This window comes from Streptomyces sp. TBY4, assembly GCF_024213195.1.
Taxonomy (GTDB): domain Bacteria; phylum Actinomycetota; class Actinomycetes; order Streptomycetales; family Streptomycetaceae; genus Streptomyces.
This window is the reverse complement of record NZ_JANAVF010000014.1, coordinates 1-112,589: the sequence shown is the minus strand read 5'-3', so window position 1 is coordinate 112,589 and position 112,589 is coordinate 1. Positions and strand designations below refer to the sequence as shown.

At 71.8% G+C, this 112,589-nt stretch carries 104 protein-coding genes and 2 tRNA genes (1 of these 106 running past the window's edge); 61 read left to right on the top strand and 45 right to left on the bottom strand.

Annotated features, from left to right (window positions below; translation table 11 throughout):
* Together NLX94_RS28475 and NLX94_RS28470 are read left to right on the top strand one after the other, a co-directional pair.
* Positions 1-1,269: the 3' portion of a SpoIIE family protein phosphatase gene (locus NLX94_RS28475; RefSeq protein WP_254385955.1), read on the top strand. Its footprint begins 885 nt before the window's first position; the window shows 1,269 of its 2,154 coding nt (coding positions 886-2,154); its start codon lies beyond the left edge, outside the window; the stop codon is at positions 1,267-1,269.
* Positions 1,270-1,366: 97 nt separating this feature from the next.
* On the top strand, positions 1,367-1,546 hold the full coding sequence (locus NLX94_RS28470; protein WP_243335422.1) for a hypothetical protein: 180 nt from the start codon (positions 1,367-1,369) through the stop codon (positions 1,544-1,546).
* Between the two features lie 64 nt (positions 1,547-1,610).
* Here NLX94_RS28470 and NLX94_RS28465 read toward each other — a convergent pair whose 3' ends face one another.
* A complete protein-coding gene (locus NLX94_RS28465; RefSeq protein WP_254385954.1) occupies positions 1,611-2,072 on the bottom strand; it encodes a DUF6299 family protein in 462 nt (153 codons plus the stop codon).
* Positions 2,073-2,246: 174 nt separating this feature from the next.
* On the opposite strand from NLX94_RS28465, the gene NLX94_RS28460 reads away from it, so the two are divergent.
* Together NLX94_RS28460 and NLX94_RS28455 are read left to right on the top strand one after the other, a co-directional pair.
* Positions 2,247-2,852 (top strand): DUF4352 domain-containing protein, encoded by a 606-nt coding sequence (locus NLX94_RS28460; protein WP_254385953.1) that lies wholly within the window; start codon positions 2,247-2,249, stop codon positions 2,850-2,852.
* 57 nt (positions 2,853-2,909) lie between these two features.
* Positions 2,910-3,404 (top strand): DUF5949 family protein, encoded by a 495-nt coding sequence (locus tag NLX94_RS28455; protein ID WP_254385952.1) that lies wholly within the window; start codon positions 2,910-2,912, stop codon positions 3,402-3,404.
* On the opposite strand, the gene NLX94_RS28450 is transcribed toward NLX94_RS28455, so the two are convergent.
* The 3 genes from NLX94_RS28450 to NLX94_RS28440 all read right to left on the bottom strand — a co-directional run bounded on the left by NLX94_RS28450 (position 3,401) and on the right by NLX94_RS28440 (position 6,831).
* A complete protein-coding gene (locus NLX94_RS28450; protein ID WP_254385951.1) occupies positions 3,401-4,741 on the bottom strand; it encodes a cytochrome P450 in 1,341 nt (446 codons plus the stop codon). The two genes, NLX94_RS28455 and NLX94_RS28450, sit on opposite strands and share 4 nt — an antisense overlap.
* 172 nt (positions 4,742-4,913) lie before the next feature.
* The gene (locus tag NLX94_RS28445) at positions 4,914-6,080 is read right to left on the bottom strand and encodes a low temperature requirement protein A (RefSeq protein ID WP_254385950.1); all 1,167 of its coding nucleotides are present in this window, start codon (positions 6,078-6,080) and stop codon (positions 4,914-4,916) included.
* Positions 6,081-6,108: 28 nt separating this feature from the next.
* The gene (locus NLX94_RS28440) at positions 6,109-6,831 is read right to left on the bottom strand and encodes a sirohydrochlorin chelatase (RefSeq protein WP_254385949.1); all 723 of its coding nucleotides are present in this window, start codon (positions 6,829-6,831) and stop codon (positions 6,109-6,111) included.
* 272 nt (positions 6,832-7,103) lie between these two features.
* Here NLX94_RS28440 and nirB point away from each other — a divergent pair, with 272 nt between their 5' ends.
* The 12 genes from nirB (at position 7,104) to NLX94_RS28380 (ending at position 23,344) form a co-directional block, all read left to right on the top strand.
* Positions 7,104-9,890 carry a nitrite reductase large subunit NirB gene (gene nirB / locus NLX94_RS28435; RefSeq protein WP_254385948.1) on the top strand — a complete coding sequence of 929 codons (2,787 nt, stop codon included), beginning with the start codon at positions 7,104-7,106 and terminating at the stop codon, positions 9,888-9,890.
* 199 nt (positions 9,891-10,089) lie between these two features.
* A complete protein-coding gene (locus tag NLX94_RS28430) occupies positions 10,090-11,511 on the top strand; it encodes a NarK family nitrate/nitrite MFS transporter (protein ID WP_254385947.1) in 1,422 nt (473 codons plus the stop codon).
* Positions 11,512-11,744: 233 nt separating this feature from the next.
* Complete coding sequence (locus NLX94_RS28425) at positions 11,745-13,049, top strand: anaerobic C4-dicarboxylate transporter family protein (RefSeq protein WP_254386088.1); 1,305 nt, start codon at positions 11,745-11,747, stop codon at positions 13,047-13,049.
* Positions 13,050-13,266: 217 nt separating this feature from the next.
* A complete protein-coding gene (pflB, locus tag NLX94_RS28420; RefSeq protein WP_254385946.1) occupies positions 13,267-15,537 on the top strand; it encodes a formate C-acetyltransferase in 2,271 nt (756 codons plus the stop codon).
* 110 nt (positions 15,538-15,647) lie between these two features.
* Positions 15,648-16,490 carry a pyruvate formate-lyase-activating protein gene (gene pflA / locus NLX94_RS28415; protein WP_254385945.1) on the top strand — a complete coding sequence of 281 codons (843 nt, stop codon included), beginning with the start codon at positions 15,648-15,650 and terminating at the stop codon, positions 16,488-16,490.
* Between the two features lie 92 nt (positions 16,491-16,582).
* On the top strand, positions 16,583-17,677 hold the full coding sequence (locus tag NLX94_RS28410) for an MFS transporter (protein WP_254385944.1): 1,095 nt from the start codon (positions 16,583-16,585) through the stop codon (positions 17,675-17,677).
* Positions 17,674-20,004 carry a molybdopterin oxidoreductase family protein gene (locus NLX94_RS28405; RefSeq protein ID WP_254385943.1) on the top strand — a complete coding sequence of 777 codons (2,331 nt, stop codon included), beginning with the start codon at positions 17,674-17,676 and terminating at the stop codon, positions 20,002-20,004. Before NLX94_RS28410 ends, NLX94_RS28405 begins: the two co-directional genes overlap by 4 nt.
* Positions 20,005-20,010: 6 nt before the next feature.
* Positions 20,011-20,610 (top strand): 4Fe-4S dicluster domain-containing protein, encoded by a 600-nt coding sequence (locus NLX94_RS28400; RefSeq protein ID WP_243335392.1) that lies wholly within the window; start codon positions 20,011-20,013, stop codon positions 20,608-20,610.
* Positions 20,607-21,281 carry a ubiquinol-cytochrome c reductase iron-sulfur subunit gene (locus NLX94_RS28395; RefSeq protein WP_254385942.1) on the top strand — a complete coding sequence of 225 codons (675 nt, stop codon included), beginning with the start codon at positions 20,607-20,609 and terminating at the stop codon, positions 21,279-21,281. The genes NLX94_RS28400 and NLX94_RS28395 overlap by 4 nt, the downstream gene beginning before the upstream one ends.
* Positions 21,278-21,646, top strand: coding sequence for a DUF6755 family protein (locus tag NLX94_RS28390; RefSeq protein ID WP_254385941.1), 369 nt, complete (start codon positions 21,278-21,280; stop codon positions 21,644-21,646). The genes NLX94_RS28395 and NLX94_RS28390 overlap by 4 nt, the downstream gene beginning before the upstream one ends.
* A gap of 2 nt (positions 21,647-21,648) precedes the next feature.
* The gene (locus tag NLX94_RS28385) at positions 21,649-23,076 is read left to right on the top strand and encodes a NarK family nitrate/nitrite MFS transporter (protein WP_254385940.1); all 1,428 of its coding nucleotides are present in this window, start codon (positions 21,649-21,651) and stop codon (positions 23,074-23,076) included.
* Positions 23,077-23,113: 37 nt separating this feature from the next.
* Positions 23,114-23,344, top strand: coding sequence for a hypothetical protein (locus NLX94_RS28380; RefSeq protein ID WP_254385939.1), 231 nt, complete (start codon positions 23,114-23,116; stop codon positions 23,342-23,344).
* A gap of 13 nt (positions 23,345-23,357) precedes the next feature.
* Here the strand turns inward: NLX94_RS28380 and mscL are convergent, their stop codons facing one another.
* From mscL to NLX94_RS28345, 7 genes are all read right to left on the bottom strand, one after another.
* Positions 23,358-23,861 (bottom strand): large conductance mechanosensitive channel protein MscL, encoded by a 504-nt coding sequence (mscL, locus tag NLX94_RS28375; RefSeq protein ID WP_254386087.1) that lies wholly within the window; start codon positions 23,859-23,861, stop codon positions 23,358-23,360.
* A 120-nt stretch (positions 23,862-23,981) separates the two neighbouring features.
* A complete protein-coding gene (locus NLX94_RS28370) occupies positions 23,982-24,557 on the bottom strand; it encodes a hypothetical protein (RefSeq protein ID WP_254385938.1) in 576 nt (191 codons plus the stop codon).
* A gap of 182 nt (positions 24,558-24,739) precedes the next feature.
* Complete coding sequence (locus NLX94_RS28365) at positions 24,740-25,297, bottom strand: carboxymuconolactone decarboxylase family protein (RefSeq protein ID WP_254385937.1); 558 nt, start codon at positions 25,295-25,297, stop codon at positions 24,740-24,742.
* Between the two features lie 105 nt (positions 25,298-25,402).
* Positions 25,403-26,236 carry an S-methyl-5'-thioadenosine phosphorylase gene (locus tag NLX94_RS28360; protein ID WP_254385936.1) on the bottom strand — a complete coding sequence of 278 codons (834 nt, stop codon included), beginning with the start codon at positions 26,234-26,236 and terminating at the stop codon, positions 25,403-25,405.
* A 99-nt stretch (positions 26,237-26,335) separates the two neighbouring features.
* Positions 26,336-26,656 carry an FmdB family zinc ribbon protein gene (locus NLX94_RS28355; RefSeq protein WP_254385935.1) on the bottom strand — a complete coding sequence of 107 codons (321 nt, stop codon included), beginning with the start codon at positions 26,654-26,656 and terminating at the stop codon, positions 26,336-26,338.
* A 67-nt stretch (positions 26,657-26,723) separates the two neighbouring features.
* Entirely contained in the window at positions 26,724-28,079 is a 1,356-nt protein-coding gene (locus tag NLX94_RS28350; protein WP_254385934.1) for an MFS transporter, read from the bottom strand.
* 365 nt (positions 28,080-28,444) lie between these two features.
* Positions 28,445-29,947 (bottom strand): potassium/proton antiporter, encoded by a 1,503-nt coding sequence (locus tag NLX94_RS28345; protein ID WP_254385933.1) that lies wholly within the window; start codon positions 29,945-29,947, stop codon positions 28,445-28,447.
* 315 nt (positions 29,948-30,262) lie between these two features.
* On the opposite strand from NLX94_RS28345, the gene NLX94_RS28340 reads away from it, so the two are divergent.
* Complete coding sequence (locus tag NLX94_RS28340) at positions 30,263-33,118, top strand: penicillin acylase family protein (RefSeq protein ID WP_254385932.1); 2,856 nt, start codon at positions 30,263-30,265, stop codon at positions 33,116-33,118.
* Between the two features lie 9 nt (positions 33,119-33,127).
* Here NLX94_RS28340 and NLX94_RS28335 read toward each other — a convergent pair whose 3' ends face one another.
* The gene (locus NLX94_RS28335) at positions 33,128-33,739 is read right to left on the bottom strand and encodes a 5-formyltetrahydrofolate cyclo-ligase (RefSeq protein ID WP_254385931.1); all 612 of its coding nucleotides are present in this window, start codon (positions 33,737-33,739) and stop codon (positions 33,128-33,130) included.
* A 92-nt stretch (positions 33,740-33,831) separates the two neighbouring features.
* Here NLX94_RS28335 and galU point away from each other — a divergent pair, with 92 nt between their 5' ends.
* The 7 genes from galU (at position 33,832) to NLX94_RS28300 (ending at position 39,237) form a co-directional block, all read left to right on the top strand.
* A complete protein-coding gene (galU, locus tag NLX94_RS28330) occupies positions 33,832-34,734 on the top strand; it encodes a UTP--glucose-1-phosphate uridylyltransferase GalU (protein WP_254385930.1) in 903 nt (300 codons plus the stop codon).
* Between the two features lie 4 nt (positions 34,735-34,738).
* Positions 34,739-36,112, top strand: a complete 1,374-nt coding sequence (glp, locus tag NLX94_RS28325; RefSeq protein WP_254385929.1) for a gephyrin-like molybdotransferase Glp — start codon at positions 34,739-34,741, stop codon at positions 36,110-36,112.
* Between the two features lie 73 nt (positions 36,113-36,185).
* Positions 36,186-36,689 (top strand): cyclic pyranopterin monophosphate synthase MoaC, encoded by a 504-nt coding sequence (gene moaC / locus NLX94_RS28320; protein ID WP_254385928.1) that lies wholly within the window; start codon positions 36,186-36,188, stop codon positions 36,687-36,689.
* Positions 36,690-36,754: 65 nt separating this feature from the next.
* Positions 36,755-37,279, top strand: coding sequence for a MogA/MoaB family molybdenum cofactor biosynthesis protein (locus tag NLX94_RS28315; RefSeq protein WP_254386086.1), 525 nt, complete (start codon positions 36,755-36,757; stop codon positions 37,277-37,279).
* Positions 37,280-37,296: 17 nt separating this feature from the next.
* The gene (locus NLX94_RS28310; protein WP_254385927.1) at positions 37,297-37,917 is read left to right on the top strand and encodes a GNAT family N-acetyltransferase; all 621 of its coding nucleotides are present in this window, start codon (positions 37,297-37,299) and stop codon (positions 37,915-37,917) included.
* A gap of 157 nt (positions 37,918-38,074) precedes the next feature.
* Entirely contained in the window at positions 38,075-39,085 is a 1,011-nt protein-coding gene (locus NLX94_RS28305) for a hypothetical protein (RefSeq protein WP_254385926.1), read from the top strand.
* Positions 39,086-39,163: 78 nt separating this feature from the next.
* Positions 39,164-39,237, top strand: a tRNA-Ala gene (locus tag NLX94_RS28300).
* Between the two features lie 152 nt (positions 39,238-39,389).
* Here NLX94_RS28300 and NLX94_RS28295 read toward each other — a convergent pair.
* The gene (locus NLX94_RS28295; RefSeq protein ID WP_254385925.1) at positions 39,390-39,890 is read right to left on the bottom strand and encodes a GNAT family N-acetyltransferase; all 501 of its coding nucleotides are present in this window, start codon (positions 39,888-39,890) and stop codon (positions 39,390-39,392) included.
* Between the two features lie 38 nt (positions 39,891-39,928).
* Here NLX94_RS28295 and NLX94_RS28290 point away from each other — a divergent pair, with 38 nt between their 5' ends.
* Positions 39,929-40,732 carry an exodeoxyribonuclease III gene (locus NLX94_RS28290; RefSeq protein WP_254385924.1) on the top strand — a complete coding sequence of 268 codons (804 nt, stop codon included), beginning with the start codon at positions 39,929-39,931 and terminating at the stop codon, positions 40,730-40,732.
* On the opposite strand, the gene NLX94_RS28285 is transcribed toward NLX94_RS28290, so the two are convergent.
* Entirely contained in the window at positions 40,714-41,442 is a 729-nt protein-coding gene (locus NLX94_RS28285) for a MerR family transcriptional regulator (protein WP_254385923.1), read from the bottom strand. The two genes, NLX94_RS28290 and NLX94_RS28285, sit on opposite strands and share 19 nt — an antisense overlap.
* Positions 41,443-41,599: 157 nt before the next feature.
* Between NLX94_RS28285 and NLX94_RS28280 the strand changes: the two genes are divergently transcribed.
* The 4 genes from NLX94_RS28280 to NLX94_RS28265 all read left to right on the top strand — a co-directional run bounded on the left by NLX94_RS28280 (position 41,600) and on the right by NLX94_RS28265 (position 45,227).
* Positions 41,600-43,171: an NAD(P)/FAD-dependent oxidoreductase gene (locus tag NLX94_RS28280; RefSeq protein ID WP_254386085.1), complete on the top strand. Its 1,572-nt coding sequence runs from the start codon at positions 41,600-41,602 to the stop codon at positions 43,169-43,171.
* Positions 43,168-44,109 (top strand): alpha/beta fold hydrolase, encoded by a 942-nt coding sequence (locus NLX94_RS28275; RefSeq protein ID WP_254385922.1) that lies wholly within the window; start codon positions 43,168-43,170, stop codon positions 44,107-44,109. The genes NLX94_RS28280 and NLX94_RS28275 overlap by 4 nt, the downstream gene beginning before the upstream one ends.
* Positions 44,106-44,990, top strand: a complete 885-nt coding sequence (locus tag NLX94_RS28270; protein WP_254385921.1) for an SDR family oxidoreductase — start codon at positions 44,106-44,108, stop codon at positions 44,988-44,990. The genes NLX94_RS28275 and NLX94_RS28270 overlap by 4 nt, the downstream gene beginning before the upstream one ends.
* A 78-nt stretch (positions 44,991-45,068) precedes the next feature.
* A complete protein-coding gene (locus NLX94_RS28265; RefSeq protein ID WP_254385920.1) occupies positions 45,069-45,227 on the top strand; it encodes a hypothetical protein in 159 nt (52 codons plus the stop codon).
* A 69-nt stretch (positions 45,228-45,296) separates the two neighbouring features.
* On the opposite strand, the gene NLX94_RS28260 is transcribed toward NLX94_RS28265, so the two are convergent.
* Complete coding sequence (locus tag NLX94_RS28260) at positions 45,297-48,593, bottom strand: S41 family peptidase (RefSeq protein ID WP_254385919.1); 3,297 nt, start codon at positions 48,591-48,593, stop codon at positions 45,297-45,299.
* Positions 48,594-48,802: 209 nt separating this feature from the next.
* On the opposite strand from NLX94_RS28260, the gene NLX94_RS28255 reads away from it, so the two are divergent.
* Complete coding sequence (locus NLX94_RS28255) at positions 48,803-49,393, top strand: TetR/AcrR family transcriptional regulator (protein ID WP_254385918.1); 591 nt, start codon at positions 48,803-48,805, stop codon at positions 49,391-49,393.
* Between the two features lie 147 nt (positions 49,394-49,540).
* Positions 49,541-51,760: an MMPL family transporter gene (locus tag NLX94_RS28250; RefSeq protein WP_254385917.1), complete on the top strand. Its 2,220-nt coding sequence runs from the start codon at positions 49,541-49,543 to the stop codon at positions 51,758-51,760.
* Between the two features lie 97 nt (positions 51,761-51,857).
* On the opposite strand, the gene NLX94_RS28245 is transcribed toward NLX94_RS28250, so the two are convergent.
* Positions 51,858-52,280 carry an SsgA family sporulation/cell division regulator gene (locus tag NLX94_RS28245; protein WP_254385916.1) on the bottom strand — a complete coding sequence of 141 codons (423 nt, stop codon included), beginning with the start codon at positions 52,278-52,280 and terminating at the stop codon, positions 51,858-51,860.
* A 215-nt stretch (positions 52,281-52,495) separates the two neighbouring features.
* Between NLX94_RS28245 and NLX94_RS28240 the strand changes: the two genes are divergently transcribed.
* Genes NLX94_RS28240 through NLX94_RS28220 form a run of 5 tightly spaced genes read left to right on the top strand, consistent with a single transcriptional unit; the run spans position 52,496 to position 56,829 of the window.
* Complete coding sequence (locus NLX94_RS28240) at positions 52,496-53,554, top strand: energy-coupling factor ABC transporter permease (RefSeq protein ID WP_254385915.1); 1,059 nt, start codon at positions 52,496-52,498, stop codon at positions 53,552-53,554.
* Position 53,555: 1 nt separating this feature from the next.
* Complete coding sequence (cbiQ, locus tag NLX94_RS28235) at positions 53,556-54,317, top strand: cobalt ECF transporter T component CbiQ (protein WP_254385914.1); 762 nt, start codon at positions 53,556-53,558, stop codon at positions 54,315-54,317.
* Entirely contained in the window at positions 54,305-55,099 is a 795-nt protein-coding gene (locus tag NLX94_RS28230; protein ID WP_254385913.1) for an energy-coupling factor ABC transporter ATP-binding protein, read from the top strand. Before cbiQ ends, NLX94_RS28230 begins: the two co-directional genes overlap by 13 nt.
* 45 nt (positions 55,100-55,144) lie before the next feature.
* Positions 55,145-56,302 carry a serine hydrolase domain-containing protein gene (locus NLX94_RS28225; protein WP_254385912.1) on the top strand — a complete coding sequence of 386 codons (1,158 nt, stop codon included), beginning with the start codon at positions 55,145-55,147 and terminating at the stop codon, positions 56,300-56,302.
* A 53-nt stretch (positions 56,303-56,355) separates the two neighbouring features.
* Positions 56,356-56,829, top strand: coding sequence for a YbaK/EbsC family protein (locus NLX94_RS28220; protein ID WP_254385911.1), 474 nt, complete (start codon positions 56,356-56,358; stop codon positions 56,827-56,829).
* A gap of 26 nt (positions 56,830-56,855) precedes the next feature.
* Here NLX94_RS28220 and NLX94_RS28215 read toward each other — a convergent pair whose 3' ends face one another.
* The 16 genes from NLX94_RS28215 to NLX94_RS28140 form a co-directional block, all read right to left on the bottom strand.
* Positions 56,856-58,502: a penicillin-binding transpeptidase domain-containing protein gene (locus tag NLX94_RS28215; RefSeq protein WP_254385910.1), complete on the bottom strand. Its 1,647-nt coding sequence runs from the start codon at positions 58,500-58,502 to the stop codon at positions 56,856-56,858.
* 277 nt (positions 58,503-58,779) lie between these two features.
* Positions 58,780-60,039 carry a site-specific integrase gene (locus tag NLX94_RS28210; RefSeq protein WP_254385909.1) on the bottom strand — a complete coding sequence of 420 codons (1,260 nt, stop codon included), beginning with the start codon at positions 60,037-60,039 and terminating at the stop codon, positions 58,780-58,782.
* 80 nt (positions 60,040-60,119) lie between these two features.
* Positions 60,120-60,356 carry a helix-turn-helix domain-containing protein gene (locus NLX94_RS28205; protein ID WP_254385908.1) on the bottom strand — a complete coding sequence of 79 codons (237 nt, stop codon included), beginning with the start codon at positions 60,354-60,356 and terminating at the stop codon, positions 60,120-60,122.
* A gap of 155 nt (positions 60,357-60,511) precedes the next feature.
* Positions 60,512-61,765: a DUF3631 domain-containing protein gene (locus tag NLX94_RS28200; RefSeq protein WP_254385907.1), complete on the bottom strand. Its 1,254-nt coding sequence runs from the start codon at positions 61,763-61,765 to the stop codon at positions 60,512-60,514.
* Positions 61,765-62,118 (bottom strand): hypothetical protein, encoded by a 354-nt coding sequence (locus NLX94_RS28195; RefSeq protein ID WP_254385906.1) that lies wholly within the window; start codon positions 62,116-62,118, stop codon positions 61,765-61,767. The genes NLX94_RS28200 and NLX94_RS28195 overlap by 1 nt, the downstream gene beginning before the upstream one ends.
* Entirely contained in the window at positions 62,115-63,020 is a 906-nt protein-coding gene (locus NLX94_RS28190) for a bifunctional DNA primase/polymerase (protein ID WP_254385905.1), read from the bottom strand. Before NLX94_RS28190 ends, NLX94_RS28195 begins: the two co-directional genes overlap by 4 nt.
* Positions 63,017-64,102: a DNA cytosine methyltransferase gene (locus NLX94_RS28185; RefSeq protein WP_254385904.1), complete on the bottom strand. Its 1,086-nt coding sequence runs from the start codon at positions 64,100-64,102 to the stop codon at positions 63,017-63,019. The genes NLX94_RS28190 and NLX94_RS28185 overlap by 4 nt, the downstream gene beginning before the upstream one ends.
* 80 nt (positions 64,103-64,182) lie before the next feature.
* Positions 64,183-64,362 carry a hypothetical protein gene (locus NLX94_RS28180; protein WP_254385903.1) on the bottom strand — a complete coding sequence of 60 codons (180 nt, stop codon included), beginning with the start codon at positions 64,360-64,362 and terminating at the stop codon, positions 64,183-64,185.
* Between the two features lie 11 nt (positions 64,363-64,373).
* On the bottom strand, positions 64,374-64,862 hold the full coding sequence (locus NLX94_RS28175) for a hypothetical protein (protein WP_374684037.1): 489 nt from the start codon (positions 64,860-64,862) through the stop codon (positions 64,374-64,376).
* A gap of 223 nt (positions 64,863-65,085) precedes the next feature.
* Positions 65,086-67,170: a hypothetical protein gene (locus tag NLX94_RS28170; RefSeq protein WP_254385902.1), complete on the bottom strand. Its 2,085-nt coding sequence runs from the start codon at positions 67,168-67,170 to the stop codon at positions 65,086-65,088.
* The gene (locus NLX94_RS28165; RefSeq protein ID WP_254385901.1) at positions 67,170-68,792 is read right to left on the bottom strand and encodes a hypothetical protein; all 1,623 of its coding nucleotides are present in this window, start codon (positions 68,790-68,792) and stop codon (positions 67,170-67,172) included. Before NLX94_RS28165 ends, NLX94_RS28170 begins: the two co-directional genes overlap by 1 nt.
* Positions 68,793-68,870: 78 nt before the next feature.
* Complete coding sequence (locus NLX94_RS28160; RefSeq protein ID WP_254385900.1) at positions 68,871-69,209, bottom strand: RRQRL motif-containing zinc-binding protein; 339 nt, start codon at positions 69,207-69,209, stop codon at positions 68,871-68,873.
* Positions 69,209-70,078 (bottom strand): hypothetical protein, encoded by an 870-nt coding sequence (locus NLX94_RS28155; protein WP_254385899.1) that lies wholly within the window; start codon positions 70,076-70,078, stop codon positions 69,209-69,211. The genes NLX94_RS28160 and NLX94_RS28155 overlap by 1 nt, the downstream gene beginning before the upstream one ends.
* Positions 70,075-70,353 (bottom strand): hypothetical protein, encoded by a 279-nt coding sequence (locus NLX94_RS28150; protein ID WP_254385898.1) that lies wholly within the window; start codon positions 70,351-70,353, stop codon positions 70,075-70,077. Before NLX94_RS28150 ends, NLX94_RS28155 begins: the two co-directional genes overlap by 4 nt.
* Complete coding sequence (locus tag NLX94_RS28145; protein WP_254385897.1) at positions 70,350-70,619, bottom strand: DUF6284 family protein; 270 nt, start codon at positions 70,617-70,619, stop codon at positions 70,350-70,352. Before NLX94_RS28145 ends, NLX94_RS28150 begins: the two co-directional genes overlap by 4 nt.
* 85 nt (positions 70,620-70,704) lie before the next feature.
* Complete coding sequence (locus tag NLX94_RS28140) at positions 70,705-70,875, bottom strand: hypothetical protein (protein WP_254385896.1); 171 nt, start codon at positions 70,873-70,875, stop codon at positions 70,705-70,707.
* A 637-nt stretch (positions 70,876-71,512) separates the two neighbouring features.
* Between NLX94_RS28140 and NLX94_RS28135 the strand changes: the two genes are divergently transcribed.
* Entirely contained in the window at positions 71,513-72,253 is a 741-nt protein-coding gene (locus tag NLX94_RS28135; RefSeq protein WP_254385895.1) for an XRE family transcriptional regulator, read from the top strand.
* A gap of 2 nt (positions 72,254-72,255) precedes the next feature.
* Positions 72,256-72,729, top strand: a complete 474-nt coding sequence (locus NLX94_RS28130; protein WP_254385894.1) for an NUDIX domain-containing protein — start codon at positions 72,256-72,258, stop codon at positions 72,727-72,729.
* Here NLX94_RS28130 and NLX94_RS28125 read toward each other — a convergent pair.
* Both NLX94_RS28125 and NLX94_RS28120 read right to left on the bottom strand, forming a co-directional pair.
* Positions 72,722-73,285 carry an HD domain-containing protein gene (locus NLX94_RS28125; protein ID WP_254385893.1) on the bottom strand — a complete coding sequence of 188 codons (564 nt, stop codon included), beginning with the start codon at positions 73,283-73,285 and terminating at the stop codon, positions 72,722-72,724. The genes NLX94_RS28130 and NLX94_RS28125 overlap by 8 nt on opposite strands.
* A gap of 25 nt (positions 73,286-73,310) precedes the next feature.
* Positions 73,311-73,748, bottom strand: a complete 438-nt coding sequence (locus NLX94_RS28120) for a GntR family transcriptional regulator (protein WP_254385892.1) — start codon at positions 73,746-73,748, stop codon at positions 73,311-73,313.
* A 106-nt stretch (positions 73,749-73,854) separates the two neighbouring features.
* Between NLX94_RS28120 and NLX94_RS28115 the strand changes: the two genes are divergently transcribed.
* Positions 73,855-74,250 carry a hypothetical protein gene (locus NLX94_RS28115; RefSeq protein ID WP_254385891.1) on the top strand — a complete coding sequence of 132 codons (396 nt, stop codon included), beginning with the start codon at positions 73,855-73,857 and terminating at the stop codon, positions 74,248-74,250.
* Positions 74,251-74,362: 112 nt separating this feature from the next.
* Here NLX94_RS28115 and NLX94_RS28110 read toward each other — a convergent pair whose 3' ends face one another.
* Positions 74,363-76,144 carry a dolichyl-phosphate-mannose--protein mannosyltransferase gene (locus NLX94_RS28110; RefSeq protein ID WP_374684036.1) on the bottom strand — a complete coding sequence of 594 codons (1,782 nt, stop codon included), beginning with the start codon at positions 76,142-76,144 and terminating at the stop codon, positions 74,363-74,365.
* Between the two features lie 88 nt (positions 76,145-76,232).
* Between NLX94_RS28110 and rsmI the strand changes: the two genes are divergently transcribed.
* The 13 genes from rsmI (at position 76,233) to NLX94_RS28045 (ending at position 92,831) form a co-directional block, all read left to right on the top strand.
* Positions 76,233-77,186, top strand: coding sequence for a 16S rRNA (cytidine(1402)-2'-O)-methyltransferase (rsmI, locus tag NLX94_RS28105; protein WP_308402558.1), 954 nt, complete (start codon positions 76,233-76,235; stop codon positions 77,184-77,186).
* Positions 77,187-77,498: 312 nt separating this feature from the next.
* Complete coding sequence (locus tag NLX94_RS28100) at positions 77,499-77,870, top strand: hypothetical protein (RefSeq protein ID WP_254386081.1); 372 nt, start codon at positions 77,499-77,501, stop codon at positions 77,868-77,870.
* Between the two features lie 10 nt (positions 77,871-77,880).
* Positions 77,881-78,759, top strand: coding sequence for a TatD family hydrolase (locus NLX94_RS28095; RefSeq protein WP_254385890.1), 879 nt, complete (start codon positions 77,881-77,883; stop codon positions 78,757-78,759).
* A 716-nt stretch (positions 78,760-79,475) separates the two neighbouring features.
* Positions 79,476-80,732, top strand: coding sequence for a ubiquitin-like domain-containing protein (locus NLX94_RS28090; RefSeq protein WP_374684039.1), 1,257 nt, complete (start codon positions 79,476-79,478; stop codon positions 80,730-80,732).
* A 125-nt stretch (positions 80,733-80,857) separates the two neighbouring features.
* Positions 80,858-81,697 (top strand): 16S rRNA (adenine(1518)-N(6)/adenine(1519)-N(6))-dimethyltransferase RsmA, encoded by an 840-nt coding sequence (gene rsmA, locus NLX94_RS28085; protein ID WP_254386079.1) that lies wholly within the window; start codon positions 80,858-80,860, stop codon positions 81,695-81,697.
* The gene (locus tag NLX94_RS28080) at positions 81,694-82,596 is read left to right on the top strand and encodes a 4-(cytidine 5'-diphospho)-2-C-methyl-D-erythritol kinase (protein WP_254385889.1); all 903 of its coding nucleotides are present in this window, start codon (positions 81,694-81,696) and stop codon (positions 82,594-82,596) included. The genes rsmA and NLX94_RS28080 overlap by 4 nt, the downstream gene beginning before the upstream one ends.
* A gap of 105 nt (positions 82,597-82,701) precedes the next feature.
* Positions 82,702-84,087: an acyltransferase gene (locus NLX94_RS28075; protein ID WP_254385888.1), complete on the top strand. Its 1,386-nt coding sequence runs from the start codon at positions 82,702-82,704 to the stop codon at positions 84,085-84,087.
* A gap of 28 nt (positions 84,088-84,115) precedes the next feature.
* The gene (locus NLX94_RS28070; RefSeq protein WP_254385887.1) at positions 84,116-85,915 is read left to right on the top strand and encodes an ABC-F family ATP-binding cassette domain-containing protein; all 1,800 of its coding nucleotides are present in this window, start codon (positions 84,116-84,118) and stop codon (positions 85,913-85,915) included.
* Between the two features lie 163 nt (positions 85,916-86,078).
* Positions 86,079-87,752, top strand: coding sequence for a PQQ-binding-like beta-propeller repeat protein (locus NLX94_RS28065; protein ID WP_254385886.1), 1,674 nt, complete (start codon positions 86,079-86,081; stop codon positions 87,750-87,752).
* Between the two features lie 70 nt (positions 87,753-87,822).
* The gene (locus tag NLX94_RS28060; RefSeq protein WP_254385885.1) at positions 87,823-89,628 is read left to right on the top strand and encodes a PQQ-binding-like beta-propeller repeat protein; all 1,806 of its coding nucleotides are present in this window, start codon (positions 87,823-87,825) and stop codon (positions 89,626-89,628) included.
* A 166-nt stretch (positions 89,629-89,794) separates the two neighbouring features.
* Positions 89,795-90,484, top strand: a complete 690-nt coding sequence (locus NLX94_RS28055) for a LuxR C-terminal-related transcriptional regulator (RefSeq protein WP_254386078.1) — start codon at positions 89,795-89,797, stop codon at positions 90,482-90,484.
* A gap of 99 nt (positions 90,485-90,583) precedes the next feature.
* Entirely contained in the window at positions 90,584-91,558 is a 975-nt protein-coding gene (gene galE / locus NLX94_RS28050; protein WP_254385884.1) for a UDP-glucose 4-epimerase GalE, read from the top strand.
* Between the two features lie 487 nt (positions 91,559-92,045).
* Positions 92,046-92,831 (top strand): response regulator transcription factor, encoded by a 786-nt coding sequence (locus tag NLX94_RS28045; protein WP_254385883.1) that lies wholly within the window; start codon positions 92,046-92,048, stop codon positions 92,829-92,831.
* Here the strand turns inward: NLX94_RS28045 and NLX94_RS28040 are convergent.
* Positions 92,790-93,287, bottom strand: a complete 498-nt coding sequence (locus tag NLX94_RS28040) for a MarR family winged helix-turn-helix transcriptional regulator (protein WP_254385882.1) — start codon at positions 93,285-93,287, stop codon at positions 92,790-92,792. The genes NLX94_RS28045 and NLX94_RS28040 overlap by 42 nt on opposite strands.
* 161 nt (positions 93,288-93,448) lie before the next feature.
* On the opposite strand from NLX94_RS28040, the gene NLX94_RS28035 reads away from it, so the two are divergent.
* On the top strand, positions 93,449-94,303 hold the full coding sequence (locus tag NLX94_RS28035) for a trans-aconitate 2-methyltransferase (RefSeq protein WP_254385881.1): 855 nt from the start codon (positions 93,449-93,451) through the stop codon (positions 94,301-94,303).
* Positions 94,304-94,305: 2 nt separating this feature from the next.
* Positions 94,306-94,680 carry a VOC family protein gene (locus NLX94_RS28030; protein WP_254385880.1) on the top strand — a complete coding sequence of 125 codons (375 nt, stop codon included), beginning with the start codon at positions 94,306-94,308 and terminating at the stop codon, positions 94,678-94,680.
* An 80-nt stretch (positions 94,681-94,760) separates the two neighbouring features.
* On the opposite strand, the gene NLX94_RS28025 is transcribed toward NLX94_RS28030, so the two are convergent.
* Both NLX94_RS28025 and NLX94_RS28020 read right to left on the bottom strand, forming a co-directional pair.
* A complete protein-coding gene (locus tag NLX94_RS28025) occupies positions 94,761-95,432 on the bottom strand; it encodes a TetR/AcrR family transcriptional regulator (RefSeq protein ID WP_254386077.1) in 672 nt (223 codons plus the stop codon).
* Positions 95,432-96,412 carry a fatty acid desaturase gene (locus NLX94_RS28020; protein WP_254385879.1) on the bottom strand — a complete coding sequence of 327 codons (981 nt, stop codon included), beginning with the start codon at positions 96,410-96,412 and terminating at the stop codon, positions 95,432-95,434. The genes NLX94_RS28025 and NLX94_RS28020 overlap by 1 nt, the downstream gene beginning before the upstream one ends.
* Before the next feature lie 363 nt (positions 96,413-96,775).
* Here NLX94_RS28020 and ppc point away from each other — a divergent pair, with 363 nt between their 5' ends.
* The gene (ppc, locus tag NLX94_RS28015; RefSeq protein ID WP_374684035.1) at positions 96,776-99,541 is read left to right on the top strand and encodes a phosphoenolpyruvate carboxylase; all 2,766 of its coding nucleotides are present in this window, start codon (positions 96,776-96,778) and stop codon (positions 99,539-99,541) included.
* A 67-nt stretch (positions 99,542-99,608) separates the two neighbouring features.
* On the opposite strand, the gene pth is transcribed toward ppc, so the two are convergent.
* The 5 genes from pth to NLX94_RS27990 form a co-directional block, all read right to left on the bottom strand.
* A complete protein-coding gene (pth, locus tag NLX94_RS28010; RefSeq protein WP_250737445.1) occupies positions 99,609-100,199 on the bottom strand; it encodes an aminoacyl-tRNA hydrolase in 591 nt (196 codons plus the stop codon).
* Between the two features lie 91 nt (positions 100,200-100,290).
* Positions 100,291-100,869 carry a 50S ribosomal protein L25/general stress protein Ctc gene (locus tag NLX94_RS28005; RefSeq protein WP_254385878.1) on the bottom strand — a complete coding sequence of 193 codons (579 nt, stop codon included), beginning with the start codon at positions 100,867-100,869 and terminating at the stop codon, positions 100,291-100,293.
* Between the two features lie 187 nt (positions 100,870-101,056).
* Positions 101,057-102,034, bottom strand: a complete 978-nt coding sequence (locus tag NLX94_RS28000; protein WP_112451977.1) for a ribose-phosphate diphosphokinase — start codon at positions 102,032-102,034, stop codon at positions 101,057-101,059.
* Positions 102,035-102,167: 133 nt separating this feature from the next.
* A complete protein-coding gene (gene glmU, locus NLX94_RS27995) occupies positions 102,168-103,619 on the bottom strand; it encodes a bifunctional UDP-N-acetylglucosamine diphosphorylase/glucosamine-1-phosphate N-acetyltransferase GlmU (protein ID WP_254385877.1) in 1,452 nt (483 codons plus the stop codon).
* 110 nt (positions 103,620-103,729) lie between these two features.
* Positions 103,730-103,801: transfer RNA gene (locus NLX94_RS27990), tRNA-Gln, on the bottom strand.
* A gap of 273 nt (positions 103,802-104,074) precedes the next feature.
* Between NLX94_RS27990 and NLX94_RS27985 the strand changes: the two genes are divergently transcribed.
* Genes NLX94_RS27985 through NLX94_RS27975 form a run of 3 tightly spaced genes read left to right on the top strand, consistent with a single transcriptional unit; the run spans position 104,075 to position 106,446 of the window.
* Positions 104,075-105,331: a sensor histidine kinase gene (locus tag NLX94_RS27985; RefSeq protein WP_254385876.1), complete on the top strand. Its 1,257-nt coding sequence runs from the start codon at positions 104,075-104,077 to the stop codon at positions 105,329-105,331.
* Between the two features lie 5 nt (positions 105,332-105,336).
* Positions 105,337-105,873, top strand: coding sequence for a ferredoxin (locus NLX94_RS27980; RefSeq protein ID WP_254385875.1), 537 nt, complete (start codon positions 105,337-105,339; stop codon positions 105,871-105,873).
* Positions 105,874-105,906: 33 nt separating this feature from the next.
* Positions 105,907-106,446 carry a hypothetical protein gene (locus NLX94_RS27975; protein ID WP_254385874.1) on the top strand — a complete coding sequence of 180 codons (540 nt, stop codon included), beginning with the start codon at positions 105,907-105,909 and terminating at the stop codon, positions 106,444-106,446.
* 61 nt (positions 106,447-106,507) lie between these two features.
* Here the strand turns inward: NLX94_RS27975 and NLX94_RS27970 are convergent, their stop codons facing one another.
* Together NLX94_RS27970 and NLX94_RS27965 are read right to left on the bottom strand one after the other, a co-directional pair.
* On the bottom strand, positions 106,508-107,032 hold the full coding sequence (locus NLX94_RS27970; RefSeq protein WP_254385873.1) for an SUKH-3 domain-containing protein: 525 nt from the start codon (positions 107,030-107,032) through the stop codon (positions 106,508-106,510).
* A gap of 5 nt (positions 107,033-107,037) precedes the next feature.
* Positions 107,038-107,682 (bottom strand): YwqJ-related putative deaminase, encoded by a 645-nt coding sequence (locus NLX94_RS27965; protein WP_254385872.1) that lies wholly within the window; start codon positions 107,680-107,682, stop codon positions 107,038-107,040.
* Between the two features lie 230 nt (positions 107,683-107,912).
* Here NLX94_RS27965 and NLX94_RS27960 point away from each other — a divergent pair, with 230 nt between their 5' ends.
* From NLX94_RS27960 to NLX94_RS27950, 3 genes are all read left to right on the top strand, one after another.
* Complete coding sequence (locus tag NLX94_RS27960) at positions 107,913-108,962, top strand: SMI1/KNR4 family protein (protein ID WP_254385871.1); 1,050 nt, start codon at positions 107,913-107,915, stop codon at positions 108,960-108,962.
* Between the two features lie 7 nt (positions 108,963-108,969).
* Positions 108,970-111,480 (top strand): SUKH-4 family immunity protein, encoded by a 2,511-nt coding sequence (locus tag NLX94_RS27955; RefSeq protein ID WP_254385870.1) that lies wholly within the window; start codon positions 108,970-108,972, stop codon positions 111,478-111,480.
* A gap of 159 nt (positions 111,481-111,639) precedes the next feature.
* Complete coding sequence (locus NLX94_RS27950; protein WP_254385869.1) at positions 111,640-112,512, top strand: DivIVA domain-containing protein; 873 nt, start codon at positions 111,640-111,642, stop codon at positions 112,510-112,512.
* Positions 112,513-112,589 lie beyond the last annotated feature (77 nt).

The window sequence follows — 112,589 nt, the reverse complement described above, 5'->3', positions numbered from 1 at the left end:
GCCATCGGCGGGCTGGTGCTCTTCTACCGGCGCCGCACCGACTTCAGCCCCGAGGAGCGCAACCTCTGCCTGGGCCTGGCGGGCATCGTCGCCCAGTCGCTCCAGCGGGCGCTCCTCTTCGACCAGGAGCGCGAGTTCGCCACCCTGCTGCAGGCCGCCATGCTGCCGCGGCGGATCCCCGAGATCACCGGCGGCGAGATCGCCGTGCGCTACCACTCGGCCTGGAGCGGGCGCGAGGTCGGCGGGGACTGGTACGACGTGATCGCGCTGCCCCGCGACCGCGTCGGCATCGTCGTCGGCGACGTCCAGGGCCACGACACGCACGCCGCCGCCATCATGGGCCAGCTCCGCATCGCCCTGCGGGCCTACGCCGGTGAGGGCCATCCGCCCTCCACCGTGCTGGCGCGCGCCTCCCGCTTCCTGGCCGAGCTGGACACCGAGCGGTTCGCCACCTGCATGTACGCGCAGGTGGACCTGGAGACCGGAGGCGTACGGGCGGTCCGCGCGGGCCACCTCGGACCGCTGATCCGGCACACGGACGGGCGAACGGGCTGGCCCAACGTGCGCGGCGGCCTGCCGCTCGGGCTGGCCACCGTCTTCGAGCAGGAGGAGTTCCCCGAGACCCGGCTCGACCTGGTCCCCGGCGAGACCCTCGTGCTGTGCACCGACGGGCTCGTGGAGGAACCCGGCACCGCCATCACCCAGGGCATGGAGGCCCTCGCCCACGCGGTCCGCAGCGGCCCGCAGGAGGCCGGCGCGCTCGCGGACCACCTCTCGGACCGGCTGTGGGAGCGCTGGGGCTCCGGCGACGACGTGGCCCTGCTGGTGCTGCGCCGCGCCCCGGACCCGGGCACGCACCGGGCACCGCGCATCCACCAGTACGTCCACCAGGCGGACCCGGAGGGGCTCTCGGAGGCCCGCTACGCCCTGCGCCAGGCGCTGCGCGACTGGGGCATGCCGGAGCTCGCCGACGACGTGGAACTGGCGGCGGGAGAGCTGCTGGTCAACGCCCTGCTGCACACCGACGGCGGAGCGGTGCTGACGATGGAGGTGCTGCCGGAGCCGGTCCGGCGGATCCGGCTGTGGGTCAAGGACCGCTCCAGCGTCTGGCCGCGGCGGCGCACGCCGGGGGAGTCGGCGACCACGGGGCGCGGGCTGCTGCTGGTGGACGCGCTGGCCACGCACTGGGGGGTGGAGTCCCGGGGCGACGGCAAGGCGGTGTGGTGCGAGTTCTCCGCGGCGGGCAGCGCGGCCCGGAGCGCGCCGTGAGCGGGCGGGGCGTGGGCGGGCGGGGTGTGACGGCGCGCTCACGTCGAGTTGTGGGGTGGTGGGGGCGGGGTGATGATGCCGCCATGGAACGGTTTCTGTGGAACCTGCCGTGCGCCGGCTGAGCAAGCGCGCGGTGACGGGAGTCCTGGCGCTGCTGCTGTGCGCGGCCGGGGCGGCGACGGCGGTGGACTGGTCGACCGGGCGTCCGGACACGGACCCGGGGTGTCAGACGGTGGCCTTCATGTCGATGACGGGCGAGGCGCCCGCGTGCCGTTGACGGAGCCCCGGCCCCGGTAGCGGCGGCTACCGGAGGGGCGTACGCGTGCGCACCGGGGCGGCGGCTACCGGTGGTCGACCACCCGGACCGGGCGGGCGTCCTGCGCGACCGTGTCGATCGACCGGGGCAGCAGTCCGCCGCCGAACCGGATCTGCTGGAGCTCGGCCCTGGCCAGCGCCTCGCCCGCGTGCACGGTCGGGGTGAGGCGGAGGGTGCCGTGCGCCGACCAGTCGTGCACCTCGCCGTCGCACTGGGCGTCGCCGCCGCCGATGCTGAGGCGGACGTCCTCCTGCTCGATGGTCGCCTTGATCTGAACCGCTCCCGAGGGTGACGGGGCGGCGCAGTGGTACTCACCGAAAAGGTGGATGGTGCCGTCGGGGGCGATGTGCGCTTCCGAAGATACGTAAATGTCACTGCCGTAAACGTCGCTGCCGAAGGGAGCGGCATTCGCCGGGGCGGTGAATACCGCCGTGGCGCCCAGTGCGGCGAGTGCGGCCAAAGCCATGCGGGGGCCGGTCGCGGCCATCGTTCCTCCTGTTGGACGAGGGATTCAAAGGGGTGCGGAATTCCGCCGGAACGCATTGTGCTGGCATATGGAGGCCGATGTGTTCCGCGTGATCGTGTCGGTGTGTGCAATTGCCCGCTCGGGCGCGTGAGACTGACCGGAATACATCCCCGAAGATCCCCGAAGGGATCCCGCATGCGTCAGCCCGCTCTTGCCACCGCCGCCCTCCTCCCGCTCCTGCTGTTCGGCGCCACGGCCTGCTCCGGCGCCCCCGAAGGGGCCGCGCTCGCCCCGGCCGCTGCCCCCGCGCTGCCGGTCGACGACGGGGCGCCCGGTGTCGGCGACGATCCCGCGGCGGAGCGGGACGGGGTGACGCGGGCCGCCACGAAGGACGCCCATGTGGGTGACTCCGTACGGGTCAGGGGCCGGGAAGTCGGCCGTCACCTCCAGGTGGTGCTGGGCGCCTACGTCGATCCGGCGGTCAGCGTCGAGAAGAACTTCGCCCCGGCGGCGGGCAAGCGCTGGGTGGCCGCCTCGATGTCCTTCGTCAACGTGGGCGGGGCCTCGTACGGGGCTCTCGGGCGCATGTGGGCGCTCGACGGCGCGGGGCAGCGCCATCCGGTGGTGCCCACCGGGGAGCTCACCACCGGCAAACCGCTTGTCTTCGATTCGCTCGCTGTCGGTGAGCGGGCCGAAGGGTGGGTGGTGTTCGAAATTCCGGAAAACGCGCGCATCGTGCGGCTCCAGTACCAGGACGCGAACATGCTGGCGAATTCCGGAGGTGGATTCTGGGCGGTCTAGCCCGCCCGGGTGAAACGGCGTCAAAGGGCCGGGCCGGCGACCACTAAGGTGCGGCGCATGACTTCTACCCAGGCCGAACTCGACCGTTCCAAGCTCGGCACCCTTTCGGTGCTCGCGTGGATCGGCGACCCCGAAGAGGCCCACGACATTCCCTATCTCCTCGCCTACATCCTCGGGGACGGTCCCGACGGCCCCGAGGCGAGCGAGGCGGCCGCCCGCGGGCTGCTGGAGGAGATCGGCCTGCCCATCGGCGACGTGGTGATGGACGGGGTCCGCAACCCGGCCTCCTTCCCGGTGCAGATCCTCCTGGAGGGCAACCAGATCGCGCTGACCCTGCCGGGCATGAACGCGAAGTGCACCGCCCCGCCGGAGTGGGTCAAGGCGGCGGCCGACAGCGGGCAGGCGTACTTCCTCTTCGCCACCCGCGCCTGGCCCGAGGCGGTTCCCGGACAGCCGGTCGAGCCCGAGACGCTGCAGGCCTTCGCGGGGGACACCGAGGTGCTCAACCACAGCGCCCACGCCGTCCTCGCGGTGCGGCGCCTGCAGCGCTAGGCATCCGCGCGGGCCGCGGGCCCTGCTCCGGCCGCCGGGCTCCCAGCCTGCTCGGTGGCCGGTCCGCATTCCGGGCCCACGGGGGCGGCCCAAGGCTGGTCGAAGGCGAAGCGCAGCGAGCGGACCCGGTTGTCGAAGCTGGAGCCGGCCAGATCCGGCAGGCCGACCGCGCGCAGTCCCACCGGGCGGGTCAGCAGCTCGCGGAAGAGCGCCTTCATCTCCACCCGGGCCAGGTGCGCGCCCAGGCAGAAGTGCGGGCCGCCGCCGCCGAACCCCAGGTGGGGGTTGGGGGAGCGGGTGATGTCGAAGGCGTCCGGGTCGGGGAAGACGTCCTCGTCGCGGTTGGCGGAGGCGTAGTACAGCACCACCTTGTCGCCGGGTGCGAACGTGTGGCCGCGCAGGGTGTGTTCGGCGACGACCGTCCGGCGGAACTGGATGATCGGCGTGGAGTGGCGGATCATCTCGTCCACCGCGCCGTCCGCGTACGCCTCGAAGTCCCCGGTCAACAGGTCGCGTTGGTCCGGGTGGTCGGTCAGCAGGGTCAGGCCGTGGGTGATGGCGTTGCGGGTGGTCTCCACCCCGGCCACCATCAACAAGGAGAAGAAGGCCCCGAGTTGGCGGGCGCCGAGGGCCTCGCCGTCCACGTTCGCGCAGACCAGGGCCGAGATCAGGTCGTCGGTCGGGTGCTCGCGCCGCTCCCGCCCGATCCCCGCCACCATGCGCTGCATCCGGGCCAGGGCCCGCAGCCCGCGTCCCGGCATCCGGAGCCGGGCCGTAAGGCCCCGTTCGACGCCGATGTTCTCGGAGGCGTGGTTGACGCGGTCGGCGATCTCGGCGCGGTACCGCTCCGGGATGCCCATCATGTTGCAGATGACCTCCAGGGGCAGCTTCGAGGCCACCGCCTCGACGAACTCGTCCGGCCGCCGGTCCAGTACCTCGTCCACGATGCGCGCCGCCACCGCGTGGATGTCCTCCTCCGCGGCCGCCAGCAGCCGGGGGGTGAAGGCCCGCTGCACGATCTTGCGCAGCTGCGCGTGCTCGGCTCCGTCCAGGTTGACCATCGAGTCCCCGAACAGCGCCCGCACCCAGCGGGCCGGCTCGGGCGTGGTCACCCCGGGGGCGCTGGCGAACACCTTGGGCAGCCGGCTCGCCTCCTGCACGTCGGCGTGGCGTACGAGGGCCCAGTGCCCGGTCCCTTCGGGGACGAACACGGGGGAGTCCAGCGCCCGCAGGCGGGCGAAGGCGGCCAGGCGGTGGGCGGGGGGTGCCTGCCAGAAGGCGGGGTCGGCCAATTCCCTGCCGGGGGCTTGGCCGGGGCGTTGTGCTGGGAGTGTCATGGCCTGAGAACGGGGCCGGGGGCGCGGGGGTGACGGGTCGGGCGCGGCGCCGTTGCCGGGGGGCTCCGCCCCCGGACCCCCGCGCCTCAAACGCCGGCGGGGCTGGAGGATGCCGGCGAGGCTGGAGGACGCCGGCGGGGCTGGAGGCTGCCTGCGGGGCTGGGGGGCGGCCTCAGCCGGCGGGGCTGGACGGGGCGTGGTTGGACAGGGTCAGGCCGACTGCCACCGTGGCCGCCGTGACCAGGCCCGCGTAGAGGACGGCGTACGGGCCCGTCCAGGTGCAGGCCAGTACCGCGAGGGCGGAGACCGGCAGGGTCAGCTGCTGGGCGGGGCCCCGCTTGAAGTGGCGGGAGTGGAGGAGCCAGACCATCAGCAGGAAGAGCGCGGTCGGGACCGTGACGGCGGCGTTCGCGGAGAGCTGCGAGACGTGCGCCTTGCCGACCGCGTGCTCGACCGCCACCTCGATGCCCGCGCCGATCGCCGCGCCCGAGGCGAAGATCAGCAGGTGCCCGTACCCCCACGGGATCGCCTCCCGGTTGGAGGTCAGGTGCTCGTGCATCGGCACGGCGAAGTAGATCCACCAGGCGGCGAAGACGATGAGCAGCCCGCCGGCCGCGATCGGCAGCAGTTCGCCCAGCGCCTCGTGCTCGTCGAGCGCCGATTTCACCGCCACCGTGCTCGCCGCGATCGTCTCGCCGAGCACGATGATCGTGAAGAGGCCGTAGCGCTCCACGATGTGGTGGGCGTGCCACGGAGTCTGATGGTCGCGCTCGGCCCACACCGGGACCAGCAGTTCCGCGGCGACCAGGACCAGGAACAGCCAGCGCTTGGACCCGTCCGGGGCGAACAGCAGCGCCACCCAGCCGGCCTGGCAGACGACCAGCCCGGCCGCGTACTTCAGGGCCGCCGTGCGGGCCCCGCCGCTCTCGCCGGAGGCGGCGCGCAGCCACTGGGCGGTGAGCGCGACGCGCATGATCAGGTAGCCGATGACGGCCACCGTCCAGTCGTTCTGGTCGAACGCCCGGCTCACGCCCGCCGCGTAGACGAGCACGCCGCAGATCTGGACGAGCGTCGCGATCCGGTACGGCACGTCGTCGCAGTCGTAGGCGGAGGCGAACCACGTGAAGTTCATCCACGCCCACCACACGCCGAAGAAGACGAAGGAATAGCTGATCACGCCGGTGCCGGGATGGCCCTCCGCCAGCGCGTGCACGAGCTGGGCGCCCGCCTGCGCGATGGCGACGACGAAGCACAGGTCGAAGAAGAGCTCCAGCGGGGTCGCGGCGCGGTGGCCCTCGTCCCGGCTGCGGGCGGTCATGGGTACGTAAGCCAGAGGCATACCGCCCAGGACAGCAGCCTTGCGCGGCTCAGCAGGCGAGGCGCGCGGCCCTCAGCGCCCGTGTGCCCCGGGCGGACTCGTACCGGCCGAGGACGAGCCGGGCCAGCCGCGGGTGGTCGGCCAGCGGCTCCGAGACCGTCCAGGCGGCCGAGGCGTTCAGCGCGCGCGTGAAGCGGCCCGGGGCCAGCAGGTGCGTCGCCACCGCGACCCGGCGGTACCCGGCGGTATGGAAGGCGGCCAGCGCCTCGGGGACGGTCGGCCCGGCGGAGGTGAGGTAGGCCGGGACGGCGGGGACCGGGGCGGCCCCGTCGTCGTACTCCAGCAGGGCGGCCAGCTGGGCCGCGCAGGCCTCCGTGCCGGCGTTGCCGCCGGGGCGGGAGGAGCCGGCGCCGGCCACCACCACCGCGTCGGCCCGGGTGTACGGGCCGCGGCGGCGCTCTGCCTCGCGCAGCCGGCCGTGCAGGGCGCGGGCGACGTCGCGCTCGCCGCTGAGGCCCTCGGTGAGCACGCAGCCGGTGCCCTCCAGGACGGCGGGTATGTCGACGCGGCGGTGGAAACCGTCGCCGAGCAGCAGGGGGACCACCACCGCGCGCGGGTGCACCCGTACGACCTCGGCGAGCGAGGGACGCTGCACGTCGAGGTGGCCGACCAGCGCGCGCACCCCGCTGATGGCCTCGACGGCGTCGACCAGCCGGTCGATGGTCGCGGCGGCCTCGGGGGCCGCGCTGCCGTGGACGGCGATGACGAGCATGTGGTCTGCCTCCCTGATCCGGGCCGGGGGTCCCCCTCCCACGCTAGGCGCGGGGCGGGCTCGGGGGAGCCTGGCCAAGGGCCCGCGCGACGGGCCGGAGGTCCTGTGCGGAACGGGTCGTTTCCCCGTCCCCAGGGGTCCTTTTCGGGCGTGCGGGTCCGCGCCGCGGACCTACCGTCGAAGAGTCGGAACGTATGCGCGCATGACGTCTTGGCCCGGCCGCCCTGGCCGCCCCGGGACCGTGCGGCACAGGGACACACGGAGTGAGATCCATGGGGCAGACGCTGGTTGTCATCGGGCACGGCATGGTGGGGCACCGCCTGCTGGAGGCGCTCGCCGAGCGTGACGCGCTCGCCGACCCGGTCCGCCCCGAGCGCGGTGGCTGGCAGGTCACCGTCCTCGCGGAGGAGGAGCGCCCGGCCTACGACCGCGTGCACCTCTCGGCGGCCTTCACCGGCTCCACCGGCGAGGAGCTCTCCCTGGTCGAGCCCGGCTTCCTGGAGAAGTACGGCATCGACCTGCGCCTCGGCGACCCGGCGGAACTCATCGACACCGCGGCCCGCAAGGTCACCGCCCGCTCCGGCGAGGTGTTCGGCTACGACGCGCTGGTGCTGGCGACCGGCTCCTACCCCTTCGTCCCGCCGATCGACGGCGCCGACGCGGAGGGCTGCTTCACCTACCGCACGCTCGAGGACGTCGAGGCGCTGACCGCCTACGCCGCGGGCCCCGAGGTCCGTACCGGTGTCGTCATCGGCGGCGGCCTCCTCGGCCTGGAGGCGGCGGGCGCGCTGCGCACGCTCGGACTGGCCACGCACGTCGTGGAGTTCGCGCCCCGGCTGATGCCGCTGCAGGTGGACGACGGCGGCGCGGCCGCCCTGCGGGCCACCATCGAGTCCATGGGCGTCGCCGTGCACACGGGCGTCGGCGCGGCCGGCGTGCAGATCCACCCCGACGGGCGGGCGCAGGCGCTCCGGCTGACCAGCGGCGAGGAGATCAGCTCCGACGTCGTGGTCTTCTCGGCCGGTGTGCGGCCCCGCGACCGCCTCGCCCGCGAATGCGGCCTGGCCGTGGGCGACCGCGGCGGGGTCGTCGTGGACGGGCACTGCCGCACCAGCGACCCGTACGTCTATGCGATCGGCGAGTGCGCCCAGACCGTGGACGGCAAGGTGTACGGCCTGGTCGCGCCCGGCTACCAGATGGCCGAGACCGTCGCGGAGGCCCTGGCGGGCGCCGGCGAGCTGACCTTCACCGGGGCCGACACCTCCACCAAGCTCAAGCTGATGGGCGCCGACGTGGCCTCCTTCGGCGACCCCTTCGCCCCCGAGGGCCGTGACGGGGCCGTCTCCGTGGTCTTCTCCGACGCCCGCGAGGGCGTCTACAAGAAGCTGCTGCTGGGCCCCGACGGCGCCCTGCTCGGCGGGATCCTGGTCGGCGACGCGGAGGCCTACGGTTCGCTGAAGCCGCACGCCGGCCGGCAGCTCCCGGCCCCGCCGGAGGCCTTCATCCTGCCGTCGACCGAGGGCGCGGCGCTGCCCGGCGCGGACGCGCTGCCCGATGACGCGGTGGTGTGCAGCTGCCACAACATCACCAAGGGCCGGGTGCGCGAGGCGGTGGTCGCGGAATCCCTCACCGACATCGGCGGCATCAAGAAGTGCACCAAGGCGGGAACCGGCTGCGGCGGCTGCATCGGCACCCTGCAGGCGGTCCTGGACGCCGAGCTGGCCGCGGCGGGCATCGAGAAGCCGCGCGGACTGTGCGAGCACTTCACCCTGACCCGGGCGGAGATCTACGAGAAGATCCGCACCGAGCGGATCCGCAGCTTCAGCGAGCTGCTGGAGTCCTACGGCGAGGGCGGCGAGGGCTGCGCCGTCTGCAAGCCGGTCGTCGCGAACGTCCTCGGCACCCTCGCCCCCGATCTCGGTATCGGCCACATCCTGGCGGGCGAGCAGGCCGCCCTGCAGGACTCCAACGACCTCTTCCTGGCCAACCTCCAGAAGGACGGCACCTACTCGGTCATCCCGCGCGTCGCCGGCGGCGAGATCTCGGCCGAGCAGGTCATCGCGCTGGGCGAGGTGGCCAGGGACTACGGCCTCTACACGAAGATCACCGGAGCCCAGCGCATCGGCCTCTTCGGCGTCCGCAAGGAACAGCTGCCCGACATCTGGCGGCGCCTGGGCGGCGCCGGATTCGAGTCCGGGCAGGCGTACGGGAAGTCCCTGCGCGCGGTGAAGTCGTGCGTAGGCGCCCGCTTCTGCCGCTTCGGGCAGGGCGACTCCATCCAGCTCGCCATCGACCTGGAGCTGCGCTACCGGGGTCTGCGCACCCCGCACAAGTTCAAGGGCGGCGTCTCGGGCTGCCTGCGCGAGTGCGCGGAGGCGCGGGGCAAGGACATCGGCGTCATCGCCACCGCCAACGGCTGGAACCTGTACGTCAGCGGCAACGGCGGCGCGACCCCGCGCCACGCCGACCTGCTGGCCTCGGACCTGAACACCGCCGAACTCTTCGCGCTGATCGACCGGTTCCTCATGTACTACATCCGCACGGGCGAGCGCCTGGAGCGGACGGCGGCCTGGCTGGAGCGGCTCGGCGGCAGCGGCGCGGGCATGGACCACCTGAAGGAGGTCCTGATCGAGGACTCGCTCGGCATCTGCGCGGAGCTGGAGGCGCAGATGGAGCGCCACGTGTCGGCGTACGAGGACGAGTGGTCCGCGGTCCTGGAGGACCCGGCGGCGCTGGAGCGCTTCGGGACCGTGGACTTCGGGGCGGCCGCGGACCCCCAGGACGCCGTGCAGGCGCTGGAGCCGGGCCGCGGGCGGACCGCGGTGCTGCCGGACGGCACCGAGGCCGCGGTGTTCAAGGACCGCGCGGGCGAGGTCTACGCGGTCGGCAACCGGGACCCCTTCTCGGGGGCCGACGTCATCGCCAACGGCATCATGGGCTCGCGCGACGGGGTGCCCGTCGTGGCCTCGCCGATGCACAAGCAGGTCTTCGACCTGCGGACCGGCGTCTGCCTGGACGACCCCGAGGTGTCCCTGCCGCTGGTGGAGCTCAAGCCGTAGGGCTCTGCGGGCGCCGTACCAACGCACTGTGGGCGATGGGACCTTGTCCTGTCGCCCACACGACGTTCTCCCCTGACGGGAAGCCCACCTGTAGGCGGACCCTAAGAAGGTCAGGGCTTTCAGCTTCATTTTTCTCAACCCCTCCGAACGTTCAGACCCCTTCAAACCCTCAGGCCCCTCCAAACCTTCAGGACATGTCATGAGTTCCGCCAAGCAGGACGCGCGCGCGGCGACCGCCAGAGTGCAGGCGCCCGATCCGGCGCAGTACCGCCCCGGTCGCACGATCACGGAGTGGACGCCGGAGGATCCGTCCTTCTGGCAGACCACCGGCAAGAAGGTGGCCACCCGCAACCTCTGGATCGCGGTGCCGGCCCTGCTGGTGGCCTTCGTGGTCTGGCAGGTCTGGAGCATCACGGCGACCAACCTCAAGGACGTCGGCTTCGGGTTCTCCCAGTCCCAGCTGTTCTGGCTGACCGCCGTTCCCGGCATCACGGGCGGCACCGCCCGCATCTTCTACACCTTCATCGGCCCGATGATCGGCCAGCGGCGCTTCACGGCGATCTCCACCGTCGTGCTGATCGTGCCGCTGCTGTGGCTGGGCTTCGCGGTGCAGGACCCCACCACCTCCTACACCACCCTGGTCGCCATCGCCGCGCTCTGCGGCATCGGCGGCGCCAACTTCTCCTCCTCCCTGGCCAACATCGGCTTCTTCTACCCGAAGCAGGAGAAGGGCAACGCGACCGGCATCAACGGCGGCCTGGGCAACCTGGGCGTCTCCGTGGTCCAGCTGCTCACCCCGATCCTCATCACCACCTCGGTCCTGGCGATCGGCTCGGGCCAGAAGAAGGCGGACGGCTCGGAGATCTACCTCCAGAACGCCGCGTTCGTCTGGGTGCCGGTCCTGATCGTCCTGGCGGCCGTCGCCTGGTTCGGCCAGAACGACCTGAAGGTGGCCTCCACCCCCTTCAGCCAGCAGAAGATCATCTTCAAGCGCAAGCACAACTGGCTGATGACCTGGCTCTACGTCGGCACCTTCGGCTCCTTCATCGGCTTCGCGGCGGCGCTTCCGCTGCTGATCAAGACCACCTTCCCGGCGTACTCCGTGGCCACCTACGCCTGGATGGGCCCGGCGCTCGGCGCGCTGGCCCGCTGGGCCGGCGGCTGGATCGCCGACAAGCTCGGCGGCGCGCGGGTGACGATCCTGTCCTTCGTGGGCATGGGCGCGTCGATCATCGGCGTGATCACCTTCCTGCCGGCGGGTTCCGACTCCGGCTCCTTCTACGGTTTCTTCTTCTGCTTCCTGGCGGCGTTCTTCTTCTCGGGCATCGGCAACGGCTCCACCTTCCGCCAGATCCCGGTGATCTTCCGCGGCCAGCACCTGGCCGGTCTGAAGGAGGGCACCCCGGAGTACGCGAAGGGTCTGAAGCAGGCCGAGATCGAGTCGGGCGCGGTGACCGGATTCACCGCGGCCATCGCCGCCTACGGCTTCTTCTTCATCCCGGCGATGTTCGCCAACTTCGCCGTGACCAGCGCGATGTGGGGCTTCGTCGGCTTCTACGCCAGCTGCGTCGTCGTGGCCTGGTGGTTCTACGCCCGCCCCGGCGCGGAGGCGCCCAGCTAACCGGTTGCTCCGGCTGGTCAGCCCGGGTGCGGGGTCGCTGCGCGAGCGGCGCCCGGCTGCGCCCGGGCTTCCTGGGGCTCCGCCCCAGACCCCGCTCCTCAAACGCCGGAGGGGCTGGATTTGGCTGCGCCCGTGCTCGACCGCGGCGCCGTCGCCGGGGGCCAGCCCCCGGACCCCCGCTCCTCAAACGCCGGAGGGGCTGGATTCATCGAAAGGTCACGCCCGTGTTCGGCATGTTTCTGCAACTCGCCGTCATGGTGGCGGCCATCGCCCTCGGGTCCCGTAAGGGCGGGGTGGCCATGGGGCTCTGGGGGGCCGTCGGGGTGTTCGTGCTCGCGACGTTCTTCGGGGTCGCCCCCGCCGATACCTCCGGGATCGTCGACGTCATGCTGATCATCCTCGCGGTGATCATGGCCGCCGCGGCGATGGAGGCGGCCGGCGGCATCGACTACCTCGTCGGACTCGCCGAGCGGGCGATCCGCCGCAACCCCAGCCGCGTGGTCTACGTGGCTCCCCTCGTGTCATGGGCCTTCACCCTGGGCGCCGGCACCGCCCACGTCTTCTATCCCCTGCTCCCCGTGATCCACGACGTGGCCCGAGAGGGCGGCGTCCGGCCGGAGCGGCCCATCGCGGTCTCCTCCATCGCGGCCACCTTCGGTATCACCGCGTCCCCCGTCTCCGCCGCCATGGCCGCCATGATCGTGATGTTCGACGGGGACGGCTGGAACCTCCCGCGGATCATGGCCGTCGCCGTGCCGTCCACGCTGCTGGGCGTGCTCGTCGCGGCCACCGTGCAGGCCCGGGTGGGCAAGGAGCTCGGCCAGGACGCCGAGTACCTGCGTCGGCTGGCCGCCGGGGAGATCGAGGCCCCGGCTCCGGCCGAAGCCGCCCCGGCGCTGCGGCCGCGGGCGCGCTGGTCCGCGTACCTCTTCCTCGGCGGGACGGTCGCAGTCGTCCTCAGCGGTCTCTTCCCGGGGCTCCGCCCCGGGACGGCCAAGGGGCCGCTCTCGATGCCCGCCACCATCGAGATCCTGATGATGGCCGTGGCCGCGCTGATCCTGCTGCTGTGCAAGGTCGATGCCAAGCGGATACCCGGTACGGACGTGGCGAAGTCGGGGCTCGTCGCCGTCATCGGGGTCTTCGGCCTGTCGTGGCTGGGGCTGTCCTTCATCGGCGCCAACGAGTCCCGGATCACCGGCGCGCTGGGCGGGGTCGCACAGGACCACCCCTGGTTCTTCGCGATCATGCTGCTGCTCCTCTCCGCGCTGCTGTTCAGCCAGGCCACGACCACCAAGGCGCTGATGCCCCTCGGGCTCGCCCTCGGTATCCCGGCCCCCCTCCTCATCGCGATGTGGCCCGCCGTGAACGGCTACTTCCTCCTCCCCACCTACGGCACCTTCATCGCGGCGATCAACTTCGACAGGACCGGCACCACCCGGGTCGGCCGCTTCGTCGTCAACCACTCCTTCATGCTGCCCGGCCTGATCACGACGTGCGTCGCGGTATCCACAGGCTTCGCTCTGGTTCAGATTGTCTGACCGGCCCGCCCGGCCGCCGGAATCTTGTGAAAGTTTTCACAAGCGCACTAGGGACTTTTGACCTGCTCAAAGTGCCAGGTCAGCCCTGATGGGAGACCCTTGGGGTCGGGGATGAGGGGACTTTCGGGCCCCAGCTCAGGACCAACGCGGCGCCAAATGATCGATCAAAAGGCGTGCAATGGATACAAGCAATGAGGCGACTCGGAAGGTGCGGGCGATGACTGCCACCCCTGCGGAAACCACGAAGAACGGCGAGGCCTGGAACGGCTTCAAGGGCGGTCTGTGGCGCGACGCCATCGACGTCCGGGACTTCATCCAGCAGAACTACACGCCGTACGAGGGTGACGACACCTTCCTGGCCGGCCCCACCGAGCGCACCACCGCCGTGTGGAAGTCGATCACGGACAAGTTCCCGGAGGAGCGCGAGAAGGGCGTCTACGACGTCGCGTACGACATCCCGTCGTCGATCACCGCGCACGCGCCCGGTTACATCGACCGCGACAAGGACCTGATCGTCGGCCTCCAGACGGACGCCCCGCTCAAGCGCGCGATCATGCCCTACGGCGGCTGGCGCATGGTCGCCGGCGCCCTGGAGACCTACGGCTACCCGGTCTCCGACGACCTGGAGAAGGTCTTCACGGAGTACCGCAAGACCCACAACGCCGGTGTCTTCGACGCGTACACCCCCGACATCCGCGCCGCCCGCAAGGCCGGCATCGTGACCGGCCTGCCGGACGCGTACGGCCGCGGCCGCATCATCGGCGACTACCGCCGCGTGTCGCTCTACGGTGTCGACCGCCTCATCGCCGTCAAGAAGGAGGAGAAGGAGGAGATCAACTCCCTCCCCGCGGGCAACCGCTCGCTGGAGGAGACGATCCGCCTGCGCGAGGAGCTCTCCGAGCAGATCCGCGCCCTCGCCGAGCTCAAGGCGATGGCCGCCTCCTACGGGTACGACATCTCCGGCCCGGCCACCACCGGCCGCGAGGCCATCCAGTGGCTGTACTTCGCGTACCTGGCCGCCGTGAAGGAGCAGAACGGCGCGGCCATGTCGCTCGGCCGCACCTCCACCTTCATCGACGTCTACCTCCAGCGCGACATCGAGGCCGGCATCCTCACCGAGGAGCAGGCCCAGGAGCTGGTCGACGACTTCATCATCAAGCTCCGCATCGTCCGCTTCCTGCGCACCCCGGAGTACGACGAGCTCTTCTCCGGCGACCCCACCTGGGTCACCGAGTCGATCGCCGGCATGGGCGAGGACGGCCGTCCGCTGGTCACCAAGACCTCGTTCCGCTACCTCCACACCCTCTACAACCTGGGCCCGGCCCCCGAGCCGAACATGACCGTCTTCTGGTCGCCCCAGCTGCCGCAGGGCTTCAAGGAGTTCTGCGCCAGGGTCTCGATCGACACCTCCTCGGTGCAGTACGAGTCCGACGAGCTGATGCGCCCGCGCTTCGGCGACGACACGGCCATCGCCTGCTGCGTATCTGCCATGCCGGTCGGCAAGCAGATGCAGTTCTTCGGCGCCCGCGTGAACCTCGCCAAGACCCTGCTCTACGCGATCAACGGCGGCCGCGACGAGAAGTCCGGAGCCCAGGTCGGCCCGTCCACCGGCGCCCTGACCTCCGAGGTGCTGGACTACGACCAGGTCATGGTCAAGTTCGACGAGCAGATGGAGTGGCTCGCCGACACCTACGTCCACGCCCTGAACGTCATCCACTACATGCACGACAGGTACGCCTACGAGCGCATCGAGATGGCGCTCCACGACCGCGACGTGCGCCGCACCATGGCCTGCGGCATCGCCGGCCTCTCGGTCGCCGCCGACTCGCTGGCCGCCATCAAGTACGCCAAGGTCACCGCCGTGCGCGACGAGACCGGCCTCGCCACCGACTACACCATCGAGGGCGACTACCCGGCCTACGGCAACAACGACGACCGCGTCGACTCGATCGCCGTCTGGCTGGTCGAGGAGTTCATGAAGAAGGTGCGCAAGCACCCGACGTACCGTGACGCCGAGCACACCCAGTCGGTGCTGACCATCACCTCGAACGTGGTCTACGGCAAGAAGACCGGCAACACGCCGGACGGACGCCGCGCCGGCGAGCCGTTCTCCCCGGGCGCCAACCCGATGAACGGCCGCGACACCCACGGCTACGTCACCTCGGCGCTGTCGGTCGCGAAGCTCCCCTATGAGGACGCCGAGGACGGCATCTCGCTGACCAACACCGTCACCCCCGACGGCCTGGGCCGCACCCCCGAGGAGCGGATCAAGAACCTGGCGGGCGTCCTCGACGGCTACATGGCGGTCGACGGCTTCCACATGAACGTGAACGTGCTCAACCGCGACACGCTCATGGACGCCATGGAGCACCCGGAGAACTACCCGCAGCTGACCATCCGCGTCAGCGGGTACGCGGTGAACTTCGTCCGCCTCACGCGCGCTCAGCAGCTCGACGTGCTGAACCGCACCTTCCACGGCTCTCTCTGATCCCTCAGGGAGACCCAAGAGCACGCGCGGCCCGGGGCCGGCCCTCGCCCGGCCCCGGGACCGCGCGTCACCAGATCAGTCCACGGAATCTGGAAGCTGGAGCACCTGCCATGACCGTCCTCTTCGGTACGAGCCTTCCCGTCGGCCACGCCAACGAGATCAGCGTGGGCCCCGGCCAGGTCAGCGCCGGCCAGACGCCCGCCGCCGCCGCGACGCAGCGGCCGAGCGAGGGCACGGTGCACTCCTGGGACCTGTCCACCGGGGTCGACGGCCCCGGGACCCGGTTCGTGACCTTCCTGTCCGGCTGCCCGCTGACCTGCCTGTACTGCCACAACCCCGACACCATGCGGATGCGCAACGGCAAGCGCACCTCGGCCGACGACGTCATCGCCGAGGCCCGCAAGTACACCAAGTTCATCTCCGCCTCCGGGGGCGGCGCCACCATCTCCGGCGGCGAGCCGCTGCTCCAGCCCGTCTTCGCGGGCGAACTGCTGCACCGGATGAAGAACGACCTCGGGCTGCACACCGCGCTGGACACCTCCGGCTTCCTCGGGGCCCGCGCCACCGACGCGCTGCTGCGCGATGTGGACCTGGTGCTGCTCGACATCAAGTCCTGGGACCGCGAGACGTACAAGAAGGTGACCGGCCGCCCGCTGGAGCCGACCCTGGAGTTCGCCCGCCGCCTCGCCGACCTCGGCAAGGAGGTGCACCTGCGGTTCGTGCTGGTGCCGGGCCTGACCGACGCCCGGGAGAACATCGAGGGCGTCGCCGCCTTCGCCGGCGGCCTCGACAACATCTCGCGGGTCGACGTCCTGCCCTTCCACAAGCTCGGCGAGAGCAAGTGGGAGGCGCTCGACATGAAGTTCACCCTCCACGACACCCCCTCGCCGACCGCCGCGCAGGTCGCCGAGGCGAAGGCCGTCTTCGCCGCGCAGGGGCTGAACGCGGTCTGAGAGGCCGGGCTTGTTCAGGCCATCACCCGAATGGCGGACCTGTAAGCTCTACATAACGGGCTGAATCGGTACAGACCACCTAGCGTGGTGCTGTGTCCGAGCCCTCAGATGTCATCGATGCCGCGCCGCCCCCACCGGCGCCCGAGACCCCGCCGCCGGCCGGGCGGTCCGTCACCGCACGAGCCACCCTGGCCGGCACCGTCGTCTCGCTCCTCCTCATCCTCGCGATCGTGCTCGGCAGCAGGCTGCTGCGGGACTTCGACTCCGCCCTCCTGCCCTACGCCGTCGCCACCGTCTTCCTGGCGTTCGGCGTGGCCTACCGGTACACGGTGTGGGTCTCGGCCCCCGGCGCGCGCCGCCTGTTCAAGAAGGGCTTCGGCAGCTTCTTCTCGGCCGAGAACTTCCGCAAGGCACCCACCGCCCTGCCGAAGATGATCGCCACCTACCTCGGCTTCCAGAAGTTCCTCGGCGCGCGCTCCCGCTCCCGCTGGATCGCCCACCAGCTGATGTTCTGGGGCTGCCTCCTGGCCGCGGCCATCACCTTCCCGCTGACCTGGGGCTGGTTCACCTTCACCGCGGACAGCGGCGCGGGCCCCGGCTACGACATGCGGGTCTGGGGCTTCAAGGTGCTCGGCTTCGACGCCCTCAGCGTCCTGGGCTGGCTGATGTTCCACGGCCTGGACATCGCCGCCGTCCTCGTCATCCCCGGCGCCTCGTACTTCCTGTACCGGCGGATGAAGGACCGCGGCGCGATGACCGGCCAGCGCTTCGCCTACGACCTGCTCCCGCTGATCTGCCTGATCGTGATCTCGGTGACCGGCCTGCTGCTGACCTTCTCCTCGATCTTCCTGCACGGCGGCGGGTACGAGTTCCTCGCGATCCTGCACATGGTGTCGGTGGTGTTCACCCTCATCTACATCCCGTTCGGGAAGTTCTTCCACATCGTCCAGCGCCCGGCCGCCGTCGGCATGCAGCTCTTCAAGTACACGGCCCGCCAGGACGAACAGGTCTTCGCCTGCAAGCGCTGCGGGGAGCCCATCGACACCACGCCCTACGTGGAGAACCTGCGCGGCACCATGCAGGACCTGAAGCTCGACTTCAACGCCTTCGTCGAGTACTGCCCGCGCTGCAAGCGGGTCCTGCGCGGCAACGCCTACCTGACCCACGTCAAGAAGGGCTTCAAGTGACCGCGACCGACCCCGCCAAGGCCGCGTCCCGGCCCGTACGCGTCTCCATCGACCCCTCCATCGCACCGCCCGGCACCCGCAACTTCCGCGACGCCGGAGGCATCCCCGCCGACCAGTGGCACGCCGACCAGAACGGCGAGACCCTGGTCCCCACGCACTGCTGCTTCTGCGGTGTGCAGTGCGGGATGTACCTGCGCGTGGACAAGGGCGGCAAGGTCTTCGGCGTCGAGCCCCGCAACCACGACATCAACCGGATGCGGCTCTGCCCCAAGGGCATCAACGCCTACCAACAGGTCAACCACCCCGACCGGCTGACCGCCCCGCTCATGCGCCGCTCCCGGGACGAGGAGTTCAGGGAGTGCTCCTGGGAGGAGGCCCTCGACTTCACCGTCTCCGAGGTCCGGCGCATCCAGGAGGCCCACGGCAACGACGCCTTCGGGCTGCTCGGCGGAGCCAGCCTGTTCTCCGAGAAGACCTATCTGGTCGGCAAGTTCGCCCGCGTCGCCCTGAAGACCAAGCACGTGGACTACAACGGCCGCCTGTGCATGGTCAGCGCCGCCGGGGCCAACAAGCTGGCCTTCGGCATCGACCGGGCCGGCAACCCCTTCTCCGACATCCTCCTCACCGACTGCCTGCTCATCGCCGGGTCGAACGTGGGGGAGTGCTTCCCCGTGATGACCCAGTACCTGTGGGGCGCCCGGGACCGCGGCGCCTCCCTGATCGTGATCGACCCGCGCGAGACGGCCATCGCCCGCACCGCCGACATCCACGTCGCGATCAAGCCCGGCACCGACTCCGCCTTCTTCAACGCCGTCCTGAACGTGGTCATCGCCGAGGGCCTCACCGACGAGGCCTACATCGCCGCGAACACCACCGGCTGGGAGGAGGTCAAGAAGACCGTCGCCGAGTACCCGCCGTCCCGGTCCGCGGAGATCTGCGGGGTGCCGGCCTCGCAGATCGTCCAGGTGGCCCGCGTCTTCGCCGGCGCGGACAAGGCCATGGCCTGGCACGCCCGCGGCATCGAGCACCACTCCCAGGGCGTCGAGAACTGCCTGTCCGTCATCAACCTCTGCGTGGCCACCGGACACATCGGCAAGCCCGGAGCCGGCTACGGCACCATCACCGGGCAGGGCAACGGCCAGGGCGGCCGCGAGCACGGCCAGAAGTCCGACCTGCTGCCCGGCGGCCGCTCCATCAGCAACCCGGAGCACCGCAAGCAGATCTGCCAGATCTGGGGCATCGAGGAGTCCGAACTCCCCGGCGCCGGCACCTCCATGATGGAGATGGTCTGGCAGATGCAGCGGAAGGAGATCCGCGGGCTCATCGGCATCTGCAACAACCCCTTCGTCTCCCTCCCCAACTACGCGGTGGTCAAGGACGGCTACGACACCGCCGAGTTCCACGCCCAGTTCGACTTCTTCCTCTCCGAGACCGCGGCCAACGCCCACGTGGTCTTCCCCGTCACCACCTGGGCCGAGGACGAGGGCGTGATGGCCAACGCCGAGGCCCGCGTGGTCAAGCACAACAAGGCCCAGGAACCCCCCGCCGGGGTGCGCACCGACACCTGGGTCATCTGTGAGCTCGCCCGACGGCTCGGCGCCGGGAAGCACTTCGACTTCCCCGGCTCCCGCGAGGTGTTCGAGGAGCTGCGCGTCGCCTCCGCCGGCACGGTCAACGACTACTACGGCATCACCTACGACCGCCTCGACGAGACGGGCGGGATCGCCTGGCCCTGCCCCTCCACCGAGCACCCGGGCACCCCCCGGCTGTTCGAGGACGGCCGGACCTACCACCCCGACGGCAAGATCCACATGCAGGTCGTGGAATGGCATCCGCCCATGGACCCCTACACCGAGGAGTACCCGCTCTCCCTCACCACGGGCCGTACCGTCGCGCACTTCCTCTCCGGCAACCAGACCCGCCGCCTGGGCGCCCTCGTCGAGCAGACCCCCCGCCCCTGGGTGGAGGTCCACCCCTCGCTCGGCTTCCGCAACGGAGACCCGGTGCGGGTGGTCACCCGGCGCGGCAGCGAGGTGTTCCCGGCCCTGGTCACCGAGGCGATCCGGCCCGACACCGTCTTCATCCCGTACCACTGGCCCGTCCCGACGGCCGCGAACGCCCTGACCATCGACGCCCTCGACCCCCGCTCGAAGATCCCCGAGTACAAGGTCTGCGCCGCCCGGATCGAGGCCGCCGAGAAGGTCGACGAGGTGCCGGCGCCTCCCACCCCGCCGGGCCGCGAGGCCTATCCGGAGACCCAGGTCTCGCGCACCGACCCCCTGCCCCCCACGTCCCCGCAGGGCCGTGGCACGGCGGAGAGGAGCTGACCCGCCATGATGGGCCGCACCATCTTCATCGACCCGGGTCGCTGCATCGGCTGCCAGGCGTGCGTCTCGGCCTGCCGCGAGTGCGATTCGCACCGGGGCAAATCGATGATCCACCTGGACTACACCGAACCCGGCATGTCCGTCGCCTCCCTTCCGAGCGTCTGCATGCACTGCGAGGACCCGGTCGCGCCCTGCGCCGAGGTCTGTCCCGCCGACGCGATCCTGGTGACCGCCGACGGGGTGGTCCAGCAGGCCGACACCACCCGCTGCATCGGCTGCTCCAACTGCGTCAACGCCTGCCCCTTCGGCATCCCGAAGATCGACCTCCAGGCCAAGCTGCAGATGAAGTGCAACCTCTGCTACGACCGCACCGCCTACGGCCTCGCCCCCATGTGCGCGACCGTCTGCCCGACGGGCGCCCTCTTCTACGGAACCCTCGAAGAGCTCCAGGCGGAGCGCCCCGGGGTCCAGGTGGCCGACTCCTTCGTCTTCGGCGACGTCGTCGTCCAGACCGGCGTGGCCATGGTCGTCCCCGCCGACAAGGTCCAGTGGCCCGTCCCCGGCGGTCTGCCCGTCGTCGAGATCAACGGAAGGGACGTGCGATGAGCGTCACCGAACAGCCCCCTCCACACCCGGGCCCGGGACCGGACGACGGCGGAGCGGCCGCCGACGCGGCCGTCGCGCAGCTGCGCGACCGGATCAGCGCCGACTCCCTCACCACCCGCCGCGACTACCTGCGGATCGTCGCCACCGTCTCCGGGGGACTCGCCATCGGTGGTGTGGGCGTCGCCGCGGGCATCCTGCACCGGCACGGGGACAACGAGGGCCTGCCCGACCCGAAGAAGGTGGCCGACCTGCTGCCGCCCGGCCAGTCCGTGGCCTTCCGCTTCCCCGGCGAGGACGACCGGGCCCTGGCCGTGCGCCTCGGGGACGGCTCCCTCGTGGGCTACTCCGCCGTCTGCACCCACCTGGCCTGCGGGGTGCTGTGGCGCGAGGACCGGGGCCCCGACGGGGAGCTGTACTGCCCGTGCCACGAGGGTGTCTTCGACGCCCGCACCGGCGAGGTGACGGCCGGTCCGCCGCCGCGACCGCTGCCGAGGATCTACCTGACCGAGCAGGCCGACGGCAGCGTCTGGGCCGTCGCCACCGCCCGGTCGGGAGAGCCCGCCAAGGACGCGCTGTGCCGGCAGTTCGGCGACTCCCACCCGGTGGAGTCCGCCCGTCTGGGCTGCCCGGGCGCGGCCCGGGCGGGCACCACCGAGAGGAGGCCCACATGAGCGAGACACCGCTGCCGCCCCGACCGGAGTACCACCCGGGCAGTGCCGAGCCGCGGCTCAACCGCCCGGTGCGCGAACGGTACCCGCAGATCCGCTCCACCAGCGGGTACGGGGACCCCCGGATCCGGCACACGGGCCCCGGTCCGGGAGCCGGCACCGAGCAGGAGCCCGAGCGCTCCTCACGCCTGAACGCGCGCCTGGCCCTGGCCCTCACGGTCGTGATCGGCCAGCTCTGGGCGCTCACCGTGACCGTCAACGAGTGGATGAAGGGAAACACCGGCACGGCCTGGTGGGGCGCGGGATTCCTGATCCTGTCCTTCCTCGTCGTGATCGGACTGTGGCTCCTCGACCCGAAGGACCGATGACCATGTCGATTCCCACGCCGACTCCGCCGGCGCCCCGCAGCCACCGCGCCGAGAGCTACAAGCCCGGGGCCACCATCGCCGACTGGCGGCCCGAGGACGAGGGCTTCTGGCAGTCCACCGGCCACCGGGTCGCCCAGCGCAACCTGTGGGTCTCGATCCCGGCCCTGATGCTCGGCTTCGTGGTCTGGCAGGTCTGGTCGGTGACCGTGGTCAGGCTGAACGACGTCGGCTTCGGCTTCTCGAAGTCGCAGCTGTTCTGGCTGACCGCCATCCCCGGCATCACCGGCGGCACGTTCCGCATCCTCTACACCTTCATCGGGCCGATGTTCGGGGAGCGGAAGTTCACCGCCTTCAGCACGATCATCCTGATCGCACCGATGCTGTGGCTGGGCTTCGCCCTCCAGGACACCGGCACTCCCTACTGGGAGCTGGCGCTGATCGCGGCCGTCTGCGGCATCGGCGGCGCCAACTTCGCCTCCTCGATGGCGAACATCGGCTTCTTCTTCCCGAAGCGGGAGAAGGGCAGTGCCAACGGCCTCAACGGCGGCCTCGGCAACCTCGGCGTGAGCGTGGTCCAGCTGGTCGCCCCGCTGGTGGTCACCGCGGCCGTCCTGGGCGCCCCGGCGGGCGGACCGCAACACGACGCGAAGAAGAACACCGACGTCTGGCTGCAGAACGGCGCCTTCCTGTGGGTGCCGCTGCTGGTCATCATGGCGCTCGCCGCCTGGTTCCTGATGAACGACCTCAAGGTGGCCGCGGCCCCCTTCAGCCAGCAGAAGATCATCTTCAAGCGCAAGCACAACTGGCTGATGACCTGGCTCTACGTCGGCACCTTCGGCTCCTTCATCGGCTTCGCGGCCGCCCTGCCGCTGCTGATCAAGAACAACTTCGAGGGGCAGGGCTACCAGGCCACCACCTACGCCTGGATCGGCCCGTTCATCGGGGCCCTCACGCGCTGGGGCGGCGGCTGGCTCTCGGACAAGATCGGCGGAGCCAGGGTCACCATCCTGTCCTTCATCGGCATGGCGGCGGCGCTGGTCGTGGTGATCTTCGCGCTGCCGCACGGAAGCCAGGAGGGCAACTTCTGGCCCTTCTACATCGGCTTCCTGGTGGCCTTCGCCTTCTCCGGCCTGGGCAACGGCTCGACCTTCCGGCAGATCCCGGTGATCTTCCGGGACCACCACATGAAGGAGGCCGAGGGCAAGGGACCGGAGGCGCAGGCCGCGGCGCTGAAGCAGTCCGAGATGGAGTCGGGAGCCGTCACCGGCTTCTCCTCGGCCATCGCCGCCTACGGCTTCTTCTTCATCCCCGCGATGTTCGCGGCCATGGCCGTCACCAACGCACTGTGGATCTTCATCGGCTTCTACGCCACGTGCCTGGTGGTGTGCTACTGGTTCTACGCCCGCAAGGGCGCCGAGGCTCCCAGCTGAGCGGGGCCGGTGGCGGGGGCGGCCGTACCCTGGAGGCATGAGCGACGCCCCCGCCACCGACCCGCAGGCCCCGAAGCCCCAGCCGAAGTCCCAGTCGGCCCAGCCCGAGCCGAAGCCCCGGCCGAAGCCGCGGCTGGACTTCGGCGACCCGCTCGACCAGCAGTCCTCGGACGACACCGACCGGGGCTGGGGCGAGCGGCCCCCCGCCGGCGGAAGCGCGGCCGATCTGGCCCGCTTCCTCGACGAGAAGCCCCCGCACCACGTCTGACCGCGGGACCCGCCTAGAGCCGGGGGCCCGGAGCGCCGGAGTGGGCGTTCCCGCCACCCGCGCCGCGCTGGGCGATCAGCTCGTCGCGGATCTCCTTGAGGACCACCAGCTCGGTGATCTCCATGGTCTCCTGGACGCCTTCCTTCGCCTTGCGGCGCTGCTCCACCTTGGCGAGGTACTTCGCCATCGGCAGGACCATCAGGAAGTAGACGACCGCGGCGGTGATCAGGAAGCTGAGCGCCGCGTTCAGCACCGAGCCCCACATGATGTTGACGCCGGTCGGCTCGCCGTTCGCGCCGATGCCGCAAGGGTCCTTCAGGCACGAGGAGTAGACGTCCAGGTTCTTCGTCCCGATGGCACCCACCAGCGGGCCGATGATGCCCTTCACCACGGAGTTCACGATGTTCGTGAACGCGGCACCGATGACCACGGCGACCGCCAGGTCCACCACGTTGCCGCGCATCAGGAAGGCCTTGAAGCCCGCCAGGATGCTCTCCTTCTTCTTCTCGCTCACCAGTGAGCCTTTCTTCGTATCTGCCGAACATGGAGCCAACGGTTCCGAAAGCTACGGCAGTTTGGGCCCGGGGTGTCCAATCGACTCCCCCCTCAAGGCGACTTGATCGCTCGTTCGTGCGATTCAACACAATGTCACCGCCAGTCGGGACACGGTTCCCGCGCCCACGAGGGCCCGCGCGGTGTCCCGGGGAACGGACAGCACCACCAGGGCCCCGCCGTCCCCGACTCCCTGCTCCGCAGGGGGCACTTGGGTGACCCGGGCCCCCGCCGCCACCACCCGGGGCGGCCCGCCGCGCTCCGCGGCGACCACGTCCACCCGGTCCCCGGGCCGCAGTAGCCGCACCGTCGCCGCGTCCGCGATGCGCACCGGGGCCGACACCAGCCGTACCGCCGCCGGAGGGGGCTGCGCCGCGGGCGGTGCGGAACCCCGCGAGGCCCGCGCCTCGGTGCCGCCCACCGCCAGCACGGCCGCCACGACGGCCAGCCCGGCCGCGGCCCCGCGTCGCCGGCGCCGTACGGCCCTGCGCAGCCGGTCCCCGGCCCGGCCCACACGGAGCGGGGCGAAGGGCGGAACCGGGCGCGCGGGGGGACACGTAGCGGAAGAAGGGGGCCGGGGGACGGGGGAGGCGGGCACGGGGGAGTGCACGTGGGGCGAGGAGGAAGAGGAGGAGGAAGGGACGCGGGACTGCGCGGTCATGACGGCCACCACCAGACGGAGCGAGATCCGATGCCCGGACCCACCGCCCGGACACCCCACACGATCCGCCGCCCCACCGGATCCCGCTCGAGCCTGTGCACGATCCCCAGCCTGTGGACATCCCCGCCACCCGCACGGGCTACGGGCAGAAGCCGTGCACCCGTCGGGCCCGTGATCCGGGCTCAGCGCCCCGACGGGATCTCGCAGGACTCCTTGAAGCCCTGGCTGGTCAGGCCGAAGGCGCTGTTGACGCGCGAGCGCATGTTCTCCAGGGCGATCATGGCGGTGAGTTCGACGAAGGCGGGCTCGCCGAGGCGGGAGATCAGGGCGGCGGCGAGCTCGTCCGTGACGGCCGGCTCTGTCTCGGTCATGGCCTCGGCGTACTCCATGACCAGCAGTTCCAGCTCGGTGAAGGCCTCCCGGGCCTCGCGCCACACCGGCACCTTCCCGGCCTTCTCCGGGGCGATGCCCTTCTCCTGGCCCTCCCAGTAGCCGAAGTCCATGCACCACGAGCAGTTCATGCGCGCGGCGGCGGCCATCACCGCGAGGTGCTTCAGGCCCTCGTCCAGGGCGTTCCACTTCGCCGCCCGCTGTTCGAGGCGCACGTAGGTGAACAGCACGCGCGCGTTGTGCCCGTAGGCCAGGCCCGGGTCCAGCACCTGGCCGTAGGTGCGGCGCGAGTACCAGGCGCCGAAGCGGTTGAGGAGGGTGCGGGGCGGGGTGAGCGAGATGCGTGCCATGGCGGTTGCCTCCTGGGCCGGGTCCGGCCGGGCGCCCTTCGCCCGGCCTTCACCAGCTGAGACCAGCGGGCCCCGCGAAACGTGACACCGCCGCGGAAATTTCTTCTACGGCAGCTCGATGCCCAGGTCCCAGCCGTCGTGGGCGTGGGTGCACAGGCAGGCGCGGGATTCGGTCGGGGGCAGGGCGGCCACCGCGTCGAAGAGGACCTCGCGCAGGCGGCCGACGTTCTCGCCGAAGACCTTGAGGACCTCGGTGTGGGAGACCCCTTCACCCGTCTCCGCGCCCGCATCCAGGTCCGTGACCAGCGCCATCGAGGTGTAGCAGAGCCCCAGCTCGCGCGCGAGGACGGCCTCGGGGTGGCCCGTCATGCCGACCACCGACCAGCCGGCCGCGGCGTGCCAGCGGGACTCGGCGCGCGTGGAGAAGCGCGGCCCCTCGATGACGACCATGGTGCCGCCGTCCACCGGCTCCCACTCCCGCCCGCGCGCCGCCGCCAGCGCCACCGAGCGGCCCACCGGGCAGTACGGGTCGGCGAAGGTGGTGTGCACGACGTTCGGGACCGATCCGTCGGGCAGCGGCTCCCCGTCGAAGAAGGTCTGGGCGCGGGACTTCGTACGGTCGACCAGCTGGTCGGGGACGAGCAGGGTGCCCGGGCCGTACTCGGGGCGCAGGCCGCCGACCGCGCAGGGGCCCAGCACCTGGCGGACGCCCACGGAGCGCAGGGCCCACAGGTTGGCCCGGTAGTTGATCTTGTGCGGGGGCACGGTGTGGCTGCGGCCGTGCCGGGGCAGGAAGGCCACGGTCCGGCCGGCGAGCTCGCCGAGGTAGAGGGAGTCGCTGGGGGGCCCGTAAGGCGTCTCCACCTGGATCTCGGAGACGTCCTCCAGGAAGGAGTAGAAGCCCGATCCGCCGATGACACCGATCTCTGCATTCGCCATGCAGCCACCCTAACGGGGCACGCCGAAGGCCCCGCCGTCCCGCGGGGGACGGCAGGGCCTCGGGCCGAGCGTATGGAGCTGATGGCGCCTTGGAGCGCGTCAGGCGGCCGACGAGCTCGACGACGACGAGGAGGTCGAGGTCGAGGACGAAGCCGTCGAGGACGAGGACGAGGACGCAGCCGGGGTGGCGGCGGCCGGCGTCGACGACGCGGGCTTCGAGGCAGGGGTGCTGCTCGACGAAGCGCCGCGGCTGTCGTTCCGGTAGAAACCGGAGCCCTTGAAGACGATGCCGACCGCGGAGAACACCTTCTTCAGGCGTCCGTCACAGCTCGGGCACACGGTCAGCGCGTCATCGGTGAACTTCTGCACGGCCTCAAGGCCCTCACCGCACTCGGTGCACTGGTACTGGTAGGTCGGCACGAATTTCCTCCTGGCACTCTCACTCAATGAGTGCTAACGACGCTCCATGGTGACGTATTCCGGCGGATCAGTCCACCGTCACCGGCACGCGGTGACCCAGACCACGCTCGTTCACACCCGCGGCGGGTGCCTTCGAGGCGGCAGGGGCGGCGGCCTGGGCGGCAGCCGGCTTGGACGAGCTGACGATCCGGCTCGGGGCCTTCGGGGCCAGCTTCGCACGCAGCACCAGCAGGATGGCCAGAGCGAGGGCGGTGGCCACCATCGGCACGAGGAACCCGTACGAGGACCCGTGTGCGTCCGTCAGACGGCCGGCCAGGGTCACGGCGCCGGCCTGACCGAAGGCCACGCCTCCGGTGAGCCAGGTGAAGGCCTCGGTCCGCGAGGCGGCCGGGACCAGCTGCTCGATCATGGTGTAGCCGGTGATCAGCGCCGGGGCGATGCACAGACCGACGACCAGGCCGAGCGCACCGAGCAGGATCATCGAGTTCGCGGCCCACAGGACCGAGGCGGCCGCGGTGAGGCCGATGTAGCCGAGGATCAGGCGGCGGCGCGGGCCGATCTTCCAGGCGATCGCGCCGCAGGCGATGCCGGCGATCATGTTGCCCGCGGCGAAGACGCCGTAGAGCAGACCGTTGGCGCCCGGGTTGCCGATCTCCTCGGAGAAGGCGGCCAGCGAGACCTGCATGCCGCCGAAGACGGCGCCGATGCCGATGAAGGCGACGATCAGGACGCGCAGGCCGTGGAAGGACAGGGCCGGGGCGTGCTTCTCACCGTGCGCCGGACGGGCGACGGGCTTCGGCTGCGTGGCGCGCTGGGCGGCGAAGAGCAGTCCGCCGATCAGGGTCAGCGCGGCCTCGGTGATCAGACCGGCGGCCGGGTTGATGCCGGTGCACAGCGCGGTGGCGAGCACCGGGCCGACGACGAAGGTGAACTCGTCGGTGACGGACTCGAACGCGGCGGCCGTGGGCAGCAGCGGGGAGCCCTCGAGCTTGGCCGCCCAGCGGGACCGGACCATGGGTCCGACCTGCGGGACGGATGCACCGGCGGGGACGGCCGCCAGTGCGAGCGCCCAGACGGGCGCACCCAGCAGCGCGAACGCCACCAGGGAGCTGACGGCGGTGGCGTGGATGAGGGCCACCGGGACCAGGACGGCGCTCTGGCCGCGACGGTCGATGAGCTTGCCCATGACGGGAGCGAACACGGCCATGGAGATACCGGTGACGGCGGCGACGATGCCGGCGCTGCCGTAGGAACCGGTGGTGTGCTGGACGAGCAGCAGGATGCTGATCGTCAGCATGCCGAAGGGGAGTCGCGCGGCGAATCCCGGGAGAACGAAGCCGAGGGCGCCGGGCGTGCGCAGGAGCTGCCCGTAGCCGGGTCGGGTGGACGTGGCGGACTTGTCGGTCGTGACCGCGGATGTCACGGCCTGGCCTTTCCGCTGCCTGGTAGAACTCCCCGTCTGCGGACGATGCGGCGCCTTGTGGGCGAGCGCACCCGTACATGTGGGAGCCCCGAGAGCTGTCCTCTTGCGCAAAACCGAGTGATACCTGGGCGCCCACTGCGGGAGGGTGCCACGGCCGCTTTGCGGTCGCGCCAGCTCTGCGTCAGACAGAGTTGGTTCGATGTGTTGTTCCTTAATCATACAGGCAGATCGGCCGGTACGCCCTGTGATTACGGCTACAGGGCGTGTCTTCACCTGCGATTAACTGGAACTTCGCATTCGAGCCCCGCTCAAACGGGGGTGAATGTGGACAACCGCCATCGAAAATGCTGAATTAGAGCGCCGCTCTAACCCTTCCTGGGGCGCTTTGCAGGGCCCCCCTCGTCCCCGCCGGTCCCCAGCCAGCCCGCCAGCTTGCCGCCCCGGGCCACCGCCCGCAGCCGCGCCTCCGCCGCGTCCCGTACCGGGTCCGTGGCGACCACCAGCAGCTCGTCCCCGCGCCGCAGCACGGTCGACGGCGCCGGTACGAAGCTGCGCGCGTCCCGTACGACCAGCGTCACGGAGGCCCCCGGCGGCAGCCGCAGCTCGCTCACCTCGACGCCGTGCATCCGCGAGGCGGGCGGGATCGCGAAGGACAGCAGGTGCCCGCGCAGCTTCTCCAGCGGTGCCGACTCGATCCCCAGGTCGGAGGCGGCCTCGTCGCTGTTGCCCAGCTTCAGCTTGCGCGCGAGCCAGGGCAGGGTCGGGCCCTGGACCAGGGTGTAGACGACGACCAGGACGAAGACGATGTTGAATACCCGCTCGCTGCCCTCGATCCCGGACACCATGGGGATGGTCGCCAGGATGATGGGCACGGCCCCGCGCAGGCCGGCCCAGGACATGAGGGCCTGCTCCTGCCAGGGCAGCCGGAAGGGCAGCAGCGAGACGAAGACCTCCAGCGGCCGGGCCACCATCGTCAGCACCAGCCCGATGATCACCGCCGGCCAGAAGTCGTTGACCAGCTCGTGCGGGGTGACCAGCAGGCCGAGCAGGACGAACATGCCGATCTGCGCGATCCAGCCGAGCCCGTCCGCGAATCCCCGGGTGGCGGGCCAGTGGGGGAGCTTCGCGTTCCCGAGGACCATCGCCGCCAGGTACACCGCGAGGAAGCCGGAGCCGTGCGCCATCGCGCCGGCCGCGTAGGCGGTGATCGCGATCGCCATCACCGCGATCGGGTAGAGGCCCGAGGCGGGCAGCGCCACGTGCCGCAGCCCGTAGGAGCCCAGGAAGCCGACGGCCAGGCCGATCGCGACGCCGATCGCCAGTTCCAGCGCGATCTTGCCTATGAGCACGTACCACTGGTCGACCGGCCCGACGGTCGCGAAGGCCACGACCAGGATGACGACGGGGGCGTCGTTGAAGCCGGACTCGGCCTCCAGTACGCCCGTCACCCGGGCGGGGAGCGGCACCTTGCGCAGGACCGAGAAGACGGCCGCCGCGTCGGTCGAGGAGACGACCGCACCGATCAGCAGGGCCTGCCGCCATTCGAGTCCGACCAGGTAGTGCGCGCCGGCCGCGGTCACGCTCACGCTGACGGCGACGCCGACCAGCGACAGCACGATCGCGGCCGGCAGGGCCGGCTTGATCTCTTTCCACTTCGTGCCCAGACCACCCTCGGCGAGGATCACCACGAGTGCGGCGTAGCCGATCACCTGGGTCAGCTCGGCGTTGTCGAAGACGACGTTGCCGATGCCGTCCTGGCCTATCGCGACGCCTATGCCGAGGTAGATGAGCAGGCTGGGGAGTCCGCTGCGCGAGGAGACGCGCACCGCCGCCACGGCGACGAGCAGCACGAGCGAGCAGACCAGCATGAGCTCATTGAGCGTGTGGACAGTCAGCGGGCGGCCCTTTCTTGATGTGCCTGGCGGTGACGGAACGACACATGTCGGGCTGACGGATCGCTCCGGTGCGGGCACGGGACGGTGGGTACTTCGTTACCTTACCTAATCTTTGACGCGTCCTTTACTCGTTAGCCACATTGTGAAACGGCTTCGTGACCCTGTCCTCATGACCTGTCGTCACCTGCCGGACCACGAGCCCGACCCCTGGCGGATCAACGGGGCCGGTCCTGCGCCTATGGTTGCTCCCAGCACTCCCAGGACCACCCTGCCCCTCTAAGGACAGCGATGCCCGCCAACGAAACCGCCCCTTCCGTCAAGAAGAAGGGACGACGCGCCCGTCTGATCGTGCTCGTCCTGGTCCTGGCGCTCTTCGCTGGCCTCGGGTACGGGGCGTACTGGAGCGTGGACAGCGTGCGGGCCTCGTTCCCGCAGACCACCGGCTCCCTCAAGGTGCCCGGCCTGACCGGGACCGTCGACGTCAAGCGCGACGCCAACGGAATCCCCCAGCTGTACGCCGACTCCGACGCCGACCTCTTCCGCGCGCAGGGCTTCGTGCACGCGCAGGACCGGTTCTGGGAGATGGACGTACGCCGCCACATGACCTCCGGGCGGCTCTCCGAGATGTTCGGCGCCGGCCAGGTCGAGACGGACGCCTTCCTGCGCACCCTCGGCTGGCGTCAGGTCGCGCAGCAGGAGTACGACTCCAAGCTGTCGCCGGAAACGAAGAAGAACCTGCAGGCCTACGCCGACGGGGTCAACGCGTACCTGAAGGGGAAGTCCGGCAAGGACCTCTCCGTCGAGCACGCCGCCCTCAAGCTCAGCGACGGCTACAAGCCCGAGGAGTGGAGCCCGGTCGACTCGGTGGCCTGGCTCAAGGCGATGGCCTGGGACCTGCGCGGCAACATGCAGGACGAGATCGACCGCGCGCTGATGACGGGCAAGCTCTCGCAGGCGCAGATCGACGACCTCTACCCGCCGTACCCCTTCGACCGGAACCGTCCGATCGTCGAGGGCGGCACCGTCAAGGGCGGGAAGTACACCCCCGCGGCCGGCTCCGGCAGCGGCAGCCCGGTGGGTTCCGGCGGCCAGGGCGGCATCACCGGCCAGGGCGGCATCACCGGCACCACCGTCCAGGGCGGCACCACCGGCCAGGGCGGCGTCACCGGCCTGGCCGGGAACGCCACCGCCCAGGGCGCGACCGTGGGCCTGCGCACGCAGATGGGCGCGCTGGCCGACACCCTCGACCAGATCCCCGCGATCCTCGGCCCCGCCGGCAGCGGCATCGGCTCGAACTCCTGGGTGGTCTCCGGCCAGTACACGACCACCGGCAAGCCCCTGCTCGCGAACGACCCGCACCTCTCCCCGCAGCTGCCCTCGGTCTGGTACCAGATGGGCCTGCACTGCCGGGCGGTCTCGGCCTCGTGCCAGTACGACGTGGCCGGCTACACCTTCTCCGGCATGCCGGGCGTGGTCATCGGCCACAACGCCGACATCGCCTGGGGCATGACCAACCTCGGCGCCGACGTCACCGACCTCTACCTGGAGCAGGTCAGGCCCGAGGGGTACGTCTACGACAACAAGGTGCTCCCCTTCGCCACCCGCGAAGAGGTCATCAAGATCGCTGGCGGCGGTGAGAAGAAGATCACGGTCCGGTCCACCAACAACGGCCCGCTGATCTCGGACCGCAGCGACGAGATCGCCACGGTCGGCGCCCGCGCCCCCGTGAGCAGCGCCGCCCCCGACCGCGGCAACGGCTACGGGGTCTCGCTGCGCTGGACCGCCCTGGACCCGGGCAAGTCCATGGACGCCGTGTTCAAGATCAACAAGGCCAAGAACTTCGCCGACTTCCGCCTGGCGGCCCGCGACTTCGAGGTCCCGTCCCAGAACCTGATCTACGCCGACACCAAGGGCAACATCGGCTACCAGGCCCCCGGCCGCATCCCGGTCCGGGGCGGCGGCGCCGACGGCAAGATGCCGACCCCCGGCTGGGACTCGAAGTACGCCTGGAAGGGCGGCAAGGACGGCACCGCCGGATACGTCCCGCAGGACGAGATGCCCTGGGAGCTCAACCCGTCCCGCGGCTTCATCGTGACCGCGAACCAGGCCGTCGTCGAGAGCGGCGCAGGCAAGTACCCGTACCTGCTGACCACCGACTGGGGCTACGGCGCCCGCAGTCAGCGGATCAACGACCTCATCGAGGCGAAGATCAAGGACAGCGGGAAGATCTCCACCGACGACATGCGCACCATGCAGATGGACAACAGCAGCGAGATCGCCGCGCTGCTGACCCCGATGCTGGCCAAGATCGACGTCTCGGACCCGGACGTCCGCGCGGCGCAGAAGCTGCTGGAGGGCTGGAACTACACCCAGGAGCCCGACTCGGCGGCCGCCGCGTACTTCAACGCGGTCTGGCGCAACATCCTCAAGCTGGCCTTCGGCGACAAGATGCCCAAGGAGCTGCGGGTCGAGGGCAGCTGCATGAACGTTCCCGAGCAGACCACCGGCCCGGCCGACGACCTCGCCAAGATGGTCCGCGAATGCGGTGAGCGCGGCTCCGACTCGGCGCAGCCGGACGGCGGGGACCGCTGGTTCGAGGTGGTCCGCCGCCTGGTCAAGGACGAGAACTCGGCGTGGTGGCAGTCGCCGGCCGTCGGCCGCACCGTCGCCGCCACCACCACCCGCGACCAGCTCTTCGCGCGGGCCATGAAGGACGCCCGCTGGGAGCTGACCGCCAAGCTCGGCAAGGACCAGTCGACCTGGAGCTGGGGCCGCCTGCACCAGCTGATGCTGAAGAACCAGACGATCGGCACCGAGGGCCCCGGCTACCTCCAGTGGCTCCTCAACCGCGGCCCCTGGAACCTGGGCGGCGGCGAGGCCACCGTCAACGCGACCGGCTGGAACGCCTCCAGCGGGTACGGGGTCACCTGGGTGCCGTCGATGCGGATGGTCGTGAACCTCGCCGACTTCGACAAGTCCCGCTGGATCAACCTCACGGGCGCCTCGGGGCACGCGTACCACGACCACTACACGGACCAGACGACGCTGTGGGCCAAGGGCGAACTGCTGGACTGGCCCTTCGGGAAGGAAGCCGTGGACAAGGCCGCGGCCGACACCCTGACCCTCCAGCCCGAGGGTTCGTGACAGCAGTTCCTACACGCTGAAGCGGAGCACCCCCGACGGGGTGGCCACCGCGTGCACGGGGTGGTCGTGCGGTTCCTCCGGGACCCGCGCGACCACCTCGTCGTCGTAGAGCAGCACGACCAGCGCGGGATGCACCCCGGCGCGCTCCAGCCGCTCCAGGACCCGGTCGTACGAGCCTCCGCCCCGCCCGAGCCGCATCCCCCGCCGGTCCACGGCCAGTCCGGGCAGCAGGACGGCGTCGGCGCCCGTCACCGCGTCCGGGCCGAGGCGGGGACCGGCGGGCTCCAGGAGCCGCATCTTCCCCGGGTGCGCGGCCTCGGCCAGGCTCTCCGGTCCTTCGTACGCCGCCCAGTCGAGGTCGTTGTCGGGCAGCAGGACGGGCAGCAGCACCCGGGTCCCGGATGCCCGCAGGGCGTCGAGCAGCTCGTGGGTGCCCGGTTCCGAGCCGATGGAGACGTAGGCGGCCACGGTGCGGGCGGAGCTGAGTTCGGGCAGCCGCAGGGCGGAGCGGGAGAGGGCGCCGGCCGCCGTGCTCAGGGTCTCGGCGGACAAGGCGCGGCGGGCCGCGAGCAGTTGCCGGCGCAGCTCCGCCTTGGCCCTCGAAGGCTGGTTCTCGGTCACGGTTGGCCCGTATCCCTTTCTATGGTGGTAAACCCGATCATGTTCATCTGAAGCACACATGGCCCACAGCGCGAGCGACTATCGTTCGGCTCATGACTCAGTTGCACCCCGTGATCAAAAAAGCGGTCATCCCGGCCGCGGGCCTCGGCACCCGGTTCCTTCCCGCGACCAAGGCGACACCCAAGGAAATGCTCCCTGTGGTGGACAAGCCCGCCATTCAGTACGTCGTCGAGGAGGCCGTGTCGGCCGGCCTGGACGACATCCTCATGATCACGGGTCGTAATAAGCGTGCGCTCGAAGACCACTTCGACCGCAACTACGAGCTGGAGTCCGCGCTCATCGCCAAGGGCGACGACGACCGGCTCAAGAAGGTCCAGGAATCCAGCGACCTGGCCACCATGCACTACGTCCGCCAGGGCGACCCCCGCGGCCTGGGTCATGCCGTGCTGTGCGCCGAGCCGCACGTCGGCAACGAACCCTTCGCCGTCCTCCTCGGCGACGACCTGATCGACCCCCGCGATCCGCTGCTGCGCCGCATGGCGGAGGTCCAGCAGAGCGCCGGCGGCACCGTCGTCGCGCTGATGGAGGTGGACCCCGCCCAGGTGCACCTCTACGGCTGCGCCGCGGTCGAGTCCACCGACGAGGCGGACGTCGTGCGCATCACCGGTCTGGTGGAGAAGCCGGACGCGGCGGACGCGCCCAGCAATTACGCGGTCATCGGACGATACGTACTCGACCCGGCGATCTTCGGCATACTGCGGGAGACCGAGCCGGGCCGCGGTGGAGAGATCCAGCTGACCGACGCCCTGCAGAAGCTGGCCGCGGACGAGACCGTCGGCGGCCCGGTGCACGGCGTGGTCTTCCGGGGCCGCCGCTACGACACCGGGGACCGCGGGGACTACCTGCGGGCCATCGTCCGACTCGCGTGCGAGCGTGAGGACCTGGGCCCGGAGTTCCGCACCTGGCTTCACCAGTACGTCACGGAGGAGATGTAGGACCTTGAGCGAGACCGACGCACCGCAGCATCCTCGGCCGGCCGGCGACTCCCAGCGCCTCTGGTCGGTGGACGAGCACCTGGCGGACGTCCTCGGTACGGTCCGGCCGCTGGAGCCCATCGAGCTCCAGCTGCTGGACGCCCAGGGATGTGTCCTCGTCGAGGACGTCACCGTGCCCGTCGCCCTGCCGCCCTTCGACAACAGCTCGATGGACGGGTACGCCGTCCGGACCGCCGACGTCCAGGGTGCCAGCGAGGAGTTCCCCGCGGTGCTGACGGTCATCGGGGACGTGGCGGCCGGCAGCGGCGAGCTGCCGACCGTCGGCCCCGGCCAGGCCGCCCGCATCATGACCGGCGCCCCGCTGCCCCCCGGCGCGGAAGCCGTCGTACCGGTCGAGTGGACCGACGGCGGCACGGGCGGCGGCGCCGCCTCCGGGATGACCCCCGCCAGTGAGGCGCCCGAGGGCGCCGCCGGCGAGGTGCGGGTCCACCGCGCCGCCGAGGCGCGGGCGCACGTCCGCTCGCGCGGCAGCGACGTACAGGCCGGGGACCTCGCGCTCGCCGCGGGCACGGTCCTCGGGCCGCCGCAGATCGCCCTGCTGGCCGCCATCGGGCGGGGCACCGTACGGGTGCGCCCGCGCCCGCGCGTGGTCGTCCTGTCCACCGGCAGCGAACTGGTCCAGCCCGGCGAGGCCCTCGCGGCCGGCACGATCTACGACTCCAACAGCTTCGCCCTGGCCGCCGCCGCGCGGGACGCCGGAGCCATCGCCTACCGGGTCGGAGCCGTCGCCGACGACGCCGACACCCTGCGCTCCACCATCGAGGACCAGCTCATCCGGGCCGACCTGCTCGTCACCACGGGCGGGGTCAGCGTCGGCGCCTACGACGTGGTCAAGGAAGCCCTGACGTCCGTCGCCACCGGGGGCGGGGCCGACGGCGACGGTGACGACATCGACGGCGCGGGCATCGACTTCCGCAAGCTCGCCATGCAGCCCGGCAAGCCCCAGGGATTCGGCACCATCGGCCCCGACCACACCCCGTTGCTGGCCCTGCCCGGCAACCCGGTCTCCTCCTACGTCTCCTTCGAGCTGTTCGTGCGCCCCGCGATCCGGGCCCTCATGGGCCTGCCCGCCTCCGAGGTGAGCCGGCCGAGCGTGCGCGCGGTGCTCGCGGCCGACAAGGCCATCGGCTCCCCGGCGGGCCGCCGGCAGTTCCTGCGCGGCAAGTACGACGCGGAGTCCGGCACGGTCAGCCCGGTCGGCGGAGCGGGCTCGCACCTGATCGCCGCGCTGGCGCACGCCGACTCGCTGATCGTCGTACCGGAGGACGTGACCTCGGTGGAGCCGGGGGCCGAGCTGGAAGTGGTCCTGCTCGGCTGAGGTCCGGCGGATGCGGGTAGCGTGTTGCACCACACAGGCCCTTGCGGGGCCCGGACGGGAGCGGCACGCACATATGAGTACGCAGAGCAGCGCCGGCGGCGCCGCCGGCACCAGGCTGACGCACATCGACGAGGCCGGCGCGGCCCGGATGGTCGACGTCTCGGCGAAGGACGTCACCACGCGGACGGCGCGGGCCAGCGGGCGCGTGCTCGTCTCTCCCCGGGTGATCGAACTGCTGCGGGGCGAGGGCGTGCCCAAGGGCGACGCCCTCGCCACCGCGCGGATCGCCGGGATCATGGGGGCGAAGAAGACCCCCGACCTGATCCCGCTGTGCCACCCGCTGGCCGTCTCCGGGGTGAAGGTGGACCTCAAGGTCACCGACGATGCCGTCGAGATCCTGGCCACCGTCAAGACCGCCGACCGTACGGGCGTCGAGATGGAGGCGCTGACCGCCGTCGCGGTCGCCGGGCTCACCGTCATCGACATGGTCAAGGCCGTCGACAAGGGCGCGGTCATCACCGACGTCCGGGTCGAGGAGAAGACGGGCGGCAAGTCCGGCGACTGGGCGCGCTCGTGAACGCCCCGCGCGGCGGCGAGGTCCACAGCCACGCGCACGCCCCCGAGGCGGCGGCAGCGGCCCCGGTGACGCCGCAGGCGCCCGCGCTGCGCGCGCTGGTGGTCACGGCCTCGAACCGGGCCTCCCAGGGCGTGTACGCGGACAAGGGCGGGCCGGTGCTCGCGGAAGGGCTGAGCGCGCTCGGCTTCGCGGTGGACGGCCCGCGCGTGGTCCCCGACGGGGACCCCGTGGAGGCGGCCCTGCGCGAAGGCGTGGCCGCCGGGTACGACGTCATCCTGACCACCGGCGGCACCGGCATCTCGCCGACCGACCGGACCCCCGACGCCACCGCCCGGGTCCTGGACTACGAGATCCCGGGCATCCCGCAGGCGATCCGCGCCGAGTCCCTGGAGAAGGTGCCCACCGCGGCCCTGTCCCGGGGCCTGGCGGGCGTGGCCGGGCACACCCTGATCGTGAACCTGCCCGGTTCCACGGGCGGGGTCCGCGACGGGATCGCGGTCCTGTCCCGCGTGCTGCTGCACGCCGTCGACCAGATCCGGGGCGGCGACCATCCCCGCCCCGCGGGCAGACCACCGGGGAGCGCGAGCTGAACGGCCCCTCCTGGCCGGTGGTGCTGGCGGACGGCGATGTCTCGCTCCGGCCGATAAAGCTGCGGGACCAGGCCGCCTGGCGCGAGGTCAACCGCCGCAACCGCGACTGGCTGCGGCCGTGGGAGGCGACGATCCCGCCGCCCGCGCCCTGGGGGCCGGTGATCCAGCGGCCGACGTACCGCCAGATGGTGCGCCACCTGCGGGCGGAGGCGAACGCGGGGCGCATGCTGCCGTTCGTCATCGAGTACCAGGGGCGCCTGGTGGGCCAGTTGACGGTCGCCGGGATCACCTGGGGCTCGATGTGCGCGGGCCACGTGGGCTACTGGGTGGACCGGGAGGTCGCGGGCCGCGGGGTGATGCCGACGGCGGTCGCGCTGGCGGTGGACCACTGCTTCAGCAAGGTCGGGCTGCACCGGATCGAGGTGTGCATCCGCCCGGAGAACGGCCCGAGCCGGCGGGTGGTGGAGAAGCTCGGCTTCCGCGAGGAGGGACTGCGCCCGCGCTACCTGCACATCGACGGGGCCTGGCGCGATCACCTCGTCTACGCGCTGACGGCGGAGGAGGTGCGGGAGGGACTGCTGCGCCGCTGGCACCGCGAACGGCATCCGCAGGGCCCGGCCGCACCGCCCGGACAATAGAAATCCGATATCTGTTCGAATTCTTTCACTCAATGACCGATTCGCCCATAACCTGATCCGAAGAATCACAAAAAAAGTCCGTGATATCAGCGAGATCGTGCGACACGCCGTCCCAATTGGCGGATCCCCCCGGCCGCGCCCCTCTACGGTGTGGGGTGTGAGCAGCAGCGGCCTCATCTACGCAGTCATTGTCGGGGCCTGGGCCGCCTACTTGGTGCCCATGTGGCTCCGGAGGCAGGACGAGCTGAACGAAGCCCGTCCGACGGAACGCTTCTCCACCGCCATCCGGCTGCTTTCCGGCCGGGCGGGAATGGAGCGCCGTTACGCCAAGGGACTGCGTGAGCGCGGTGACGAGGAGGCGCAGCCCCAGCCCCCCGCGGACCCGGACGCCGCGACGGAAACGGTGAAACCCGTGGACGCCGCCGACGCCCGGGCCGTCGTCGTGCCCCCGCCGACCCGCCCCGAACCGAGATCGGCCGCCGCCGAGCGGGCCGACCGCGCGGAGCGGGCCCGCCGCGAGCAGCGCCTCGTCGTCCTGGCACGCCGCCGGCGCACCACCGCGCTGCTCTTCCTGATCTTCACCCTCGGCGCGGTCGCCGCCGCCGTCGGCGGACTCCAGTACCTGTGGGCCCCGGCCGTGCCCGCCCTGCTGCTGAGCACGTACATCGTGCACCTGCGGGTCCAGGAGCGACGCCGCTACGAGTTCACCATGGACCGGCGCCGCGCCGAGGCGGCCGCCCGCCACCTGCGCGAGAACCGCCCGCGCCGCCGCGAGTCCGAGGCGGCCGCCGGCTCCGACCCGGACCCCGCGCCACCCGTCTCCCCGCAGGAGGCCGGCCGGCGCGCCCTGGTCGAGCAGACCGACCACGCCGAGTGGGTGGACCAGCAGCGCGAACGCGAGCGCGGACCCGCCCGCGGTGACAGCTGGGAGCCCGTCCCGGTACCGCTGCCGACGTACGTGACGGCCCCGGTCGCCCCGCGCGCCACCGGCCCGGCGACCCCGGACCCCTGGAGCGCGACCCGCTCCAGCACGGCCGAGCCGACGGAACCCCGCCTGCGCGCCCAGCCGTCCACCCCGTCGCCCCGCCCCCGCCCGCGCGACGCGGCCCGTACGCCCCTCTTCGACCAGTACGAGGGCGACGAGCGCCCGCGCGCCGCGAACGAGTGATCGATGACCTGCGCGGACGCTCCCCGATACCGGTTTTGGAGCACCCGCGAGGGGATGCTAATGTTTCACACGTCGCAAGGGCCTGTGGCGCAGTCTGGTAGCGCACCTCGTTCGCATCGAGGGGGTCTGGGGTTCAAATCCCCACAGGTCCACAAACGACAGTTCACGGGTTGCTCCCGAGAACGTCATGAGATCCCGTCCGGTCGCAAGACCGGGCGGGATCTTCTGCGTTCGGGGGCGACGCCGGATCGGAGTCGGATCGAAGCCGGGCGCGGGCCCGGGGCCGCGCCCGACTCGGCGCCGGTCAGGACGGGTTCAGGGGCTTGGTCATGCAGCGGCTGGAGTCGTGGAAGCGGTAGTGGCCGAACTTGGCGTTCGTGAGGGTGTAGCCCTCTGAGAGGTAGAGGGCGATGGCCTCCGGCTGCTGGTCGCCGGTCTCCAGGGTCATGCGCACGCGGCCGGCCGCGCGGGCGTCCGCTTCGAGGGCGGCGAGCATGCGGCGGGCCAGGCCCAGGCCGCGGGCCTCGGGGATCACGTACATGCGCTTCAGCTCGGCGTCGCCGTCTGCGTAGCCCTCGTCGTTGGCCTCGTGGCTGCGCCAGCCGCCGCTGGCGATCGGGGCGTCCGAGGCGTCGTAGGCGAGGAGGTAGAGGCCGCTCGGCGGGGCGAACATCTCCGGGTCGAGGAACGTGACGTCGCCCTCACCCTGGTAGCGCTCCTGGTATTCGATCTGCACTTGGTCGTTGAGCTTGACCGCGTCCGGGTGGTCGTACGACACGGCGCGGAGCTGGATCTCCTGAGACATCCGAACAGCCTACGGAACGCTCCGGCTATCGTGCAGGGATGTTCTCTGTGACCTCCGTGAATGTGAATGGGATCCGCGCTGCCGCCAAGAAGGGGTTCTCCCCGTGGCTGGCCGGGTCGGACGCCGACGTCGTCTGCCTGCAGGAAGTGCGGGCCGAGGAGGGCCAGATTCCGGACGAGGTGCGCGAGCCCGAGGGCTGGCACACCGTGTTCGCGCCGGCCGCAGCCAAGGGGCGGGCCGGGGTCGCGGTCTACACGCGGCGGGAGCCGGAGCGGGTGCAGGTCGGATTCGGGAGCGAGGAGTTCGACAGCAGCGGGCGGTACCTGGAGATCGACCTGCCGGGTGTGACCGTCGCCAGCCTCTACCTGCCCTCCGGGGAGGCCGGGACCGAGAAGCAGGACGAGAAGTACCGGTTCATGGAGGAGTTCCTCGGCTATCTGAAGGAGCTCAAGGCGCGGGCTGCCGCGGACGGGCGCGAGGTCGTCGTCTGCGGGGACTGGAACATCTGTCACCGCGAGGCCGACCTGAGGAACTGGAAGACCAACCGGAAGAACGCCGGCTTCCTGCCCGAGGAGCGCGAGTGGCTCGGGGAGGTCTACGACACCGCCGGGTACGTGGACGTGGTGCGCAGCCTGCACCCGGACACCGAGGGGCCCTACTCCTGGTGGTCCTACCGCGGGCGGGCCTTCGACAACGACGCCGGCTGGCGGATCGACCTGCAGGTGGCGACGCCGGGGCTGGCGGCCAAGGCCGTCAAGGCGTTCGTGGAGCGGGCCGAGACGCACCCCGAGCGGTGGTCCGACCACGCGCCCGTGACCGTGGTCTACGAGCTCGGCGGCTGAGGTTCCTGGGGCGCCTGGGGCGGCTGGGCCGCCGCGGGCGGGCGGAGGCGGTCCATCGCCATGGTGAGTTCCGCGTCGACCACGCTCTTGGCCAGGGGCCGCAGGCGCGGGACGGCCTCCTCCGAGATGTGGGTGGAGATGAGCTCCTCGAACAGGGCCGCCATCGCGTCCGCGTGCTCGCGGACCCGGCGGCCCGCCTCCAGGACGGCCGAGAGCGGTACGCCCTCGCGGACCAGGGCCGAGGAGACGTCCAGGAGCCGGCGGCTGACGTGGACGATCTCCTCGCCGTCGGTGGCGAGGTAGCCGAGGTCGAGCGAGGCCGCCAGGTTCTCCGGGGTGACCTCCCCCTCGAAGTAGTCGGCGAGGGCCTCGGGCGTGAGCCGGACCGGGGTCTCCTCCGACCAGCCGATGCCGAGCAGCTCGCCCAGCTGGCCGACGTCGCGGCCGTTCTCGAAGGCGACGGTCAGCTCGGCGATCCCGCCGAGGGTGTGGCCGCGCTCCAGCAGGGCGGCGATGGTGCGCAGCCGGGCCAGGTGGTGGTCGTCGTACCAGGCGATGCGGCCCTCGCGGCGGGGCGGCGGCAGGAGCTTGCGCTCGCGGTAGAAGCGCAGGGTGCGTACGGGTATGCCGGCGGCCTCGGCCAGCTCTTCCGTGCGGTATTCGCGCACTGTGGTCCCTGCTCCCGTGGTTCGCGCCGCGTTGTCGGGCATGTGCGCAGCCTAGGGCGTACTCCGGGTAACTTTCCCGGCGCGACCCCTACCCATGAGTACGGGGCTGCTCTACTCTCCCGATTGTGCCAGTGATTGCTGGCAGCATCTGAATGGGCGTTGGCATCGGCATCCGAAGGTGGCTGGCATGGGCGGTGGCATGGACGGGCGCGAGCACGTACGCGTGGCGGTGATCGGGTCCGGGTTCGGCGGGCTGGGCGCCGCGGTGCGGCTGCGGCGCGAGGGGATCACGGACTTCGTCGTCCTGGAGCGCGCCGGCTCCGTCGGCGGCACCTGGCGGGACAACAACTACCTCGGGTGCGCCTGCGACGTGCCCTCCCATCTGTACTCCTTCTCCTTCGCCCCCAATCCGGACTGGCCCCGCACCTTCTCCGGGCAGCCCGCGATCCGGGAGTACCTGGAGCACGTGGCCGACACCTTCGGGCTGCGCCGCCACATCCGGCTGAACCACGAGGTCCGGATGATGCGGTGGGACGCGGAGGGGATGCGGTGGGAGATCGAGACCGCGGGCGGGGACTTCACCGCCGATGTGGTCGTCTCCGCCACCGGGCCGCTGTCCGACCCGAAGATGCCGGAGATCCCCGGGCTCGCCGGCTTCCCCGGCAAGGTCTTCCACTCGGCCCGCTGGGACCACGACTACGACCTGCGCGGCAAGCGCGTCGCCATGATCGGTACGGGCGCCTCCGCCATCCAGATCGTGCCCGCCATCGCCCCCGAGGTGGAGCGGCTCACGCTCTTCCAGCGCACCCCGCCGTGGGTGATGCCGCGCACCGACCGGGCGATCACCTCCGTGGAGCGCTGGCTGCACCGCCAGCTCCCCTTCACCCGGGCGGCGCGGCGGGGGCTGCTGTGGGGGATCAGGGAACTGCAGGTCAGCGCCTTCACCAAGCGGCCGAACCAGCTCGGGCTGATCGAGTCGCTCGCGAAGGCGAACATGGCGCGCTCGATCAAGGACCCGGAGCTGCGGGCCAAGCTGACGCCCTCGTACCGCATCGGCTGCAAGCGGATCCTGCTGTCGAGCGAGTACTACCCGGCGCTGGCCCGGCCCAACGTGGACCTCGTCGCCTCCGGGCTGAAGGAGATCCGCGGCTCGGTGCTGGTGGCTGCCGACGGGACCGAGACCGAGGTGGACGCGATCGTCTTCGGCACCGGCTTCCACGTCACGGACATGCCGATCGCCGACCGCGTGGTGGGCGCGGAGGGCAAGACCCTCGCGGAGGTGTGGAAGGACGGGATGCAGTCGCTGCGCGGGGCGACGGCTGCGGGGTTTCCGAACTGGATGACGATCATCGGGCCGAACACCGGGCTGGGGAACAGCTCGATGATCCTGATGATCGAGTCGCAGCTGAACTACATGGCGGACTACATGCGGCAGCTGGGGGTGCTGGGCGGGAAGGTCGCGCTGGCCGCGCGGCCGTCCGCGGTCAACGCGTGGAACCGGCGGGTGCAGACCCGGATGGAGCGGACCGTGTGGAACACGGGGGGCTGCACCAGCTGGTACCTGGACGCGCAGGGGCGCAACACCACGGTGTGGCCGGGGACGACGGGGGAGTTCCGCAAGGAGACGCTGGGCGTTGATTTGGGGGAGTACGAGGTCGTACGCCCCCAGGAGCGTGAGCGGGTGGCTGGAGTTGCCTCCGGCGGCGCCTCAAACGCCGGCGAGGCTGGGGTTGGCGGGGCTGGGTCCGTCGCGCAGGAGGGGGCCGCGTGAGTCGGCTGACGCATGTGACCGGGGGGCCGTATGCGCCGCCCGTTGCTCGGCGGGAGGTGGTTGCCGTCTCTGCCGACGGGGCGCGGCTGCACGTCGAGGTGCACGGGGAGGACGGGGCGCCGGCCGTGGTGCTCGCGCACGGGTGGACCTGTTCCACCGCCTTCTGGGCCGCGCAGATACGGGCCCTGGCCAGTGGGCACCGGGTCATCGCCTATGACCAGCGCGGACACGGTCGCAGCCCCGCCGGGACCGGCTACGGCACCGGGGCCCTCGCCGACGACCTGGTCGCGGTCCTGGGGGCCACCCTCGCCCCCGGCGAGCAGGCCGTCGTCGCAGGCCACTCCATGGGCGGGATGACGGTCATGGCCGCCGCCGGCCGGCCGGAGTTCGCCGAGCACGTCGCCGCAGCGCTGCTGTGCAGCACCGGCAGCGGCCGGCTGGTCGAGGAGGCGCAGGTCCTGCCGTGGCGCGCCGGCCGCGCGAGGACCCGTATCACCGGGGCGGTCCTGGGATCGCGGGCCCCGCTCGGGCCCGTCACCCCCGTCGCCCGCAAGGTGCTGAAGTACGCCACGATGGGGCCCGGTTCCGCGCCCGACAAGGTCGAGGCCTGTGCGCGGATCGTGCACGCCTGCCCCACCCGGGTGCGGCACGCCTGGTCCGCGGTGCTGGCCTCCCTTGATCTCGACGCGCAGCTCGCCGCGCTCACCGTGCCCACCGCCGTCATCGGCGGCAAGAGCGACCGGCTGACGCCGATCGTGCACGCCAGGGGGCTGGCGGCCGCGCTGCCGAACTGCGTGGGCCTCACCGAGCTGACGGGGGTGGGTCATATGAGCCCCATCGAGGCGCCCGAGGCCGTCACTGCTGCTGTGCGCGAGCTCGCCGAGGTGTACGTCAGTTCTTCCGATGTCAGCCGTCCCGCTAAGGAGAAGACGCCGTGAGTGACAGCAGGAATCTGGAAGGCCAGGTCGCCGTCGTCACCGGGGCCGCGCGCGGGGTCGGCGAACTGCTCGCCCGCAAGCTGTCCGCGCGCGGTGCGAAGGTGGCCCTGGTGGGCCTGGAGCCGGAGGCCCTCAAGGAGGTCTCCGAGCGGCTGCACACCGACAGCGACCACTGGTACGCCGATGTCACCGACCACGAGGCCATGGCCCGGGTCGCGCAGGAGGTCAAGCAGCGCTTCGGGAAGGTGGACATCGTCGTCGCCAACGCCGGCGTCGCCTCCGGCGGGCCCTTCGCCGATTCCGACCCCGACGCCTGGCGCCGGGTCATCGAGGTGAACCTCATCGGCGGGGCCGTCACCGCCCGGGCCTTCCTGCCCGTGCTGATGGAGAGCCGCGGGTACTTCCTGCAGATCGCCTCCCTCGCGGCGATCACCCCGGCGCCCATGATGACCGCCTACTGCGCCTCCAAGTCCGGGGTCGAGGCCTTCGCGCACTGCCTGCGCTCCGAGGTCGGCTACAAGGGGGTCAAGGTGGGTGTCGGCTACCTGTCCTGGACCGACACCGACATGGTGCGCGGTGCCGACCAGGACGAGGTCATGCGCGAACTGCGCCAGCGGCTGCCGTGGCCGTCGAACCGGACCTACCCGCTGGGGCCGGCCGTCGACCGGATCGTGGCGGGCATCGAGCGGCGCTCCGCGCACGTGTACGCGCAGTGGTGGCTGCGGGGCATGCAGGGGGTCCGCGGGTACCTGCCCGGGATCATCTCGGCAGTCGGACAGCGCGAGATGAAGCGGTTCGAGCCGCGACTGGCCAGTGTTTCCAAGGGGCTTGTGGGGGCCGGCGGGGCCGCGGACGAGCAGGAGCGCAGTCCGAGCCGCTGACCGGAATGCGAGGATTGTCCTCCTGAGTGAGACTGGTCGGGTTCCCCTTACCGAACACCGTTGCAGGAGTGAGGACACATGGGTATCAAGGACCAGTTCCAGGACAAGGCCAAGGAACTCGCGGAGAGGGCGAAGGCCTCGGGCAAGCAGGACGAGGTCTCCGAGCGCGCCTCGCAGGCCGTCGACCAGGCCAAGGACAAGGCCCGCGACACCTTCGACGAGAAGTTCAGCAAGTAGCGGTACGGAGCAATACGTGAGGGGTGCGACCCGCCGTCCCGGGTCGCACCCCTCACGCATGCCCTACGGTCACCCCCGCGGCGGCAGCTTCGGCCGGCGCCGGTCCGGTACGTCCGTGTAGCCGGGCGGTACCGCGGCCGGGTCCTGCTCCAGCAGCTCCAGCGCCAGGTTCACGGCGTCGTCCAGCTGGGCGTGCCGTCCCTCCGCCCAGTCGAGGGGGGTCCGCAGGATCGGCAGGTCGGGCTCCACGCCCTGGTTCTCCACGGACCAGCCGTACTCGGGGAACCAGGCCGCGTTCATCGGCACCGTGATCACCGTGCCGTCGCCGAGGGTGTGCCGGCCGGTCATGCCGACCACCCCGCCCCAGGTGCGCTGGCCGACGACCGGGCCGAGTCCCAGCAGCTTGAAGGCCGCCGTGATCATGTCCCCGTCGGAGGAGGTCGCCTCGTCGGCCAGGGCGACGATCGGGCCCCGGGGCGCGTTGGAGGCGTAGGAGACGGGCTGCGCGTTGCGGGTCAGGTCCCAGCCGAGGATGGAGCGGGTCAGCTTCTCCACCACCAGCTCGCTGATGTGCCCGCCCGCGTTGCCGCGTACGTCCACGATCAGTGCCGGCTTCGACATCTCGGCGCGCAGGTCGCGGTTGAACTGCGCCCAGCCCGAGCCGCCCATGTCGGGGATGTGCAGGTAGCCGCACTTGCCGCCGCTGACCTCCCGGACCACCTCGCGGCGCTTGGCCACCCAGTCCTGGTACCGCAGCGGCCGGTCGTCGACCAGCGGGACGACCGCGACCCGGCGGGCGCGGCCCTGGCCCTCCGCGGGCTCGAAGGTGAGCTCCACGGTGGTGCCGCCGGCCGCCGACATCAGCGGGTACGGGCCGGTGACCGGGTCCACCGGGCGGCCGTCCACGTGGGTGAGGACCGCGCCCTCGCGGATGCCGGTGCCCGCGAGCGGGGAGCGGGCCTTGGAGTCGGAGGACTCGCCGGGCAGGATCCGGCCGACGACCCAGGCCCCGTCGCGGGGGAAGAGGTTGGCGCCGAGCAGGCCGATGGCCCGCTGGTAGTGCGGGGGCCCCTCGTTGCGGCGGGCCGGGGAGACGTAGGCGTGCGAGGTGCCGAGCTCGCCGAGGACCTCGCGCATCAGGTCGGCGAACTCGTCGGGGGAGGCGACCCGTTCGACCAGGGAGCGGTACTGGCGCAGCACCCCGTCCCAGTCGATGCCGCACATCCCCGGCTCCCAGAAGTAGGCGCGGATCAGGCGGCCGGCCTCCTCGAAGGCCTGGCGCCACTCGGCGGCCGGGTCCACCTCGTGCAGGATGCGCCGCAGGTCCAGGTAGACGGTGGAGTCGCTGTCGCCCGATTCGGTCGCGGGGACCGCGCGCAGGTCCCCGTCCTCGTTGACCACGAGCCGGGTGCCGTCGCCGCTGACCGCGAACCAGTCCAGTCCGGAGGCCAGTTCCGTCTTGCGGGCCTTGGTCAGGTCGAAGTACTCCAGCGTGGGCTTGCCGCTGACGTCGGCCGGGTTGGCGAAGGTCTCGCCGAGCGCGCCCGAGATCGGCCAGCGCAGCCACACCAGCCCGCCGCCGCTCACCGGGTACAGGGCCGAGTACTTGGATGCCGACACCGGGAAGGGCGTCACCCGGCTCTCCAGCCCCTCGACCTCCACGGTGACCGCGCCGTCGCCGGACTCCGAGTCCCCCTCGACCGGGTCGAGTCCGCCCGCCGCCGGGCGCCCGTCGGGGGAGAAGGCGAAGGGGGAGGGGGTGGCCGAGGACAGCGGCACCAGGTAGGGGCGGCAGCCCAGGGGGAAGGACAGGTCGCCGGTGTGGACGTCGTAGACGGGGTCGAAACCGCGCCAGGAGAGGAAGGCGAGGTAGCGGCCGTCCCGGGTGAAGACCGGATTCTCGTCCTCGAAGCGGCCGTTGGTGACGTCCACGATCGTGGGGGCGCCGGGTCCGGCGATCTTGGCCATCTTGATCTGGCGCAGCGAGCGGCCGATGCCCGGGTGCGACCAGGTCAGCCAGCAGCCGTCGGGGGAGAAGGCGAGGTCGGTGACGGGTCCGTTGTCGGACCGGATCAGCTCGCTGGCCTCCCCGTTGGACTCCTCGGTGGCGTCGATGAGGAGCAGTCGCCCGTCGTTGGAGGCGATCGCGAGGCGTTCCCCGTCCGGATCGGAGAGCAGCTCCAGTACGCGGCCCAGTGCGCCCGAGGCGAGCCGGCGGGGCTCGCGGTCGCCCGAGGCGCGGGGGAGGTAGGCGATCTCGATCGCGTCCTCGCCCTCCGCGTCGGTCACGTACGCCACCTGCCCGCCGCTGCCGAGCATCTCGGGCAGCCGGACCCGTACGCCCGGGGTGTCGGCGATGGTGCGGGCGGGGCCGTCGCGGTGCGTGAGCCAGTACAGGCTGCCGCGCACGACGACGGCGCTGGCCCGCCCGGTGGTGTCCACGGAGAGGGAGTCGACGTGGCTGGCGGCCGGGACCTGGTAGGTGCGGCGGCCCGCGCGGGGGCCGCCGAGGCGGACCTCCAGCTTGCGCGGGGAGGCGCCGGGGGCCAGGGACTCCACGATCCAGAGGTCCCCGGCGCACTGGTAGACGATGCGGGAGCCGTCGCTGGAGGCGTGCCGGGCGTAGAACTCCTCGTGGTCGGTGTGCCGGCGCAGGTCGGTGCCGTCGGGCAGGCAGGAGTAGACGTTGCCGATGCCCTCGTGGTCGGAGAGGAAGGCGATCCGGCCGTCCACGAACATCGGCGAGTCCAGGTGGCCTTCGATGCCCTCCAGCAGCCGCTCTCCGTGCAGCCACAGCCGGCCGGTGGCGCCGCCGCGGTAGCGCTTCCACGCGGCGGGCTCGTGCGGGGGCTTGCCGGTCAGCAGCAGGGTGCGCCGCTCGCCCGGCTCCTCGCCCTCGCGGGCCTCCTCGTGGACGGCGATGTCGGAGACGGGTCCCCAGGGGAGCCGGCCGCCGGGGCTGCCGTCGGTGGGGAGGGTGTACGCCCAGGCGAAGTAGGAGAAGGGCTGGCCGTGCGAGGAGACGGCCAGGATGTCGCTGCGGCCGTCCTTGTCGGGCGGGGTCCAGCCGCAGACCCGGGTGTCGGTGGAGCCCCAGTAGCTGAGCCGGCGCGCCGGGCCGCCCGAGACGGGGGCGAGGTGGATCTCGGGGTCGAGGCTGCGCCAGGTGGTGAAGGCGATGTGCTTGCCGTCGGGGGAGAACCGGGGGTGGCCCACCCGGGTCCGGTCGACGGTGATCCGCCAGGCCCGGCCGGCGGGCTCTCCGGGCGGAACCAGGGGCGCCACCCAGAGGTCGTCCTCGGTGGCGAAGCACAGCAGATCGTCGTGGAGATGGGGGAACCGGAGGTACGCCGCGTCGTGACTCACCCCCCAATGCTTTCCGCGCGGAGGGGGGCTGGCAACTCGTACAGGTGATCCATGCGGCCTCCCGTGCGGAGTGCCGCGGGCGGCCGGGGCGTGACCGACACCACTGCCCAAGCGAAACGGAACGGTTTCGTTTCGCTTGGGCCCGAGGTATGGTCGATCCGTACGAAACGGTTTCGTTCGGTTGGGCAAGGTCGGGAGGAGGCACCGCAATGGTCGAAGAGGTCATGGCGCGCCGCAGCCGGATCACCCCCGAACGGGAAGCCGAACTGCACGGTGCGGTCCTCGACCTCCTGCGGGAGGTCGGCTACGAGGCGCTGACCATGGACGCGGTCGCCGCCCGTACGAAGTCCAGCAAGGCCACCCTCTACCGCCAGTGGGGGAGCAAGCCCGAGCTGGTCGCGAAGGCCCTGCGCTGCACCCAGCCGGTCTCCCTCCGGGAGATCGACACGGGCAGCATCCGCGGGGACTTCGGGGTCATGATCGAGAACTCCGACGACGCCCAGATGGCGAAGGACACCGCGCTGATGCGGGGCCTGACCCACGCGGTGCACGAGAGCCCGGAGCTCCACAAGGCGCTGCGGGACCTGCTCGTCGATCCGGAGATCAACGGTCTGCAGGTGATGCTGCAAAGAGCGGTGGACCGGGGCGAGATCGCCCCGGACTGTCCGGCCCTGGCCTTCGTACCGCACATGCTCATCGGGGCGTTCATCGCGCTGCCGCTCATCGAGGACCGGTCCGTCGACCGGGCCTTCCTCGGTGACTTCATCGACGCCGTGGTCTTCCCCGCCCTCGGCGTCTGAACCTGCCCGGCTGCCCACCCACGCAGCCGCCCGCCCGCGCTGTCCCCGCGCTCGATTTCCTGCCTGCTCCTGACACGCCGCTCTCGTCGTCGGAACGGCATTTCATGCCCTGATCCATCCCACGACCCGAACGGGAGAACCACCGACGTGGCCACCTTCCTCTACCGACTCGGCAGGGGCGCCTTCCGGCGCCGCCGATTCGTCGCCCTCGTGTGGGTGGCGCTGCTGTTCGTCGCCGGCTTCGGCGCGGCATCGGCGTCCGCACCCACCTCAGGCTCGTTCTCCATACCCGGCACGGAGGCCCAGCGGGCCTTCGACCTGCTGGACCAGCGCTTCCCGGGGATGGCCGCCGACGGCGCCACCGCCCGCATCGTGATCAAGGCCCCGGCAGGCGAGAAGGTCGACTCGGAGGCCGTCAAGCCCCAGGTCGAGAAGATCGTCAGCGAGCTGAAGGGCGGTCCGGGCAAGGACCAGATCTCCTCGGTCACCAGCCCGTACGAGGCCCAGGCGATCAGCGAGGACGGCTCCACCGCCTACGTGAGCGTCAAGTACAAGGTCAGCGGCATGGAGCTGACGGACGCCACCCGCGAGGCCCTCACGGAGTCCACCACGGCCGCCAAGGCCGACGGCCTCAACGTCCAGATCGGCGGCGACGCCCTGCAGGCCGCCCCCGAGACGGGCTCCGGCGAGATCATCGGCATCATGGTCGCCGCGATCGTCCTCGTCATCACCTTCGGCTCGCTCATCGCGGCGGGCCTGCCGCTGCTGACCGCGCTGATCGGCGTGGGCATCGGCATCTCCTCCATCACCGCGCTCGCCAACGTGCTGGACCTCGGCTCCACCACCTCCACGCTCGCGATGATGATCGGCCTCGCCGTCGGCATCGACTACGCCCTCTTCATCGTCTCCCGCTACCGCGCGGAGCTCGCCGACGGCCGTGAGCGCGACGAGGCCGCCGGCCGGGCCGTCGGCACCGCCGGTTCCGCCGTCGTCTTCGCCGGTCTGACCGTGGTCATCGCCCTCGTGGGCCTGGCCGTCGTCAACATCCCCATGCTCAGCAAGATGGGCTTCGCCGCCGCCGGCACCGTGGTCATCGCCGTCCTCGTCGCCCTGACGCTGGTCCCGGCCATGCTCGGATTCGCCGGCAAGAAGGTGCTGCCCGCGGGCACCAAGAGCAAGCTGTTCGGAAAGGGCAAGGGCACGGCCGACCCGGCCGCCGAGGGCGCCGACGCCAAGCCCAACGGCGGCACCCGCTGGGCCCGCTTCATCCTGCGCCGCCCCGTCATGGTGCTGCTCGCGGGCGTGATCGGCCTCGGCATCGTCGCCATCCCGGCGAGCAAGCTGGAGATGGGCCTGCCGGACGACGGCGCCCAGCCGGTGTCCACCACCCAGCGCCAGGCGTACGACCTGCTCTCCGAGGGCTTCGGCCCCGGCTTCAACGGCCCGCTGATGATCGTCGTGGACGGGGACAAGGCGCTCGCCGACGCGACCGCCGAGCGGATCAAGGGCCTGGACGGTGTGGCCGCGGTCATGCCGGCCATGCAGAACGAGGCCAAGGACGCCGCCGTCATCAACGTCGTCCCGAAGGACCGCCCGTCCTCCGAGGCGACCGAGGAGCTGGTCCGCGAGATCCGCGAGGGCAGCGACAGCGGCAAGGTGTTCGTCACCGGCGCGACCGCGATGAACATCGACTTCTCGCAGAAGATGAACGATGCGCTGCTGCCCTACCTGGCACTCGTCGTCGGCCTCGCCTTCCTGCTGCTGATGCTCGTCTTCCGCTCGATCCTGGTCCCGCTCAAGGCGGCCCTCGGCTTCCTGCTCTCGGTGGTCGCCGCCCTCGGCGCCGTCGTGGCGGTCTTCCAGTGGGGCTGGCTGGGCTCGGTCTTCGGGGTGGAGCAGACCGGCCCGATCATGTCGATGATGCCGATTTTCATGGTCGGCGTGGTCTTCGGCCTGGCCATGGACTACGAGGTCTTCCTGGTCACCCGCATGCGTGAGGCGTACGTCCACGGGGAGCGGCCGGGCCAGGCCGTCGTCACCGGGTTCCAGTACAGCGCCCGGGTGGTCGTGGCCGCGGCCGTCATCATGATCGCGGTGTTCTCCGGCTTCCTGGGCGCCAGTGACCAGATGGTGAAGATGATCGGCTTCGCGCTGGCCATCGCGGTCTTCTTCGACGCCTTCGTCGTCCGGATGACCATCGTCCCGGCCGTCCTCGCGCTGCTCGGCCACAAGGCCTGGTGGCTGCCGAAGTGGCTCGACCGGATCCTGCCGAACGTGGACGTGGAGGGCGAGAGCCTGCGCAAGCACCTCGGCGACTCCTCGGACGGCTCCGGGCCCGACAAGGACCGCGAGCTGGCAGGCGTCTGACCGGCTGACCCGTAGTACGCAGAACGGCCCCGCACCTTCCCGGTGCGGGGCCGTTCTGCGTGTCCGGGGCAATGAGACCGGGCGGGTCCGGCTGGGCCTAACGGGTGGCCGCGGGCGCGGGGGCGTACGTACGGCGCAGGAAACGGCGCAGGGCGGCGATGTCGAACTGGACCACCGCGACGCCCTCCGGGGAATGGAACTCGACGACGGCCTGGACGCGCCCGCAGGGCCAGACGCGTACGTCCCCGGTCCCGGTCGGGGCCTGGAGGCCGGCTTCGAGGAGGGCGCGGGGGAAGACCCACTCGTTCTCGGTGCCCTCGGGGGAGAGGCCGGCGGGGAAGACGATCCGTACGGCCAGCGGCTCGTCGGGGACGAAGCGCAGGGCGACCGGGATGGCCCGGTAGAGCGGGTCGTCGGTGATCACTCGGGCGCGCACCCGCTCCTCGACGAGGGGGGCCGTGGCGGTCGCAGCCCGTGTGGCGGTGGCACTTGCGGATGGATTCTCGGCGGCGGCTGACATCGACAAGACTCCTCGAATCGGAACATTTACGTCCGTATTTCCCCCAGCCTCGCACATTCCCACGAATCCGCACGGGGCTATTTGTGACGCCACCGCTCTTGCCAACGATTCGCAACTGGGCACTATTCTTGAACGGCTAAAGATTTTGTCAGTTCAACGGATCGACCCACAGTTCAACGGGCCGCTCGCCGGACCGCAGGAAGCGGAGCAGAACCATGCATGTGCCCGACGGCTTCATCGATGCCCCCGTCTCCATTGCCGCAGGTGTCGCCGCCGCCGGGGCCGTGGCGGTCAGTCTCCGGGGCGCCCGCCGCGAGCTCGACGAGCGCACCGCGCCGCTCGCCGGCCTCGTCGCCGCCTTCATCTTCGCCGTGCAGATGCTCAACTTCCCCGTCGCCGCCGGAACAAGCGGACACCTGCTGGGAGGCGCGCTCGCCGCGATCCTCGTCGGCCCCTATACGGGTGTGCTGTGCGTGTCCGTGGTCCTGCTCATGCAGGGCCTCCTCTTCGCCGACGGCGGCCTGACCGCCCTCGGCGTCAACATCGTCACCATGGGCGTCGTCACCGTGGTCGTCGCCTACGCCCTCTTCCGCGGGCTGGTCAAGGTGCTGCCCGACAGCCGCCGGTCCGTCACCGTCGCCGCCTTCGCCGGAGCCCTGCTCTCCGTGCCCGCCTCGGCCGCCTTCTTCACCCTCCTCTTCGCCCTCGGCGGCACCACCGACGTCCCGCTGGGCAAGGTGTTCGCCGCCATGGTCGGAGTCCACGTCCTCATCGGCATCGGCGAGGCCCTCATCACCGCCGCCACCGTCGGCGCCGTGATCGCCGTCCGCCCCGACCTGGTCCACGGCGCCCGCGGCCTGTCCGCCCCGCTGAAGCTGCGCGTCGGCGGCGAGCTGGTCGACGCCCCCGCCGCCGCCCCGGCCGCCGCGCCGGCCGGCGCCCGCTCCACCAAGCCCGTGTGGATCACCGGCCTGGTCACCGCGCTGGCCCTGGCCGGCATCGTCTCCTTCTACGCCTCCTCCAGCCCGGACGGACTGGAGAAGGTCGCCGCCGACAACGGCATCGACCAGAAGGTCACCGAGCACGCGGCCGCCGGTTCCCCGCTCGCCGACTACGGGGTCAAGGACGTCTCCGACGCCCGCCTCTCCGGCGGCCTCGCCGGAGTCATCGGCGTCGGCGCGACCGTCCTCGTCGGCACCGGCGTCTTCTGGACCGTGCGCCGCCGCCGCGCCGCCGACGTGACGGCCACCTCCACGGCCGTACCGGCCGCCTGACATGGGTGCGGGCCACGCCCACAAGCTCTACCGGGCCGGGAACTCCCCGGTCCACCAGCTGCCGCCGCACTGCAAGCTCGCCGCGACCTTCGGTTTCGTGGTGGTCGTCGTGTCCACACCGCGCGAGGCGGTGTGGGCCTTCGGCCTGTACGCCGTCCTCATCGCGGCGGCCGCGGCCGTGGCCCGGATCCCGGCGGGCTTCCTGCTGCGCCGGCTCCTGATCGAGGTGCCCTTCGTCGCCTTCGCGGTCCTGATGCCCTTCGTGGCCCAGGGCGAGCGGGTCGAGTTCGCCGGGATGTCCCTCAGCGTCTCCGGCCTCTGGGGCGCCTGGAACGTCCTGGCCAAGGGCACCCTGGGCGTGGCCGCGTCCGTGCTGCTGGCCTCCACCACCGAACTGCGGGCCCTGCTGCTCGGCCTCCAGCGGCTCAAGCTGCCGCCGCTGCTCGTCCAGATCGCCTCCTTCATGATCCGGTACGGGGACGTCATCAGCGACGAGCTGCGCCGGATGTCCATCGCCCGGCGCTCCCGCGGATTCGAGGCGCGCGGGATCCGGCACTGGGGGGTCCTCGCGAAGACCGCCGGAGCCCTCTTCATCCGCTCCTACGAGCGCGGCGAGCGGGTCTACCTCGCGATGGTCAGCCGCGGCTACGCCGGCTCCATGCCGGTGATCGACGAGGTGTCGGCCACCCGCACCCAGTGGGCGTACGCGGCCGCGCTCCCGGTGACGGCGCTCGCCGTCTGTCTGATGGGATGGACGTTGTGAACGCTGCGAACCCCGTGAACCCCGTGAACGCACCCGCCCCGCCCTCGCTGGATGTCTCCGGCCTCGCCTACGCCTACCCCGACGGGCACCAGGCCCTCTTCGGGGTCGAGCTCACCGTCGGGCGCGGGGAGCGGGTGGCGCTGCTCGGTCCCAACGGCGCCGGCAAGACCACCCTGGTGCTGCACCTCAACGGCATCCTGACCGGCGGGGTCGGCTCCGTGAGCGTGGCCGGGCTGCCCGTGGAGAAGCGCAACCTCGCCGAGATCCGCCGCCGGGTGGGCATCGTCTTCCAGGACCCCGACGACCAGCTGTTCATGCCGACCGTCCGGGAGGACGTGGCCTTCGGCCCGGCCGCCGCCGGACTGCGCGGCGCCGAGCTGGAGGAACGGGTGCGCGGCGCCCTGGAGCAGGTCGGGATGGCCGCCTTCGCGGACCGGCCCCCGCACCACCTCTCCTTCGGGCAGCGCCGGCGGGTCGCGGTGGCGACCGTACTGGCCATGCGGCCCGAGATCCTGGTGCTCGACGAGCCGTCCTCCAACCTGGACCCGGCCTCGCGCCGCGAGCTCGCGGACATCCTGCGCTCGCTGGACGTCACCGTGCTGATGGTGACCCACGACCTGCCCTACGCGCTGGAGCTCTGCCCGCGCGCGGTGATCCTCAGCGAGGGCACCATCGTGGCGGACGGCAGGACCCAGGAGGTGCTGTGCGACGAGGCGCTGATGCGGGCGCACCGGCTGGAGCTGCCCTTCGGATTCGACCCCCGGTCGGTCGTCGTCGGCTGACCCCGCAGGTGGCATAACCGCCGGTCGGAGGTTGTTGCACTGCCCGTGGACATCAAGGGTGTGGTGGCGGAGGGCTTCGAGCCCGTCAGGGATGCGTTCGTACGCAACTTCGAGGTGCTCGGCGACCGGGGCGCGGCGGTCGCCGTCTACCGCGACGGGCACAAGGTCGTGGACCTCTGGGCCGGCACCAGGGACGCCGACGGCACCGAACCCTGGGCCGAGGACACCGCGCAGCTCGTCCGCTCCGCCACCAAGGGCGTGGCCGCCGCCGTACCGCTGCTGCTCCAGCAGCGCGGGCTGCTCGACCTGGACGCGCCCGTGGGCTCGTACTGGCCGGAGTTCAAGGCGGGCGGCAAGGAGCGGACCCGGGTCCGCGACCTGCTCGCGCACCGCGCCGGGGTCCCGGCCCTGGACCGCGGGCTGACCGCGGCCGAGGCCGCCGACGGGATCACCGGCCCGCGCGCGGTCGCCGCCCAGCAGGCGTTCTGGGAGCCCGGCACCGCACACGGCTACCACGCGCAGACCTTCAGCTGGCTGCTGTCCGAGCTGGTGCTGCGGGCCACCGGCCGCTCGCTGGGGAGCATCCTGGCCGAGGAGATCGCCGAGCCCCTGGGCATCGACTTCTGGATAGGCCTGCCGGAGAACGAGGCCCACCGGGTGGGCCGGGTGGCGCCGGTCGATCCGCCGGAGGGCGCCGGCCTGCTCAAGACCCGGCCGCGGCGCAACGTCTCCGAGGCCTACGCCGACCCGGACTCCCTCACCCGCCGCGCCTTCGCGGCCATCGACCCGCTGCCCGACGAGAACGACCCCGCCTACCGGGCGGCCGAACTGCCGGCCTCCGCGGGCATCGGCACGGCCCGCGCCCTGGCCCGCTTCTACGCGGCGACCATCGGCGTGGTGGAGGACGGGGCCCGGATCTTCACCCCGGCCACCACCGCCCTCGCGGGCAAGGAGCTCTCCTCGGGACCGGACCGCGTCCTGGTGGTGAACACCCGCTTCGGCCCGGGCTACATGCTGCACGGCCCGGCCTCCCCGCTGCTGTCCCCGGCCTCCTTCGGGCACCCCGGCCGCGGCGGCTCGCTGGCCTTCGCCGACCCGGAGGCGGGGATCGGCTTCGGCTACGTCACCAATGCCCTCGCCAAGTCGGTCACCGCCGACCCGAGGGCCCAGGCCCTGGTCAGGGCCGTCCGCTCGGCGCTGTAGGGGCCCGCGAAAGGGCGTCGCGCGGCCGGGGCGGGGAGCGCTAGCGTGCCGTCATGACGACCACCGCGCACCCCCTCTTCGCCGAAGCCCTCACCGCACTGGGGCTGGAGCCCGACGTACGCCGCTTCCCCGACGGGACCCGGACAGCCGCCGACGCGGCCGCCGCGATCGGCTGCGAGCTCAGCCAGATCGTGAAGTCGCTGATCTTCGCCGCCGACGGGGTTCCCGTGCTGGTCCTGATGGACGGGGCCTCCCGGGTGGACGTGGAGGCGGTGCGCCGCGAGCTCGGCGCCGGCGCCGTCACCCGGGCGGACGCGGCCCTGGTCCGGGAGACCACGGGCTACGCCATCGGAGGGGTGCCGCCCTTCGGGCACCGCACCCGCACCCGAGTCCTCGCGGACCGCTCCCTGCTGGCCCACGAGGTGGTCTGGGCGGCCGCAGGCACCCCGCACACGGTGTTCCCGATGGACCCGCGCGAGCTGATCCGGCACGCGGGAGCCGCGCTGGCCGACGTAAGGGAGAGCTGACCCGGGGCAGCCCCCGGTCTGCCCCCTCAGCCCGCGTTCAGGACGGCCGCCACGATCGGGCCCGCCGCGTCGCCGCCGTGGCCGCCGCCCTCGACCATCGCGGCGGCCGCCACGTCGCCGCTGAAGCCGGTGAACCAGCTGTCCGGGTTCTGCGCCCCGTCCACCTCCGCCGAGCCGGTCTTCGCTCCCTTGTCGGAGCCCTTGACCGCGGACATCGCGCCCTGGGCGGTGCCCGAGGTGGCCGTCAGCCTCATCATCCGCACCAGCTGCGCCGCCACCGCGGGCTTCATCTTCCGGGGGGCCTTCGCGATCTCGCGTCCGTCCAGCGAGGCCTTGACCACGACCGGCTGGCGGAACACCCCGGTCCGGGCGGTCGCCGTGACCGAGGCCATCGTCAGCGGGTTCATCTGGATCTGGCCCTGGCCGATGTACGCGGCGGCCGCGGCCGGACCGGTCGCGTCCGGGACCTTCCCGTCGACGGTGGGCACGCCGACCTTCCACTCGACGCCCTCGCCGATGCCGAAGACCTCACGGGCCTCCTTCGGGAGCGCGGAGTCGTCGTCGACCGGCTTGATCTGCTTGATGAAGGCGGTGTTGCAGGACTGGGCGAAGCTCGTCGCGAAGGTCTCGCCGTCGAGCTTGAAGCCCTTCAGGTTCGTGAAGGTCTTGCCGCCCCAGCTCACCTCCGCCGGGCACTCGGCGACCTTGTCGGCCGTCACCAGACCCCGGTCCATCAGCATCGCGCCGGTCACGATCTTCATCGTGGAGCCGGGCGCGCGGGCCCCGCTGATGGATGCGGGGAAGCCGTCCCCGCGGTGGTCGGCGATGGCCAGGACGTTGCCGGTGCTCGGCTGGACGGCCACCACCGAGGCCTGCGGGAACTTCAGGACCGCCTGCTCGGCCGCCGCCTGCACGTCCGCGTCCAGGACGGTCTCGATCTCGCCCGGCTTCCCCTCGACCAGCGTCAGCAGGGTCCGCCGGGGTGCCTCCTGGGCCACCGGCTCGATCCACAGCTCGGCGCCGCTCTTCCCGCCCTGCCGCTCCCCGTAGGTCTTGCGCAGGCTGTCGAGCACCGGGCGCAGCGAGGGGTACTTCTCGGCCGTCAGCTCCCTGCCCTTGCGGTCGACGGCCTTGACGGGCGGGCTGGCCGGGGCGCCGCCGCGCAGCTTCTCGCCCTTCTGGAGCTCGGGGTGGAGCACCGAGGGCTGCCAGTCGACGAGCGGCAGCCCGGTGGTGTTGCCGCGGACCACGGTCAGCCTGGACTCGTAGGCGAGGGGCTTGGTGACCCCCTCGTAGGTGACCTCCGCCGCGACGGAGTACGCCACCGTGGTCCCGGTCTGGGCGCCGGGGGTGATCGCGACCTTGGACACGTAGGCCTTGGCCGTGTAGTCGGCGAGGGCGCCCTGCGCCTCCGCCGGGTTGTTCGTCAGATCGGCGCCGGCCCGGTAGTCCCCGGCCGCCCACGCGGTGAAGAAGGCCCGGGCGGTCGCCGCGGCGTCCTTGTCGCTGACCGGCCCGGTGCCCTTGGCGGGCACCGCCGGGCCGGTCGCGCTCGTACTCTTCGCGTCACCGCCGCCGTCGTCCCCCACCAGGGCGTACACCCCGTAGACGGCCCCGCCCAGCATGGCGAGGAAGGTCCCGCCGACGACGGCTCCCTTTGCAGCCCCGTTCATTCCCGCTCCCCGTTCCCGTGTGCCCCGCCCCACGGCCCCTGGACACTGAACGTGTTCAAGGAGCCCTTGGAGTAGACCTTACGTCGAACAGACAGACGGTCGAGGGGTTTGTTTGCCCCGGCGTCAGACCCAGGTGTCCAGCCACATCCGGTTCTGCCAGGAATCCATCGGGATGGTCTGGCCCGTGTAGATGGGCCAGAAATAGATGGAGTTCCGTGGCCCATGGCGGACATCGCCCCGACCTGCGCGTATCCCGTCGATCGGGGCCGCCCAGGGGCTACTGGGCCGTCTCTGGGCCGTGATCATGGTCCGGAGGGGTCCCGAAGAGCCCGTCCACGGCCTTCCTCGTCCGGCCCTCGCTGCTGGGCATCAGGTGGGTGTACGTCCGGAGGGTGAAGCCCGGATCGGCGTGGCCAAGGTACTGGCTCAAGGCGCGGATGTTCTCGCCGGAGTCCAGCAGGACGGACGCGTAGAAGTGCCGCAGGGCGTGCATCCCGTGCTGGGGCGCCGACGCGTACCGCTCGCCTTCCTCGGCCGGCGGGATGATGCCCGCGACCGCGAGGGCGGGCTTCCACATGAAGTCGTTGAAGTTGCTGACCCGAACGAAGCTGCCGGATCCCCCCGAGAAGAAGAGCGACTTCGTCACCGGCTGCCCGCTCGGGGTCCGCCAGGGGAGGGTCACCTTGACCGGCGGGTGCGCCTTGGAGTGAGCCAGCAGGGCCGCTGCTACGGACTTGGGGAGGGGAACCGAGCGGGTCTTCCCGCCCTTGGGGAGGGCGAAGACGTACTTCCCGCGGATCCGCTTCAACTGGTGATGCACGTGGAGCCAGCCGCCTTCGTAGTCCAGCTCGGCCTCATCCAGCCCGAACACCTCGCCCTGCCGCAGGCCGCAGCCGGCGGCGATGTCTACGGCCGTACGCAGGTGCTTGGGCAGAGCGGCACGGACCGCCAGAACCTGCGTCGCCTTCCAGGGGGTCACGCGGGGCTGAGCGGGCTTGGGGATCTGGACGGACCGGGCGCGGCAGGGGTTCTTGGCGATCAGCCCGTCGTCCACCGCAGCGGAGAACGCGCCCGAGACCGTGCCGAAGATGATCCGGCGGTGCGAGGACGCGGGTACGTGCTCCTCCAACTCGCCCAGCCACGTCCGGATGTGGCCCGGCTGGAAGGAGGGCAGAGGGCGGGTCCCGATGTACGGGTACGCGTGCAGCCGCAGGCGTCGCTCCGCTGCCTCACGGCTGTTGATCTCCGTGGTGTGGGTGGCCACCCACTTCTCGGCGAACTGCTGGAAGGTGATCCGGCCGGCGCGCGGGTCGAGGTACTGCCCGCGCGACATATCGGCGGCCGTCTCGTTCAGCCACTGCTCGGCGAGGCGCTTCTGCTTGTCGGGGAAGGACTTGGACTTCTCGGTGCCGTCGGGGCCGATGTAACGGGCCCGGTAGCGCATGCCGGTGCCGTGCCGATCGCTCTTGACTCGGGCGGACTTGCCGTCGGCCGTCGACTCGGTCTTGTACCAGCGGTCTTGGATGTGGCCTGCCACGTGGTGTGCCTTTCAGGGCGTACGGAGCGAGGGCGGGCCCGGGTGGGCCCGCCCTCGGCGGTTGGGGTGGTGGTGTGGGATCAGGCGGCGTTGCTGATGTCCGCCTGCATCTGCTCGGCGATCCAGCTGTGCACGGCGGTGGGGTCGTAGCGGACGTGCTTGCCGACGCGGAACCCGGGCGGGCCGGTGCGCTTCTTGCGCCACTGGTAGACGGTCTCCAGCGGGACGTCGAAGAGTTCGGCGATGTCGTCGGGGGTGAGGTAGCGGTCGGGGAGCCCGCGCCGGAGGGTGGCGCGAGGATCAGAGACGGCGGGCATGCACTCTCCTCGTGGTCCAGCCTTCTGGGGGATCCGCAACAGCCGCCACACCGCAACGTTGCTGGTCAGCGGCTTGCGTTTGTGGCGGATCGGGATTCTGTGGCGGATAGGTGCCGCCACACGCGGGGCGTGGCGGCACCGGGTGGTCGCGGGAGCTATCCGGCGACGGAGAAGAGCGGTGTGGCGGTTTCCGCGTGCGTGTGGCGGATGGCTGTGGCGGTATCCGCCACAGATTCACCCCCGCTGACCTGCGGTGTGGCGGCTGTGGCGGCTGTTGCGGACTTCTGGAGGTGCGGGGGGCAGTAGCGGGCCCAGGCATCGGCCAGGTCTTCGGCGTAGTAGCCCTTGGGGGTCGCGGAGCCGACTCGGATCCCGCGGGGCTTGATGGGCTTGTTGGCCGAGGTGACGTACTGGCCGAGCATCTGGGACAGGGCTCGGGAGGTGAGGGGCTTGCCGTCCATGTCGGCCCAGGGGGCGTCGTCCATGCGGAGGAGGCATTCGAGGATGGCTGCGGTCGGCACCCGCTCCTGGCCGTGGAAGACGTGGTCGCGCAGGTCGATCAGCAGGCGGATGCCGAGGGAGGAGGCGTCGTTCTCCTTGGCGGCGGCGACCAGTTCGAGGCATGCGGCGCGGGTTCGGCTCGGCCAGTCGCCTCCGGCTGCTTCGGCGACGGAGAGGAGGGGTTCCCAGACGTCGGCCGGCCGGTCGCTGACTCCGTCGGGCATGGTGGGCCAGGACCCGGTGACCTGCTCACGGATGGATTCGGTCCAGGCTGCGAGGCGGTCGCGCAGGGCGTTGCCCTGCTTCTTGTGGATGCGTTCCCGCCAGGGCTCGCACTTCTCGTTGGGGGCCTTCTTGCGCATCCGGATGATGACGGAGCGGGTGAAGACGGTGTCGGGCAGGGAGCCGAGTCCCGCGAGAGCGACGGCGCAGTAGGCGGGGAAGCCTTCCACCGTCTGGTTTGTGCCCTCCCCGACGCACCGGTACATCTTCCGACCCCGGGTGTGACCGGCGTTGAGGAACTTGCGCAGGTTCTCATCGCCAGCGGCCTTGGGGCCGAAGATGGTGTCGATCTCGTCGAAGAGGATCGTGGGCCGTTCCCCTTCGACTCCGGCGACGGACCGGAACAGCGCGGACTGCGAGGCGTCCACCGCGGCCATGGAGTTGGGCACGAGGGTCTCGATCACGTCCAGGGCACGGCTCTTGCCGGAACCGGGCTCCGGGGAGAGGAACGCGATCCGCGGGGTGGCGTCGAAGGCGTCGAGCAGGTGCGCGTGCGCGTCCCACAACGTCACGGCGACGTAGGCGGCCTCGCGCGGGAAGATGTTGAACCGGCGGTGGAAGGCTTCCACCTCGTCGAGCAGGGCGGCCCCGTCGATGGGCGCGACCGTGGGCTTGTGGTCGCTCATCAGGCGGCCTTCCCTTCCTGGGATACGAGCTGGGGGCAGGCGGTGCGGTGGCGCACGTGGTCGTCGATCAGCGCGAGCGCGCGGGTCTGGCCGGCGGCGAAGAGGTCCCGTCCGCACGAGCACCACGAGCGGGCGGAGGGTGTGACTCCTCGTCCGGGTGCGGTGATGTGGAGCCAGGCGACGGGCCGACGCCCGTCGTCGAAGCACGGGTTCAGGCGAACGGATGAAAGGACGCCTTCGGCGACGACCTTCGGCGCGCTATTGCCGTCCGTGGCCGGGGCCGGTTCGGCGGACTTGATCCCGGTGGGGGTGGGGGCAGGGCTGTTAGCCGGGGGGTGTTCGCGGGCGCTCATGCCGTCCGCCGGGTGCCGGGGTTGTTGCTGATGGACCAGTTGAGGGCGCTGGTGATCGCGGAGCGGTACTCGTACGGCTTGAGTCCGGCCGCGAACGCCCCCCTGCTAAGAGCCTCCTCAACCTCCCCGCGGTCGAGGTCGCCGGACGCGATCAGCCGCCCCAGAGCGCGGGCGGCCCGCACGAGCACCTTGTTCCGGTGCCCCTCAGGTGCGTCGGCAACGGCCTCCTCCTCGTTCCGCAGAGCTGCCATCACGTAGGAGGCCCGACGGCCACCGCTCGGGAGCCGGGCGGCGGTGACGGCCGGGCGGGCGATGATCCGGGGCGGCTCGGCGAGCTTCACTTGGAGCCAGGCCGGAAGCGGCGCCAGGGGCTGGTCGTCGGTGACGGTGTACGTGCCGGCGGGGGTGGTGCTGCCGGGGGCAACGACGTAGCCGCCCCAGGCCCGGGTGTCGATGTGCCTGCCGAGGATGTCCTGCGTGCTGCGCATCGTCGCCCCGGCCGGGGCGGTGAAGTACAGGTGGATCCCGCCGGACGGCGTGGCCACCGTGTACGTGCCCGGCACCTGCTCGCCGGTCGCTTGGCAGAGCGCGTCAAGGATCTGCGCGCCGCTCTGGGTGCCGGGCGGATCGGTCGGCTTGGGCGGGTCGAGGTCGATGACGACGAGGCCGGCCGGGCCCGTGGCCAGGCCCACGTTGTACGGGCCTTCGGCCCATGCGGTACGGATCCGGTCGGGGTCGGTGGTCGCACGCTGCTCGGGCTTGGCGTGCCTCTCGGCGCAGGCGCCGGTACGCGGGCACTTCGTCTCTCCGTGAAGGGCGGGGACCTTCGAGCTGGGCCGGAGTGGGAACACCGGCCAGCCTCGCTCAGCCGCTGCCAGCGCAGCCTTCAGCAGGTCGTTCATGCGGCGCTCCTGACGTCGAGTCCCGCGGTGGTGGGGGCGTTGAGGAGTTGGGCGTAGGCGTGGTGGGCCTGTTGGGGGATGACGCCGTTGCCGAGGATCTTGAGCTGTTCCTTGCGGGGCAGGTCGGGTACGGCGGTGACCCAGCCGGCGGGAAGGCCCATCAGCCATTCGGTAAACGCCGGGGCCAAGCGGCGGTTGCCGCGGGTCCCGGATTCCGTCGGGCAGGGCGCGGTGCGTCCGGTGATGTCCTGCCAGCGCCGGATGGCCGGGCCGTAGTCAGTGCCGTCGCCCGCGATCCACTGTCCGACGTCGACCGGGCCGCGGCCGAGGAGGTTGACGACGGTCTCGTTGAGGGGGCGGGCGTTGCGGCCCAGGAGGTTGGAGGCTCCGGACTTCCAGTCCCGGGCCGCCGGGGTGGGCAGCAGCCTCAGGCTTCCGGCGGGGCCGGGAGTCGGGTGACTGCGGTCCGCAGGTTCATCCCGCCCCGGCGTTTGGGGCTGGTGCCAGGGCCGCCAGTGCCGTCCGAGGAGGTGGGGGTCGGCATCAGCGGGATGGGCAACTGCGAACCAGCGGTCCCGGGGGTGCGGGGCGCCGACCTCGGCCTCACCAGCTCGTAGACATGTCCACCGGACGTCATACCCGAGCGCGGCCAGGTCCGCGGCGACGACGTCCAGCCCCCGGGACCGGAGCGCCGCCACGTTTTCCAGGAAGACGTGGCGCGGTCGAATGACGCCCACAGCCTGAGCGACGTTTTTCCAGACCTTCGACCACTGGCCATTGATGCCATCCCTTCGTCCGGCGTTGGAAATGTTCCGGCAGGGAAACCCCGCCCCGATCAGGTCCGGCCCGTACAGGTCGCGGACCTTCTGCCAGTCGATGGCCGTGATGTCGCCGAGGTTCGGCACACCGGTGTGGTGGGCGGCGAACACGCGGGCGGCGTGGGGGTCGTTCTCGGCGTAGGCGACGACTTGGCCGCCGAGCCCGGCGGTCAGGGCCATCTCCAGACCGCCGTAGCCGGCGCACAACGCCAGCATGCGAGGTGGGGAGCCGAGGGCTCGCCCGATGTCGGTGGGTTGGGTCATGCTGGGTGTCTCCAGTTCTTGTGAGGGCTGGGAGACGAGAGCGGCCCGGACTTTGGCGAGACGGGGCCGCTCTCGGCGTTTCAGTGGCGGGTGTGGTCGGTGGCCACGTCGATGAGGTGCTTGGCCTCGTCGGGGGTGACGTGGCGGTACCGGATGTGGATGCGGCAGCCGGGGTGCGGGCAGCGGATGGTGCGCTTGCCGTTGAGGAGGGCGAGCGCGTCGGAGATGGCTTCCGAGAGCGGCGGCGGGGCCTGGTTCATGGGGTGGCCTTTCAGTGTTGGTTGAGGGTTCCGGTGGCGCGGCCGAACATCCCGGACGCGCTGATGTTCTGGGTGACGTGCTGCACGGGCGCCGCACCCCGGCCGGTGGCTCCGCGTCCCGCGCGGAGGAGCATCGGGGCGATGACGCCGGCGGCGATGAGGGCGATGGCGGCCCAGAGGGCTTCGGTCATGGCGATCAGTCCCGGGGCGGCGTAGGAGATTCCGAACCCGGCCGCGGCGATCCCGCCGCCGACGGTCGGGGCGAGCAGGGCGGTGGTCTTGGCCCACGCGGGGACCGGCGTCGCGGCCGGGGCGGGCGCGCGGGTCTGGGGGTGGGTGTAGACGAGGGTCCGGTAGCCGTTCGGCAGGGTGACCATCTCGACACCGGCCGGGAGTTCGGTGGGCAGCATCAGGGGGTGCTGGACCGTGGTCGGGTAGACGATGGGGTCCCCGTAGCGGGTGGCCGGGGTGGCGCTCTGGGCCGTGTGCTCATAGGGCATTGCAGGCTCCTGGACGCGGTGCGGGCGGCCCCGGGATGGTGGGGCCGCCCGCTGTGGGTGGTCGCTCTGCGTGGTTCTAGTGGGGTGTGGCTACTGGGTAGTGGGTAGTGGGGTCCCCAGTAGAAAGGGCCTGTTGGGGGCCCGTGGGGGTGCTAGTGGGGTGTTCTACTGGGTAGTGGGGCGTGCCCCACTACCCAGTACCCGGTAGCTGTCCGTGCACGGTTCAGGCGTGGTCGGGGTGGACGTAGACCGAGTGCGGTCCGTTGTCGCGGTAAACCAGCTCGCCCCGTTCAGCGGCGGCCCTGAGGGCGGCGCGGACGGTCTTGCGGTCCTTGCCGACGAGGTCCGCGACGGCCGCGGGCTTCATGCCCTCGGCTCCAGCGGCGTAGATCGCGGTGACCGCTTCCGGCAGCCAGCCCGGACCGGCATCCCGCCCGCTCTCGCTCCGATGCGCGGACAGGTTCAGCCCCGGCCGCCGCGGCGCCTCCTCCTCCGGCTCCGGCTGGGGCGCGGTGGTGAACTCGACGGACATGAGCCGCTCGAACTCGGCGTCCACCCCGTCCGTCTCGGTGACGGCCGGCGCCTGGTCTCGGTGGGCGGAGAGGTTCAGGCCTCCGACGGTCCGATCCGCCGGCGCCGGGCCACTGGTGTCGGGCGGGGTCAGGCTGTGTTCGTGGTTGCTGATCCAGGTAGTGCGCCCGTGGTCCCACCGGCGGGCGTAGTCGGCCCCAGCCGCCTTGGCGGAGACGGCGTCCAGGCGGGGGTGTCGGTCCGAGGTGGCGTGGACGATGTCGCGGATCTGGGTGGGCAGGATCCGCCACGTCCCGAAAAGACCAGCCGGGGATTCGGGGGTGCCCATGAACCCGGTGCCCTTGTGGGGCGCCTGCTCAATCCGCAAACCGCGACCACCGGGGAACAGCTTGGACAGGTCCATGCCCTCGGTCGCCCCGCCGGTCAGGACCACCCGCGTTTTGGCCTCCCGGCGGATCATGACGTTGCCCAGGACGGCGCCGGTCGCGCCGAGCGCGGTCAGGACGGTGCGGATGCCCATTGCGCGGAGCATCCGGATCACTTCCAGGATCTTCTTCGCGAGCTTCCGCTTCTCGGGCTCGTTGCTGACGAGGATCTCCGCGCCCTCGTCGATGACCAGCATGATCTGCGGAATCTCGTGACTGACGGGCAGGAGGTCGGTGTTGGCCTTGGCCATGAGGTCCTGGTATGCCCGCTTGCGGTAGAGCCCGATCCGCAGCGCGGCATCCAGCATCAGGTCGGCCTCCTCGTGGGATGCGGCCAGCCAATCGATCCCCGGCCGCACCGCCTGCCCCTGCCCCGACCCGTCCATGGCGGGGCGGACCCAGGGCAGGCCGGCGGATCCGGCGTTGAGGTCGATGACCCAGGTCAGGATGTCGGTGGCACGGGCGAATCCGGCCAGGATGACGTGGACCATGTTGGTCTTACCGGAGCCGGTCGGGCCGACGACGAGGGCGCACTGCTCACGCAGGTAGGTGAGGATCGCGTCCGCGTTCGTCCGGTACCCCCACGGGATCCCCGTGTGGACCGACAGAGGGCTGTAGTCGGTCGGGTAGGCGACCTCGGCGGCCAGCACGTTGACGGTGGTGACGTCGATGAGGACGCGGCCCTGGTCGATCCCCGGGGAGGCTGCGGCGGTGCACCCGTGCGGGAGCCGGGCGTCCGCGCTGAGGCGGGCGTTCTCTTTGGCGATGCGGTCGTAGGTGGTACCGCCGGCGGGGAGTTCGGCGTCGATGGTGAAACCGGTGTTCGTCGGCCACATCTCGACCGCCACGACCCGCAGGGTGATCCCGCAGACCCGCTGAACCCGGTCCACCCACTCGGCGGCGATGGCCCGCCGGTCGGCGGACAGTTCACGGGCCACCTGCCGCTCGGCGAGGGCGATGGCTTCGAGTTCGCGGGCTTCCTCGTAGAAGCCGACGGAGCGGGCCGCGGCTCCCATCCCGACGCCGATCACGGCGAGGGAGCCGAGGGCGGTCCAGTTCAGGGGGCCGGTGGCCAGGGCCCATGTGGTCCAGCCGGACCCGAGCAGCCAGGAGGCGGCGCGGGCGCCGATCGTGCGGGCAGCGAGCTTCTGCCGCAGCCCCGACGCGGTGTGCCCGATCGCACCGACCGTCCCGACGGCCAACGCCCAGCTCGGGGGCATGTGGGCGAGGGTGCCGACGGTGGCGACCGCGTACGCGCCGGTGGTGGCGGAGAGGGCGCCGGTGATGGGGCCGTGGCCTGCGGCCCAATCCAGGGCCAGGCCCTCGTGCTTGATGGCGGAAGTGGTGGTCATCAGACGTTCCAGCCCTTCTCGGCCTCGGGCCCGTTGCGGGGGTCCTCGTGGCGGGCGATGTCGGCCTCGTGGGCCTTGCGGAAGGCCGGTCCGAGGTCTTCGGCGACGGCGGTCGCGGAGTTGAGGGCGCCGTAGATGTCGGCGAATCCGTCGGCGACTTCCTTCTCCAGCGGGAACTCGGTGTCGGAGCGCTCCGCGAGGATCTGCATGACGTTCGCGATCGAGGCGAGGGCTTCGGGGAGGCCTTCGATCATCGCGAGGATCTCCATCGCGTTCTCCGGCTCGTAGGCCTGGGCCGCGGCTTCCATCTCGGCGGCGAGCTCTTCGAACCTGAACCCGGATGCGTTGCTCACAGCTACTCCTTGGCTGGCGGGAGGTGCGGGAACGTGCGTGGTGGGACGGGCCGCCGTGTCGCCGAGCAGGTCGCCCTCGGCGTCCTGGGCGCGCTCGGTCTGGGCCTGTTCTTCGGCGGCCTGCTCGTCGTCTTCGAGCTGGGCGCGGATCTCCTCGTCCCGCTCTTCGCGCTCGGCGCGGGCCCGGCCGACGAGGAACTGGTAGAGGCGCCGGCCGGGGAACATCAGCCAGTTCCAGCGGAGCCTGCGGCCGAGGGGGGTGGTCACCATGCCGAGGACGCCGAGCGCCGCGCCGAGCACGGCCGCGGCGGCCCGGCGGGCCAGAAAGCGGGCGGCGGACCGGCGCAGCGCCTGCCGCGCGGCCCTCTGGGCGGGGGCCTGCAGGGCGGCGACCCGCCTGCGGTGCGCCGCCTCCTGCACACCGGCCCGACCGGCGACGACAGCTCGGCCCGCGCTGCGGTCCCGTATCGAGCGTGCGGCGCCGACGGCCCGGTCGCGGACGGCAGCGGCCCCGCCCATGGCCCTGGCCAGAGTGCGGGCCGCCGGGCCGCGGCCGGTGGCCCGCACTCCTGCTGCACGCTCGGTGGCCCGTACGGCCCGCCGGGTGTCGGCGACCTGACGGCGGGCCTGCACGGCAGCCGTGCGGGCGGCGGACCGGGTCGGGGCCTGCGTCCTGGCCTGCGAGCGCAGAGCCTGAACCTGTCCGGCCCGGCCACCGGCCAGACGGCCAGCCGCCTGCACGGCACGCTGCCGGGCCGACGGCCTACCCGCCTTACCGAAGGCGGCACCGGCCCGGCCGCCGGCCGGATTGCCCGCACGGTGCCGGGCCTTCCCGGCGCTCTTGCGGGATCCGGCCCCGCCACCGCCACTGCTGCCGGTTCGTGGGCTGGTGCGGGGCTGCATCGGGATCCGCCCCAAGCCGCCACTGCCCGCGCGGCCGCCGGAGGCCCGGGTACTGGCCGGGGTCGAGGTCGCCTTCGAGGTGAGCTTCCTCTTCCCGGCCTTGCTGCGCTGGTGGGCGGCGGCGGTGCCGAGAACGGCGGCGCCGGTCATGGCGATCGCGGCGGCGATCGGGCCGCCGGTCAGCGCGGCCGTGGCCAGCAGTCCGGCCGCGGTGTTCGTCCCGGACAGGGACAGCGGCACCACGGGGTAGCCCCCGGCGGTGTGCTCCACCTCCTTCGCGGGGGTGGACGCGCTTGTCTCGGCCAGGGCAGGGGCGCTGGTGGCTTCTTGGGGTGGAGCCTGCGGTTCGACGGTCGTCTCGGTCATGCTGAACGTGCTCCTTCAGGGGAGAAGAGGGCCCGGCCGACGCTGTAGGAGGCTGGCGGCCGGGCCCTGCTGAGTGGTTCAGGCGGCGTGCTGGTCTTCGGGGTACGCGCAGGGGACGCACATGCCGAGCGAGGCCGGGATCACGTACCCGGCATCGCGACGGCAGTGCGGGCAGGTACGGCGGGCCGTGTTGGCCTTCGCCAGAGCTGCGGCCTTGGCCGGGGTCATGGGGCGGACCGGGCGGGCCAGCTCTATCCGGTAGAGGAAGGCGATCAGCGGCCCGCGCCGGTAGCGGGGCCGTTCCACCTGGGCGACGACGTCCTGTCCGCCGGGGCGGAGGCCGGCCGCGCGGAGCTGGCGGCGGGTGGCCAGGCCGTCGGGGGCCAGGCGCCAGGTGTAGACGGGCAGGGTGGACATCAGCTCACCCCTGCGGGGAGGGCGGCGCGGTCCTCGTTGAGGCGTTGGTAGAGCTTGTGGACGTAGGAGGTGGACCGGGTGGAAAGCCGGGCCGCCTCCGGGAGGCTCTTGCCCTGCACCCAGCACGCGCGGATCACGTTCGCGGCTTCATCGGCGGACAAGCGGGCAGGTTCCCGTTCCACCCGGTGGACCGAGGTGGACGCGAGAGGGAAGGCCGGGTGGAACACCAGCCCGCCACCACAGATGACCAGCGGCTTCGCGTGGCCCCGTACGGGCGCCGGGACGGACGTAGTGGCTGAGGGTGTGGGTGCTGGGGGCGGAGTGGATGCCTGGTGGACAGGGGTCGCGTCCACCTCGTTCGCTCCGGCGTCCACCTGGGCTTGGAGCTGGGCGATTTTCGCGAGGATCGCGTGCCGGTAGTGGCTGATCGCTTCGGCGAGAACGATCAGGAGGACCGGGGGGATGGAGTGGAGGACGAGCCCGGCCGGGTCGACCGCGCGGGGGATGCCGAACGCGGTCCCGGTCGGCCACAGCGAGCTCCAGCAGTTCATCACCCAGGTGCCCAGCCCGGCGAACCAGCGCAGCACGGCGGCCCAGCCAGAGGAGGTGAGCCCGTACTCGGAGAGACGGCCGTCGAAGATGAGGACCGCGCCGAGCGCGACGGCGACCATCGGGTCGAGCATCCACGCGATCCACGGCGACACGTGGTGGTCGATCGCGAACATCGTCACGTTCGACGCGGTGAACACCAGCGCCACGAACGCGACCGTCACCAGCACCTTCGTCAGTTTGGACAGCAGCCCGTTCAACGCCTCCACCTGAGCGAGGAGCGCTCCCTGTGAACCAGTCGTCCGGACGCTGGAGTTCACGACGTACCTCCGTCGTCTTCGGTGAAGACGAACGGGGCGTAGGTGACGGGCTCCTCGGCGGTCCGCCGGCGGATGATGCTCGCGTTCTCCCACGGGTCCCCACCGCGCGAGAGCAGCACCGCGAGAGTGACCCGCAGGTCGCTCGTACGGTGCGCCAGCAGCCGGTGGTAAGCGCGCTCGTCGGCGTCAGCGAGGGACGGCAGCGGGACGTCGAGGGCTTCCACGATCGCCCTGAGCAAGTCGGTGACGGCAGCGTTCTCGGTGCGCTGATTCATGCGGCACCGCCAGGCATGCTCGCCGCGGCGGCCCGGTTCGTCAGCGTCCGGTGGGCGTTCAGCACCTTGCGGCGGGCCCGGCGGATCCGGCGCTCGTCCAGCTCGGAGGGCGCCCGGTCCAGCACGGCGATCTCCGCGTCGAGCAGTTCGACGTCCGCCTCGATGAGCGGCATCTCCCACTCGATCGCGTCCAGCTCCGCGTCCGACGGCTCCAAGCCGTCGGACCACGGGGTAACGAGGTTCTGAAGTGCGACGATGTGCTTCATGAGTCGTGTTCTCCCTAGCAGGTGGACGGCTCGAAGCGGCCCCGGTGTTAGAGCACCGGGGCCGCACGTCGTTGGGGGTGGAAGGTCAGGCCGGGCGCGGGTAGTGGCTGGCGCTCGGCTGGGTGTGGAACGGCTGTTCCTGGCAGTCCTCGGACCAGCTCTGGTGGGTCCAGCAGGTCTTGCGGTCGTCGCCGTGCATGCCGGCGTCCTCCAGGTCGTTGTCACGCTGGATGGCCGCGGCGAGCTTCTTGTCCATCTCGAACCCCTTCCGGGGCCGGTCTCTCCGGCTCCCCTCAACCCCGCACGTAGAGCGCCGAAGCGCCGGACGCGCGGAGGAGGCAGCCGCCCTGAGTGGCGAGGCACCGGCTATCCCGGTGTGTCTTCGCGGCGGCTCAGGGGATGACGCGAAGGGCGTTCCCGACGCGCCGGTCCAGCGCGGTCGGGGCCCGAAGTCTTAAGCGGATCACGATGTCCTCCTACGTCTTCAACTCGGATGCAGCACTGCAAGGGGGACCAAGTCCCCACCCTCCGGCCGTTGCTCGCGGTCACCGGGCCACCTCGCCAGTCGGGCGCCAACCACTCGCCCTGTCCCCTGGCCTTTAGCGGGATTGCAGCGTCCCCGCCCTCAGCTGTTCATGCTCGTCGCAGGCATCCATGCAGGTCAGCGCGAGGTAGCCGCATTCACTGCATGGGATACATGCTTGAACATGTATCCCACATTGGCGGTTCTGGTTGAGGCTGTCAAGCTCTTCGCCTCAGCCGGTCCGTCCTGTGGTGTGACATCAGAGTGCCGCCGAAGGGTGGGACGAAGTCACCACGTCCCTGGACGACTTGGGACGTCCTCGATAGCGTTCTGCGGGGCGGCTGCGTCCCTAGACGTCCCTGGGGGTTGGATGGCGAACGAGCGGTTACGGTCCGCGATGCTGACGCAAGGCGTCGCCGTGGATGCCCTGGCGGAGCACCTTGGGGTCGACCCCAAGACGGTGGAACGCTGGATCACCAAAGGGCGGGCGCCATACCGGCGCCACCGCCTTGCCATCTCGGCCTTCCTTCGGGAGGACGAGGGCTACCTGTGGCCCGATGGCCTGCCGGACGGGCAGCGTAAGGACGCTGCGGATGCCGAGGTGTTGAAGGTCTACCCGCATCGGTCCTACGTGCCGGCGGACCTATGGCTCCAGCTATTCGGCCGGGCGGAACGGGAGATCGGCGTGCTGGTGCACGCGGGTGTCTTCCTCGCCGAAAATCCGCGCTGGCCACAGCTACTCAGGTTGAAAGCGGCGGGCGGTGTCCGGGCCCGCATCCTGCTCGGCGACCCGGAAAGCCCAGAGATCCGGCGCCGAGGGGATGAGGAGGAAATCGGCGAAGGCGTGGCCTACAAGGTTCGCGAGGTGCTGAAGCTCTATCGCCCCCTGTACTCCGTTTCGGGGATCGAATTCCGTCTCCACCGGTCGACTCTGCACAACTCGCTCTATCGCTCGGACGACGAGTGGTTGGTGAACACACAGGTGTACGGGGTGAGTGCGCCCCTGACGCCGGTCCTCCACCTGCGTAAGGTCGCCGGTGCTGAGCTGGTCTCCACATATCAGCAGAGCTTCGAGAAGGTCTGGTCCGAAGCTGTCCCCATTGAAGGGTGAGCATGAGTCGCCGTACGGACTACTTCAACGATCCCAATGCGCCGAAGGCCAACAGCATCGTGCCTGCGGTGACGGCATTCGTCGTCAACGATGCGGGTGATGTGCTGCTGGAGCGCCGATCGGACAACGGTCGGTGGGGAATGCCAGGGGGAGTCCAGGAGATCGGAGAGAACATCGCGGGAACGGTCGTCCGTGAGGTTCTGGAGGAAACCGGGATCCAGGTTGAGGTGGTCGGCCTGGTAGGCATCTTCACTGACCCCGGCCACGTCATCGCGTTCGCGGACGGCGAGGTTCGTCAGGAGTTCTCGCTCTGCTTCCGGGCCCGACCGCTCAGCGGCGAGATCAAGGTGAGTTCGGAATCCCTGGAAGTGCGGTGGATTCCGCGCGCGGACGTGGACTCCCTTGACGTGTCGCCCACTACTCGCCGGCGGCTGGACGAAGGCTTCCGCGACTTGTCCGTTCCCCGGATTAGCTGAGCTTGGACTGCTCCGTCTCGAAGGCGCGCTGACGTACGCGGGTGACGCGGGCCAGCAGCTCGGGCCGAGCCGCGGATACGGCCCGGAACACCACGTGCTCCGGGCCGTACCGGTCGAGAACTTCGGTCAGCCGCTCCGCCGGATCCACGAGCGCGCCCACGGGGCTGCTGGTCAGGTCGCAGTAGGTGATTGCGTCCACCAGTACGGGCTCTGCGGGGCCGAACTCTGCCAGCCTCTCGCTCAGCCCCAGCTCGGAAGCCTCCCACGGCGACGAAGTATGGAAGGCCACGATGCTGCACAGCCGTGGGTCGGCACCCACCACGTCGCGCAGATAGCGCGCCCCATCAATCATGTGTTGACCCGTGTCCACGGCTGCTCGGGCGTACCCGACGTCGTGCGCAATGGCCGCTGCGGCCAGTAGTTCTGCGTCCTCGCCAAGTACCGGGGCCAGTGTCAGGGCCTGCGAGTAGACGCGCTGGGAATGGGCCCACCGGGTCGGCAGGCTTTCGGCGAGCAGGGACTCAGCGAGATCGTGAGCCCACTTGGCCAGCTGCATACGAGTTCCCCCAAGCTGTCGAGAATCAGGTTGCCGGGCCCACGAACCGCCCGACTCCGTGCTGAGCGTGAATGTGCCCTGCGCCTTCGAGTTCGTGCACGGCGCGGCGGACGGTGCCCCGCGCGACCCCGTAGGACTCGGATAGCTCGGCCTCGCTCGGAAGCCGAGCGCCGGCAGGCAGCTCGCCCGTCCGAATGCGGTCCAGAAGGTCCGTCATGATCCGGCGGTACGGCGCCACCTGTGACCGGCCGCCTACCTGCCGACCGACCCCGGCGACGGTGGTTACGTCACCGGCCTCCTCCAGCGCACGAAGCGCGCGGCGGACGGTCGTGCGGGCCACGCCGAACTCCCGCCCGATCTCCGCTTCGGACGGAAGGCCGTCGGGGTAGGTCCCCTCGGCGATCCTTGCCCGCAGGGCTTCAGCGATCGTCAAGTACGTCCCGCGCGGGCTGGGGTTCGTCACGCGCTCCTCCTTCTTCCGCCGCGTGTGCGGTGGTGCCTGTCGACGTCCGTGCGGTCCAGCTTCGCAGAGGGTGAAGGCCTGGCGTCTGGTGCCTTAGACGGACAGGATGCCCACCATGGGAAGAAAGGCTGCCGACGGCAGCTCAATACTTATGCACAAGATCAAGCTTGGGTGCGCGGGCATGGTCGTCGCGGCGTTTGCTGCCCTCCTAGTGGTCGGTGCGATCTTCGATGAGGACGACCCGGAGCCACTCAAAGCCAAGGTGGGGACGTGCATGGCGACGAGTGGATCCACTCCGAGCCTCGTGCCGTGTGAATCTGCTGCGGCAGACGCGAAGATCCTTCGCGTCTTTGAAGGTCGTACCAGCCTCGATCTGTGCCGACAGGTTGTGGGCGCCACAGGCGCCGTCGAGCTCATAGGTACTTGGCGTGTTGGTGGTGAGCAAGGGATCGACGTCGCAGAAACCGGAGACAAGAGCATCGTGTGCACCGGGCCCAAGTAGAAGTCTGGGCCGTCCGTGGGCCGTCAGGTGACGGCCCACAACGCCTGACAAGGCCCAACGACAACCAAGAAGGGCCCGGCGCGCTCCGCGCCGGGCCCTCGTCTTTCACCTGCTAAACCCAGGTGTCCAGCCACATCCGGTTCTGCCAGGAGTCCATCGGGATGGTCTGGCCCGTGTAGATGGGCCAGAAATAGATGAAGTTCCAGACGATCAGGAGGACCAGGACGCCCGCCCCCACCGCCCCCAGGGCGCGGCGGCGTTCCGAGGAGCCGGCCGGGCCCAGCAGGGCGCCGATCATCATGGCCACCGCCAGGCACAGGTACGGGACGAAGACCACCGCGTAGAAGAAGAAGATGGTCCGCTCCTGGTAGTTGAACCAGGGCAGCAGGCCCGCGCCCAGCGCGCACGCGATCGCGCCCGCCCGCCAGTCGCGGCGGAAGAACCAGCGCCACAGCACGTACAGCAGCGCGAAGCAGCCCGTCCACCACAGCAGCGGCGTGCCGAGCGCCAGCACCTCGCGCGCGCACTTGGCGGTCTCCGTCGCCGGGCAGCCGTCGGTGCCGGGCGCGGGGGACTCGTAGAAGTAGGAGACGGGACGGCCCAGGACCAGCCAGCTCCACGGGTTCGACTCGTAGGTGTGGCCCGAGGTCAGGCCCACGTGGAACTTGTAGACCTCGGTCTCGTAGTGCCACAGGCTGCGCAGCCACTCCGGCAGGAAGGACCACGAGCTGTGCTGGTCGTTCTTGGCGGCCCAGTCGCGGAAGTAGCCGCCCTTGCCGTTGTCGGGGGAGAGGATCCAGCCGAGCCAGGAGGCCACGTAGACGGAGATCGCCACGGGGACGGTGGAGAGGAAGCCGGGCAGTGCGTCGCGGCGCATCATCGCCGCGTACGGGGCGCCCGCGCCCGCCGTGCGGCGCGCGGCCGCGTCCCACAGGACCATCATCACGCCGAAGAAGGCCAGCACGATCAGGCCGTTCCACTTCGTCCCGAAGGCAAGGCCCAGGCAGACGCCGGCCAGGAGCCGGTACGGGCGCCAGCCCAGCTTCAGCGTCTCCGCGATCCGGGCGTCCGGCCGGGTCCGCCCCTCCTCGTCCACCGGGAGCGCCGCCGCGAGCCGGGCCCGCACCTTGTCCCGGTCGATCACCAGCGCCCCGAAGGCCGCCAGCACGAAGAACATCAGCACCAGGTCGAGCAGGGCGGTGCGGCTCATCACCAGGTGCAGGCCGTCCACCGCCAGCAGGAGACCGGCCAGGCAGCCCAGGAAGGTGGAGCGGAACAGCCGCCGCCCGATGCGGCACAGCATCAGTACGGACAGGGTGCCGAGCAGCGCGGTCATGAACCGCCAGCCGAACGGGTCGAAGCCGAACATCCACTCGCCCAGCCCGATCACCCATTTGCCGACCGGCGGGTGCACGACGTAGCCCGGGTCCAGCGGGAGGGAGACCCCGTCGGGGTTGGCGAGGATCGACTTGTCGATGTCCTTGGGCCAGCTCGCCTCGTAGCCCTGCCGGACCGTGGCCCAGGCGTCCTTGGCGTAGTACGTCTCGTCGAATATCACCGCCTTCGGGGTGCCCAGGTGGACGAACCGCAGCACCCCCGCGACCAGCGCCACCAGCAGCGGCCCGGCCCACGCCAGCACCCGCTCCCAGCGCACCGCCGCGGCCGGCCCGATCCCGATCTGGGCCCACAGCTGTGCGGACGGCCGGGCGTACGGGGGCACCAGGCGGGTGCGCACGTCCGACTGCCGCTTCGCCCCGGCGGGCTGCACGTAGCCGAAGGCGCGCAGCCGGCGCAGCCAGGCGGACGGCTGGTCGACGGGGTCGGGGCCGGACCCGGCCTCGGTGGCGGGCGGGGCCCCCGCAGGGCTGGGCGGCGGCGTCGCGGTACTGGTCACCGGCACATCGTAGGGAACGACCCTGTGCCGGACCCAGGGGGACGGGAGTGTGGGGCGCGGCGGTTGGGGCGGCTGAGAGGATGGGGCGGTGACCACTGACCAGCCCCGCGCCGCCGAAGCCCCCTCCCCGGAGTCCTCGCAGGCTCCTTCCCGCGCGTCCTCCCCGGCACCCTCCGACGCACTCGCGGGAGGCGTCCTCGTCCTCGCCGGCACCCCCATCGGCGACCTCGCCGACGCGCCGCCGCGGCTCGCCTCCGAGCTGGAGCGGGCCGATGTGATCGCCGCCGAGGACACCCGGCGGCTGCGCAGGCTGACCCAGGGACTCGGTGTCTACACCACCGGCCGCGTGCTCTCCTACTTCGAGGGCAATGAGTCCGCGCGCACCCCCGAACTGGTCGAGGCCCTGGAGGCCGGCAAGCGCGTCCTGCTGGTGACGGACGCCGGCATGCCCTCCGTCTCCGACCCCGGCTACCGGCTCGTCGCCGCCGCCGTGGAGAAGGACATCAAGGTCACGGCCGTCCCCGGGCCCTCCGCCGTCCTCACCGCGCTCGCCCTCTCCGGGCTGCCCGTCGACCGCTTCTGCTTCGAGGGCTTCCTGCCGCGCAAGGCCGGCGAGCGCCTCGGCAAGCTCCGCGAGGTCGCCGCGGAGCGCCGCACCCTCGTCTACTTCGAGGCCCCGCACCGGCTCGACGACACCCTGGCCGCCATGGCCGAGGTCTTCGGCGCCGACCGGCGCGCCGCCGTCTGCCGCGAGCTGACCAAGACCTACGAGGAGGTCAAGCGCGGCGGGCTCGGAGAGCTGGCCGCCTGGGCCGCCGAAGGCGTGCGCGGGGAGATCACCGTGGTCGTCGAGGGCGCCCCCGCCGCGGCCCCCGGCGACGTGGACGCCGAGGAGCTGGTGAACCGGGTACGGGTGCGCGAGGAGGCGGGGGAGCGGCGCAAGGAGGCCATCGCGGCAGTCGCCGCCGAGGCCGGGGTACCCAAGCGCGAGGTGTTCGACGCGGTGGTGGCGGCAAAGAACGCGGCACAAAAGTCGCCGTGAGTCGGTAAAGGGCTAACCTGAAAAGCAAAGCTCGCACCGCGCGCAGACCGCGCACAGGGCGCTTTGGGCATGACTGGCCCAAGGCCTGTCCAACACTGGACAGGGCCTGATGCGCTCCCGCCGGAAGAGGCGTCCACTGGCAATGGCAGCAGTGGAACAAGAGGAGCTGGCATGAGTGAGATCGCCGAACCCCAACCGGTCGCCGGACCCGTCGCTTCGACCGTCGCCGCGCCGGCCGCCCCGGCCGTGCCCGCGACGGACTCCGCCCCCGCCTCCGTGCCGACCGTGCACGAGGCGTACTCCTTCGCCTGCATGAAGTGCGGCTACGGCTGGGAGCAGGGGTACGAGATAGAGCACCACACCGACGCCAGGGGCCTGCCCTTCATCGTCTACACGGCGGACGGCGAACGGGTCCCCTCCCCCCTCTCCAACCCCACCTGCATGAACTGCGGCGGCCACGTCGTGCGGATCATGCGGGAGGGCCAGGTCAAGTCGGTCATCGGCATGCTCGACCAGCTCTACCACCACCGCGCGGCCCCCGGGATCGCCGGCCCGGTGCCCGCCGGGTACACGGTGAAGCCCCCGAAGCCCCGCAGGGCCACCCTGCACGAGGCCCCCGGACCGGTCCCCGTCGAACAGCCCGGGCTGATGGCCCGGCTGCTCAGGTTCTTCCGCCGGTCATAAGATCGGCCGCATGAGCCGTAGCACGCCGAACGATGCGCCGCCCCCGCTGCCCGAACCGCTCCGGGTGGCGGTCGCCGACTCCCACACCCACCTGGACATGCAGTCCGGCACCGTCGAGGAGGGCCTCGCCAAGGCCGCCTCCGTCGGGGTGACCACCGTCGTCCAGGTGGGCTGCGACGTGAAGGGCTCCCGCTGGGCCGCAGAGACCGCCGCCGCGTACGAGAACGTCCACGCGGCCGTGGCCCTGCACCCCAACGAAGCCCCCCGGATCGTGCACGGGGACCCCGACGGCTGGTCCCGGCAGGGCGCCCGGACGGGCGGCGGCGAGGCCGCGCTCGACGACGCGCTCGCCGAGATCGAGGCCCTGGCGGCCCTCGCGCACGTGAAGGCGGTCGGCGAGACCGGACTCGACTACTTCCGGACCGGCCCGGAGGGCATGGCCGCGCAGGAGCGTTCCTTCCGCGCGCACATCGAGATCGCCAAGCGGCAGGGCAAGGCCCTGGTCATCCACGACCGCGAGGCCCACGCGGACGTACTGCGCGTCCTGCGCGAGGAGGGCGCCCCAGAGCGGACCGTCTTCCACTGCTACTCGGGCGACGCGGACATGGCCCGCGAGTGCGCCGCCGCCGGCTACTACATGTCCTTCGCCGGAACCGTCACCTTCAAGAACGCGGCGCCGCTGCGGGAGGCCCTGGCGGTGGCCCCGCTGGAGCTGGTGCTCGTGGAGACCGACGCCCCGTACCTCACCCCGGCCCCGTACCGCGGGCGGCCCAACGCCCCGTACCTCATTCCGCTGACCGTACGGGCCATGGCCGCCGTCCGCGGCATCGACGAGGACGCGATGGCGACGGCCCTGGCGGCCAACACGGCCCGCGCCTTCGCCTACTGACCCCACGGTCGGCCCCCCTCATCCGCCCTCGTCCTGCCTCACCCGTTCGCCACGTTCCGTAGCCGCCCGGCTTTGTAGCGTGACGACCGCTCCGCTAGGGTGCCGTGCCCGAAGCAGCCGGACGGACCAGTGGAGCGAGCGCGATGAGCGATGTGGCCTGGCCGGCCGGTGGACGCGACCCCTGGGCCGTGGCCCCGGACCCTCGCCCGGACCTGCCCCTGGACCCGTACGCGGGCCCGCCGGCCCCGGACCTGGACCCGTACGCGGCCCCCGAGGCGCCGACCCCGGACCGCGACGCCGGTCCGGGGACGTTCCGGGACCTGGACCCGTACGCGGGGATGGCGGCGGGCCCGGCCGCTGACCTGTACCCGGGGCGGGGCCGGGACACCGGCCCGTACGAGGGGGCGGGCCAGGCCGCCGACCCGTACTCGGGGCCGGGCGCGGACACCGACCCGTACTCGGGGCCGGGCACGGACACCGACCCGTACCCGGCGGCGGGCCCGGAGAGGGATCTGATCCCGGGGTTGGCCCCGGACCCGCATCCGGAGCCCGCGGTGCCGGCGCCCCGGGGCGGCGGGCGGCGGCGGACGGCGGCCGAGCCGGGGGCGGGCCGCCGGGCTCGCGGCCGGGCCCCCGCCCCGGCCGGTCCCGCGCCGGGCCCCGAGCCGGAGCCACCCGCCACCGGCCGCCGGCGCCGCGCCGCACCGGCGGCGGTCCTGGACACCGCCCCCGCCCCGGCCGGACCGGTTCCCGCGGGGACCGGACGCCGCAGGGGCGGGGGCGCGGGCGGGACCGGACTCGGCACGGTGCCCGCACCGGCGGGCCCGGGCCCCCGCCCCGCCCCCGGTCCGAGGCGGCGCCGCAGCGCCGCCCCCGCTCCCCGCGACACCTGGCGCCGCATCGTGCCGCAGGCCCTGGTCGTCGCCTTCCTGGCGGGCGGCACCACCGCCTTCGTCGCCGCCGACAAGGCCGTACGCCTCACCGTCGACGGAGTCCCCCGGACCCTGCACACCTTCGCCGACGACGTGGACGAGCTGCTCGCCGCCGAAGGACTCGGCGTCGGCCCCCACGACCTCGTCGCCCCGGCCGGGGCGGTGGCCCTCGACGACGGGGACGAGATCGTCCTGCGCTACGGCCGCCCGCTGAGCCTGACCCTCGACGGACAGCGGCGCGAGGTGTGGACCACCGCCCGCACCGTGGACGGCGCGCTGCGCCAGTTCGGCATCCGCGCCGAGGGCGCCTACCTCTCCGCACCCCGCACCGCCCCCGTCCCCCGCAGCGGCCTGGCCCTCGCCGTCCGTACCGAACGCAGCATCACCTTCATGGCCGACGGCCGCGAACGGGTGATCCGCACCAACGCGGCCACCGTGCAGGAGGCCCTCGGCGAAGCCGGGATCACCCTCCACGGCCAGGACACCACCTCGGTGCCCGCCGGCTCCTTCCCGCGCGACGGCCAGACCGTCACCGTGCTCCGCATCACCGGCACCCGCGAGATCCGCGAGGAACGCGTCCCCTACACGACCGAGCGGGTCAAGGACCCCTCCCTCTTCGCCGGCACCGAAGTCGTCGAGCGCGCCGGGCGGCCCGGGGCGCGCAGGGTCACGTACAGCCTGCGCACCGTCAACGGCGTCAAGCAGAAGCCCCGCAGGATCGCCGAGGAGACCGTCCGCGAGCCCGTCAGCCAGCTCGTCAAGGTCGGCACCAAGCCGCTGCCGACCTCCGTCCAGGGTGCCGACGGCCTCGACTGGGCCGCGCTGGCCCGCTGCGAGTCGGGCGGACGGCCCGGAGCCACCGACCCCTCGGGCACGTACGGGGGGCTCTACCAGTTCGACGTGCAGACCTGGCAGTCCCTCGGCGGCAGCGGCCGCCCGCAGGACGCCCCGGGCCCGGAACAGACGTACCGGGCGAAGAAGCTGTACGTCCAGCGGGGGGCGAGTCCCTGGCCACACTGCGGCCGTACCCTTTATCGGTGAGCACAGCAGAGCAGCAGCCCGAAAACACCGCGCCGGAGACCTCCGAGCCGCAGACCTCCGCGCCGGAAGCCTCCGCGCCCGAGACGTCCGCACCGGAGACCTCCGCCCTCCTCGGCGCGGCCGACATCCGGGAGCTGGCCGCCGTACTCGGCGTACGGCCGACGAAGCAGAAGGGCCAGAACTTTGTCATCGACGCCAACACGGTGCGCCGCATCGTGCGCACCGCCGAAGTCCGGCCGGACGACGTGGTCGTCGAGGTCGGTCCGGGGCTGGGCTCGCTGACGCTCGCACTGCTGGAGGCCGCCGACCGGGTCGTCGCCGTCGAGATCGACGACATCCTGGCCGCCGCGCTGCCCGCAACCATCGAGGCGCGGATGCCCGAGCGCAAGGACCGCTTCGCGCTGGTCCACTCCGACGCGATGCTGGTCAAGGAGCTCCCCGGACCGCCGCCGACCGCGCTCGTCGCGAACCTCCCCTACAACGTGGCCGTGCCCGTCCTGCTCACCATGCTCGACCGCTTCCCCAGCATCGAGCGGACCCTCGTCATGGTGCAGGCCGAGGTCGCCGACCGGCTGGCCGCCGAGCCCGGCAACAAGGTGTACGGGGTCCCCTCCGTCAAGGCCAACTGGTACGCGGACGTCAAGCGGGCCGGCGCCATCGGCCGCAAGGTCTTCTGGCCCGCTCCGAACGTCGACTCCGGACTCGTCTCCCTGGTCCGCCGGGCCGAACCGGTCAAGACCACCGCCTCCAAGGCCGAGGTCTTCGCGGTCGTCGACGCGGCCTTCGCACAGCGCCGCAAGACGCTGCGCGCGGCCCTGTCCGGCTGGGCCGGATCTGCCGCGGGCGCGGAAGCGGCACTGGTCGCCGCCGGCGTCTCCCCGCAGGCCCGCGGCGAATCCCTCACCGTCGAGGAGTTCGCGGCGATCGCCGAGCACAAGCCCGCCGCCGAGAGGCCCGCGCTGTGAGCGGGTCGGTCACCGTACGGGTCCCCGCGAAGGTCAACGTCCAGCTGGCGGTGGGCGCGGCCCGGCCGGACGGCTTCCACGACCTGGCCAACGTCTTCCTCGCGGTCTCCCTCCACGACGAGGTCACCGCGACCGCCGCGGCCCCCGGCGAGCTCACCGTGACCTGCGCCGGCCCCGACGCCGACAAGGTGCCGCTCGACCGCACCAACCTCGCGGCCCGCGCGGCGGAGATCCTGGCGGAGCGGGCAGGCATCGCACCCGACGTGCACCTCCACATCGAGAAGCGGATCCCGGTGGCGGGCGGCATGGCCGGCGGCAGCGCCGACGGGGCGGCCGCCCTGCTCGCCTGCGACGCCCTGTGGGATCTGAAGACCCCGGAGGAGGAACTCCTCGCCCTCTGCGCGGAGCTGGGCAGCGACGTGCCGTTCAGCCTGGTCGGCGGGGCGGCGCTGGGCACCGGGCGCGGGGAGATCCTGACGCCGGTCCCGGCCGGCACCTTCCACTGGGTGTTCGCGGTGGCCGACGGCGGGCTCTCTACCCCGGCGGTGTTCCGCGAGTTCGACCGGCTCACCGCCGGCACCGAGGTCCCCGTCCCGCAGGCCTCCCCGGCCCTCCTTGCGGCGCTGGCCTCGGGAGACCCGGACGAGCTGGCCGCCACCCTGGCCAACGGGCTCCAGCCCGCGGCCCTCTCCCTGCGCCCCTCCCTCGCGGACACCCTCGCGGCGGGCACCGGTGCCGGGGCGCTGGCCGCCCTGGTCTCCGGCTCCGGCCCCACGACGGCCTTCCTGGCCCGCGACGCCGAGTCGGCACTCAAGGTCGCCGCCGCCCTGAACGCCTCCGGCACCTGCCGCAGCACCCACCTGGCCTCCGGCCCGACCCCGGGCGCGACCGTCCTCTGACACGACCGCCCCGCGCAGCTGCCCGGGGTGCCGGGCCCGGGTACCTAGGGGGAGTGAGTATCCGCGCCCTGTTGCCCGGCGGGGCCGCGCGGGAGCGTAGGGCTCATGGGAGCCAGCGCAAGCGACATCGCCGCCGCCACCCCCGCCACGCGGGACCGCTACGTCGACCTGCTCCGGGTCGCCTCGCTCGGGACCGTCATCGCCGGGCACTGGCTGATGGCCGCCGTCACCGCCGACGGCGCCATCGGGAACCTGCTCGCCGTCGTGCCGCCGCTCCAGGTGCTCACCTGGGCCCTGCAGGTCATGCCGGTGTTCTTCTTCGTCGGGGGGTTCTCGCACGCCCTCTCGTACTGCTCCCTCGCACGGCGCGCCGACGGCCCGGTCTACGCGGCCTTCCTGCGGGCCCGGCTCCGGCGCCTCCTGCGGCCCACCCTCGTGTTCGTGGCCGTCTGGACCGCCGCCGCACTCACCGCGCAGCTCCTCGGCGCGGGCGGCGGCCGGCTGACGGGGGCGGCGTTCCGGCTGGTCACGCAGCCGCTGTGGTTCATCGGGATCTACCTCGCGATGGTGGCCCTGACCCCGCCGCTGCTGAGACTGCACGAACGCTGCGGGTGGGCCGCCTTCGGGGCGCTGGCAGCCGCCGCAGCCGCCGTCGACCTGCTGCGGTTCGCGGGCGGTGTCCCGTACGCCGAGTTCCTGAACTTCGCCTTCGTCTGGCTCGCCGTGCACCAGCTCGGCTTCCTGCGCGCCGACGGGCGCATCCGCCGCCCGGCCGCCCTCGGCCTCGCCGCCGCGGGGCTCGCCGGGGCCGTCCTGCTCGTGGCGTACGGGCCGTACCCGCTCTCGATGGTCGGGATGCCCGGGGAGAAGGTCTCCAACATGGCCCCGCCCACCCTGGCCCTGCTCGCGCACGGGGTCTGGCTGGTGGGCGCCGTGGAACTGCTCAGGGCCCCTGCCGCCCGGTGGCTGGCCCGGCCCGCGGTCTGGCGCGGGGTGGTCGCGGCCAACGGGGTCGCCATGACGGCCTTCCTCTGGCACCTCACCGCGATGCTCGCCGTCTACGCCGGCCAGCTCGGCCTCGGCATCGCCCTGCCCGAGCCCGCCGGGGCGGCCTGGTGGGCGCAGGTCCCGGTCCGGTTCCTCGCCGCGGCCGCGCTGACCTGCGGACTCGTCGCGGTCTTCCGGCGCTTCGAAGCACCCGCCGCCGGGCGCGGCGACGGCTCCGGCGCCCGCTCCGGCGAAGGCTCCGCCGCCCGGCCCGAAGCCCGCCCCGGCCCCGGATCCGGCCCCCGCGCCGCCCTTGGGACGACGCTCTGCCTGCTCGGTGTCCTGGGCCTGTCCGCGACCGGCCTGGGCGGGCTCCTGGAGGGCCACAGCGCCACCCTGATCGCCCTCCCGGTCACCGCGCCCGCCGCGATCGGCATGGCGCTGGGCGGCTGGCTGCTGGTGGAACGGTCCGGCACTTCGCGGAGGGTTAGGCTGAGGGGCTGATCCACACCCCTTCCCTGGAGCGCTCCTGATGGCCGTCAACCTGGTCAATGTCGAGGCAGTCAGCAAGGTGTACGGCACCCGTACCCTGCTCGACGGCATCTCCCTCGGCGTATCCGAGGGGGACCGGATCGGTGTCGTAGGCCGCAACGGCGACGGCAAGACCACCCTCATCCGCATGCTCGCCAAGCTGGAGGAACCCGACACCGGCCGGGTCACCCAGTCCGGCGGACTGCGCATGGGCGTGCTCACCCAGCACGACTCGCTCGACCCCTCGGCCACCGTCCGGCACGAGATCATCGGGGACATGGCCGACCACGAGTGGGCCGGCAACGCCAAGATCCGCGACGTGCTGACCGGCCTCTTCGGCGGACTCGACCTGCCCGGCTTCGGCCAGGGCCTCGACACGGTCATCGGCCCGCTCTCCGGCGGCGAGCGCCGACGCATCGCGCTGGCCAAGCTGCTCATCGCCGACCAGGACCTCCTCGTACTCGACGAGCCCACCAACCACCTCGACGTCGAGGGCATCTCCTGGCTGGCCAAGCACCTCCAGGAACGCCGCTCCGCGCTCGTCTGCGTCACCCACGACCGGTGGTTCCTCGACCAGGTCTGCACCCGCATGTGGGACGTGCAGCGCGGTGACGTCCACGAGTACGAGGGCGGCTACAGCGACTACGTCTTCGCCCGCGCCGAGCGCGACCGCATCGCCGCGACCGAGGAGTCCAAGCGGCAGAACCTGATGCGCAAGGAGCTCGCCTGGCTGCGCCGCGGCGCCCCCGCCCGGACCTCCAAGCCGCGCTACCGCATCGAGGCCGCCAACGAGCTGATCGCCGACGTGCCGCCGCCGCGCGACAAGTCCGAGCTGATGAAGTTCGCCAACGCCCGCCTCGGCAAGACGGTGTTCGACCTGGAGAACGTCACCGTCCAGGCCGGCCCCAAGACCCTGCTCAAGCACCTCACCTGGCACCTGGGCCCCGGCGACCGCGTCGGTCTCGTCGGCGTCAACGGCGCCGGCAAGACCTCCCTGCTGCGCGCGCTGGCCGAGGCCGCCCGCACCCAGGGCGAGGTCCAGCCGGCCGCCGGGTCCGTGACCGTCGGCAAGACCGTCAAGCTGGCCTACCTCTCCCAGGAGGTCGGCGAACTCGACCCGTCCCTGCGGGTCCTGGAGGCCGTGCAGCGCGTGCGCGACCGGGTCGACCTCGGCAAGGGCCGCGAGATGACGGCCGGCCAGCTGTGCGAGCAGTTCGGCTTCACCAAGGAGAAGCAGTGGACGCCCGTCGGCGACCTCTCCGGCGGTGAGCGGCGCCGGCTGCAGATCCTGCGCCTGCTGATGGACGAGCCCAACGTCCTCTTCCTCGACGAGCCCACCAACGACCTCGACATCGAGACCCTGACCCAGCTGGAGGACCTCCTCGACGGCTGGCCCGGATCGATGATCGTGATCTCGCACGACCGGTTCTTCATCGAGCGCACCACCGACACGGTCATGGCCCTGCTGGGCGAGCCGAGCCTGCGGATGCTGCCGCGCGGACTCGACGAGTACCTGGAGCGCCGCCAGAAGATGATCGACGCGGCCGCTCCGGCGCCCGCCCCGGCCGCCGCCGGGAAGTCCTCCTCCTCCGGCGACGCGCGCGCCGCCAAGAAGGAGCTGCAGAAGATCGAGCGGCAGCTCAACAAGATGACGGACCGCGAGGGCAGCCTGCACGCCCAGATCGCCGAGCACTCCACCGACTTCGACAAGGTCGCCAAGCTCGACGCCGAGCTGCGGGAACTCATCTCGGACCGGGACGAGTTGGAGATGCGCTGGCTGGAGCTGGCCGAGGAGGCGTAGCGCCTGCCCCGCCTCCGGGGCCCGTGGGTCCCAACTGGCCGATAACGGCGGCATCACGGGCCGGTCCTCCCTTGGGTACAGGGGTCGGACCGGCCCGGTCTTCTTCCGGCCGTCAGTGATAGAAAGGGCTTCCTCCCACACCCGAAGCCGAAGGTATGCGCTGATGACCGAGCCGCCCCAGCCGCCGAACCAGCCGCCGAACCCTTCCGGTTACGGACACCTGCCGGGCCCCCCGCAGCCCGGCTACGGCTTCCCGCCGCAGGGCGAGAACCCCTACGCGCAGCAGTCCCAGCCGCAGGGCCCGTACGGCCAGCAGCCGCAGGGCCCGTACGGACACCAGCCGCAGGGGGGCTACGGCTTCCCCCCGCAGCCCCCGCACATGCCCCCCGGCGCCCCCGGCATGCCGCCGGCCCCCTCCGGCGGGCCGAAGAAGAAGGCCGTCGTGCTGATCGCGGCCGCCGTCGCGGGCGTGCTCGTCCTGGGCGGCGGTGGCTGGTTCCTGCTCGCCGACGGCAAGGACAAGGGCGGCGACAAGGCCGTCGGGCAGGACTCCACGCCGCCCGCCGACGACAAGGCCTCGCCCTCCGCCTCCGTGGACAAGGGCGACGGCAGCGGCAACGGCGGTGAGGAGCAGGAGGACCTCAACGCCGGCCGCAAGCAGGGCGAGGGCAAGGTCCTCTGGCTGAAGTCCAGCACGATCGACGGCCCCGGTGGGGGCGTCGACTCCAAGGGCCAGTGGATCGTCGGGGACACCGTCGCCAAGACCGTCTGGAAGTCGGTCACCGGCTACGGGGTCAAGGACGGCAAGGAGAAGTGGAACTTCACCCTCCCCGCCATGATCTGCGGGGTCACCGACATGACCGCCGACGGCAAGACCGTCGTCCTGTACAAGAACGGCGAGTCCGACACCGCCGACTGCAACCAGATGCGGATGATCGACCTCAAGGCCGGCAAGGAGGGATGGTCGAAGGAGATTCCGAAGGAAGGGCTCTTCGACATCTTCAGCAGCCCTGACCTCGCCCTCACCGGCGACACCCTCGTCATCAACCGGATGGGCACCACCAGCGCCTTCAAGGTCAGCACCGGGGACAAGCTCTTCGACAGCAAGCGGGAAGAGGGCTGCCAGCCCAATGACTTCGTCGCCATGAACGGCAAGGCGCTCGCCGTCGCGACCTGCCAGGACACCGACAAGACCGTCCAGGTCATGGACGCCGACCCGGTCACCGGCAAGAGCACCTGGATCTACAAGCTCCCCAAGGGCTTCCAGGTCAAGAACGTCTACTCGCTGGACCCGATCGTCCTCGACCTCGCCAACGAGGCCAAGGAGCGCTCCATCGTGGTCCTCGGCCCCGACGGCAAGCAGCGCGCCACCGTCTCCGGCGAAGGCAGCTTCCCGGTCGGCTGCGGCGGGGTCTTCAACCGCTCGCTCCAGAGCTGCGGTTCCTCCTACGTGGACGCGAACACCCTCTACCTGCCGACCAAGGCCGACATCGGCAAGGCGAACGAGATCGTCGCCTTCGACCTCGGCACCGGCAAGGAGAAGTGGCGCACCCCGGCCGGCGAGGGACGCACCCTCACCCCGCTGAAGGCGGCGGGCGGCCAGATCGTCGTCTACCGCGAGGCGGAGAGCGAGAAGGGCGGCGAGGTCCTCACCATCCCGGCCGCCGGGGGCACGCCCACCGCGGTCCTGCGCAACCCGTCGGGCCCCGCCGCCCCGGTGGAGAGCTCCTTCTTCTCCCCGTACGTGGACTACGTGGACGGCAGGCTGTTCGTCTCCGCCTCCCGTCTGGACGCGAAGAACAAGAGCGAGAAGTTCCTGATGGTCTTCGGCAAGTGAGAGCCCGCCCCGCGGACGAGCCGTCCGCCGAGCCGTCCGCAGTGCAGTCCACCGAGAGGCAGTAGCACCGATGAGTACCCCGCCGCCCCCCAGCCAGCCGCCGTCCGGCGGGTTCGGCGCGCCGCAGGACCCGCCGCCGGTCGGTTTCGGCAAGCCCGAGGACCAGCCGCCCGGCGGCTTCGGCGGACCCCCGGCGGTGCCCCCGGCCATGCCGGCCGGCCCTCCGCCGCCGCCCCCGTCCCAGCCGCCGACGGTCCCGTCCGCACCGCCGGCGGCACCGCCGGCCGGGCCGCCTTCGGGGCAGCCCGCGTACGGTTACCCGCCGCAGCAGCCGCAGCAACAGCCCTACGGCTACCCGCAGCAGCCGCAGCCCGTCACCACGCCCATGTACGCGGCCCAGAGCCCGGCGGTCCCCGCCGGCGGCGGTGGCGGCGGCAACGAGGTCCGCACCCAGCTCATGATCGTCGGCGCGGCCCTGCTGGCCATCGTCCTCATCGTCGGCGGCGGCCTCTGGTACGTCTCCGGCGAGGACGAGGGCTCCGCCGAGCAGCCGGTGGCCGAGGGCAGCGCGAGCCCCGGCACCGGCGGCGACAAGGCCCCGGGCGGCGGCGGCACCGAGAAGGTGCCGGCCAAGACCAAGTCGAAGACCCTGGTCAACCTCCCGATGCCGGAGTCGGCCGAGATCGTCCAGATCCCCGGCTCCTGGCTCACCGACACCACCTACGCCAAGTCCGACATGGGCAAGGTCGTCGGCTACAACCTCACCGACGGCTCCAAGAAGTGGGAGGTCCCGCTCGGCGCCAACGTCTGCGGGGCCAGCCGCTGGGTCTCGGACAACAAGACCGCGATCCTCTTCGACGAGGCCCTGCCGACGCCCGAGAAGAAGTACCAGCCGTGCAACCAGGTCGGCGTCATCGACCTGGAGGCCGGCAAGCTCCTGTGGAAGGCCAACGCCAAGTCCCAGACCGGCGGCGACAAGCCCATCCAGCTCTCCGAGGTCACCGTCAGCGGCCAGACCGTCGCGGCGGGCAGCCTGAGCGGCGGCGCCGCCTGGAACCTCGCCGACGGCAAGGTCCTGTGGTCCGCCAAGACCGACGCGGACCGCTGCGAGGACCTCGGCTACGCCGGCGGCCCGGCCCTCGCCGTGATCCGCCGCTGCGGTGCGTCCCCGAACTACTCGCTGTCCGCCCAGAGCCTCGACCCGGTCACCGGCGCGCAGAAGTCCTCGTACAAGCTCCCCGCGGGCCTGGAGTTCGCCCAGATCGTCTCCAGCAAGCCGCTGGTCGTCGCGGTGGACGTCAACAACACCTCCAAGAACGCCACCGGCGTCAGCGACCTCTTCGTCCTCGACGACGGGGGCCAGCTCAAGACGCGCATCCCGCTCACCTCGGGCAACTACAACCCCGAGTGCGGGGCCACCGAGGTCGAGGACTGCACCCACATGGTCGTCGGCAACGGCAAGCTCTACCTGCCGACCGTGGAGCACAAGGGCACGAGCGAGTCCGGCCGCACCAACGAGATCGTCTCCTTCGACCTGGAGACCGGCAAGCTGACCGCCGACCGCGCCGACGCCGGCGAGCGCACCACGGTGTTCCCGATGCGCATGGACGGCTCCAACCTCATCGCCTACAAGGTCCCGCCCTACGACGGCGGCGGCCAGGTCGTCTCCATCGACGGCAAGACGATGAAGCAGACCGTGCTCATGCAGAACCCCGCGACCAAGGAGTCGCAGCGGGCCGAGACCCAGTACGTGCCGAACGCCGCCGAGTACCGCTACGGCAACGGGAGGCTCTTCATCGCCCGCAACGCCGTGCACAGCAAGTCCTCCGTGAACACCGACCCGTACTACACCTTCGTCTCCTTCACGACGGGCTGACCGGCGGCGACACCCGCGCAGCCCCCGGGGAAAGCCCCGAAAGCCCCGCAAGGCCCCGAAGCCCCCGGAAGGTCCGTCCTTCCGGGGGCTTCTGTGCGGTAACCCCACCGCGCCGTCGAACAAGCGTGTAGCTTGCCGGGGCAGAAGGGCGGGGGTGGGTGTCTCAATGGGCGTACGGGTCATGGTGGTCGACGAGCACCGGCTGCTTGCCGAGGCGCTCGCCTCGGCCCTGAAGCTGCGCGGCCACCGGGTGCTGGCGGCCGCGGCCCCTGCCGCGGGCGCCGCCGAGCTCGTGATCAGCCGCGCTCCGGAGGTCTGCCTGCTGGGCACGGCCACGCCCGCCGAGCCCGGGGTCTTCGAGCCGATCGTCCGCATCAAGCGGGAGCGTCCGCAGATCGCCGTGGTCGTGCTGGGGCCGGTGCCGAGCCCGCGCGGGATCGCGGCCGCCTTCGCGGCCGGCGCCTCGGGGTACGTGCGCCACGACGAGCGGATCGAGGGCGTGGAGCGGGCCCTGGCCAAGGCCCGGGCGGGGGAAGTGGCCATCGCGCCGCAGCTGTTGCAGGGCGCCTTCGCGGAGCTGCTCAACCCCGCCGCCCAGCCCGACGACGAGGGCAGCCGGCTGCTGCGGCTCCTCACCCCGCGCGAGGTGGAGGTGCTGGTCCGGGTCGCGGAGGGCGAGGACACCCGGCTCATCGCCGCCGGCATGGCCATCGCGCCGAGCACCGCGCGCACGCACGTCCAGCGGGTCCTGATGAAGCTGGGCGTGGGCTCACGGCTGGAGGCGGCCGCGCTGGCCGCCCGTACCGGCCTGCTGGACCGGGCCGGACTGCCGCCGTCCGGGGGCCCGAACCCCTGATCCGTACCGCCCGGGATTTCCCCGACGGCGCGGATTCCGGTAAGCCGGTGGGGAGCACGCGTACGGTGCGTGCGTTCCCCGGCGAGAGGCAGTAGGCACGTGAGCGAGACCGCGTCTTCCAAATACCTGGTCACCGGCGGAGCCGGATACGTCGGCGGGGTGGTGGCGGCCCACCTCCTGGAGGCGGGCCACGAGGTCACCGTCCTCGACGACCTCTCCACCGGCTTCCGTTCGGGGGTGCCGGCCGGCGCCGCGTTCATCGAGGGCCGCATCCAGGACGCCGCCGAGTACCTGGACCCCTCCTACGACGGGGTCCTGCACTTCGCCGCCTCCTCGCAGGTCGGCGAGTCGGTCGTGAACCCCGGCAAGTACTGGGAGAACAACGTCGGCGGCACCCTGGCCCTGCTGGCCGCGATGCGCGGGGCGGGCGTGCGCCGGCTGGTGTTCTCCTCCACCGCGGCCACCTACGGGGAGCCCGCGGGCGGACCGCTGACCGAGTCCTCGCCGACCGCCCCCACCAACCCGTACGGGGCGACCAAGCTGGCCGTCGACCACATGATCGCGGGGGAGTGCGCGGCCCACGGCCTCGCGGCGGTCTCGCTGCGCTACTTCAACGTGGCCGGGGCCTACGGCCGGTTCGGCGAACTGCACGACCCCGAGACCCACCTGATCCCGCTGGTGCTGCAAGTGGCCCTCGGGGAGCGGGAGTCGATCTCGGTGTTCGGCGAGGACTACCCGACCCCGGACGGCACCTGCGTCCGGGACTACATCCACGTCGCCGACCTGGCCGAGGCGCACCTGTCCGCGCTGCGGGTCGCCGCCGCGGGGGAGCACCTGGTGTGCAACCTCGGCAACGGCAGCGGGTTCTCGGTCCGCGAGGTCATCGAGACGGTCCGGAAGGTCACCGGAAAGGAGATCCCGGAAGTGGTGGCACCCCGCCGGGCCGGCGACCCGGCCTTCCTCGTCGCCTCCGCGCAGACGGCCCACGAGCGCCTCGGCTGGACCCCGACCCGCTCGGACCTCACGGGCATCGTGACGGACGCCTGGAACTTCACCCGCGCCCGGCGCGGCTGAGCCCACCGGCACCCGCGGCACCCCCTGACCCCTTCGTGTCAGGCTCACGCCCCCGCCCCGACCGGGGCGGGGGCGTGCGTGCGTTCGGGGCGCGCCCTGGCCGGGCGCTGCGCGCGGGCGCCCGGCGTGCGCACGCCGAGTGAAATACCCCCCGTGCAACTGCCCGCGGCACGCCACCGGAAGGAAGAGCGTTCCCCGGGGAAGCGGGCCGTCGATTTCAAGCCACCCCGGAGCGCCTCCGGAACCGCCCCGCCGGAAAATCGCTCGAAAAACTTCTGCAATTCGGCCAACCGCGAGCCGACCCCGGCCCTACGCTGATGCGTGACACCGGTGGGGGCCGGTGTTGATTCAGGGGTCGAGACAAGTCGGGTACGACGTCCGGTCCGGGGTAGTGCAGAGATGTCACGGCGGCGGCCGCGGCGCCTGCGGATCACCCGGTCCGGGCGTCGTACCCGCCGTCGTCCGTTCCCCGACCCTTGGGGGTTTTGTGGTCCGTATCCGGGTACTCGTGGTCGACGATCACCGCATCTTCGCCGAATCTCTCGCCGCCGCGCTCGCGGCCGAACCGGACGTGGACGTGTCCGCGGCCGGCAGCGGCCCCGCCGCGCTGCGCTGCCTCGAACGCGCGGTGGCCGAGGGCCGCCGCTTCGACGTCCTGCTGGTCGACTCCGACCTGGCCGCCGTCCCCGCGGGCGTCCCCGCCCAGCGGGAGTCCGGCTCCGCCCCGCCCGCGGCCGACGGGATCGCGCTGGTGGCGGGCGTACGGGTGTCCCATCCGGCCGTCCGCACGGTCGTGCTCGCCGAGCGCGACGACGCGCGCCGGGCCGCCCTCGCCCTCCAGGCGGGAGCCTCGGGCTGGGTGGCCAAGGACTGCTCGCTCTCGCGGCTCCTGGCCGTCATCCGCGGAGTCCTGCGCGAGGAGACACACCTCCCGCCCGCACTGCTCACCGGGGTGCTCCGCGAACTGACCGCGGCGCGCAAGCACCGTACCGACAGCGAACGGCTGGTGGAGTCCCTCACGCCGAGGGAACACGAGGTGCTGCGCTGCATGGTGGCGGGGCTGGGCCGCAAGGACGTGGCCGCGCGGCTGTTCCTCTCCCCGCACACCGTCCGCACCCACATGCAGAACGTGCTGGGCAAGCTGGGCGTGCACTCCACGCTCGCGGCGGTCGCCCTGGCCCGGCGGGCCGGCGTACGGCCGGCCGACCTGCCCGGACTGCCGGGGCAGGGGCTAGCCGGGGATGTTGTCGAACGGAGCGGTCAACTGGCGTAGCAGGCCGGCGAGATCGGCGCGCTGCGTCCGTGAGAGCTGGGCCAGGATCGCCCGTTCCTGGGCCAGCAGCCCGGCGAGCGCCTGGTCGGCGCGGTCGCGGCCCTCGGGGCTGAGGCGCACCAGGACCCCGCGGCGGTCGTTGGGGTCCGGAAGCCGTTCGACGAGGCCCTTCTTGGCGAGCCGGTCGATGCGGTTGGTCATGGTCCCGGAGGTCACCAGGGTCTGCGTCAGCAGCTGGCCGGGGGAGAGCTGGTAGGGCGCGCCGGCCCGCCGCAGCGAGGTCAGGACGTCGAACTCCCAGGGCTCCAGGCCGTGCTCGGAAAAGGCCAGCCGGCGGGCGCGGTCGAGGTGCCGCGCGAGCCTGCTGACGCGGCTGAGTACCTCAAGTGGTTCCACGTCGAGGTCAGGGCGCTCCCGCCGCCATGCCGCGACCAGTCGGTCGACCTCGTCCTCCATGCCGATCAGTGTAAAGGGTCTGTCGATGTGAAGTCTCTTTAAATCGAGCATCTCGATCCCAAATATCTTGACGTCGAGATATATTTTCCGCCACCATGGGGCATGGAGGGGGCCGGAGAAGCTTCCGATTCCAACCGCACCGCCAGCAGGGAGGCTCGAACATGCATTCCGATACCGACGCGCCCACCGCCCCCACCGCCACGCCGACCGCCCCCACCTGGGACCCCCAGCAGTACCTCCGGCACGCCGGCCACCGGGCCAGGCCCTTCCTCGACCTCCTGGCCCGCATACCCGAGCTCCCCTCCCGCACCGCCCGCATCGCCGACCTCGGCTGCGGCCCCGGCAACGTCACCGCGCTCATCGCGGACCGCTGGCCCGCCGCCCGCATCACCGGCTACGACCTCTCCCCGGAGATGCTCCACCGCGCCGACGCCGAGTACGCCGGCCCCACCGGCGGCGGCGGACGGCTCGACTTCCGCCACGCCGACCTCGCCGACTGGCTCCCCGAAGAGCCCTACGACCTGATCGTCTCCAACGCCGCCTTCCAGTGGGTCCCCGGCCACGCCGGATCCTTCGCCCCCTGGATCAACGGACTGCGCCGCGGCGGCACCTTCGCCTTCCAGATCCCCGGCAACTTCACCGCCCCCAGCCACCGGATCCTCGCCGACCTCTGCGACACCCCGCGCTGGCGGACCCGGCTCGCCGGACACGGAGCCCGCTACATCCACATCCTCGAACCCGCCGGATACCTGGAGCGGTTCACCGAACTCGGCTGCGCCGCCGACGTCTGGGAGACCACGTACCACCAGCTGCTCGAAGGCCCCGACCCGGTACTGGACTGGGTCAAGGGCACCGCACTGCGGCCCGTCCTCACCGCCCTCGCCGACGACGAGGAGGCCGCCCTCGCCTTCCTCGCCGAGTACCGCACCCTGCTCCGCGCCGCCTACCCCACCGGCCCCCGCGGCACCGTCTTCCCGTTCCGCCGGATCTTCGCCGTCGCCCGCAAGGAGGCCTGACCATGCTCGCCGGAGTCGACCACGTCCAGCTCGCCGCCCCACCCGGCTCGGAAGACCGGCTGCGCGCCTACTACACCGAGGTCCTCGGCATGACCGAGATCCCCAAACCGCCGGTGCTCGCGGCACGCGGCGGCTGCTGGTTCGCCGCCGGGCCCGTCCAGCTCCACCTCGGCGTGGAGGAGGACTTCCACCCCGCGCGCAAGGCCCACCCGGGACTCAGGGTCGAGGGCATCGAGGCCTACGCGCACAGACTGCAGACGCGCGGCGCCACGGTCGTCTGGGACGACAACCTGCCGGGGCACCGGCGCTTCTACTCCGAGGACCCGGTCGGCAACCGGATCGAGTTCTTGGAGAAGCACAGCCCGGAAAACGACTGACGCACCACGCGACGGCGCCCCGCCACCGGAACTCCGGTGACGGGGCGCCGTCGTATGTACGTCCCCACGCGGTACGGGGCTCACTTCTTGCGGTGACCCACCAGCCGCGGCTTCGCCTCCAGGTTCTCCAGCCCGTGCCAGGACAGGTTCACCAGGTGCGCCGCCACCTCGGCCTTCTTCGGCTGGCGCGTCTCCAGCCACCACTGCCCCGTCAGCGCGACCATCCCGACCAGCGCCTGCGCGTACAGCGGGGCCAGCTTCGGGTCGAACCCGCGCGCCTTGAACTCCAGACCCAGGATGTCCTCGACCTGCGTGGCGATATCGCTGATCAGCGAGGCGAAGGTGCCCGTCGACTGCGCCACGGGGGAGTCGCGGACCAGGATCCGGAAACCGTCCGTGTAGCTCTCGATGTAGTCCAGCAGCGCGAACGCCGCCTGCTCCAGCAGCTCCCGCGGATGCCCCGCCGTCAGCGCGCCCGTCACCCCGTCCAGCAGCTGGCGCATCTCACGGTCCACGACGACCGCGTAGAGGCCCTCCTTGCCGCCGAAGTGCTCGTAGACCACCGGCTTGGACACCCCGGCCTTCGCCGCGATCTCCTCCACCGACGTGCCCTCGAACCCCTTCTCGGCGAACAGGGTGCGACCGATGTCCAGCAGTTGCTGACGCCGCTCGGCGCCCGTCATCCGGACCCGGCGGCTGCGCCTGGGCTTCTCGCTGCTGGAACTGCTGCCGTCGTTTCCCACGCCCCCCATCATGCCGCGTTCGACGCTTCTTCCTTGCGTCGGGCGTCGATGCGGGCCTCCGACGGCCAGCGGACGTCCGACGCCCACCCCAGCTGTTCGAACCAGCGGATCAGCCGCGCACTGGAATCGACCTGGCCGCGCAGCACACCGTGCCGGGCCGAGGTCGGGTCGGCGTGGTGCAGGTTGTGCCAGGACTCCCCGCAGGACAGCACCGCCAGCCACCACACGTTGCCCGAGCGGTCACGCGACTTGAAGGGACGCTTGCCCACCGCGTGGCAGATCGAGTTGATCGACCACGTCACGTGGTGCAGCAGCGCGACCCGGACCAGCGACCCCCAGAAGAACGCCGTGAACGCCCCCCACCACGACATCGTCACCAGACCGCCCACCAGCGGCGGCAGCGCCAGCGAGAACATCGTCCAGAAGATGAAGTCCCGCGAGATGCGGCGGATCGCCGGGTCCTTGATCAGGTCCGGGGCGTACTTCTGCTGGTCGGTCTGCTCCTCGTCGAAGAGCCACCCGATGTGCGCCCACCACAGGCCCTTCATCAGCGCCGGCACCGTCTCGCCGAAACGCCACGGCGAATGCGGGTCGCCCTCGTGGTCCGAGTACTTGTGGTGCTTGCGGTGATCGGCCACCCAGCGCACCAGGGGCCCCTCGACCGCCATCGAACCCATGATCGCCAGCGCGATCCGCAGCGGCCGCTTCGCCTTGAAGGAACCGTGCGTGAAGTAACGGTGGAAGCCGATGGTGATGCCGTGGCAGGTCAGGAAGTACATGAAGACCATCAGGCCCACGTCCAGCCAGCTCACCCCCCAGCCCCAGGCGAGCGGAACGGCCACCAGCAGTGCGAGGAAGGGGACGGTGATGAACAGCAGCAGCGCGATCTGCTCGACGGACCGCTTGTTCTCACCGCCGAGGGTCGCGGACGGCGCGGACGCGGCGGAAGGCGCCGGGGCGTCCTCGATCACGTCGGGACTGATGGTCATAGGTGTGTCCCCTGGGGGGTGAGGGAGTCGGCAGGCGCGCCGCCCGGCCACCCATCCCTACGGACGCGTAACCTACGGCAACGTAAGTATGGCAAAGGTCCCCCACGGGGCAAGAGGAGCGCGCCCGCAGCCGGGCCGGGCGGCCCGGGCCGCAGGACCTCCGTCCCGCCTGGTGACACAGGGGCCTGGTCACCGGTACGGGCCACCTATCCTGGTGTCGTCGGACAGCGCGGTCCGCACGGGCAGCCCGAGCTGCGCATCAGGAGCGGTGGCACCGCCGGACCCACGTCCGGACCGGCACCACCGCGCGCACCCGGGGCCCACCTCCCAGTAGCGCTCGAAACACTGCAAGGAGCCGCACCTGTGAGCAGTGCCGACCAGGCCCACTCGACCACCGCCCCGGCAACCACCCCCGCCGGCGCGGCCAACGCCGAGCTGCGCGCGGACATCCGCCGCCTCGGCGACCTCCTCGGCGAGACCCTCGTACGCCAGGAGGGCCAGGAACTCCTCGACCTCGTCGAAAAGGTGCGCGCCCTCACCCGCACGGACGGCGAAGCCGCCGCCGAGCTGCTCGGCGACACCGACCTGGAGACCGCCGCCAAGCTGGTGCGCGCCTTCTCCACCTACTTCCACCTCGCCAACGTCACCGAACAGGTGCACCGCGGCAAGGAACTGCGCGCCCACCGCGCCGCCGAAGGCGGCCTCCTCGCCCGCACCGCCGACATGCTCAAGGACGCGGACCCCGAGCACCTGCGCGAGACGGTCAAGAACCTCAACGTCCGCCCCGTCTTCACCGCGCACCCCACCGAAGCCGCCCGCCGCAGCGTCCTCAACAAGCTGCGCCGCATCGCGGCCCTCCTCGAAGAGCCCGTCTCCGGCGCCGGCGAACGCCGCCGCCACGACCTGCGCCTCGCCGAGAACATCGACCTCGTCTGGCAGACCGACGAACTGCGCGTCGTCCGCCCCGAGCCCGCCGACGAGGCCCGCAACGCCATCTACTACCTCGACGAACTGCACGCCGGCGCCGTCGGCGACGTCCTCGAGGACCTCGCCGCGGAGCTCCAGCGCGTCGGCATCGAGATCCCCGCCGGCACCCGCCCCCTCACCTTCGGCACCTGGATCGGCGGCGACCGCGACGGCAACCCCAACGTCACCCCCGACGTCACCCGCGACGTCCTGATCCTCCAGCACGAGCACGGCATCACCGACGCCCTGGAACTCATCGACTTCCTGCGCGGACTCCTGTCGAACTCCATCCGCTACACCGGCGCCACCGAGGAGCTCCTCAGCTCCCTCCAGGCCGACCTGGAACGCCTCCCGGAGATCAGCCCGCGCTACAAGCGGCTCAACGCCGAAGAGCCGTACCGTCTCAAGGCCACCTGCATCCGGCAGAAGCTCCTCAACACCCGCGAACGCCTCGCCAAGGGCATCCCGCACGAGGAAGGCCGCGACTACCTCGGCACCGCCGAGCTGCTCACCGACCTCACCCTCATCCAGACCTCCCTGCGCGAGCACCGCGGCGCCCTCTTCGCCGACGGCCGCATGGACCGCACCATCCGCACCCTGGCCGCCTTCGGCCTCCAGCTCGCCACCATGGACGTACGCGAGCACGCCGACGCCCACCACCACGCGCTCGGCCAGCTCTTCGACCGCCTCGGCGAGGAGTCCTGGCGCTACGCCGACATGCCCCGCGACTACCGCGGCCGGCTCCTGGCCAAGGAACTGCGCTCGCGCCGCCCGCTCGCGCCCACCCCGGCCCCGCTCGACGCGGCCGGCCAGAAGACCCTCGGCGTGTTCGGCGCCATCAAGGACGCCTTCGAGAAGTTCGGCCCCGAGGTCATCGAGTCCTACATCATCTCGATGTGCCAGGGCGCCGACGACGTCTTCGCCGCCGCCGTCCTCGCCCGCGAAGCCGGTCTCCTCGACCTGCACGGCGGCTGGGCCAAGATCGGCATCGTCCCGCTCCTGGAGACCACCGACGAGCTCAAGGCCGCCGACGTCATCCTCGACGAGATGCTCGCCGACCCCTCCTACCGGCGCCTGGTCTCCCTGCGCGGCGACGTCCAGGAGGTCATGCTCGGCTACTCCGACTCCTCCAAGTTCGGCGGCATCACCACCAGCCAGTGGGAGATCCACCGCGCCCAGCGCCGACTGCGCGACGTGGCCCACCGCTACGGCGTCCGCCTGCGCCTCTTCCACGGCCGCGGCGGCACCGTCGGCCGCGGCGGCGGCCCCTCGCACGACGCGATCCTCGCGCAGCCCTGGGGCACCCTGGAAGGCGAGATCAAGGTCACCGAGCAAGGCGAGGTCATCTCCGACAAGTACCTCGTACCGTCCCTGGCCCGCGAGAACCTGGAACTGACCGTCGCGGCCACCCTCCAGGCCTCCGCCCTGCACACCGCCCCGCGCCAGTCCGACGAGGACCTGGCCCGCTGGGACGCGGCCATGGACACCGTCTCCGACGCCGCGCACGGCGCGTACCGCGAACTCGTCGAGGACCCGGACCTGCCGGCGTACTTCTTCGCCGCCACCCCCGTCGACCAGCTCGCCGACCTCCACCTCGGCTCGCGCCCCTCCCGCCGCCCCGACTCCGGCGCCGGCCTCGACGGCCTGCGCGCCATCCCGTGGGTGTTCGGCTGGACCCAGTCCCGCCAGATCGTCCCCGGCTGGTACGGCGTCGGCTCGGGCCTCAAGGCCCTGCGCGAGGCCGGCCAGGGCGATGCGCTGGCCGAAATGGGCGAGCGCTGGCACTTCTTCCGCAACTTCCTGTCCAACGTCGAGATGACCCTGGCCAAGACGGACCTGCGGATCGCCCGCCACTACGTCGACACCCTCGTCCCCGACGAGCTCAAGCACGTCTTCGCCCGCATCGAGGCCGAGCACGAGCTCACCGTCCGCGAGGTCCTGCGGATCACCGGCGGCGAGAAGCTCCTCGACTCCAACCCGGTCCTCCAGCAGACCTTCGCGGTCCGCGACGCCTACCTCGACCCGATCTCCTACCTCCAGGTCTCCCTGCTGGCCCGCCAGCGCGCGGCCGCCGAGCGCGGCGAGGAGGCGGACCCGATCCTGTCCCGGGCCCTGCTCCTCACCGTCAACGGCGTCGCTGCCGGCCTGCGCAACACCGGCTGAGACCCCGCACCACACAGCAGCGGGCCCGCACACCTCGAAGGTGTGCGGGCCCGCTGCCGTATCAGTCTCAGCTGTTATACGTGGACTGCGCCCGCTCCAGACCCTCCTGGATCAGGCACTCCACCGCATCCGCCGAACGGTCGACGAACCAGTCCAGCTCCTTGCGCTCCGTCGAGGAGAAGTCCTTCAGCACGAAGTCGGCGACCTGCATCCGGCCCGGCGGCCGGCCGATGCCGCAGCGCACCCGGTGGTAGTCCGGGCCCATCGCCTTGGTCATCGACTTCAGCCCGTTGTGGCCGTTGTCCCCGCCGCCCAGCTTCAGCCGCAGCGTCGGGTAGTCGATGTCCAGCTCGTCGTGGACTGCGACGATCCGGTCCAGCGGCACCTTGTAGAAGTCCCGCAGCGCCGTCACCGGGCCGCCGGACAGGTTCATGAACGACATGGGCTTGGCCAGCACCACGCGCCGGTTCAGGGGTCCCGGCGGGCCCATGCGGCCTTCGACCACCTGGGCGCGGGCCTTGTGCGCCTTGAACTTGCCGCGCATCCGCTCCGCCAGCAGGTCGGCCACCATGAAACCGATGTTGTGGCGGTTGCCCGCGTACTCCGCACCCGGGTTCCCGAGGCCCACGATCAGCCAGGGCGCCGCGTCGTCCGACATCAAAAGCTCCTTATACGAAGACGACCGCCGTCCCGCTCCAGTGGAGCCGGACGGCGGTCGTTCAGCAAGTGCTGAGAGGGAGGGGCGAGGCTCAGGCCTCGGTGCCCGCCTCCGCGGCCGGCTCCTCGGCCGACGCGCCGATGACCTGCAGGACGGCGATGTCGCCGTCGACGGCCAGGGTGGTGCCGGCCGGCAGGACCAGGTCGGAGGCGGTGATGGTGGTACCGGCCTCCAGGCCCGCGATCGAGACGGTGACCTCGGTCGGGATGTGCGTGGCCTCGGCCTCGACGGAGATGGTGTTCTGGAGGGTCTCCAGCATGTTGCCGCCCGGGGCCAGCTCGCCCTCGGTGACGATCGCGACGTCGACGGTGACCTTCTCGCCCTTCTTGACGATCAGGAAGTCGACGTGGGAGATCGAACGCTTCAGCGGGTGCTTCTGAACGGCCTTCGGGATGACCAGCTCGGTGCCGGCGCCCGCGATGTCCAGGGAGATCAGGACGTTCGGGGTGCGCAGCGCCAGCTGGAGCGCGTGGGCGTCCACGTTGACGTGCTTCGGGTCGGTGCCGTGGCCGTAGATGACCGCGGGGGTCAGGGCGTCACGACGCGCCTGACGGGCGGAACCCTTGCCGAAGTTCTCGCGGACCTTCGCGGAAAGCTTGATCTCGGACATGCTCACTCCTCGTGGGGTGACGGAAATGGACGACAGTCACCCGGCCGAATCACGGCCTGCTACGAAGAGCGCGTCGATAACGGAGCACCGGAAACCTGTTCGGAAACAGGTACGGCCTCCCTCGCCGAGCAACTCAAGGAGTGTACCCGGCGGGGAGGCCGTACCCAAAAAGGATCTACTGCTGGATCTACTGCTGCTCTTCGAACAGGCTGGTGACCGAGCCGTCCTCGAAGACCTCGCGCACCGCGCGGGCGATCATCGGGGCGATGGACAGCACCGTGATCTTGTCGAGCTCCAGGTCGGACGGGTCCGGCAGGGTGTTCGTGAACACGAACTCACTGACCTTGGAGTTCTTCAGGCGGTCGGCCGCGGGGCCCGACAGGATGCCGTGCGTGGCCGTCACGATGACGTCCTCCGCGCCGTGCGCGAAGAGCGCGTCGGCAGCGGCGCAGATGGTGCCACCGGTGTCGATCATGTCGTCGACCAGGACGCAGACGCGGCCCTTGACCTCACCGACGACCTCGTGGACGGTCACCTGGTTGGCGACGTCCTTGTCGCGGCGCTTGTGCACGATCGCCAGCGGCGCGTCCAGACGGTCGCACCAGCGGTCGGCGACCCGTACGCGGCCGGCGTCCGGGGAGACGATCGTCAGCTTCGAGCGGTCGACCTTCGCACCGACGTAGTCCGCGAGGACCGACAGGGCCGAAAGGTGGTCGACCGGGCCGTCGAAGAAGCCCTGGATCTGGTCCGTGTGCAGATCGACCGTGAGGATGCGGTCAGCACCCGCGGTCTTCAGCAGGTCCGCGACCAGACGCGCCGAGATCGGCTCGCGGCCCTTGTGCTTCTTGTCCTGGCGGGCGTACCCGTAGGACGGGACGATCACGGTGATGGAGCGTGCCGACGCGCGCTTGAGCGCGTCGATCATGATCAGCTGCTCCATGATCCACTTGTTGATCGGAGCCGTGTGGCTCTGGATCAGGAAGCAGTCCGCGCCACGCGCCGACTCCTGGAAGCGGACGTAGATCTCACCGTTCGCGAAGTCGAAAGCCTTGGTCGGCACGAGGCCGACACCGAGCTGGTGCGCGACCTCCTCGGCCAGCTCGGGGTGGGCGCGGCCGGAGAAGAGCATCAGCTTCTTCTCGCCGGTCGTCTTGATCCCGGTCACAGCACTGTCTCCTCAGACGTGGGAAAGCTGCTCGCCCCCATGTGCGTCCGTCCCGCACACGGTGAGCCAGCCGAATTGCGTGCACCTATCACGGTACGCCGTCTCCGGCGTAGCCGTTTCCGGTCAGTTCACCTCAGCGTTCGCCGGAGGCCTCGTCTGCCGCCGACTGGGCCGCCGTGGCGGCGGCACTTCCCGGACGCTTGCGGGCCACCCAGCCCTCGATATTCCGCTGCTGGCCCCGGGCCACGGCCAGTGCGCCGGCCGGCACGTCCTTCGTGATCACCGAGCCGGCGGCCGTGTAGGCGCCGTCCCCGATGGTGACGGGTGCCACAAACATGTTGTCCGAACCCGTCTTGCAGTGTGAGCCGACGGTGGTGTGGTGCTTGTGCTCACCGTCGTAGTTCACGAACACGCTGGCCGCGCCGATGTTCGTGTACTCGCCGATCGTCGCGTCGCCGACGTAGGACAGGTGCGGGACCTTGGTGCCCTCGCCGATCGTGGCGTTCTTCATCTCCACGTACGTACCGGCCTTGGCCTTCGCGCCCAGGTTCGTGCCCGGACGCAGGTACGCGAAGGGGCCGACGCTCGCCGAGGCGCCGACGACGGCGGTGTCCGCCACGGTGTTGTCCACCCGGGCGCCCGCACCGACGTGCGTGTCCTTCAGGCGGGTGTTGGGGCCCACCTCCGCCCGCTCCGCCACGTGCGTGGTGCCGAGCAGCTGGGTGCCGGGGTGCACGATCGCGTCCTGGCCGAAAGTCACCGCCACGTCGACGAGCGTGCTCGCCGGGTCCACGATCGTCACGCCCGCGAGCATGGCGCGCTCCAGCAGGCGGGCGTTCAGCAGCGCACGGGCCTCGGCGAGCTGCACCCGGTTGTTGATCCCGAGGATCTGCCGGTGGTCCGCGCCCACGGCCGCGCCGACGCGGTGGCCGGCCTCGCGCAGGATGCCGAGCACGTCGGTGAGGTACTCCTCGCCCTGGCTGTTGTCGGTGCGGACCTTGCCGAGGGCGTCCACGAGGAGGGCGCCGTCGAAGGCGAAGACCCCGGAGTTGATCTCGCGGATGGCGCGCTGGGCGTCGGTGGCGTCCTTGTGCTCCACGATCGCGGTGACCGCGCCGGTCGCTTCGTCGCGGACGATGCGGCCGTAGCCGGTGGAGTCCGGCACCTCGGCGGTCAGCACGGTGACGGCGTTGCCGTCGGCCTCGTGCGTGGCCGTCAGCACGGCCAGGGTCTCGCCCGTCAGCAGCGGGGTGTCGCCGCAGACGACGACCACGGTGCCGGCCGGGCGGTCGCCGCCCAGCTCCTCGAGGGCCATCCGGACGGCGTGCCCGGTGCCGTTCTGCTCGTACTGGACCGCGGTGCGGACGTCGGCGTCGATCTCGGCGAGGTGCGCGGTGACCTGCTCGCGGGCGTGCCCGACGACGACGACGAGGTGGTTCGGGTCCAGCTCGCGGGAGGCGGCGACGACGTGACCGACGAGCGAGCGCCCGCTGATCTCGTGCAGAACCTTGGGTGTGGCCGACTTCATGCGGGTGCCTTCACCCGCTGCGAGTACGACGACGGCTGCCGGGCGGTTGGCGCTCACGGGTGTGCCCTTCGGCTTCGGGTGGTGGACCCGTGAAGGATACCGGTGGGTCATGACCCGGAAACGAAGCCGGGTCCCGACTGGGGCAGTCAGGACCCGAACCTGCAAGGCTCCCCTGTCAGGACTCGAACCCGAACATAAGGCACCAAAAGCCTCAGTGCTGCCAATTACACCACAGGGGATTATTTTTTCAACCAAATCGGACATTCCGCCCTCATGGTTGGTTCGACGGCTCCTACTATGCCGCACCGGACGCCCTCAATGCGACGGTACAAATCGGAGCCCTCGAGGACGCGCATCCCGAGGCAACCCCGGTGCGTGTCGCCCGCGTTCCTGCGTACGGAATGCGGGATGCCGGTCCTGATCCGTGGGCGATTCGGTCGGACGTGCGATTGCTGGCGGTTTCGGGATTTTCGGTCGGCGCCGTGCAGCGGTGGCTGCGTACGCTGGTCGGCATGACCAGTACGGGGGAAGAGCGGGACGGGGCCGGTCGGGACGGGCCCCTGTGGTGGGAGCGGCGCAGGTCGGCCGTGTTGGACGTGGGGCTCGGCGCGGTGTCCGCCGTCGAGTGCGGGGTGGAGGGCGTCGGGTTCGCCCGGGAGGCGGGGATCCCGGTGTTCGCCGGGGTGCTGTTCGGAGTCGTGGTCGGGGCCGTGCTCGTGCTGCGGCGGCGGTGGCCGATCGTCGTGGTGCTGGTCGGCATCGCGGTGTCGCCGGCGGCCATGGGGTTCCTGCTCGGGGTGGTCGGGCTGTACACGCTGGCCGCCTCCGAGGTGCCCCGGCGGATCACCGCGACGCTGGCGTCGATGTCGCTGGCCGCGATCTTCGTGGTGATGTACATGCGGACACCGGTGTCCGGCGAGGTCAGCCGCACCCTCGTCATCACCCTGTCCGTGTTCGTGGCGGTGGCGCTGACCGTGCCGCCGGTGCTGTTCGGGCTGTACACGGCGGCCCGCAGGCGGCTGATGGAGAGCCTGCAGGAGCGGGCGGACTCGCTGGAGCGGGAGCTGTCGCTGCTCGCGGACCGGGCGGAGGAGCGGGCCGAGTGGGCCCGTACGGAGGAGCGGACCAGGATCGCGCGGGAGATGCACGACGTGGTGGCGCACCGGGTGTCGCTCATGGTGGTGCACGCGGCGGCGCTCCAGGCGATCGCGGCCAAGGACCCGGTGAAGGCGGCGAAGAACGCCGCGCTGGTCGGGGACATGGGGCGGCAGGCGCTGACGGAGCTGCGCGAGATGCTCGGCGTGCTGCGGGCGGAGGCGCCGAAGCCGGCGGCCGTGGCGGTGCCGGTGGCGCTGGTCGGGAGCTTCGAGGACGGGCCTTCGCTGGGCGAGCTGGAGGCGCTGGTCGGGCAGTCGCGGGCGGCCGGGATGGTGGTGGAGCTGGATGTGCGCGGGGAGTGCTGCGGGTACGCGGCGGAGGTGGAGCAGACGGCGTACCGGGTGGTGCAGGAGGCGCTGACCAACTGCCACAAGCACGCTCCGGGGGCGCGGGTCGTCGTACGGCTGGCTCACCGGGAGGGTGAGGTGGCCATGCAGGTGGAGAACGGGCCGTGCGACGGGAAGGCGGCCGAGCCGGGGCTGCCGAGCGGCGGGAACGGTCTGGTCGGGATGCGGGAGCGGGTGCTCGCGCTGGGCGGGGTGTTCGTGTCCGGGCCGACGGACGAGGGCGGTTTCAAGGTCTCGGCGGTCCTGCCGAGCGAACGGGGGTAGCGGGGATGGCCTGGGATCCGGTCGGGGAACTGACGGACGACGAGCGCAGCAGTTTCGAGAGGGGCGGGGAGCGCCCGGAGCGGCTGTGGCTGAACGTGCCGGGGCCGTTCTGGACGGGGATGACGGACAACTGCTGGACCGGGCGGATGGAAGCTCCGGACAACGTGCTGTACACGGCGGACAGCCTGTACTGCACGGAGTACGTGTTCCGGCAGCCGAGGAATCCGGCGGAGGTGCGGGCGCTGTCGGGGGCGGCGTGGGCCGATCCCTTCGGGGAGTACTTCTGCGATGGGGACCTGCGGTGGACCCCGGCGGAGGTGCGGGAGTGGTGGGCGGGCCGGGGGCGGGTCGCCGAGCACCTGGCCGAGTCGCTGGCGGATTTCGGGCCGGGCGGCTCCGTCGATGACGAGGAGGTCGCCGCCGGAGTGCGGGAGTTCCAGGGGTATCTGGACGACGGCCTCGCCGTCGATCTGCGGGCGTATCTTTTCCGGCTGGAGGAAGGCCGGTATCCGGAGGCCGGGGAGCGGCTGCCGCAGCTGTGAGGCGCGGTGGACTGGGCAGGGGGAGAGCGGGATATGACGGTGGGCTGGGATCCGGTGGCGGAGCTGACGGACGAGGACCGGAAGCTGTTCCAGGGGCGGTGGGAGAAGCGGCTGTGGCTGAACGTGCCGGGGCCCTTCTACACGGGTGAGACCGACATGTGCTGGACCGGTCGGCTGAACGCGCCGGACAACGTGATGTACGCGGCGAGCTGCGAGGGCAATCTCGAGTACGTCTTCCGGCAGCCGCGGAGCCCGGGCCAGGTGCGCGAGGTGGTGAACGCGGCGGACGAGGAGCCCTTCCAGGAGTATGCGTACGACGGGGACCGCTGGTGGACCCCGGAGGCGGTGCGCCTGTGGTGGGCCGGGCGGGGCCGGGTCGAGGAGCACGTGGCGCTGACGCTGGCGGAGTACGCGAAGAGCGTCCACCCCGCCGATCTGGACGCGGCGGCGGGGGCCCTGGAATTCCGGGCGTACTTGAAGGGTGGGCTCGCCGCGGATCTGCGGGCGTACCTGTTCCGGCTGGAGGAGGGCCGCTACCCGGGGGACGGGGAGCGGCTTCCGGAGCTGGGCTAGGCGGCCGGTGGGTCGGTGGGCCGGCCGGGTGGGTCGGCCCGTCCGTACGCCGGCCCGTGGGTCAGCCCGTCGTCAGGCGGGTCGGCTGGAGGCCGGTGAGGAGGAGGGTGAGGGCCTCGTCGAGGCTCGCGCCGAGGTACCAGTCGCCGGTGTGGTCCACGCAGTAGACGCGGCCCTCGCGGTCGAGGGCGAGGTGTGCGCCGCCTCCGGTCTGGTGGGTGTCGGCCTCGACGCCGAGCGGGCAGAGCTGGGTGGACAGGGCGCGGCCGAGGTCCGCGAAGGTGCGGGCGAGGTGGAGGCCCGTGAGGGGGTCGAGGCGTATCGCGGTGGGCGCGATCTGCCGGCCGGGGCCCGGGGCGGTGACGGTGAGGTTCCCGAACTCGGCCCAGGCTTCGACGGCGGCCGGGAAGACGGTGTGCCGGTGCCCGGCGGGGGTGGTGTGGTCGCGCAGGGCGTCGGCCCAGTACTCGGCCTGCTTGATGTCCCAGCGGCCCGGCTCCCAGCCGGCGGTGCGCAGGGCGGAGTCCACGGCGACGGGGAAGCGGGTGGCCGAGGAGCGGGCGTAGGAAGCGGAGGTGGTGGTCATGGCGGCTACTCGGGGTGGGAGAGGTCGACGGGGCGTACGCCGAAGTGGGCGAGGAGGGCCTCGCAGGAGCGGCAGGGCGGTGCGTAGCTGCCGTGGAGCGGGTCGCCGTCCTCGCGGATGCGGCGGGCGGTGATCTTGGAGTGTTTCAGCGAGCGGCGGGCTTCGCTGGGGGTGAGGGGTTTGCGCGAGGCGCGCTTGCTGCGGGAGCCCTCGACGGTGGTGAGGTGGCGGGAGAGCAGGATCGCCTCCGGGCACCGGCCGGTGAAACGTTCGCGCTGGCCGCTGGTGAGGGTGTCGAGGAAGTCCTGTACGAGGGCGTGCAGGACGGGGGGCTGGTCGGCCTTGCCGGCGGTTCCGGTGAGGGTTTCGCCGCGTACGGACAGGGCGGCGGCCACGGTGGGCAGGATGCCGTCGCGGCGGAAGCGGAGGGTGGGTACGGCGGGGCGGCCGTCCCCGCCGCCGCCCCAGCGCAGGCGGGGGTCGCCGGGGCCGGCGCTCTGCTCGGCCGCGGCGCGGGGCTGCTCCGGGACGGCGGCGGGGCCGCCGGTTCCCGCGGGGCCTGCGGTTCCTGCCGGGTCCGCGGATCCGCGGGCTCCCGCGCCTCCTGAGTGGGCGTCGGCCGCCCCTGTACGTGTTGCCGTGTGCTGCATGGTTGCGCTTTCCCTCCCGTGGCCGCGGTGCTGACCGCTGTCGCGCACGCCCCCGTGCTGTGGGGACAGCCTGTCAAATGTCCCCTGGCATGTGGAAGCGGGGTCGAATATTCGTATCAATTCGGAACTTCCCGCCCGTCCCGGGGGGTCCCTGTGCACGCGCGGGTGACGGCCTTGCCGGAGCACATAGGCTGTGGTGAACCAGCCAGATCCAGCAGGGGGCTACCGCCATGACGACAGGTCGGCTCGGGCATCAGGCCGCGCCACCCAACGCCGCTTATTCGGGGCAGGTCGTGCATTTCCCGGATCCCGTCCGGGCCGCGCGCCATCCCCACGGAGTCCGCATCGACGCGAACGGACATCCCGACTTCGCGCTGTACGCGCGCGCGGCCGTCGAGATCGCCGAGCCCCCGGAGGGCTTCGGCGTGGACGAGCTGCGCCTGACGGACTGCGTGTCCGCGAACGCGGCGATGCGGGCGACGGGCCACGAACTGTGGGACACGGTCGGCCCGGTGTCGACCCCGCACGGCTGGACCTGGCACCACGTGTCCGGTACGCGCCGGATGGAGCTGATTCCGGTCGAGGTGAAGTCCCTGCTGCGGCACCACGCCGGTCTGGCGACCGCGGCGGTGGACCACGGCAAGCGCGGGACGCGGCCGTTGCAGGAGGTGCGCCCGGTGCACCTGGGACTGCCCAAGACGGTGGTCTCGGTGTCCGAGCAGCAGGTCCAGGGAGTCGAGGAGGACCTCGGCTACCGGCTTCCGGAGGCGTACCGCGCCTTCCTGAAGGCGGCGGGCGGCTGCGCGCCGGTGGGCACGGGGCTCGACGTGGAGCTCGGACTCCTCGTGGACCAGCCGTTCTTCACGGTGCGCGAGGAAGCGGCGGTCAACGACCTCGTCTACGTCAACAAGTGCCTGCGGGACCACCTGACGAAGGACTACCTGTGCGTGGCCTTCGCGCAGGGCGGGCTCCTCGCGGTGAAGGTGCGCGGGGAGGGGATCGGCTCGGTCTGGTTCTCCCCGTTCGACGATGCGCGCGACCAGGACGGCTGGTCGGTGCAGGAACGCGTGGAGCGGCTGCTGCTGCCGTGCGGTTCGGATTTCGACGCCTTCCTGGAACGGCTGGCGGGCAATCCGCCGGAACTGGAAACGGTGGCCGGTCTGATGGTGGACGGCGGATTCGCGCGCTCGGTTCCCGTGACGGGCCGGGGTCCGGGCGCGGGTCCGGCGGAGCGTTCGGTTCCGGGTGCCGGGCCGGCAGCGGCACCGATGGAGGGGTGACGGCGCGATGGTGACGTTTGCGCAGGCGCAGGAGCGCGCCGAGGAGTGGATCAACGGGGACGTGCCCGCGTACCAGCACCGCGAGGTGCGCGTACGGGAGTTCGGACTCGGTTTCGTGGTGTGGGCGGAGGACCGCGCGGCCGGTCCGGTGTCCGGTGGCGGCCGGCAGCGGCTGGTCATCGCGCGGGACAGCGGGGAGGTGACGCTCTGGCCCGGCCTGCCGGTGGGTGAGGTGATCCGCCGCTACGAGGAGGAGTACGGGGCGTCGGCCGCGCAGGCCGAGGCTTCGGTGCCGGTGCCGCGCATCGACTCGGAGCAGACCTCGTTCATGCTGAGTCCGCCGGAGTGGCTCCAGGAGGCGGCGGACCGGGCGGGGATCCCGGCGGCTCCGGTCGCTCCGGCTGTTCCGGAGGTTCTGGTCGCTTCGGCTGGTTCGGCTGGTTCGGCTGTTCCGGCTGGTTCGGATGCTGTGGGAACCCCGGTGGCGCCCTCGGGTCCGGAGGCTTCCGGGGCGGGCTCGCCCGAGCCGGTGCCGCTGCGGCGCGGGGGAGAGGTCCCCTACGAGCCGACCGCCAACGACGGGGTGCCCGCCGCCGTGCCGACCGGGGCCACGCCCTGGGCCGGGACCGACGTGAACCCCGGTGCGGACTCCGTGTCCGTACCGCTGCCGGCGACGGTGTTCGCCCCGCCGCTGTCCGGGTCGGATCTGGACGACGCGCCGTCGTCGGGGCCGGGCCCGGAGGCGCGCACGACCTTGATGCCCAGGGGCAGTGAGCTGCCGAAGACCGCCGTCGTGCCGGCGCTGGACCCGGAGTCCGGGCCGGCGGGACCCGCCGGTGGTGGGGACATCGCCGACGCGCCGACGAGCAAGGCCCGGGTCAACCGGCCGGCGGCGCCGGGGACCGTGACTCCGCCGGGGCCGCCCGGTGCGCCGGGTGCTTCCGGTGCGTCCGGTGGGGGTGCGGAGTCGCCCTCGTACGCCGCCACCATGCTGGCCGGTCCGGGTGGGCCGCAGCCTCCCGGTCCGCCCGGTGTGCCGGGTGCCGGGCAGCCGATCGCGCCTCCTGGTCCGCCCGGTGTGCCCGGGGGTGGGCTGGATCATGCTGCGACGATGCTGGCGGGGCCGCCCGTGGGTGGGCAGCCGATCGCGCCTCCCGGTCCGCCGGGGGCTCCCGGGTCGTCGGGTGGGCGTGGTGAGGCGTACGCCGCGACGATGCTGGCCGGTCCGGGTGGGCCGCAGCCTCCCGGTCCGCCCGGTGTGCCGGGTGCCGGGCAGCCGATCGCGCCTCCTGGTCCGCCCGGTGTGCCCGGGGGTGGGCTGGATCATGCTGCGACGATGCTGGCGGGGCCGCCCGTGGGTGGGCAGCCGATCGCGCCTCCCGGTCCGCCGGGGGCTCCCGGGTCGTCGGGTGGGCGTGGTGAGGCGTACGCCGCCACGATGCTGGCGGGCCCCGGCGGTCCGCAGCAGCCCGGCCCGCCCGGGCCTCCCGGGCCCGCGCCGCAGTCCCCCGTACCGGCGCCGCAGGCATCCGCTCCCGGGGTGCCCACGGTCGGTCCCGGTTACCAGGCCGTGCTGCGGTACCGGGCGCCCGACGGTTCCGAGCAGCAGCTCATCCGCCGTTCCGCGCCCGGCACCCCGCACCCGGAGTGGCAGATCCTGTACGAGCTGCGGGCGATGAACGTGCCTCCGCAGCAGGTGCTGGAGCTGCACACCGAGCTGGCCTCGTGCGAGCTGCCCGGCGGCTACTGCGCGCGCATGATCCGGGAAACCTGGCCGCAGGTCCGGATCACGAACGTGGCCCCGTACGGGACCGACCACGCGGGCCGCCAGCAGGGCATGCGGCACCTGCTGACCCACCAGGGCGAACTGCACCAGGTGGCGGACGGGCCGGCGCGCCCCGCGCCGGTGCGCGCACCGCTGCCGCAGCTGCCGCTGCAGCCGGCGATCCCGCTGGACGCGATCGCGCAGGAGCTGGCGGGGGCGTTCGGGCCGCAGGGGGTGTTCCGCTTCGAGCAGCGCGCGGTGTCCCGGCAGGGTGTGCCGGAGATCGTGGCGCAGACCCTCATGTGGGCGGGTCTGCCGGTGGACTTCGGGCCGTTCTTCTGGGCCCAGGCCGTACCGGGTGCCCCGCTGCCGACGCTGGCCGAGCTGGCGGCGCAGCGGCAGGTGCAGCCGGCCTCGGACGCGGGCTCGTACCTGGTGGTGGGCAGCGACTTCGGCAAGGCGCTGTGCGTGCAGTACGGCACTGCGCACATCGTGGCGGTGCCGGTGGAGGCGGGTCCGGGGGGCGCTCCGGTGCCCCCGCAGTTCGTGAACTCCTCGCTGCCGCAGTTCGTGCGGTCGCTGGCGATGCTGGGTCACATGTGGCGGCTGCGCCAGCATCTGACGCCGGAGCAGGCCGGCCGCTGGACCGTCGATTTCCAGGCGAATCTGGTGGGGCTGGACAGTGCGGCGCTCGCGTCGCCGGAGAACTGGTGGTCGGTGCTGCTGGAGCAGATGTGGGACGGGCTGCTCTGATCGGTTTGCGCTGAGCTTGCGTGGTTCCCGCCTGCTTGCAGAGGTGAGCCGGATGGCCGGGTCGTGACCCCCCAACGGGGTATCGGCCCGGCCATTCGGGCTTCCGGGAGCAAATGACGCATCCTTGGCAGGAACCCCCGCGAGAGAGGCGCTTCCAGGATGAGTGCACCCTTTACGACCGTGCGTGGCCGTGGCTACCGGGCCGAAGAGGTGGACCGGTACCTCGCCCGGCTGTCGGGGAGCCGGGACGAGGCCTGGGAGCGGGTGGCCCGGCTGACCGTACTGGTCCGGCAGATGGAGGCCGAGGCGGAGCGGCTGCGCGTGGAGGTCTCCGGACTGGCCCCGCAGACGTACGAGGAGCTCGGCGAGCGGGCGCGCCGGATCCTGCTGCTGGCCGAGGAGGAGGCCGAGACCGTACGGGGCGATGCGCGGGCGGACGCGGTGGCGGCTGCGGGCGCGGCGGAGGCGCACGCGGACCGGGTGTCGGAGCTGGCGCGGGGCGACGCGGAGGCGGTGCGGGAGCAGACGGAGGTCCGGGCCCGGCAGGCGCTGCTGCGGGCGGGGCGCGAGGCGGACGACGCGCGGACGGAGGCGCGGGAGGACGCGGCGGCGTGGCGGGCGGAGGCGCAGGCGGGGCTGGCGGATGCGGGGCGCCGGGCGGACGCGATGCTCGCGGAGCGCGAGCAGGAGCATGCGGAGCGGTGGGACGCGGCGGAGCGGGAGCTGGGGGCGCGGGCGGCGGAGCTGGAGTCGCGGCACGCGGAGCTGGAGCGGTACGCGGAGTCGCGGCTGGCGGAGGCGAAGCGGGGGTTCGCGGCGGCGCAGGAGGCTGCGCGGCACGGGCAGGAGGATGCGGAGGCTCGGGCGGGGGAGTTGATTGCGGAGGCGCGGGTGCGGGAGGAGCGGGTGGGGAGGGAGACGGAGCGGATCCTGCGGGAGCACGGGGAGTCGCAGGAGGAGATGCGGGCCCACATGAACCACGTCCGCTCCAGCCTGGCCGCCCTGACGGGCCGCGCTCCGGCGGAGGGTTGACCGGCCGGCGTCCGGTTGTGTGGGTGGGGTTGGCTGCGGGTGGGGCGGTGCCGGGGGCGGGGGGGGGGGGGGGGTGG

Excerpts from the sequence above, each read along its gene's own strand:
- NLX94_RS28215 (WP_254385910.1), bottom strand. The coding sequence starts at position 58,502 with ATGAACGGGGCTGCAAAGGGAGCCGTCGTCGGCGGGACCTTCCTCGCC.
- NLX94_RS28125 (WP_254385893.1), bottom strand. The coding sequence starts at position 73,285 with ATGCAGCTGGCCAAGTGGGCTCACGATCTCGCTGAGTCCCTGCTCGCC.
- NLX94_RS28240 (WP_254385915.1), top strand. The coding sequence starts at position 52,496 with ATGCATGTGCCCGACGGCTTCATCGATGCCCCCGTCTCCATTGCCGCA.
- NLX94_RS28100 (WP_254386081.1), top strand. The coding sequence starts at position 77,499 with ATGAAGTGCGGCTACGGCTGGGAGCAGGGGTACGAGATAGAGCACCAC.
- NLX94_RS28135 (WP_254385895.1), top strand. The coding sequence starts at position 71,513 with ATGGCGAACGAGCGGTTACGGTCCGCGATGCTGACGCAAGGCGTCGCC.
- NLX94_RS28465 (WP_254385954.1), bottom strand. The coding sequence starts at position 2,072 with ATGGCCGCGACCGGCCCCCGCATGGCTTTGGCCGCACTCGCCGCACTG.
- moaC (WP_254385928.1), top strand. The coding sequence starts at position 36,186 with ATGAGTACGCAGAGCAGCGCCGGCGGCGCCGCCGGCACCAGGCTGACG.
- NLX94_RS28070 (WP_254385887.1), top strand. The coding sequence starts at position 84,116 with ATGGCCGTCAACCTGGTCAATGTCGAGGCAGTCAGCAAGGTGTACGGC.
- galU (WP_254385930.1), top strand. The coding sequence starts at position 33,832 with ATGACTCAGTTGCACCCCGTGATCAAAAAAGCGGTCATCCCGGCCGCG.
- NLX94_RS28290 (WP_254385924.1), top strand. The coding sequence starts at position 39,929 with ATGTTCTCTGTGACCTCCGTGAATGTGAATGGGATCCGCGCTGCCGCC.
- NLX94_RS28245 (WP_254385916.1), bottom strand. The coding sequence starts at position 52,280 with ATGTCAGCCGCCGCCGAGAATCCATCCGCAAGTGCCACCGCCACACGG.
- NLX94_RS27950 (WP_254385869.1), top strand. The coding sequence starts at position 111,640 with ATGAGTGCACCCTTTACGACCGTGCGTGGCCGTGGCTACCGGGCCGAA.
- NLX94_RS28035 (WP_254385881.1), top strand. The coding sequence starts at position 93,449 with ATGCATTCCGATACCGACGCGCCCACCGCCCCCACCGCCACGCCGACC.
- NLX94_RS28460 (WP_254385953.1), top strand. The coding sequence starts at position 2,247 with ATGCGTCAGCCCGCTCTTGCCACCGCCGCCCTCCTCCCGCTCCTGCTG.
- NLX94_RS28220 (WP_254385911.1), top strand. The coding sequence starts at position 56,356 with ATGACGACCACCGCGCACCCCCTCTTCGCCGAAGCCCTCACCGCACTG.
- cbiQ (WP_254385914.1), top strand. The coding sequence starts at position 53,556 with ATGGGTGCGGGCCACGCCCACAAGCTCTACCGGGCCGGGAACTCCCCG.
- NLX94_RS28200 (WP_254385907.1), bottom strand. The coding sequence starts at position 61,765 with ATGAGCGACCACAAGCCCACGGTCGCGCCCATCGACGGGGCCGCCCTG.
- NLX94_RS28430 (WP_254385947.1), top strand. The coding sequence starts at position 10,090 with ATGAGTTCCGCCAAGCAGGACGCGCGCGCGGCGACCGCCAGAGTGCAG.
- NLX94_RS27960 (WP_254385871.1), top strand. The coding sequence starts at position 107,913 with ATGACGACAGGTCGGCTCGGGCATCAGGCCGCGCCACCCAACGCCGCT.
- NLX94_RS28180 (WP_254385903.1), bottom strand. The coding sequence starts at position 64,362 with ATGAACCAGGCCCCGCCGCCGCTCTCGGAAGCCATCTCCGACGCGCTC.
- NLX94_RS28455 (WP_254385952.1), top strand. The coding sequence starts at position 2,910 with ATGACTTCTACCCAGGCCGAACTCGACCGTTCCAAGCTCGGCACCCTT.
- NLX94_RS28115 (WP_254385891.1), top strand. The coding sequence starts at position 73,855 with ATGCCCACCATGGGAAGAAAGGCTGCCGACGGCAGCTCAATACTTATG.
- NLX94_RS28190 (WP_254385905.1), bottom strand. The coding sequence starts at position 63,020 with ATGAACGACCTGCTGAAGGCTGCGCTGGCAGCGGCTGAGCGAGGCTGG.
- NLX94_RS28175 (WP_374684037.1), bottom strand. The coding sequence starts at position 64,862 with ATGCCCTATGAGCACACGGCCCAGAGCGCCACCCCGGCCACCCGCTAC.
- pflB (WP_254385946.1), top strand. The coding sequence starts at position 13,267 with ATGACTGCCACCCCTGCGGAAACCACGAAGAACGGCGAGGCCTGGAAC.
- NLX94_RS28440 (WP_254385949.1), bottom strand. The coding sequence starts at position 6,831 with ATGCTCGTCATCGCCGTCCACGGCAGCGCGGCCCCCGAGGCCGCCGCG.
- NLX94_RS28095 (WP_254385890.1), top strand. The coding sequence starts at position 77,881 with ATGAGCCGTAGCACGCCGAACGATGCGCCGCCCCCGCTGCCCGAACCG.
- NLX94_RS27965 (WP_254385872.1), bottom strand. The coding sequence starts at position 107,682 with ATGCAGCACACGGCAACACGTACAGGGGCGGCCGACGCCCACTCAGGA.
- pflA (WP_254385945.1), top strand. The coding sequence starts at position 15,648 with ATGACCGTCCTCTTCGGTACGAGCCTTCCCGTCGGCCACGCCAACGAG.
- NLX94_RS28030 (WP_254385880.1), top strand. The coding sequence starts at position 94,306 with ATGCTCGCCGGAGTCGACCACGTCCAGCTCGCCGCCCCACCCGGCTCG.
- pth (WP_250737445.1), bottom strand. The coding sequence starts at position 100,199 with ATGTCGGACGACGCGGCGCCCTGGCTGATCGTGGGCCTCGGGAACCCG.
- NLX94_RS28390 (WP_254385941.1), top strand. The coding sequence starts at position 21,278 with ATGAGCGAGACACCGCTGCCGCCCCGACCGGAGTACCACCCGGGCAGT.
- NLX94_RS28170 (WP_254385902.1), bottom strand. The coding sequence starts at position 67,170 with ATGACCACCACTTCCGCCATCAAGCACGAGGGCCTGGCCCTGGATTGG.
- NLX94_RS28205 (WP_254385908.1), bottom strand. The coding sequence starts at position 60,356 with ATGCCCGCCGTCTCTGATCCTCGCGCCACCCTCCGGCGCGGGCTCCCC.
- NLX94_RS28145 (WP_254385897.1), bottom strand. The coding sequence starts at position 70,619 with ATGAAGCACATCGTCGCACTTCAGAACCTCGTTACCCCGTGGTCCGAC.
- NLX94_RS28340 (WP_254385932.1), top strand. The coding sequence starts at position 30,263 with ATGCCCGCCAACGAAACCGCCCCTTCCGTCAAGAAGAAGGGACGACGC.
- NLX94_RS28130 (WP_254385894.1), top strand. The coding sequence starts at position 72,256 with ATGAGTCGCCGTACGGACTACTTCAACGATCCCAATGCGCCGAAGGCC.
- NLX94_RS28255 (WP_254385918.1), top strand. The coding sequence starts at position 48,803 with ATGGTCGAAGAGGTCATGGCGCGCCGCAGCCGGATCACCCCCGAACGG.
- NLX94_RS28065 (WP_254385886.1), top strand. The coding sequence starts at position 86,079 with ATGACCGAGCCGCCCCAGCCGCCGAACCAGCCGCCGAACCCTTCCGGT.
- NLX94_RS28195 (WP_254385906.1), bottom strand. The coding sequence starts at position 62,118 with ATGAGCGCCCGCGAACACCCCCCGGCTAACAGCCCTGCCCCCACCCCC.
- NLX94_RS28055 (WP_254386078.1), top strand. The coding sequence starts at position 89,795 with ATGGGCGTACGGGTCATGGTGGTCGACGAGCACCGGCTGCTTGCCGAG.
- NLX94_RS28075 (WP_254385888.1), top strand. The coding sequence starts at position 82,702 with ATGGGAGCCAGCGCAAGCGACATCGCCGCCGCCACCCCCGCCACGCGG.
- NLX94_RS28370 (WP_254385938.1), bottom strand. The coding sequence starts at position 24,557 with ATGACCGCGCAGTCCCGCGTCCCTTCCTCCTCCTCTTCCTCCTCGCCC.
- NLX94_RS28265 (WP_254385920.1), top strand. The coding sequence starts at position 45,069 with ATGGGTATCAAGGACCAGTTCCAGGACAAGGCCAAGGAACTCGCGGAG.
- NLX94_RS28395 (WP_254385942.1), top strand. The coding sequence starts at position 20,607 with ATGAGCGTCACCGAACAGCCCCCTCCACACCCGGGCCCGGGACCGGAC.
- NLX94_RS28230 (WP_254385913.1), top strand. The coding sequence starts at position 54,305 with ATGGACGTTGTGAACGCTGCGAACCCCGTGAACCCCGTGAACGCACCC.
- NLX94_RS27970 (WP_254385873.1), bottom strand. The coding sequence starts at position 107,032 with ATGACCACCACCTCCGCTTCCTACGCCCGCTCCTCGGCCACCCGCTTC.
- NLX94_RS28385 (WP_254385940.1), top strand. The coding sequence starts at position 21,649 with ATGTCGATTCCCACGCCGACTCCGCCGGCGCCCCGCAGCCACCGCGCC.
- NLX94_RS28445 (WP_254385950.1), bottom strand. The coding sequence starts at position 6,080 with ATGCCTCTGGCTTACGTACCCATGACCGCCCGCAGCCGGGACGAGGGC.
- NLX94_RS28150 (WP_254385898.1), bottom strand. The coding sequence starts at position 70,353 with ATGAATCAGCGCACCGAGAACGCTGCCGTCACCGACTTGCTCAGGGCG.
- NLX94_RS28040 (WP_254385882.1), bottom strand. The coding sequence starts at position 93,287 with ATGGAGGACGAGGTCGACCGACTGGTCGCGGCATGGCGGCGGGAGCGC.
- NLX94_RS28005 (WP_254385878.1), bottom strand. The coding sequence starts at position 100,869 with ATGTCCGAGATCAAGCTTTCCGCGAAGGTCCGCGAGAACTTCGGCAAG.
- NLX94_RS28285 (WP_254385923.1), bottom strand. The coding sequence starts at position 41,442 with ATGCCCGACAACGCGGCGCGAACCACGGGAGCAGGGACCACAGTGCGC.
- NLX94_RS28185 (WP_254385904.1), bottom strand. The coding sequence starts at position 64,102 with ATGACCCAACCCACCGACATCGGGCGAGCCCTCGGCTCCCCACCTCGC.
- NLX94_RS28425 (WP_254386088.1), top strand. The coding sequence starts at position 11,745 with ATGTTTCTGCAACTCGCCGTCATGGTGGCGGCCATCGCCCTCGGGTCC.
- NLX94_RS28020 (WP_254385879.1), bottom strand. The coding sequence starts at position 96,412 with ATGACCATCAGTCCCGACGTGATCGAGGACGCCCCGGCGCCTTCCGCC.
- NLX94_RS28025 (WP_254386077.1), bottom strand. The coding sequence starts at position 95,432 with ATGGGGGGCGTGGGAAACGACGGCAGCAGTTCCAGCAGCGAGAAGCCC.
- nirB (WP_254385948.1), top strand. The coding sequence starts at position 7,104 with ATGGGGCAGACGCTGGTTGTCATCGGGCACGGCATGGTGGGGCACCGC.
- NLX94_RS27955 (WP_254385870.1), top strand. The coding sequence starts at position 108,970 with ATGGTGACGTTTGCGCAGGCGCAGGAGCGCGCCGAGGAGTGGATCAAC.
- NLX94_RS28165 (WP_254385901.1), bottom strand. The coding sequence starts at position 68,792 with ATGACCGAGACGACCGTCGAACCGCAGGCTCCACCCCAAGAAGCCACC.
- NLX94_RS28295 (WP_254385925.1), bottom strand. The coding sequence starts at position 39,890 with ATGTCTCAGGAGATCCAGCTCCGCGCCGTGTCGTACGACCACCCGGAC.
- NLX94_RS28380 (WP_254385939.1), top strand. The coding sequence starts at position 23,114 with ATGAGCGACGCCCCCGCCACCGACCCGCAGGCCCCGAAGCCCCAGCCG.
- NLX94_RS28160 (WP_254385900.1), bottom strand. The coding sequence starts at position 69,209 with ATGTCCACCCTGCCCGTCTACACCTGGCGCCTGGCCCCCGACGGCCTG.
- NLX94_RS27985 (WP_254385876.1), top strand. The coding sequence starts at position 104,075 with ATGACCAGTACGGGGGAAGAGCGGGACGGGGCCGGTCGGGACGGGCCC.
- NLX94_RS28280 (WP_254386085.1), top strand. The coding sequence starts at position 41,600 with ATGGACGGGCGCGAGCACGTACGCGTGGCGGTGATCGGGTCCGGGTTC.
- NLX94_RS28360 (WP_254385936.1), bottom strand. The coding sequence starts at position 26,236 with ATGGCGAATGCAGAGATCGGTGTCATCGGCGGATCGGGCTTCTACTCC.
- NLX94_RS28060 (WP_254385885.1), top strand. The coding sequence starts at position 87,823 with ATGAGTACCCCGCCGCCCCCCAGCCAGCCGCCGTCCGGCGGGTTCGGC.
- NLX94_RS28345 (WP_254385933.1), bottom strand. The coding sequence starts at position 29,947 with ATGCTGGTCTGCTCGCTCGTGCTGCTCGTCGCCGTGGCGGCGGTGCGC.
- NLX94_RS28450 (WP_254385951.1), bottom strand. The coding sequence starts at position 4,741 with ATGACACTCCCAGCACAACGCCCCGGCCAAGCCCCCGGCAGGGAATTG.
- NLX94_RS28400 (WP_243335392.1), top strand. The coding sequence starts at position 20,011 with ATGATGGGCCGCACCATCTTCATCGACCCGGGTCGCTGCATCGGCTGC.
- NLX94_RS28140 (WP_254385896.1), bottom strand. The coding sequence starts at position 70,875 with ATGGACAAGAAGCTCGCCGCGGCCATCCAGCGTGACAACGACCTGGAG.
- NLX94_RS27975 (WP_254385874.1), top strand. The coding sequence starts at position 105,907 with ATGACGGTGGGCTGGGATCCGGTGGCGGAGCTGACGGACGAGGACCGG.
- NLX94_RS27980 (WP_254385875.1), top strand. The coding sequence starts at position 105,337 with ATGGCCTGGGATCCGGTCGGGGAACTGACGGACGACGAGCGCAGCAGT.
- NLX94_RS28365 (WP_254385937.1), bottom strand. The coding sequence starts at position 25,297 with ATGGCACGCATCTCGCTCACCCCGCCCCGCACCCTCCTCAACCGCTTC.